The organism is Sphingobium sp. TomTYG72, from assembly GCF_055394715.1.
This window is the reverse complement of the sequence record NZ_AP027337.1, coordinates 408,643-521,536: the sequence shown is the minus strand read 5'-3', so window position 1 is coordinate 521,536 and position 112,894 is coordinate 408,643. Positions and strand designations below refer to the sequence as shown.

107 protein-coding genes and 1 riboswitch (1 of these 108 cut by a window edge) are annotated in these 112,894 nt (G+C 62.4%); of the genes, 53 read left to right on the top strand and 54 right to left on the bottom strand.

Features of this window, described 5'->3' with window-relative positions:
• Positions 1–462, bottom strand: partial view of a magnesium transporter gene (gene mgtE, locus ACZ5U1_RS15830; RefSeq protein ID WP_464780097.1) — the 5' end (the start) only. It extends 972 nt beyond the left edge of the window; only the first 462 of its 1,434 coding nucleotides appear in the window; its start codon is at positions 460–462; its stop codon lies off the left edge, out of view.
• A gap of 157 nt (positions 463–619) precedes the next feature.
• Here mgtE and ACZ5U1_RS15825 point away from each other — a divergent pair, with 157 nt between their 5' ends.
• Positions 620–1,072: a peptidylprolyl isomerase gene (locus ACZ5U1_RS15825; RefSeq protein ID WP_464780096.1), complete on the top strand. Its 453-nt coding sequence runs from the start codon at positions 620–622 to the stop codon at positions 1,070–1,072.
• Between the two features lie 43 nt (positions 1,073–1,115).
• On the opposite strand, the gene ACZ5U1_RS15820 is transcribed toward ACZ5U1_RS15825, so the two are convergent.
• From ACZ5U1_RS15820 to ppc, 3 genes are all read right to left on the bottom strand, one after another.
• Positions 1,116–1,772, bottom strand: a complete 657-nt coding sequence (locus tag ACZ5U1_RS15820; protein WP_464780095.1) for a hypothetical protein — start codon at positions 1,770–1,772, stop codon at positions 1,116–1,118.
• Complete coding sequence (locus ACZ5U1_RS15815; protein ID WP_464780094.1) at positions 1,772–2,350, bottom strand: hypothetical protein; 579 nt, start codon at positions 2,348–2,350, stop codon at positions 1,772–1,774. Before ACZ5U1_RS15815 ends, ACZ5U1_RS15820 begins: the two co-directional genes overlap by 1 nt.
• Before the next feature lie 252 nt (positions 2,351–2,602).
• Positions 2,603–5,299, bottom strand: coding sequence for a phosphoenolpyruvate carboxylase (gene ppc / locus ACZ5U1_RS15810; protein WP_464780093.1), 2,697 nt, complete (start codon positions 5,297–5,299; stop codon positions 2,603–2,605).
• A gap of 256 nt (positions 5,300–5,555) precedes the next feature.
• Here ppc and ACZ5U1_RS15805 point away from each other — a divergent pair, with 256 nt between their 5' ends.
• Together ACZ5U1_RS15805 and ACZ5U1_RS15800 are read left to right on the top strand one after the other, a co-directional pair.
• Positions 5,556–7,010: a helicase HerA domain-containing protein gene (locus tag ACZ5U1_RS15805; RefSeq protein WP_464780092.1), complete on the top strand. Its 1,455-nt coding sequence runs from the start codon at positions 5,556–5,558 to the stop codon at positions 7,008–7,010.
• Positions 7,007–7,468, top strand: a complete 462-nt coding sequence (locus ACZ5U1_RS15800; RefSeq protein ID WP_464780091.1) for a low molecular weight protein-tyrosine-phosphatase — start codon at positions 7,007–7,009, stop codon at positions 7,466–7,468. Before ACZ5U1_RS15805 ends, ACZ5U1_RS15800 begins: the two co-directional genes overlap by 4 nt.
• A gap of 167 nt (positions 7,469–7,635) precedes the next feature.
• On the opposite strand, the gene ACZ5U1_RS15795 is transcribed toward ACZ5U1_RS15800, so the two are convergent.
• Positions 7,636–9,738: a malate synthase G gene (locus ACZ5U1_RS15795; protein WP_464780090.1), complete on the bottom strand. Its 2,103-nt coding sequence runs from the start codon at positions 9,736–9,738 to the stop codon at positions 7,636–7,638.
• A 110-nt stretch (positions 9,739–9,848) separates the two neighbouring features.
• On the opposite strand from ACZ5U1_RS15795, the gene ACZ5U1_RS15790 reads away from it, so the two are divergent.
• The 4 genes from ACZ5U1_RS15790 (at position 9,849) to ACZ5U1_RS15775 (ending at position 14,227) form a co-directional block, all read left to right on the top strand.
• A complete protein-coding gene (locus tag ACZ5U1_RS15790) occupies positions 9,849–10,745 on the top strand; it encodes a LysR family transcriptional regulator (protein WP_464780089.1) in 897 nt (298 codons plus the stop codon).
• Between the two features lie 181 nt (positions 10,746–10,926).
• Positions 10,927–11,106 carry a hypothetical protein gene (locus ACZ5U1_RS15785; RefSeq protein ID WP_449469801.1) on the top strand — a complete coding sequence of 60 codons (180 nt, stop codon included), beginning with the start codon at positions 10,927–10,929 and terminating at the stop codon, positions 11,104–11,106.
• A 201-nt stretch (positions 11,107–11,307) separates the two neighbouring features.
• A riboswitch (cobalamin riboswitch) is annotated at positions 11,308–11,554 on the top strand.
• Positions 11,555–11,733: 179 nt separating this feature from the next.
• Positions 11,734–13,752 carry a TonB-dependent receptor gene (locus ACZ5U1_RS15780; protein WP_464780088.1) on the top strand — a complete coding sequence of 673 codons (2,019 nt, stop codon included), beginning with the start codon at positions 11,734–11,736 and terminating at the stop codon, positions 13,750–13,752.
• 232 nt (positions 13,753–13,984) lie between these two features.
• Positions 13,985–14,227 carry a hypothetical protein gene (locus ACZ5U1_RS15775; protein WP_449469799.1) on the top strand — a complete coding sequence of 81 codons (243 nt, stop codon included), beginning with the start codon at positions 13,985–13,987 and terminating at the stop codon, positions 14,225–14,227.
• Between the two features lie 38 nt (positions 14,228–14,265).
• Here the strand turns inward: ACZ5U1_RS15775 and ACZ5U1_RS15770 are convergent, their stop codons facing one another.
• Entirely contained in the window at positions 14,266–14,718 is a 453-nt protein-coding gene (locus tag ACZ5U1_RS15770; RefSeq protein WP_464780087.1) for a MaoC family dehydratase, read from the bottom strand.
• A gap of 318 nt (positions 14,719–15,036) precedes the next feature.
• On the opposite strand from ACZ5U1_RS15770, the gene ACZ5U1_RS15765 reads away from it, so the two are divergent.
• The 3 genes from ACZ5U1_RS15765 (at position 15,037) to ACZ5U1_RS15755 (ending at position 17,382) form a co-directional block, all read left to right on the top strand.
• Positions 15,037–15,786: a helix-turn-helix domain-containing protein gene (locus ACZ5U1_RS15765; protein WP_464780086.1), complete on the top strand. Its 750-nt coding sequence runs from the start codon at positions 15,037–15,039 to the stop codon at positions 15,784–15,786.
• Positions 15,787–16,079: 293 nt separating this feature from the next.
• The gene (locus tag ACZ5U1_RS15760) at positions 16,080–16,457 is read left to right on the top strand and encodes a hypothetical protein (protein ID WP_464780085.1); all 378 of its coding nucleotides are present in this window, start codon (positions 16,080–16,082) and stop codon (positions 16,455–16,457) included.
• A 34-nt stretch (positions 16,458–16,491) separates the two neighbouring features.
• Positions 16,492–17,382 (top strand): hypothetical protein, encoded by an 891-nt coding sequence (locus ACZ5U1_RS15755; RefSeq protein ID WP_464780084.1) that lies wholly within the window; start codon positions 16,492–16,494, stop codon positions 17,380–17,382.
• 43 nt (positions 17,383–17,425) lie between these two features.
• On the opposite strand, the gene ACZ5U1_RS15750 is transcribed toward ACZ5U1_RS15755, so the two are convergent.
• The 4 genes from ACZ5U1_RS15750 to bktB all read right to left on the bottom strand — a co-directional run bounded on the left by ACZ5U1_RS15750 (position 17,426) and on the right by bktB (position 21,728).
• Complete coding sequence (locus ACZ5U1_RS15750; RefSeq protein ID WP_464780820.1) at positions 17,426–17,956, bottom strand: VOC family protein; 531 nt, start codon at positions 17,954–17,956, stop codon at positions 17,426–17,428.
• 55 nt (positions 17,957–18,011) lie between these two features.
• Entirely contained in the window at positions 18,012–19,763 is a 1,752-nt protein-coding gene (locus tag ACZ5U1_RS15745) for an N-acyl-D-amino-acid deacylase family protein (protein ID WP_449469787.1), read from the bottom strand.
• Positions 19,764–20,035: 272 nt separating this feature from the next.
• Entirely contained in the window at positions 20,036–20,347 is a 312-nt protein-coding gene (locus ACZ5U1_RS15740) for a hypothetical protein (protein ID WP_460988437.1), read from the bottom strand.
• A 199-nt stretch (positions 20,348–20,546) separates the two neighbouring features.
• Positions 20,547–21,728 carry a beta-ketothiolase BktB gene (gene bktB / locus ACZ5U1_RS15735; RefSeq protein ID WP_464780083.1) on the bottom strand — a complete coding sequence of 394 codons (1,182 nt, stop codon included), beginning with the start codon at positions 21,726–21,728 and terminating at the stop codon, positions 20,547–20,549.
• Positions 21,729–21,927: 199 nt separating this feature from the next.
• Between bktB and ACZ5U1_RS15730 the strand changes: the two genes are divergently transcribed.
• Together ACZ5U1_RS15730 and ACZ5U1_RS15725 are read left to right on the top strand one after the other, a co-directional pair.
• Positions 21,928–22,608: a TetR/AcrR family transcriptional regulator gene (locus ACZ5U1_RS15730; protein ID WP_464780082.1), complete on the top strand. Its 681-nt coding sequence runs from the start codon at positions 21,928–21,930 to the stop codon at positions 22,606–22,608.
• A gap of 117 nt (positions 22,609–22,725) precedes the next feature.
• Positions 22,726–23,433: a TetR/AcrR family transcriptional regulator gene (locus tag ACZ5U1_RS15725; RefSeq protein ID WP_460988440.1), complete on the top strand. Its 708-nt coding sequence runs from the start codon at positions 22,726–22,728 to the stop codon at positions 23,431–23,433.
• A gap of 51 nt (positions 23,434–23,484) precedes the next feature.
• Here ACZ5U1_RS15725 and ACZ5U1_RS15720 read toward each other — a convergent pair whose 3' ends face one another.
• On the bottom strand, positions 23,485–24,735 hold the full coding sequence (locus ACZ5U1_RS15720; RefSeq protein WP_464780081.1) for a TetR/AcrR family transcriptional regulator: 1,251 nt from the start codon (positions 24,733–24,735) through the stop codon (positions 23,485–23,487).
• Between the two features lie 122 nt (positions 24,736–24,857).
• On the opposite strand from ACZ5U1_RS15720, the gene ACZ5U1_RS15715 reads away from it, so the two are divergent.
• From ACZ5U1_RS15715 to ACZ5U1_RS15700, 4 genes are read left to right on the top strand one after another with little or no spacing between them, the layout of a single operon-like run.
• Positions 24,858–25,718 carry a TauD/TfdA dioxygenase family protein gene (locus ACZ5U1_RS15715; RefSeq protein ID WP_464780080.1) on the top strand — a complete coding sequence of 287 codons (861 nt, stop codon included), beginning with the start codon at positions 24,858–24,860 and terminating at the stop codon, positions 25,716–25,718.
• A gap of 14 nt (positions 25,719–25,732) precedes the next feature.
• Complete coding sequence (locus tag ACZ5U1_RS15710; RefSeq protein ID WP_464780079.1) at positions 25,733–26,587, top strand: hypothetical protein; 855 nt, start codon at positions 25,733–25,735, stop codon at positions 26,585–26,587.
• Positions 26,584–28,338, top strand: a complete 1,755-nt coding sequence (locus ACZ5U1_RS15705) for an N-acyl-D-amino-acid deacylase family protein (protein WP_464780078.1) — start codon at positions 26,584–26,586, stop codon at positions 28,336–28,338. Before ACZ5U1_RS15710 ends, ACZ5U1_RS15705 begins: the two co-directional genes overlap by 4 nt.
• 31 nt (positions 28,339–28,369) lie before the next feature.
• Positions 28,370–29,755: an FAD-binding oxidoreductase gene (locus ACZ5U1_RS15700; protein WP_464780077.1), complete on the top strand. Its 1,386-nt coding sequence runs from the start codon at positions 28,370–28,372 to the stop codon at positions 29,753–29,755.
• Positions 29,756–29,784: 29 nt separating this feature from the next.
• Here ACZ5U1_RS15700 and ACZ5U1_RS15695 read toward each other — a convergent pair whose 3' ends face one another.
• Complete coding sequence (locus ACZ5U1_RS15695; RefSeq protein WP_464780076.1) at positions 29,785–31,107, bottom strand: MFS transporter; 1,323 nt, start codon at positions 31,105–31,107, stop codon at positions 29,785–29,787.
• A 214-nt stretch (positions 31,108–31,321) separates the two neighbouring features.
• Between ACZ5U1_RS15695 and ACZ5U1_RS15690 the strand changes: the two genes are divergently transcribed.
• Positions 31,322–31,603, top strand: a complete 282-nt coding sequence (locus tag ACZ5U1_RS15690) for a hypothetical protein (protein WP_460988447.1) — start codon at positions 31,322–31,324, stop codon at positions 31,601–31,603.
• An 80-nt stretch (positions 31,604–31,683) separates the two neighbouring features.
• Here the strand turns inward: ACZ5U1_RS15690 and ACZ5U1_RS15685 are convergent, their stop codons facing one another.
• Genes ACZ5U1_RS15685 through ACZ5U1_RS15650 form a run of 8 tightly spaced genes read right to left on the bottom strand, consistent with a single transcriptional unit; the run spans position 31,684 to position 39,100 of the window.
• A complete protein-coding gene (locus tag ACZ5U1_RS15685) occupies positions 31,684–32,478 on the bottom strand; it encodes an SDR family NAD(P)-dependent oxidoreductase (protein ID WP_464780075.1) in 795 nt (264 codons plus the stop codon).
• Positions 32,479–32,492: 14 nt separating this feature from the next.
• Positions 32,493–33,728 carry a serine hydrolase domain-containing protein gene (locus tag ACZ5U1_RS15680; protein WP_464780074.1) on the bottom strand — a complete coding sequence of 412 codons (1,236 nt, stop codon included), beginning with the start codon at positions 33,726–33,728 and terminating at the stop codon, positions 32,493–32,495.
• Positions 33,729–33,768: 40 nt separating this feature from the next.
• On the bottom strand, positions 33,769–34,530 hold the full coding sequence (locus ACZ5U1_RS15675) for a 3-hydroxyacyl-CoA dehydrogenase (RefSeq protein ID WP_464780073.1): 762 nt from the start codon (positions 34,528–34,530) through the stop codon (positions 33,769–33,771).
• 17 nt (positions 34,531–34,547) lie between these two features.
• The gene (locus ACZ5U1_RS15670) at positions 34,548–34,967 is read right to left on the bottom strand and encodes a nuclear transport factor 2 family protein (protein WP_449469766.1); all 420 of its coding nucleotides are present in this window, start codon (positions 34,965–34,967) and stop codon (positions 34,548–34,550) included.
• 19 nt (positions 34,968–34,986) lie between these two features.
• Positions 34,987–35,871 carry a crotonase/enoyl-CoA hydratase family protein gene (locus tag ACZ5U1_RS15665; protein ID WP_449469765.1) on the bottom strand — a complete coding sequence of 295 codons (885 nt, stop codon included), beginning with the start codon at positions 35,869–35,871 and terminating at the stop codon, positions 34,987–34,989.
• Between the two features lie 2 nt (positions 35,872–35,873).
• Positions 35,874–36,848 carry an NAD(P)H-dependent flavin oxidoreductase gene (locus ACZ5U1_RS15660; protein WP_464780072.1) on the bottom strand — a complete coding sequence of 325 codons (975 nt, stop codon included), beginning with the start codon at positions 36,846–36,848 and terminating at the stop codon, positions 35,874–35,876.
• A gap of 18 nt (positions 36,849–36,866) precedes the next feature.
• Positions 36,867–37,925 carry a phosphotransferase gene (locus ACZ5U1_RS15655; protein ID WP_464780071.1) on the bottom strand — a complete coding sequence of 353 codons (1,059 nt, stop codon included), beginning with the start codon at positions 37,923–37,925 and terminating at the stop codon, positions 36,867–36,869.
• Positions 37,922–39,100: an acyl-CoA dehydrogenase family protein gene (locus tag ACZ5U1_RS15650; RefSeq protein ID WP_464780070.1), complete on the bottom strand. Its 1,179-nt coding sequence runs from the start codon at positions 39,098–39,100 to the stop codon at positions 37,922–37,924. The genes ACZ5U1_RS15655 and ACZ5U1_RS15650 overlap by 4 nt, the downstream gene beginning before the upstream one ends.
• A gap of 136 nt (positions 39,101–39,236) precedes the next feature.
• Between ACZ5U1_RS15650 and ACZ5U1_RS15645 the strand changes: the two genes are divergently transcribed.
• From ACZ5U1_RS15645 to ACZ5U1_RS15620, 6 genes are all read left to right on the top strand, one after another.
• Complete coding sequence (locus tag ACZ5U1_RS15645) at positions 39,237–40,505, top strand: class I adenylate-forming enzyme family protein (protein WP_464780069.1); 1,269 nt, start codon at positions 39,237–39,239, stop codon at positions 40,503–40,505.
• The gene (locus tag ACZ5U1_RS15640) at positions 40,466–40,831 is read left to right on the top strand and encodes an AMP-binding enzyme (RefSeq protein ID WP_464780068.1); all 366 of its coding nucleotides are present in this window, start codon (positions 40,466–40,468) and stop codon (positions 40,829–40,831) included. The genes ACZ5U1_RS15645 and ACZ5U1_RS15640 overlap by 40 nt, the downstream gene beginning before the upstream one ends.
• Positions 40,832–40,966: 135 nt before the next feature.
• Positions 40,967–42,013 carry a hypothetical protein gene (locus ACZ5U1_RS15635; protein WP_464780067.1) on the top strand — a complete coding sequence of 349 codons (1,047 nt, stop codon included), beginning with the start codon at positions 40,967–40,969 and terminating at the stop codon, positions 42,011–42,013.
• Positions 42,013–42,756: a glucose 1-dehydrogenase gene (locus ACZ5U1_RS15630; protein WP_464780066.1), complete on the top strand. Its 744-nt coding sequence runs from the start codon at positions 42,013–42,015 to the stop codon at positions 42,754–42,756. Before ACZ5U1_RS15635 ends, ACZ5U1_RS15630 begins: the two co-directional genes overlap by 1 nt.
• 22 nt (positions 42,757–42,778) lie before the next feature.
• Positions 42,779–43,732 carry an NAD-dependent epimerase/dehydratase family protein gene (locus tag ACZ5U1_RS15625; protein ID WP_464780065.1) on the top strand — a complete coding sequence of 318 codons (954 nt, stop codon included), beginning with the start codon at positions 42,779–42,781 and terminating at the stop codon, positions 43,730–43,732.
• Between the two features lie 87 nt (positions 43,733–43,819).
• On the top strand, positions 43,820–44,614 hold the full coding sequence (locus ACZ5U1_RS15620) for a hypothetical protein (protein WP_464780064.1): 795 nt from the start codon (positions 43,820–43,822) through the stop codon (positions 44,612–44,614).
• 33 nt (positions 44,615–44,647) lie between these two features.
• Here ACZ5U1_RS15620 and ACZ5U1_RS15615 read toward each other — a convergent pair whose 3' ends face one another.
• A complete protein-coding gene (locus ACZ5U1_RS15615; protein WP_464780803.1) occupies positions 44,648–45,487 on the bottom strand; it encodes a helix-turn-helix domain-containing protein in 840 nt (279 codons plus the stop codon).
• Positions 45,488–45,719: 232 nt separating this feature from the next.
• Between ACZ5U1_RS15615 and ACZ5U1_RS15610 the strand changes: the two genes are divergently transcribed.
• The gene (locus ACZ5U1_RS15610) at positions 45,720–46,583 is read left to right on the top strand and encodes an alpha/beta fold hydrolase (RefSeq protein WP_464780802.1); all 864 of its coding nucleotides are present in this window, start codon (positions 45,720–45,722) and stop codon (positions 46,581–46,583) included.
• A 4-nt stretch (positions 46,584–46,587) separates the two neighbouring features.
• Here ACZ5U1_RS15610 and ACZ5U1_RS15605 read toward each other — a convergent pair whose 3' ends face one another.
• The 9 genes from ACZ5U1_RS15605 to ACZ5U1_RS15565 form a co-directional block, all read right to left on the bottom strand.
• A complete protein-coding gene (locus tag ACZ5U1_RS15605; RefSeq protein WP_464780801.1) occupies positions 46,588–47,394 on the bottom strand; it encodes an SDR family NAD(P)-dependent oxidoreductase in 807 nt (268 codons plus the stop codon).
• Between the two features lie 31 nt (positions 47,395–47,425).
• Entirely contained in the window at positions 47,426–48,907 is a 1,482-nt protein-coding gene (locus tag ACZ5U1_RS15600) for a class I adenylate-forming enzyme family protein (protein WP_464780800.1), read from the bottom strand.
• Positions 48,908–48,919: 12 nt separating this feature from the next.
• On the bottom strand, positions 48,920–50,110 hold the full coding sequence (locus ACZ5U1_RS15595) for an amidohydrolase family protein (RefSeq protein WP_464780799.1): 1,191 nt from the start codon (positions 50,108–50,110) through the stop codon (positions 48,920–48,922).
• 88 nt (positions 50,111–50,198) lie between these two features.
• Positions 50,199–51,074 (bottom strand): alpha/beta hydrolase, encoded by an 876-nt coding sequence (locus ACZ5U1_RS15590; RefSeq protein WP_464780798.1) that lies wholly within the window; start codon positions 51,072–51,074, stop codon positions 50,199–50,201.
• Positions 51,071–52,162 (bottom strand): Zn-dependent alcohol dehydrogenase, encoded by a 1,092-nt coding sequence (locus ACZ5U1_RS15585; RefSeq protein ID WP_464780797.1) that lies wholly within the window; start codon positions 52,160–52,162, stop codon positions 51,071–51,073. Before ACZ5U1_RS15585 ends, ACZ5U1_RS15590 begins: the two co-directional genes overlap by 4 nt.
• Before the next feature lie 4 nt (positions 52,163–52,166).
• Positions 52,167–53,063, bottom strand: a complete 897-nt coding sequence (locus ACZ5U1_RS15580) for an IclR family transcriptional regulator (RefSeq protein ID WP_464780796.1) — start codon at positions 53,061–53,063, stop codon at positions 52,167–52,169.
• A complete protein-coding gene (locus ACZ5U1_RS15575) occupies positions 53,063–54,949 on the bottom strand; it encodes a flavin-containing monooxygenase (protein WP_464780795.1) in 1,887 nt (628 codons plus the stop codon). Before ACZ5U1_RS15575 ends, ACZ5U1_RS15580 begins: the two co-directional genes overlap by 1 nt.
• Positions 54,950–55,083: 134 nt before the next feature.
• On the bottom strand, positions 55,084–55,875 hold the full coding sequence (locus tag ACZ5U1_RS15570) for an enoyl-CoA hydratase-related protein (protein WP_464780794.1): 792 nt from the start codon (positions 55,873–55,875) through the stop codon (positions 55,084–55,086).
• Positions 55,872–56,687, bottom strand: a complete 816-nt coding sequence (locus tag ACZ5U1_RS15565) for an enoyl-CoA hydratase (RefSeq protein WP_464780793.1) — start codon at positions 56,685–56,687, stop codon at positions 55,872–55,874. Before ACZ5U1_RS15565 ends, ACZ5U1_RS15570 begins: the two co-directional genes overlap by 4 nt.
• 154 nt (positions 56,688–56,841) lie before the next feature.
• On the opposite strand from ACZ5U1_RS15565, the gene ACZ5U1_RS15560 reads away from it, so the two are divergent.
• The 7 genes from ACZ5U1_RS15560 (at position 56,842) to ACZ5U1_RS15530 (ending at position 66,800) form a co-directional block, all read left to right on the top strand.
• Positions 56,842–58,929, top strand: a complete 2,088-nt coding sequence (locus ACZ5U1_RS15560; protein ID WP_464780792.1) for an acyl-CoA dehydrogenase — start codon at positions 56,842–56,844, stop codon at positions 58,927–58,929.
• Positions 58,930–59,066: 137 nt separating this feature from the next.
• The gene (locus ACZ5U1_RS15555; RefSeq protein WP_464780791.1) at positions 59,067–60,449 is read left to right on the top strand and encodes a spinster family MFS transporter; all 1,383 of its coding nucleotides are present in this window, start codon (positions 59,067–59,069) and stop codon (positions 60,447–60,449) included.
• A gap of 48 nt (positions 60,450–60,497) precedes the next feature.
• Entirely contained in the window at positions 60,498–61,427 is a 930-nt protein-coding gene (locus tag ACZ5U1_RS15550) for a phytanoyl-CoA dioxygenase family protein (RefSeq protein WP_464780790.1), read from the top strand.
• 288 nt (positions 61,428–61,715) lie between these two features.
• Positions 61,716–63,077, top strand: coding sequence for a spinster family MFS transporter (locus tag ACZ5U1_RS15545; RefSeq protein WP_464780789.1), 1,362 nt, complete (start codon positions 61,716–61,718; stop codon positions 63,075–63,077).
• A gap of 23 nt (positions 63,078–63,100) precedes the next feature.
• Positions 63,101–63,775, top strand: a complete 675-nt coding sequence (locus ACZ5U1_RS15540; protein WP_464780788.1) for an SDR family NAD(P)-dependent oxidoreductase — start codon at positions 63,101–63,103, stop codon at positions 63,773–63,775.
• A gap of 146 nt (positions 63,776–63,921) precedes the next feature.
• Positions 63,922–64,944 carry a zinc-binding dehydrogenase gene (locus tag ACZ5U1_RS15535; protein ID WP_464780787.1) on the top strand — a complete coding sequence of 341 codons (1,023 nt, stop codon included), beginning with the start codon at positions 63,922–63,924 and terminating at the stop codon, positions 64,942–64,944.
• A 167-nt stretch (positions 64,945–65,111) separates the two neighbouring features.
• Positions 65,112–66,800: an FAD-binding protein gene (locus ACZ5U1_RS15530; protein ID WP_464780786.1), complete on the top strand. Its 1,689-nt coding sequence runs from the start codon at positions 65,112–65,114 to the stop codon at positions 66,798–66,800.
• A 166-nt stretch (positions 66,801–66,966) separates the two neighbouring features.
• On the opposite strand, the gene ACZ5U1_RS15525 is transcribed toward ACZ5U1_RS15530, so the two are convergent.
• The 3 genes from ACZ5U1_RS15525 to ACZ5U1_RS15515 form a co-directional block, all read right to left on the bottom strand.
• Positions 66,967–67,470, bottom strand: a complete 504-nt coding sequence (locus tag ACZ5U1_RS15525; protein WP_464780785.1) for a lipocalin-like domain-containing protein — start codon at positions 67,468–67,470, stop codon at positions 66,967–66,969.
• A 101-nt stretch (positions 67,471–67,571) separates the two neighbouring features.
• Positions 67,572–68,963 (bottom strand): TonB-dependent receptor domain-containing protein, encoded by a 1,392-nt coding sequence (locus ACZ5U1_RS15520; protein WP_464780784.1) that lies wholly within the window; start codon positions 68,961–68,963, stop codon positions 67,572–67,574.
• 64 nt (positions 68,964–69,027) lie between these two features.
• Positions 69,028–70,122: a TonB-dependent receptor plug domain-containing protein gene (locus tag ACZ5U1_RS15515; RefSeq protein ID WP_464780783.1), complete on the bottom strand. Its 1,095-nt coding sequence runs from the start codon at positions 70,120–70,122 to the stop codon at positions 69,028–69,030.
• A 523-nt stretch (positions 70,123–70,645) separates the two neighbouring features.
• Here ACZ5U1_RS15515 and ACZ5U1_RS15510 point away from each other — a divergent pair.
• Positions 70,646–71,647, top strand: a complete 1,002-nt coding sequence (locus ACZ5U1_RS15510) for a cyclase family protein (protein WP_464780782.1) — start codon at positions 70,646–70,648, stop codon at positions 71,645–71,647.
• A gap of 18 nt (positions 71,648–71,665) precedes the next feature.
• On the opposite strand, the gene ACZ5U1_RS15505 is transcribed toward ACZ5U1_RS15510, so the two are convergent.
• Both ACZ5U1_RS15505 and ACZ5U1_RS15500 read right to left on the bottom strand, forming a co-directional pair.
• Positions 71,666–72,334: a TetR/AcrR family transcriptional regulator gene (locus tag ACZ5U1_RS15505; RefSeq protein WP_464780781.1), complete on the bottom strand. Its 669-nt coding sequence runs from the start codon at positions 72,332–72,334 to the stop codon at positions 71,666–71,668.
• Between the two features lie 183 nt (positions 72,335–72,517).
• A complete protein-coding gene (locus ACZ5U1_RS15500; protein WP_464780780.1) occupies positions 72,518–72,976 on the bottom strand; it encodes a nuclear transport factor 2 family protein in 459 nt (152 codons plus the stop codon).
• Between the two features lie 142 nt (positions 72,977–73,118).
• Between ACZ5U1_RS15500 and ACZ5U1_RS15495 the strand changes: the two genes are divergently transcribed.
• Genes ACZ5U1_RS15495 through ACZ5U1_RS15485 form a run of 3 tightly spaced genes read left to right on the top strand, consistent with a single transcriptional unit; the run spans position 73,119 to position 76,031 of the window.
• Positions 73,119–73,865, top strand: a complete 747-nt coding sequence (locus ACZ5U1_RS15495; RefSeq protein ID WP_464780779.1) for an SDR family NAD(P)-dependent oxidoreductase — start codon at positions 73,119–73,121, stop codon at positions 73,863–73,865.
• 40 nt (positions 73,866–73,905) lie between these two features.
• Positions 73,906–75,081, top strand: a complete 1,176-nt coding sequence (locus ACZ5U1_RS15490; protein ID WP_464780778.1) for a sulfotransferase family protein — start codon at positions 73,906–73,908, stop codon at positions 75,079–75,081.
• Positions 75,082–75,083: 2 nt separating this feature from the next.
• Positions 75,084–76,031, top strand: coding sequence for a haloalkane dehalogenase (locus tag ACZ5U1_RS15485; RefSeq protein WP_464780777.1), 948 nt, complete (start codon positions 75,084–75,086; stop codon positions 76,029–76,031).
• 137 nt (positions 76,032–76,168) lie between these two features.
• Here the strand turns inward: ACZ5U1_RS15485 and ACZ5U1_RS15480 are convergent, their stop codons facing one another.
• Complete coding sequence (locus ACZ5U1_RS15480) at positions 76,169–77,122, bottom strand: helix-turn-helix transcriptional regulator (RefSeq protein WP_464780776.1); 954 nt, start codon at positions 77,120–77,122, stop codon at positions 76,169–76,171.
• Positions 77,123–77,159: 37 nt separating this feature from the next.
• Between ACZ5U1_RS15480 and ACZ5U1_RS15475 the strand changes: the two genes are divergently transcribed.
• Genes ACZ5U1_RS15475 through ACZ5U1_RS15460 form a run of 4 tightly spaced genes read left to right on the top strand, consistent with a single transcriptional unit; the run spans position 77,160 to position 80,195 of the window.
• Positions 77,160–77,924: an SDR family oxidoreductase gene (locus ACZ5U1_RS15475; RefSeq protein ID WP_464780775.1), complete on the top strand. Its 765-nt coding sequence runs from the start codon at positions 77,160–77,162 to the stop codon at positions 77,922–77,924.
• 57 nt (positions 77,925–77,981) lie between these two features.
• A complete protein-coding gene (locus ACZ5U1_RS15470) occupies positions 77,982–78,743 on the top strand; it encodes an SDR family NAD(P)-dependent oxidoreductase (protein ID WP_464780774.1) in 762 nt (253 codons plus the stop codon).
• Positions 78,744–78,769: 26 nt separating this feature from the next.
• On the top strand, positions 78,770–79,489 hold the full coding sequence (gene hsh3, locus ACZ5U1_RS15465) for a 7-beta-hydroxysteroid dehydratase Hsh3 (RefSeq protein ID WP_464780773.1): 720 nt from the start codon (positions 78,770–78,772) through the stop codon (positions 79,487–79,489).
• A gap of 52 nt (positions 79,490–79,541) precedes the next feature.
• Positions 79,542–80,195, top strand: coding sequence for a glutathione S-transferase family protein (locus tag ACZ5U1_RS15460; RefSeq protein ID WP_464780772.1), 654 nt, complete (start codon positions 79,542–79,544; stop codon positions 80,193–80,195).
• On the opposite strand, the gene maiA is transcribed toward ACZ5U1_RS15460, so the two are convergent.
• Genes maiA through phhA form a run of 5 tightly spaced genes read right to left on the bottom strand, consistent with a single transcriptional unit; the run spans position 80,192 to position 85,340 of the window.
• Positions 80,192–80,836 (bottom strand): maleylacetoacetate isomerase, encoded by a 645-nt coding sequence (gene maiA, locus ACZ5U1_RS15455; RefSeq protein WP_464780771.1) that lies wholly within the window; start codon positions 80,834–80,836, stop codon positions 80,192–80,194. The genes ACZ5U1_RS15460 and maiA overlap by 4 nt on opposite strands.
• Entirely contained in the window at positions 80,833–82,131 is a 1,299-nt protein-coding gene (fahA, locus tag ACZ5U1_RS15450; RefSeq protein ID WP_464780770.1) for a fumarylacetoacetase, read from the bottom strand. The genes maiA and fahA overlap by 4 nt, the downstream gene beginning before the upstream one ends.
• A complete protein-coding gene (gene hmgA, locus ACZ5U1_RS15445; RefSeq protein ID WP_464780819.1) occupies positions 82,131–83,432 on the bottom strand; it encodes a homogentisate 1,2-dioxygenase in 1,302 nt (433 codons plus the stop codon). The genes fahA and hmgA overlap by 1 nt, the downstream gene beginning before the upstream one ends.
• 7 nt (positions 83,433–83,439) lie before the next feature.
• Positions 83,440–84,471, bottom strand: coding sequence for a 4-hydroxyphenylpyruvate dioxygenase (gene hppD / locus ACZ5U1_RS15440; RefSeq protein WP_464780769.1), 1,032 nt, complete (start codon positions 84,469–84,471; stop codon positions 83,440–83,442).
• A gap of 5 nt (positions 84,472–84,476) precedes the next feature.
• Positions 84,477–85,340 carry a phenylalanine 4-monooxygenase gene (phhA, locus tag ACZ5U1_RS15435; protein ID WP_464780768.1) on the bottom strand — a complete coding sequence of 288 codons (864 nt, stop codon included), beginning with the start codon at positions 85,338–85,340 and terminating at the stop codon, positions 84,477–84,479.
• 94 nt (positions 85,341–85,434) lie between these two features.
• On the opposite strand from phhA, the gene ACZ5U1_RS15430 reads away from it, so the two are divergent.
• Positions 85,435–85,905 carry an Lrp/AsnC family transcriptional regulator gene (locus ACZ5U1_RS15430; protein WP_464780767.1) on the top strand — a complete coding sequence of 157 codons (471 nt, stop codon included), beginning with the start codon at positions 85,435–85,437 and terminating at the stop codon, positions 85,903–85,905.
• Positions 85,906–86,170: 265 nt separating this feature from the next.
• A complete protein-coding gene (locus tag ACZ5U1_RS15425; protein ID WP_464780766.1) occupies positions 86,171–86,752 on the top strand; it encodes a TetR/AcrR family transcriptional regulator in 582 nt (193 codons plus the stop codon).
• 52 nt (positions 86,753–86,804) lie between these two features.
• Here the strand turns inward: ACZ5U1_RS15425 and ACZ5U1_RS15420 are convergent, their stop codons facing one another.
• Positions 86,805–87,614 carry an SDR family NAD(P)-dependent oxidoreductase gene (locus ACZ5U1_RS15420; RefSeq protein WP_464780765.1) on the bottom strand — a complete coding sequence of 270 codons (810 nt, stop codon included), beginning with the start codon at positions 87,612–87,614 and terminating at the stop codon, positions 86,805–86,807.
• A 163-nt stretch (positions 87,615–87,777) separates the two neighbouring features.
• On the opposite strand from ACZ5U1_RS15420, the gene ACZ5U1_RS15415 reads away from it, so the two are divergent.
• Together ACZ5U1_RS15415 and ACZ5U1_RS15410 are read left to right on the top strand one after the other, a co-directional pair.
• Entirely contained in the window at positions 87,778–88,926 is a 1,149-nt protein-coding gene (locus ACZ5U1_RS15415) for a JmjC domain-containing protein (protein ID WP_464780764.1), read from the top strand.
• A 3-nt stretch (positions 88,927–88,929) separates the two neighbouring features.
• A complete protein-coding gene (locus ACZ5U1_RS15410; protein WP_464780763.1) occupies positions 88,930–89,469 on the top strand; it encodes a pseudouridine synthase in 540 nt (179 codons plus the stop codon).
• A 15-nt stretch (positions 89,470–89,484) separates the two neighbouring features.
• Here ACZ5U1_RS15410 and ACZ5U1_RS15405 read toward each other — a convergent pair whose 3' ends face one another.
• Positions 89,485–89,880: a polyketide cyclase gene (locus ACZ5U1_RS15405; protein ID WP_464780762.1), complete on the bottom strand. Its 396-nt coding sequence runs from the start codon at positions 89,878–89,880 to the stop codon at positions 89,485–89,487.
• 207 nt (positions 89,881–90,087) lie between these two features.
• Here ACZ5U1_RS15405 and ACZ5U1_RS15400 point away from each other — a divergent pair, with 207 nt between their 5' ends.
• The 4 genes from ACZ5U1_RS15400 to ACZ5U1_RS15385 all read left to right on the top strand — a co-directional run bounded on the left by ACZ5U1_RS15400 (position 90,088) and on the right by ACZ5U1_RS15385 (position 93,304).
• A complete protein-coding gene (locus ACZ5U1_RS15400; protein ID WP_464780761.1) occupies positions 90,088–91,668 on the top strand; it encodes a hypothetical protein in 1,581 nt (526 codons plus the stop codon).
• Between the two features lie 78 nt (positions 91,669–91,746).
• Positions 91,747–92,160: a GlcG/HbpS family heme-binding protein gene (locus ACZ5U1_RS15395; RefSeq protein WP_464780760.1), complete on the top strand. Its 414-nt coding sequence runs from the start codon at positions 91,747–91,749 to the stop codon at positions 92,158–92,160.
• 152 nt (positions 92,161–92,312) lie between these two features.
• Positions 92,313–92,870, top strand: a complete 558-nt coding sequence (locus ACZ5U1_RS15390) for a PRC-barrel domain-containing protein (RefSeq protein ID WP_464780759.1) — start codon at positions 92,313–92,315, stop codon at positions 92,868–92,870.
• A 110-nt stretch (positions 92,871–92,980) separates the two neighbouring features.
• The gene (locus ACZ5U1_RS15385) at positions 92,981–93,304 is read left to right on the top strand and encodes a hypothetical protein (RefSeq protein WP_464780758.1); all 324 of its coding nucleotides are present in this window, start codon (positions 92,981–92,983) and stop codon (positions 93,302–93,304) included.
• 58 nt (positions 93,305–93,362) lie between these two features.
• Here ACZ5U1_RS15385 and ACZ5U1_RS15380 read toward each other — a convergent pair whose 3' ends face one another.
• Together ACZ5U1_RS15380 and ACZ5U1_RS15375 are read right to left on the bottom strand one after the other, a co-directional pair.
• The gene (locus ACZ5U1_RS15380) at positions 93,363–94,049 is read right to left on the bottom strand and encodes a pentapeptide repeat-containing protein (protein WP_464780818.1); all 687 of its coding nucleotides are present in this window, start codon (positions 94,047–94,049) and stop codon (positions 93,363–93,365) included.
• A 42-nt stretch (positions 94,050–94,091) separates the two neighbouring features.
• Positions 94,092–94,838, bottom strand: a complete 747-nt coding sequence (locus ACZ5U1_RS15375; RefSeq protein ID WP_464780757.1) for an SDR family NAD(P)-dependent oxidoreductase — start codon at positions 94,836–94,838, stop codon at positions 94,092–94,094.
• A gap of 213 nt (positions 94,839–95,051) precedes the next feature.
• Between ACZ5U1_RS15375 and ACZ5U1_RS15370 the strand changes: the two genes are divergently transcribed.
• The 5 genes from ACZ5U1_RS15370 to ACZ5U1_RS15350 all read left to right on the top strand — a co-directional run bounded on the left by ACZ5U1_RS15370 (position 95,052) and on the right by ACZ5U1_RS15350 (position 99,939).
• Entirely contained in the window at positions 95,052–95,792 is a 741-nt protein-coding gene (locus ACZ5U1_RS15370; protein WP_464780756.1) for a TetR/AcrR family transcriptional regulator, read from the top strand.
• Entirely contained in the window at positions 95,789–96,202 is a 414-nt protein-coding gene (locus tag ACZ5U1_RS15365) for a VOC family protein (protein ID WP_464780755.1), read from the top strand. The genes ACZ5U1_RS15370 and ACZ5U1_RS15365 overlap by 4 nt, the downstream gene beginning before the upstream one ends.
• A gap of 59 nt (positions 96,203–96,261) precedes the next feature.
• Positions 96,262–98,208 (top strand): flavin-containing monooxygenase, encoded by a 1,947-nt coding sequence (locus tag ACZ5U1_RS15360; protein ID WP_464780754.1) that lies wholly within the window; start codon positions 96,262–96,264, stop codon positions 98,206–98,208.
• Between the two features lie 146 nt (positions 98,209–98,354).
• Entirely contained in the window at positions 98,355–99,539 is a 1,185-nt protein-coding gene (locus tag ACZ5U1_RS15355; RefSeq protein WP_464780753.1) for a cytochrome P450, read from the top strand.
• 16 nt (positions 99,540–99,555) lie between these two features.
• Entirely contained in the window at positions 99,556–99,939 is a 384-nt protein-coding gene (locus ACZ5U1_RS15350) for a group III truncated hemoglobin (protein ID WP_464780752.1), read from the top strand.
• Positions 99,940–99,990: 51 nt separating this feature from the next.
• On the opposite strand, the gene ACZ5U1_RS15345 is transcribed toward ACZ5U1_RS15350, so the two are convergent.
• The 6 genes from ACZ5U1_RS15345 to ACZ5U1_RS15320 all read right to left on the bottom strand — a co-directional run bounded on the left by ACZ5U1_RS15345 (position 99,991) and on the right by ACZ5U1_RS15320 (position 111,178).
• Positions 99,991–101,295, bottom strand: a complete 1,305-nt coding sequence (locus ACZ5U1_RS15345; protein ID WP_464780751.1) for an NtaA/DmoA family FMN-dependent monooxygenase — start codon at positions 101,293–101,295, stop codon at positions 99,991–99,993.
• Positions 101,296–101,467: 172 nt separating this feature from the next.
• Entirely contained in the window at positions 101,468–102,742 is a 1,275-nt protein-coding gene (locus tag ACZ5U1_RS15340; protein WP_464780750.1) for an MFS transporter, read from the bottom strand.
• 376 nt (positions 102,743–103,118) lie between these two features.
• Positions 103,119–106,856 (bottom strand): beta strand repeat-containing protein, encoded by a 3,738-nt coding sequence (locus ACZ5U1_RS15335; RefSeq protein ID WP_464780749.1) that lies wholly within the window; start codon positions 106,854–106,856, stop codon positions 103,119–103,121.
• 145 nt (positions 106,857–107,001) lie between these two features.
• Complete coding sequence (locus tag ACZ5U1_RS15330) at positions 107,002–108,363, bottom strand: HlyD family type I secretion periplasmic adaptor subunit (RefSeq protein ID WP_464780748.1); 1,362 nt, start codon at positions 108,361–108,363, stop codon at positions 107,002–107,004.
• Positions 108,364–108,368: 5 nt separating this feature from the next.
• On the bottom strand, positions 108,369–110,081 hold the full coding sequence (locus ACZ5U1_RS15325; RefSeq protein WP_464780747.1) for a type I secretion system permease/ATPase: 1,713 nt from the start codon (positions 110,079–110,081) through the stop codon (positions 108,369–108,371).
• A 293-nt stretch (positions 110,082–110,374) separates the two neighbouring features.
• Positions 110,375–111,178: an SDR family NAD(P)-dependent oxidoreductase gene (locus ACZ5U1_RS15320; protein ID WP_464780746.1), complete on the bottom strand. Its 804-nt coding sequence runs from the start codon at positions 111,176–111,178 to the stop codon at positions 110,375–110,377.
• Between the two features lie 159 nt (positions 111,179–111,337).
• Between ACZ5U1_RS15320 and ACZ5U1_RS15315 the strand changes: the two genes are divergently transcribed.
• Positions 111,338–112,177: an SDR family NAD(P)-dependent oxidoreductase gene (locus ACZ5U1_RS15315; protein ID WP_464780745.1), complete on the top strand. Its 840-nt coding sequence runs from the start codon at positions 111,338–111,340 to the stop codon at positions 112,175–112,177.
• On the opposite strand, the gene ACZ5U1_RS15310 is transcribed toward ACZ5U1_RS15315, so the two are convergent.
• The 3 genes from ACZ5U1_RS15310 to ACZ5U1_RS15300 all read right to left on the bottom strand — a co-directional run bounded on the left by ACZ5U1_RS15310 (position 112,161) and on the right by ACZ5U1_RS15300 (position 112,869).
• Positions 112,161–112,352 carry a hypothetical protein gene (locus ACZ5U1_RS15310; RefSeq protein ID WP_464780744.1) on the bottom strand — a complete coding sequence of 64 codons (192 nt, stop codon included), beginning with the start codon at positions 112,350–112,352 and terminating at the stop codon, positions 112,161–112,163. The two genes, ACZ5U1_RS15315 and ACZ5U1_RS15310, sit on opposite strands and share 17 nt — an antisense overlap.
• 66 nt (positions 112,353–112,418) lie before the next feature.
• Complete coding sequence (locus ACZ5U1_RS15305; RefSeq protein WP_464780743.1) at positions 112,419–112,631, bottom strand: hypothetical protein; 213 nt, start codon at positions 112,629–112,631, stop codon at positions 112,419–112,421.
• A 100-nt stretch (positions 112,632–112,731) separates the two neighbouring features.
• Positions 112,732–112,869 carry a hypothetical protein gene (locus ACZ5U1_RS15300; RefSeq protein WP_464780742.1) on the bottom strand — a complete coding sequence of 46 codons (138 nt, stop codon included), beginning with the start codon at positions 112,867–112,869 and terminating at the stop codon, positions 112,732–112,734.
• Positions 112,870–112,894 lie beyond the last annotated feature (25 nt).

Below are 112,894 nucleotides of genomic sequence, written 5' to 3'. Positions count from 1 at the left end.
GATCGCCGCGCGATCTTCCGGCTCCATCGCATCGAGGACGGCCTGCTGATCGGCCTCCTCCATATCCTCGATGATCGCGACGGCATCGTCGGTGTCGAGTTCAGCGGCAAAGTCCGCGACCTGCTGCGGCTCCAGCGCGTCGAGCAAGTCGTCGCGCACATAGTCGTTCAGCTCGGACAGCACTTCCGCGCCGACCAGATCGCCCAGCGCCGCCGCCACCTCGCCACGCCGGTCTGACGGGGTAAGCTCCAGAAGGTCGGCAATATCCGCCGGGTGCAGCGGCGACACCAGCTCGCGCGCCCGGTCGCGGTCGTCATCCTCCACCGCGTCCAGCACGGCGGAAACAAAGTCCGGCCTCAGCCGGTCGTCCTCATCATGACGGGATTCCGCCTGTTCGACGGCCTTTTCGTCAACAGGCAGTTCGTCCGGCCGGGGTTCGGCCATATCGGCTCGCTCGCTCATCGCGTCCCCTACTGTCCGGTTCCTGTAACATTTGGCTGCTTTTGCTCATGAACGGGATAAATGCAATGCCTCAAAGATTGATTGAGGCGCTTCCATCCCGGTCCTAACGCTCTATATGGACCAACATTTCCCCACTCCCCCGAAAGAGGAGATTTTCATGGCCGACGAAACGCTTACCCTCACCCTCGACAGCGGCGGCGACGTCGTCATCAAGCTGCGTCCCGATCTGGCGCCCGGCCATGTCGAACGCATCACCCAGTTGGCGAAGGAAGGCTTTTACGACGGCGTCGTGTTCCACCGCGTCATCGCGGGCTTCATGGCGCAGGGCGGCGATCCGACCGGCACCGGCATGGGCGGGTCGAAGCTGCCCGACATCAAGGCTGAATTCAGCCGCGAACCGCACGTCCGCGGGGTCTGCTCCATGGCCCGCTCGTCCAACCCGAACAGCGCGAACAGCCAGTTCTTCATCTGCTTCGACGACGCCACCTTCCTCGACGGCCAGTACACCGTCTGGGGCGAAGTCACTTCCGGCATGGAACATGTCGATGCCCTGCCGAAGGGCGAACCGCCCCGCACGCCGGGCAAGATCCTGAAGGCGACCGTTTCCTGATCAGGCGCGAGGGCGAGCGGAGTAATGTCCGCTCGCCCCGATATCATCGCGCCGCTGAGGCGTTGTTCCCGACCTCAGTCTCGCCCTCAACCGGCGCGACATAAGGCCCGATCGTCTCGATATGCCACCGCCGGTCGGCTTCGCTGGCCCCCGGCACGTCATTGACCCGGCGCAGCGTCACCTGACGCAGCATATACCAGGGCTTCCCATTGGCCGCGAGCCGCCCGTAAACCTGCACCGGCACCGTCACGTAAAGCGACCCCGCCGCGCCCTCCATTTCACTGGGCGCCCCGACATGCGCATGGATTTCGCTGAAATTCCGGAACCGCCGGGCAAAGGCCTCGTCATCCTCCGCACCAACCGCGCCTGTCTGGTTCCAAAGGTCCTGCGCATCGTCGAAGCGGCGTTCCTCCAGCAAGCCATAATAGCCCTGCACGACCTGCGCAGCGCCCTGCGGCCCCTTGGGGTCGATCGACCCTTCCTCGATCGGTGCGGCATCCGGCGGCAATCCACCCGGCGTGCCCGGTTCAGGCGGCCTCAACGGCTCCAGCACCTCCTGCGCCTCGGCGCGGAAGCTGTTTTCCACCTGCGTCGCATTGGCGCCGTTGGCGAGATTGTCGATCGCGCTTTCCTCCCGCCCGTCACAGGCGGCGAGCGAGAGGCATGCGATTAGCGTTACAGCGCCCCACCCAGCCCGCATCAGCGACGCAGCGTCCCGCGCCAGTGGTTCCCATCAGAACTGCCATTGCCGGAGCTTGAACCTGAGCTGGAACCCGATCCAGACCCGGATCGTCCACCACCCCAACTTCCACGCGGGCTACCCGCGCGCGGCTGGCTCTGAGTTGCCGGAGGAGCGGCCGTGGCATCATTCCTGTCCCGCCCGCGCCAGCGCCCATCTCTCACGGGGCGCCCGTCGCGATAGAGCCGACCATCTTGTGGCCGCGCCAAACTGCCGCGCCAATGATCGCCTCGTTCATTGCGACGGCCTTCCCAATAGCGGCGCTGATCATCGTTCCAGCGATGGCGTCGGCCACCACGATCAAACACATAATAGCCGCTGCCGGGATAATAATAATCCCCGTACCATCCATAGCCGGGGCCGTAATAGCCCGAACCATAATAGCCGGGGCCATAATAATCGTCGTAATAGCCACCGCCATAATAGCCTGATCCCACGCTCACGCCGCCATAATAGCCGTCATCATAGGCGCAGCCGCCCAGTGCCACCGCACTGGCAAGGCTAATCGCAGCCAGAAACTTCTGTCCGGACCACGTCATTGCCTTTCTCCTTTTCTCCAATACAGACAGGATAACGTCTGCAGGTTGAATTGGTTGTGAATGAAAGCCGAACTCTGTTCGTCGCGTGTCGGCATTCATGTTCATCCGACCTTCATCTTATTGGATAGATTAGGATTTCTGACAGCGGGCACGCGTCCAAGCGCCCGTTCTTATCGGCTCGCGCCTCCCTTTAGGGGGAGGTCAGGGGTTCGGGACGGCATTGGACTGCTAGCCGTCCCGGATTCCCTTACGTCACCCGCTGTTGCGCAGCGCCGTCGCGATTGCGTTGATCGACAGTTCGATCCCTTCCTTGATGCGCGGATCATCCTCCCCGCCGCGATGGCGCTTCATCAACTCCACCTGCAACAGGTTAAGCGGCTCGATATAGGGCAGCCGCAACCGGATCGATTCATCCAGCTTCGGATTCTTCTCCAGCAACCGCGATTGCCCGCTCGCCGCCAGCAGCCCGTCATGGGTCAGCTGCCACCCCTCCCGGATACGCTCGAAAATCGCCCCACCCGCCGCCTGATCCTCGACCAGCGGCAGATAATGCGCGGCGATGCCCAAATCCGACTTCGCCAGCACCATCTCCAGATTGGCGAGCGCCGATTGCAGGAAAGACCAGCTCTGCGCCATGTCGGCCAGCAACGCCTTGTCCTTGAAAGCCTGAAACGCCTGCCCCATCCCATACCAACCGGGCAGCATGACGCGCGCCTGCGCCCAGCTGAACACCCAGGGGATGGCGCGCAAATCCTCAATCCGTGTGCTCTTCGTTCGGCTCGCGGGCCGCGACCCGATCTTCAGGCCCGAAATCTCCTGGATCGGCGTCAGTTGCCGGAAAAACTCCTTGAACCCCTCCGTGCCATAGACAAGCTCGCGATAGGCCGCGAAAGCCGTCTTCGATAGCTCATCCATCGCCCCTGCAAAGCGCGCCGCATCACGGTCGGAAATCCCCTCCGGCTCCAGACTGGCGAGCAAAGTCGCGCTCGTCATGGCTTCCAGATTGGTCATCGCGACATCGCGCGTACCGAACTTCGCCGCGATCACCTCGCCCTGTTCGGTGATCCGGATGCGCCCCTGCACCGTACCGCGCGGCTGCGCCTGTATCGCCGCGAAGGATGAACCGCCGCCACGCCCGACAGCGCCGCCCCGGCCATGGAACAACTGCATCCCCGTCCCCGCATCCTCGAACACCGGGGCAAGCGCCTTGCTCGCCTGATACAGGCCCCACGTCGAGGTGATATAGCCGCCATCCTTGTTGGAGTCGGAATAGCCGATCATCACTTCCTGATGACCCCGCTCGCGCACCACGCCCGCAATCTCCGGCAGACCGAAATACGCCGCCATGATGTCCGGAGCCGCCTCAAGGTCGGCGATCGTCTCGAACAACGGCACCGCCATGATCGCCGCCTGCGCCGGGCCGCCATCCCTGCCCACGCGCCACAACCCCGCTTCCTTCAGCAGCAGGTTGACCTCCAACAGGTCCGAAACGCTCTCCGCCTTGGAAATGATGTAGTGGCTGATGCAGGCAGGCCCGTACGTCCTGTGCGCATCCGCCGCCGCCTGCACGATCGCCAATTCGGACGCCGTCTCCTCCGAATATTCCGAAAAGCGCGACCCCAGCGGCCGATTGCTCGCCAACTCCCCGCGCAGCAGCGCAACCCGCGCCTCCTCATCCAGCGCGGCATAATCCTCCGCCACGCCCGCGACCTTGAGCAACTCGGCAACGACGCGTTGATGCACATCGCTATTCTGCCGCATGTCCAGCGTCGCAAGGTGAAAACCAAACGTCTCCACCGCCCGGATCAACCGCCCCAGCGCGCCGCCGGTCGCCAGCGCACCATCGCCCTCACTCGCCAGCCCCTGCGCCACCGTAACCAGATCGCGCCGCAAATCACCGGGCAGCGCATAGGCCTCGCCCGTCAACCGCGAAGGACGCGGTGGCTCCTTCCCCACCAACGTCCGATAGGTCGCCGCCAGCCGCGCATAAATGCCCGACAGCGCCCGGCGATAAGGCTCATCCCCCCGGCTCGGCGAGCTGTCCCCGCTCGCTTCCGCCAGATCCAGCACCGCCTGCGGCACCTGCGCGAGTTCCGTCGAGAGCGACAACTCAGCCCCCAGTGCGTGCACGGCATCCAGATAATAGGCCAGCGCCGCCTCACACCCGCGCCCCAGCGCCGACCGCAACTGCGGCGCCTGCACGAACGGATTGCCGTCCCGGTCCCCGCCAATCCAGTTTCCTACCCGCAGGAAGCTGGGCGGCCGCCCCCCCAGCACCCGCTCCCACCGCGCATACAGCGCAGGCAGCACCGGCAGGAACACGTCCCGGAAATAGGTCAGGACATTGTCGATCTCGTCCTGCACGAACAGCTTCTGCCGCCGCAGTGGTCGCGTCTGCCACAGCAGAGCGATCTGCCGCGCGATCGCCTCGTCCAGATTCTCGCCATCCCCCGTCTCGCTGTGCCCCGCATCCTTCAGCAGCATCAGGTCGGCGATACGATTCTTGTGATCGATCATGCTCTTGCGCCGCACCTCGGTCGGGTGGGCGGTCAGCACCGGCACGATCAGCGCATGGTCGAGCAGCGCCATCACGGCATCGCGACCGATCCCATGCGATTCCAGCCGCTCGATGGCCGAAGAAACATCAGCATCGGGATCGGCCGCCACTCCCTGCCGGTCCTCGGCCAGATTGGCGAGCATCGAAAACAGCATGAACCCGCGCACGAAGGACAATGTGTCGTCCAGGCTCAGCGCCTCCAGCCCGGTATCCACCACATCGGCGCCATGAATACCCCGCGCCCGGTCCACAGAGGCCGACCGGATATATTCCGTCTGCCGATAGAGCCTCTCGCCGCCATAAGCCCGGATCACATCGCCAAGCAGTCGGCCGAGATAACGAATGTCCGGATTTTGCGTGACCGGAGGAACAGGGGATGAAAGAGTCGCCATGATATCGATGCTGCGCCGCAACAAGTCGGCGGTCAACCCTCTCCGCCGTTCGCCTTTAGCCTGTCGAAGGACGCGCGGGCTTCACTAACCTTACCTCTCCTTCCGCACATCCATCTCTCCCCGTTCGGGCTGAGCTTGTCGAAGCCCTCCACTTCTCAAGAAGTAAAGCCCTTCGACAGGCTCAGGGCGAACGGAGAAGTGAGACACACCCACACCACCCTTGCGCGAATCCCACCGCATGGGCCAAAGGACAGATGTGACCGCCACCATCAGCATAGGAACCGACGGCAACGGCAACCCCGTTCCGATCGACGTAGAGGAATTGCTCGCCACCCGCCTGCTCGTTCAGGGCAATTCGGGGTCCGGCAAGTCGCACCTCCTGCGCCGCCTGCTGGAAGAAAGCGCATCCCTCGTCCAGCAGGTCGTCATCGATCCCGAAGGCGACTTCGTCACCCTAGCCGACGAATATGGCCATGTCGTCATTGACGCGGGCGACTATAATGAGCGCGAGATCGTGAAGATGGCCGCGCGCATCCGCGAACATCGCGCCTCGGTGGTCCTCAGCCTCGAAAGCCTCGAACTCGAAGCGCAGATGAAATGCGCCGCAACCTTCCTCTCCACCCTGTTCGACGCCCCGCGCGACCATTGGTATCCCGCCCTTGTCGTCGTGGACGAAGCGCAGATGTTCGCCCCCGTCGCCGCCGGAGACGTATCCGACGAAGCCCGCCGCCTGTCGCTCGCCGCCATGACCAACCTCATGTGCCGGGGGCGCAAACGCGGCCTTGCGGGCGTCATCGCCACCCAGCGCCTCGCCAAGCTTGCCAAGAATGTCGCGGCCGAAGCGTCCAACTTCCTCATGGGCCGCACCTTCCTCGACATCGACATGGCCCGCGCCGCCGACCTGCTCGGCATGGAGCGCCGCCAGGCCGAACAGATACGCGACCTTGAGCGTGGCCGTTTCCTAGCGCTCGGCCCCGCCATCTGCCGCCGCCCCGTCGCGGTGAAGATCGGCACGGTAAAGACCAGCACACGAGGCGGCACCCACAAGCTGATGCCGCCCCCCACCGCCGCGACCGAAAATATGCAGGAACTCCTCTTCGCCAGCGCAGGCGAGGATGACATGCTGCCCCCTCCACCACCCCGCGCCGAACCGCCGCCGCTCCCTGCCGAGGAACTGATGCGCGCCCTCGCCGCCGCGCCCCTCGCCAAGCCCGCTGCGCCCGAACTCGACTTCGGCCAGAATGAGCCGGTGGTCATCGCCGTCCTCGAAGAGATCGTCGCCGACCTGGGAGATGCGCAACCCAGCGTCGCCAGCCTCTATCAGGATTTCGGCGTCCGCTGCCGGATGAAGGGCCTGCGCACGCCCCCGCTCGATCTCGCCGCCTTCCGCAAGCGTTTCGCCATGGCGCAGGCGGGCATGTTCGACGCCGCCGATCCGCGCTGGGATGACGCGATGAAGGCCGCCCAGCCTCTGCCTGAAGACATGCTAGCTCCCTTCCTCCTCATCGCCCGCGCCGCGATGCAGGGCCTGCCCTGCCCGGACGACACAGCCCTTGCCCGCGCCTATGGCACCAGCTCGCCGGGCCGCGTCCGCCGCCTCATCGACTATATGGAAAAGATCGGCGTCATCGTCGCCCGCACAGACTTCGGCGGCCGCCGCTCGATCGGCGTGCCGCAACTCGGCCTCTCAACAGCAGCGGCCGAAGGATGACCATCTCCGTCCTCTTCGTCTGCCTCGGCAATATCTGCCGCTCACCGCTGGCCGAAGCAGCCCTCCGTGCCGAAGCGGAAAAGGCTGGCCTGCCCATCAAGGTCGATTCAGCAGGAACCGGTGACTGGCACGTGGACTGTCCGCCCGACAGCCGCGCCCAGGCGGTAGCCCTACGCAACGGCATCGACATATCCACCTATCGCGGCCGTCAGGTCTCGGTCCAAGACTTCCACAGCTTCGACCACATCTTCGCCCTCGACGCGGAAAACCTCCAAAACCTCCGCCGCATCCGCCCGTCAAATGGCATCGCCACCCTCCGCCTCCTCATGGACCTGATCCCCGGTCGCGAAGGCACCAGCGTCACCGACCCCTATTTCGGCGAGGACGAAGGCTTTGACGAGACATGGGACGATGTAACTCGCGCGGCAAAGGCGCTGATAGAACTGTTCAAACGCTAAGTATCCCGTGCTCCTGCGAAGGCAGGAGCCTAGATCCCCGTTGGCGCTGGGCTCCGGAGCCCAATGAAGATTGTTCACGCAGAGGCGCAGAGACCCCAGAGCAACGCCAACGAAACCCTCTGCGAACTGTGCGCCTCTGCGCGAAAATCAAAGCCCGTAACAACCGTTCAAGCAACCACCTTCACCCGCGCCCGATAAGCATGCAGCAACGGCTCGGTATAGCCATTAGGCTGCGCCACCCCCTCAAACACCAGCGCCCGCGCCGCCTGAAACGCCAGACTGCTCTCCTCCCGCCCGCTCATCGGCTGGTAGAGCGGATCGCCCGCATTCTGCGCATCGACCTTGGCCGCCATCCGCCGCAGCGCCGCGTCCACCTCGTCAGCCGAACACACCCCATGCAGCAGCCAGTTGGCGATATGTTGCGAAGAAATTCGCAACGTCGCCCGGTCCTCCATCAGCCCTACATCATGAATGTCCGGCACCTTGGAGCAGCCCACGCCCTGATCCACCCAGCGCACGACATAGCCCAATATCCCCTGCGCATTATTGTCCAGCTCATCGCGAACATCCTGCGCCGACCAGTTTACCCCCGCCGCCAGCGGTAACGTCAACAACGCCTCCAGCCCAGCAACCGGCTCAGCCTTCCGCTCCGCCTGCCGCGCAAAGACATCGACCTCATGATAATGCGTCGCGTGCAAGGTCGCCGCAGTCGGCGAAGGCACCCAGGCCGTATTCGCCCCCGTCATCGGATGACCGATCTTCTGCTCCAGCATGTCCGCCATCCGGTCGGGAGCCGCCCACATGCCCTTGCCGATCTGCGCCTTGCCCGACAGGCCGCAAGCGAGCCCGATCTGCACATTGCGATCCTCATAAGCCTTGATCCACGCCGCGCCCTTCATCTCGCCCTTGCGGATCATCGGCCCCGCGCGCATCGACGTGTGGATCTCATCCCCCGTGCGATCCAAAAAGCCCGTGTTGATGAACACGATCCGGTCCCGCACCACATAGATGCAGGCAGCAAGGTTGGCGGAAGTCCGCCGCTCCTCGTCCATCACGCCAACCTTCAGCTGATGCCGCTCCAGCCCCAGCAAATCCTCGATCGCATCGAACAGTTCGTTGGTAAAGGCGACCTCTTCAGGCCCGTGCATCTTGGGCTTCACAATATAGATGCTGCCCGCCCGGCTATTGACGAAACGCCCGTTCCGCCGAATGTCGTGCAGGGCAATCAGGCTGGTAACGATCCCATCCAATATCCCTTCGGGCGCCTCGTTCCCATTGGACAGCCGCACCGCAGGCGTCGTCATCAAATGCCCGACATTGCGCACGAACAGCAAAGACCGTCCCGGCAAGGTCAACGCACCTCCATCAGGCGCGACATAGGCGCGGTCCCCATTCAACCGCCGCGTCATCATCGCGCCATTCTTCTCGAAGCTGTCCTCCAGATCGCCCTTCATCAGCCCCAGCCAGTTGGCATAGGCCGCGACCTTGTCCGCCGCATCCACTGCCGCAACGGAATCCTCCAGATCGCAAATGGTGGACAGCGCCGATTCCAGCACAACGTCCGCCAGATGCGCCGGGTCATCCCGCCCGATCGGATGACTTGCGTCGATCACCAGCTCAATATGCAGCCCATTGTTGCGAAGCAGGATGTTGTCGCCTGCCCGCCCGGCAAGTTGCGCAGGGTCGCGCAAGACCGGCGTGCCACCCGCCCAATCCGCCCAGCTTCCTTCCGCCAGAGGAACCGCCCGGTCCAGGAACGCCTTGGCCCACGCAATCACCTGTGCGCCGCGCGCCGGATCATAGCCCTTGCCCGCCGCCGCGCCCGGAATGGCATCGGTCCCGTACAACGCATCATAAAGGCTGCCCCAACGCGCATTGGCAGCGTTCAACAGGAACCGTGCATTGAGGATAGGCACCACCAACTGCGGCCCGGCCAGCGTTGCCAACTCTTCATCCACCCGGCCTGAAGCGATGGAAAAAGGCGCGGGCTCCGGCACCAGATAGCCGATCTGGGTCAGGAAAGCCCGATAAGCCTCCGCATCAAAGGGCCGCCCCGCTTGCTCGCCATGCCAGCTGTCGATCTGCGCCTGAATCGCGTCGCGTTTGTCCAGCAGAGCCGAATTGACCGGCGTGAACCGCGCGAAAATCGCAGCCGCGCCCTGCCAAAATGCGTCCGCGGCGATCCCCGTCCCCGGCAGGACTTCCCCATCGATAAAGCGCGCCAGCTCGGCGGCAACCATCAGGCCCGATTTCTCGATCATGCCGTCCATGGGCAACTCTCCATCCAAAATACTGCGACGAAAGCCTATAGACCCCTCTCCATCCTCGCACTAGACAACAAGAACTCAAAGCATCTGTTCCTCACAGGAAAAGATTATCGATGGATCCCGATTATCTTCTCTTCGCCCGCGCGGTGGAGGCAGGCAGCCTTTCGGCGGCGGGCCGCATATTGAACATCTCGCCCGCCATGATGTCGAAACGCATCTCCCGGCTGGAAGCGCGCCTCGGCGTCCGCCTCATCCATCGCACCACGCGCCGCCTTGCCCTGACGGAGGAAGGCGCCAGCCTGCACCGCGACCTTGTCGCCATCCTCGACGCCATTCAGCAGGCCGAAGACCGCGTCGCCAACCGCCATCGCACCGCATCCGGTCCGCTGCGCATTTCGGCTCCCACCTCCTTCGGCCGCCTGCATGTGGCGCCTCATGTCGGCCGCTTCCTGGATCTGCATCCGCACGTCGACCTCGAACTCAACCTGTCCGACGCTTATGAAGACCTGCTTGCCGAGCGCATCGACGTGGCAGTCCGCATCACCAGCGACATTCCTCTCCATCTGGAGGGACATCATCTCGCCACCAACCGCCGCATCCTCTGCGCCAGCCCCGCCTATCTTGCCGCGCATGGCATTCCGGACAAGATCGCCGACCTCCCCCGCCACCGCCTGCTCGCGGCCGATGGACAATTGCCATGGCGGCTGGTGAATGGCCGCGCGCGCAAGCTGATCGACGGGCACAGTCATGTCCGCACCAACAGCAGCGAAATCGTCCGCGAACTCGCCCTGACCGGCGTCGGCATCGCGTTACGCTCGCTCTGGGACGTGGGCGACCTGATCGCGGGAGGCAGCCTCGTCCGCGTCCTCGATAGCTGGGAAGGACCCGAGGACCTCGCCGTCCACGCCGTCCATCCCCGCGCCGCAGGCCGTCCCGCCGCCGTAGACGCCTTCATCGCCTTTCTGCGCGAAACCTTCCGCGATGCATCGTGGAACAGGGGCAGCTCGTAGAAAGAAGCCCCCATGGAACGCGCACGCAACTCCCTGAAAAGCGCAGAAATTCGCTTCTGAAGTCATTTCCCATGCTGCTGTCAAAAAACAGAAGCTTTTCGAAGTTAACCTGCGTAATGGCAGCGGGAAACAGGCCGATGTTATCGTTCGTGCCATAAGAACTTAAGAGAGGATAAGGGCCATGCGCCCCAATGACGCGTCACATTTTTCCGCCTGCGCCGCCCAGGAAGCGCGGCAAGCCCGGGAAGCCCGCCTGCGCGGCGCCGACCAGGCCACCATCGCCCTCCACAACGAACGCGCCGTCCGCTACCAGGCCATGGCGCTGCGCCTCCAGCGCGAGCGTGGCGCGACGCTGAACTGATTGCCAGACCCCATCCCCTCTCCCCTTCAGGGGAGAGGGTGCCGAGCGTAGCGAAGGCGGGAGAGGGGAACGCAAGCACGACCGCCGATCCCCTCTCCCCAACCCTCTCCCCTGAAGGGGAGAGGGAGCAAGTTACCTAACCCAACCACCCTTGCCCAACCCCCACAGCTCCGCTATCGCGCCCGTCACCCGGGCAACCCCTGGGGAAATGATCGCGCCGGTGCCTCGAAAGAGGCTTAAAAGGGAACATGGTATAGGAGGCACCCGCCTCCCAAAGCCAGGGCTGTCCCTGCAACTGTAAGCGGCGAGCGCGATGCACATCGCCCCTCCTCATAGGTAGGATGGGGCAAGTCACTGGGCCGGACGCTAAATCCTGCGAGGCCCGGGAAGGCCGTGCATCAAGCGATGACCCGCGAGCCAGGAGACCTGCCGGCGTCTGGTCGCTCTTGCCTTGGTCCAGGGGATGGCCGCGGCACGGTAACTCCGTCTGAGCGACGAACGAGCGGCAAGAGGCCGCTTCGGTGACGTTGGCGGCCGCCTTGGGGGCGTCCGGCTGCCCGCGCGCGCCGGTCGCCGTCTGGCGGCAGGTCTCTTGCCGGATGTCGCCAGACGCCCGGAGTGCATGAAGTGAAATTACCCAACCAACTCCACCGCGCCGCCTGCGCGCTGACTGCCACGTTCCTCCCCCTCCCCGCCTTCGCCGCCGACGCGAACGACGCGGCCGACGACGCCAGCACCATCATCGTGTTCGGCCGGGGCGAGGACAAGATCGGCACCGCCCATGCAGCCAGCGAGGGCAGCGTCAGCGGCGCGGACCTGCTCGTCCGCCCGCTGCTGCGCGTCGCTGAATTGCTCGAAGCGGTGCCCGGCATGGTCGCCGCCCAACATTCGGGCAGCGGCAAGGCCAATCAATATTTCCTGCGCGGCTTCAATCTCGACCATGGATCGGACTTCACCACCTATATTGACGGGGTTCAGATGAACTTCCGCACCCACGGCCATGGCCAGGGCTATCTCGACTTGAACGGCCTCATCCCCGAAATCATCGCGCGGGAGGATTTTCGCAAAGGCCCCTACCGTGCCGATGGCGGCGACTTCGCGCTGGCAGGCGCGGCCTATATGAGCACGATCGACGGCTATGACCGGCCATGGGTCGCGGCGGAGGGCGGCTCCTTCGGCTGGCGCAGGCTGGCTTCAGGCGGCACCGTCAAGGCGGGCGCAGGCAATCTCACCCTCGTCGCCCAAGCCAAGGCCTATGACGGCCCGTGGCAGGAGGCCGAACATCTGCGCCATTATGCGGGCTTCGCCAAATATACGCTTCCCGCCGGGGCCGGTAAGATCGACGCCACGCTCCACGCCTATCGCGCGACATGGCGCCCGACCGAGCAGATTCCCGAACGGATCATCGGCACGCCGATCTGCCCCGACGTCTTCTGTTCGCCTGATCCTTCCGCGCGCGGTGAAACGACGCGCATCATCGGCAATCTCGCCACCGTCCAGCCGACATGGCGCGCCAATCTTTACGCGCAGTTTTACGACTGGACGATGTTCTCCAACCCCACCTACACCGATCCCGACGGCACCAGCGCACAAATCGAGCAGTTCGATCGCCGCTGGATAGTGGGCTTCACCGGTGAAAAGCGCTGGGACATCGCCCCGGCACTGCATCTGAAGCTCGGCACGGAAAACCGTTACGACGCCATCGGCAATGTCGGGGTCAATCGCACCGCGAACCGCGCCTTCCTCTCCTCGCTCGGCCGCTATCGCGTAAAGCAGGGTTCAGCAGCCCTTTATGGCGAAGCGACCGTCACACCGCTGCCTGGCTTGCGCATCACTGGCGGCCTTCGCGGCGACTATTATCATTATGACGTCCGCGCCCGCGACGCCGTCGCCGCCGCGCTGGGCGAAGGCAGCGGATCGGACACGCTCGTCTCTCCCAAGGCATCGGCCGCCTGGGCGATCACGCCGCGCGTCGAACTTTATGCCAATTGGGGCCGGGGCTTCCATTCCAACGATGCGCGCGGCGCGGTCAATGTTGATACGCCTGTTCCCATGCTCGTGCGCGGCACGGGCAAGGAATTGGGCGGCCGCCTGCAACTGCCCAGCTTCACCTTCACTGCAACCTATTGGTGGCTGAATGTCGGCAGCGAGTTGCGCTTCGTCGGCGACTCAAACGCGGTCGAACCCAGCGGAGCGAGCCGCCGCCACGGTTATGAGTTTGTCGCTTTCTGGCGCCCGCTCCCCTGGCTCGCCTTTGACGGCAACTACACCGCCAGCCACAGCCGCTATACCAATGGCGACCATATCCCCAACGCTTTCAAAAATGCCGCGTCCGCTGGCGCAGCCATCGTGCTTGACCCATGGGAAGCCAGCATCCGCGTCCGTCACCTTGGCCCCTCGCCGCTGATCGAGGACAATAGTGCGCGCGATTCCGGCAGCACGGTCATCAACGCGCGCGCCGCCTGGAAGGGAAAGCGGGTGCAAATCTATGCCGAACTGCTCAACATCCTAGGCAGCCGGGACAAGGACATCGCTTATTATTACGAGTCCTACCTTCCCGCCGCCGATGCGGAGCCTGTCGAAGGGAGGCTAAGCCGCGTTGTTGAACCGCGAACGGTGAGGGGCGGCGTCAAGTTCAGCTTCTGATGCTAGGGAAGGCCGCCTCTTAAAAAGAAGCTGCGGCCTTCCCAATCAGTCACTTATGTAATGAACGGTAGCGTTCATAAGTAAAAATGAACAGAACATCAGTCAAAACGATAGTAAATATATGTTAAATACCCTTGGAAATTTTGAGACATGGTTGACGTCTTTTCGCCTCTATGCAATTTTCCCCCCTCGGCAATCTGAACAAAGAATCAGTAGCCTGGAGAGGATGCCAATGAAGCACGCACCATTAAGGGGCGCCGTTTTTCACGCGATATTGCGTGACTGCCTGGAAGCACAGCGCGCCCCCAAGGAAACAGAGATACAACTGATCGCCTGCAAGATATGGCAGGACAGTTTCGCGGCGATCACGCACAAGAACTGGCACGACCTCGTACCTGGCGGCGAGGAGTATGAATACACCATCAACGCGGCGCGCATGGCCTTCGGCCTCCACGCGACCAACACCGCAGCCTAAATGGATAGCCTAATCCGCTTACTCCGCCGATTGCCGGATCAAAGCTGGAATTGGGTTATCCATTCGCAGATGAGGGCGGGCTTGCTCTCGCCTTCTATCTCTACCGTCGCTTCGGTGGTCAGCTGAATCTGGCCCGGCCGCTTTTCGACGATCTCCAGCGGCTTGAACCTTCCGCGCACACGTTTGCCGGATCGGACAGGCGCCAGGAAACGCAGCTTGTTGCTGCCATAATTGATCTCCGTAGCGCCGTTGGGAACGATGTCGCCTCGCGCATCGGCGCACAGATACGGCAAGAGTGAAAGCGTCAGGAACCCATGGGCGATCGTCCCGCCAAAGGGCGTCTGCTTCGCGCGCTCCGGATCGACATGGATGTATTGATGATCCTTGGTCGCTTCGGCGAACTGGTCAATCATCTCCTGACTGACTAGGAACCAGCCCGACACGTCTTCCTCATCCGCCCGCGCCTGAAGATAATCGAGAAACTGGCTCATTCCATTCACCCCCCATGCTGCTCCAAGAGCGAAACTATGCACAAGCATGCGCGAATGCGATAGGAAAATACTCCAATGGCGAGGATGGTCAGTTGGACCTTGTCAGCGGCATTGACTTACTTACCCTTGCCCAAAAGAATAAGCTGGAGAGGCCATGACTGGAGAAGACAAGAAGCTTCGGCTGCACGAAAGCCGTGCAGCCGAAGAGTCGAGGGATGGATATCGATCGCGGAACCATCCACGATCAAACATCGCGGGATATGATCTAGCGCCGTGGCCGACCCATATCATCCTCGTTGCATGGGAAGGGATCATCTGATGAGCCCCTCTCATCCGTCCAACGACCCTTTCGGAATGGAACATGAACTGCTGCTGACGGCGCTCCGGCGGCGGCTGCGAGCAGCGGGCCTGACCCAGGCTGACGTATCGCAAAAGCTTGGCGTGGGCACCGCTACCGTCAAACGATGGCTGCATGGCCGCGGGCTGGGCCTGCGCACCTTGTCGCAGCTATGTGCGCTCGCCGACACCACGCTCACCGAAATCGCCGAAGAGGCCGCCGTGCGCGATCGGTCATCCGACAAGCTGACGCTTGCGCAGGAAAAGGCACTGACAACAAGCCCGGAATTATCCACCATTTTCTTCATCATCGTCACGGGTTGGCCGGTGTCGGAAGCCGAGGAAGGCTTTGGCATACCGCCCGAGCATATCGCCCAACATGTTGAGCGGCTGGAAAGGCTGGCGCTGATCGATCGCCTGCCGGGAGGACGTCTGCGCGCGCGGCTGGACCCGGCCCATGTGTGGCAACGCGAACCCATGCGCAGGCATTTCGAACAGCATATGAAGCATCTGTTCTTCAATCTGAACTATGGAGACCCCGATACAATCTTCGGCGTGGAGACGGTCAAGCTGTCGCCCGTGGGCGTCGCGCGTGTCGCGGAAAGGATCGAGCGTTTCAGGGCCGAACTGCGGGAAATCGCGCAGGCGGATCGTCGCACCTCGGCCCTGCCCGGGGAATGGCACGCTGTTCTTGCAGTGGCATGTCCGGTGGCGCCGCTGAAACCTCGCTGATTGTTGATGACCCTTGACGAAGGGATCATTTCAAGACACGCTGCACGCAAACAAGATGGCTCGGCCGAAGAACTAATCGGTGGCCGAAGCTGTCAGGAGAGGATGCAGAAAGGGCTCGCGGCCATGTGCTGCGGATCAGGCTGCATCATGAACAACATAATGGCGGAACACCGCCAAACGTCCGCTTTCGGATGCGCGCGCGCGTGTTCGGCCCCGGATGGTGGACCGAGCTTCTAAACGGAGCACGGCCCGTATCGAGGGATGGCATCGCCCGACGAGAGGAAGGGATTGCCATGCGTTCATCTATTGCCGTTGCGTTAGCGGGCATATCATCGCTCGGCACGACAGCGGCTCTGGCGCAGACTGCCAACCCGGCCTCACAGGCTGTGGTCCAAGGGCAGTTGGCCGATATCATGGTGACTGCACAACGGCGCGATGAAAGCCTGCAAAAGGCGTCCCTTGCCGTGACCGCCATCGGGCGGAGCAACGCGGGCAGCTGCACGTCACCATGTGCAATCGTGATCTGGCGGCCAACCAACCGGATGACCGCTTATGGCAAGGTATCCACCGGCAATGTCACGAGAGGGATATTGAGCGGCATTCCCTACAAAGCAGAAACATTGACCGCAGCTACGAACGCGGGCGGACCTATGGTGTCGAACTTGGGGTGAGTTTCTAAAAGACAGAATGAAGAGGAGAGACATGATGGAAAACGAGATTGCAGCGCGCGTAAGCAGCGCGGATTTTGAATATTATAATGGCTCGGGGCCGGGATTCACGACCGAAAGCTCCGTCTTGATCAGTTCTTCGCCCTATCTCAACCACCCGCAACTGCGCGCGCTGATCGCTCAGGAGATGCTACGGCGGAACGGCGCTGAACTGCCTAACACCGCCTATATTCCCGATGTCGTTAAGATATTGATGGAACTGGAAAACTGGCCCCGCATCTTCCAGCTGTTCGAGGAAGAAAAGGCGCGCCTTCCTGAATTCAAGACCTGGTTGGACGGCAAAAAAGTCTCGCTGTTCAAGAATGAGGAACTGGCAGGCGCGGAGCCCGGAACGTTACGCGCCGTGATCTACGATTTCGTGGTCAACAGCGGCTATAATATGGACCATTTCTTCCAGGGGATGGAGATAGAGACCGATTTCGACTTCTATATGAAGGAGCGGACCCATACCCATGACATCGAACATATGATCACGGGTTTTGAAACCAATCATGCCGGTGAAATAGCGCTGTTGGCAGCGAACATGCGAGCGATTTATAAATATTTCACACCCGAACTCGCATCCTTCTTCAACCGCGTCGGCTCCTATCTGCGCGCCAAGACAATGATGAAGAGCGGGCTATTCTATCCTGAGTCGGTGAAGATAGAGCTGGATGCCGAAGACATTGGCGCAGTACAAGGGCGTAATTGGAAGCATCCCCTCTTCCTCATACCCTATCGCGACTATCTCGACTGGCAGGTGACTGATATTCGCGAGGAATTCGGCATCACCAATCCGCCAAAGCCCGGTGAATGGGCATGGACCACCGCGATCAGCGAAGACCCAAGGCCAAGCCATCAGGGCATGCCCTCCATGGCGGCGGAGTAAGATCAGGATTGGCGCTGTCCCTCTGATGAGGGGCAGCCGCCTACTACATTGCCGCGAAGTCGATCACCGTTACAGGATCGCTGCCGTCCCAGTCGCGGGCCGCCGCGATCCCTGCTTCACACATGCCACGCATGTCGGGACCGCAGATAAATTCGAATAATGGCCCAGGCTCGCCGAGGACGCGCAAATAGGCGACGCGCGTGGCAGGGTTATGCGCCGTGAAAAGCACTTCCATGCCCCCCGCCACCGCCGTTTCGACGGCCGCGTCCAGATCATCGACTATACGGGCGATGTGATGAAGGCCCAGCAAGCGCGACCCATCATCAGCTCGATAGGGTGACGGGGCGTCGTTCGTGGCCTCTATCAGTTCAATTTGCACGCCATCCTGATAGGATAATCCGACATGCATCGTGACCCGCGTCGGCTCGCCACGATATTGGCCATCCAGCGCGACATTGCGGAATAGGGTCCATGGACCCACGCCCGAATGACTGATCCAGCGATTTATGCTGGCATCGAGATCGTCCACCAATATCCCGATCTGGTCGATCGCGCCGAATTTAGCCAAATCGATATTCCCATTTGCAAGGTCAGGGTGCGAGCGGCCTGCGCCGCCCGCACCCCTTCTTTTATTCAGCGGCTTCCAACGAAGCCAGCGCGTCATTCGCCGCAGCGGTGGGCACCAGATATTCGCCCGGACGGGCGCCGGTATAGCTGTTGCCGTCAAAGGTCTTGACCCCATTCACCAGCGTAAGCCGCATGGGCGCAGCCGGACGAGTGAAGCGCCATGTCGTACCGCCATCGCCATCGGGCACGTCGAACCGCTTCTCCATATTGCGATATTCGACCTCGCTCAGGTTGAAGACGGCAATGTCGGCGCGCCGCCCGACCTTGATCTCGCCCGTATCATGCAGGCCGAAGAAATTGGCGAGCTTGCCCGTCTTTACATGGATCGCCTGCTCCAGAGTGAGCAGCCCTTCCCGCACATATTTGGTGAAGAGCAGGATATTCTCGCCGCCACCGCATAGCATCTGAAGATGCGCGCCCGCGTCGGAGATATTCCCCACCGTCTGCGGGTCCAGCATAAGCTGGATGGTCAGGTCCTCATCCTTCGGGAAGGGCGCCATATGCACGGTGGATTTGGTGCCATTCTCAAGAATCCACTGCGCCATCGCGTCCGAACGGTGCAGACCACGCGACTCCGCAAATTCCTTCAAAGTGCCGCCCACGGGGCCGGTGCCATTTTCGCTATCCAGCAGATACAGGTCCTGCGGATTATTCATCGGCGAATGCGGCCACGCCTTGGTGTCCCAACTCTCCCGCGCCCGCGCCCGCCAGTCGGGATCGGCCAGCAGGCGCGCCTTTTCCTCATGCGTTTCGGCGAGGACTACTTCATGCCAGACATAGTCATTGGACTGGGCGAAGATCAGCGACTTGACGAGGCTCAGCGTGCTGGTCGGCGAGACATGTGCATAGCCGGGCCAGACATCTATCCCTTCTTCCTTCAGCTTCGCAAGGGTGTCCTGCAACCGGGGCAGAATATCCTTCTGGAATTCCAGCGTCGGAATGCCACCCGCCACCTGCATACGGATAGCCCGGCCTTTCGCCAGCCGCCCAAGCCGCTCCAGACTTTCCGGTCCGGTCTTGCGCATGAAGGTGTCGATGATGACCTGATAGGTCGTGCCGGGGTAACGCTCCATCACCGTAAAAAGCGCTTCGAACTCCGCGTCATCGGCGAGCAATGTCGGGATGGCGCGGTCGTCGCCATCATGGTCGTGCAGATTGTCCGACAATCCAAGAGCCCCAGCGGCCAGCGCATCCTCCAGCAGTTCGGCCATGCGCGCAATCTCTTCAGCCGTTGCCGCGCGATCCCATGCTTCAACGCCCATCGCAGCGAGACGCAGGGCAATATGACCAACGAACGCAGAGTAATTGGCAGGCAGGCTGATGTTGCGCGCCATCGAAGCCTTATATTCCGACCACTTCTCCCAGTCCCATGGGACGTTCTGGAGGAAGGGCTTCAACGGAATATCCTCGAAGAAGGAGAAAATCTTGATCATCTCCAACTGCGCGGCCTTTTCCTTCGAAAGCGGCGCTGCGCTAAAGCCGCAATTGCCCAGAATTACCGTGGTCGCCCCGTTGCCGGGCAGCGGATCAAGGTCCGGTTGCCACCACATCGTCGCGTCATAATGGGTGTGGCTTTCGATGAAGCCCGGCGTCACATAGCACCCACTGGCATCCACCACTTCCTCACCGGCGGCGGCGGTCAGACCCGCGCCGATCTCGGTGATCCTGCCGCCTGCCACGCGCACGTCAGCAGCATAGCCGGGCGCGCCTGTGCCATCGACCACCGTGCCGCCACGGATCAACATGTCCGTCATCTCTCTCTCCTCTTGAGGCTTGTTTTCCCTCGAGCCGAAGCCATTGCATCTGTGTCGCCCGTTCACCGGCGATCGTGCTGGATGCAGGCTATCGCGACCCGGCCGACCACCGCAAGTTCACTGCCGGACAAGTGGGTGGTAGGATCATCGGGTGATCCCGATCGGGATTGATGGGTGATCCCATCGGTCGGGACCAGGATGCATCGGTCAACTGGAGGCCATCAAGGCCCGGCGGCGCAAAGCGCCCTGACCAGGCCGATAACGCTTCCCTATCAAGCCGCCGATTGAAGCCCTCCCTCGACTCCCTGATCCGCAATGCCCGTAGCGGTAGAGAGCCGTTCAGGCTCCATCATAAGTGCGACAAAATGCCACCACGCAGGAATAGCGGGACGTAACGCCAACAACTGCCCCTGGCGACGCACCGCGACCCAACGGCCATCTTCGCGTTCAAATTTCCACTGGGGATCGCAATTGAGCGGAACCTGTTCGAATTCAGGCGCACCGTTCTGCCGAGGACCGATCGCCCGGAGCTGACTGGGAACTTCGCGGCATGCGCCTCCGGGAAACTCGACGAGAACGGACATGATCTACTCCATGCCAGCGGGTGGTCAAACCGCCGCCTCGTCCAAACGCACGACAAGGGATTGAGTTCTCGAAATAAGGAGAGGACATGACGCATCATGTTCGGGATAGGGCCGTCGGGAGCAGCAGAGCCGCTCTCCTACAGGCATCGACAGTGACGCCGAACCCCGAATGTCCGGGGTTCGGCGCGACATTCAATCGTCAGTCGACATTCTCGATCACCAGCGCGATGCCCTGACCGCCGCCGATGCACATGGTGATAAGGGCATAGCGGCCGCCGATTCGCTTCAGTTCATAAGCCGCCTTGATCGTCAGGATCGCGCCGGTCGCGCCGACAGGATGACCAAGGGCGATGCCCGACCCGTTCGGGTTCAGCTTTTCCCCATCGAACTGCAACGCGTTGGCTACCGAAAGAGCCTGCGCCGCAAAGGCTTCATTCGCTTCGATCACGTCCATCTGATCCAGCGTCAGCCCGGCCCGTTTCAGGGCAACCGGCACCGCCTTGATCGGGCCTTCACCCATATATTCCGGTTCCACCCCCGCATGGCCCCAGGCAAGTATCTTCGCTAGCGGCTTCAGCCCGCGCCGTTCCACTTCGCTTGCCGTCGCCAGGACAACGGCGGCCGCGCCATCATTGATGCCGGACGCGTTGCCTGCGGTAACCGTCCCATCCTTCTTGAACGCAGGACGCATGGCGGCCAGCGTCTCGGCGCTGGTGTCGGCGCGGGGATGTTCGTCCGTGTCGAAAATGGTCACGCCCTTGCGCGTCTTGACCTCGACCGGCACGATCTGCTCCTTGAACCGGCCTTCCGCGATAGCCCGCACCGCGCGCTGATGCCCTTCGGCCGCCAGCGCATCCTGCTGTTCGCGCGTGATGCCATGCCGTTCGGCGCAGTTTTCCGCCGTCACGCCCATATGGTATCCGCCGATCGCATCCTGAAGCCCGCAGACCAGCGCGTCCTCTACCGGATTGTCGCCCATCTTCCGGCCCCAGCGCGTGCCATGATCATGATAAGGCACATTGGACATCGATTCAGCGCCACCCGCGACGGTGATCGACGCTTCACCCAGCTTCATCATCTGCGCGGCCGATACGATCGCCTGTACGCCCGATCCGCAAAGCCTGTTCAGTGTCAGCGCCGGAACCTCAAACGGAACCCCTGCCTGCAAGGCGATGGCGCGCGACAGCATGCCATCGCGGGCACTGGTGGGCATCACCTGACCGATCACGACATGCTCAACGTCGGAAGCCGACACACCGGCACGGGACAGCGCTTCCTTCACGACGATGCTGCCGAGCTGCGAAGGCATGAAGGGCTTCAGCGAGCCGCCGAAATCGCCAATCGCCGTCCTGACGCCGCTGACAATATAAATATCTTCCATCTCTGATCCTCTGAGCAATGGGATGCGCCGTTCCGCACTTGCAGGCGCTCATGCGCCCCCACACGCAACTGTCAAGGACAATGCGCACCGTGCCACATGGGTGGCGGCGGCGCCTGACCATATAGGAATGGCTATGCTTGCCGACCAGATCAGCCGCGACATATGGCCAAATCCCGGTCGGCCCGTTACGAACAAACCCATGACCAGCACCGCCCAGCGCGCCATCAGCGAACATGTCGTCCAACGCACCAGCAAGGGACAGCGCACCGTCGACCGGCTACTCGACACGGCGGAACTGCTGTTCGCGCAGAAGGGCTATGAAGCGACAGCGTTACGGGACATCGCCGCGGCGGCGAACATTCAGCAGCCCGGCCTGTACAAGCATTTCGAAAGCAAGGACGCCCTGTACCGACAAGTTCTACAACGGGCGCTCCAACCCCTGGCGGACGAGATGGAAGCGACCATCAGCCGGTCGCCGCGAGAAGCCTCCTTTCGCACGCTGTCCGACAAGCTGATCGATGTGCTGGCACAGCATCCCAATGTGTCCATGCTGCTTATCCGGTCGATCCTGTCGCCTCCATCGGATCGGGACGACATCGGGATGGCGTGGGTAGAACGGCTGATGGATTATGGACGGCGGATCACACGCGCGGCCGAGGTCGAGCCTCCGGCCGAGGATCTGATCCTCCAGATCGTTGCCATCTTCAACATGATGTTCGGCTATTTCTGGGCCGCCCCTCTTTCTCGAGGATTGGCAGGCATTGACCCGCTCTCTCCAGCGATGATCGAGCGGCAAAAGGCGCTGCTGAGCCGATTTATCGCGACGATCGAACAGGACCAGCCTGACGGGAAAGCCACGGCAGGCGCCTCACCGGAATAGCGGTCAACGTGCATCTGCCTTGTTTCCGATCCGTAACGCCTTAAACTGCCCTTCCCACATTTTCGCGAGGCGGGGACGCCGATCGCCCAGCTTGGTCCCGGAGTAATAGTACAAACGATGTCCGCCACCCGTCTTTCCAGCGTCGGTCGCCGCGCTTCCATCATCGCGGCGGCCAGGGCGGTTTTCGCGCGCCACGGGTTAGAGGGCGCGCGGACGCAGCAGATCGCCCGCGCCGCAGGTGTGTCGGAAGCCCTGCTGTTCCGCCATTTTCCTACCAAGACGCACATCTATCGGGCCGTATTGCGCGAGGTGATCGCAGACCAAAATAGGGTCTTCCGATCATTCGGTGACGCCGAAGCCAGCACAGAGGGCTTGCTCGAAATTTTGCGGCGTACCTTCAGATATGCGACCGCCGGGATGTACGCCCTCAATGCAGAAGGCTTGCGCATGGTCTTAGGCAGCCTTGCCGGCGACGGAGGCTACGCTCGCCTCGTCTATCGCCGGGCCTTGCGCTTGACACTGCCCAATCTGGAAAAGGCGTTGCAGGCGGCACGGGCCGACGGGGGAATACCCGGAGAGGCGCTTTCGACAACGAATGTCGGCGCTTTCATAGAACATATCAGCACGATGATGCTGGTGGCGCGCTGCCATGAAAAGACTGCGATACCCTATGAGGAAGATCGCGTGTTGCGCGACGCGATCCTCTTCTGCGCACGCGGGCTTGGCGTAGCGGAACCACGCATCCAGCGATTCCTGGAGCAGATGAAATCATGCGAGCCCGAAACCGCGGCATTCATCCGATCGGGAACGCCTGTCACGCCGTAGGATGTGAATTGGGAACCTTCTTCACCAGCTTCGGTGGATTCGAGATAAGGCTCAAAGCACTGCCACGAACCCCCGCAGGAACATCAACGCCGCACGTTCCGCATAATGCCGCCGTTCAAGCTTTGAGATGGAATGCCCGCCCGCCAGCAGACGGTTGCCACGCATCGCAAGCACCAACAGTTGGCGCGCGTGCCAGTCCGCACTCTCCTTGATGCCCAGGCTTTCCAGCCAGGGGATCAGACCCGTCACCCACGGCCTTCGCAGGATAAGGTAGACGTCCCGCGCCAATGCAGCGTCCCGGCGAGACTGACTGATGACGACGCGGTGCAACCGGATTGAACGACTGGAAGCCAGGTTATCCAAGGCCGCTTCCACATAGCGGCTTAATGCCGCCGGATCGGCTTCACCTAATGGCAACGCTGGCGGCCTTGCCTCGCGCGCGCAGTCTTCGGCCATTATGCGCATGGCAGCTGCAAACAGCCCGGCCTTGCTGACGAAATGCCGGTAGAGCGTCCCCCGCCCCACGCGCGCCTCCTCCCCGATGAGGTTCAGGTTGGCGCCTTCATATCCCTCATCCAGAAAATGGCGTCCTGCTACATCCAGCAAGGTCCGGATATGGGGAAGCGGCTCCTCGCGCATCGAACGCTCAGCGTCGAATAATGGCTCTGGCGCAGGCAAGCCAATCGGCTTTCGCGCCCCGATACCCTGAACAAAGAGCGTGACCCCATGCTGCGCTATACGCTCGCGTTGCTCCGGTGAAGCGGGAGGAAAACCCATGAGGACAACGGGGCCTTCCACCGCAAGCGATCCGAAATCCAGCGCAAGTTCCAGCGGCACCGGACGGTCAACGCCCTTCTCCCTCGCATAATCCTCCAGCGCCAGCCGCACAGGCTCCAACCGCATGCCCTGCCCATTCTGCAACGACGACGCCAGGTCAGGCATCTTGTGCGCGACGCCAGCCGCAACCCAAAGCGCGCCGAACATTCCCTGATCCAGCGCCGAATCCAGAATCGCCCGCGCAAGTCCCGCCAACTCCGATCCGCCAGTGACGGCGCCTTCATGCACCGCAGCCGCGCGAGCTTCGAACTCCGCGCCCTGCGCGTCCAGCGCCGCCCGGAACAGCGCTTCCTTGTCGGGGAAGTAGCGGTAGATCGTCTCCTTGCTGACACCAGCGGTGCGGGCGATCGAATCGATGCTCACCGCGTCAAAACCGCGCTCGACAAACTGCGCGCGCGCTGACGACAGCAAATGCCGGACGCGCGGCGACGCCAGTTGGCTCCCGGCCTCCGCTACCACTTTCATTCAGCATCCCCGCACATTGGAACCTGCTATAACAGGCTCAGGCACCGATGCACCCATGCTTCTTGACGAAAACCGAACGGTTCGATACCGTTCGGTCATATAGAAAGATGGAGAGCGATAAAATGGCATTGCCATGGACGGAGCGGCCGCTGGAACCGTTCGGCGTCGAAATCGGCGTTCGGCTGCAATGGCCGCTACCCGAGGGCTTCGAACAGCGCCTGACCGAGCTATTCGATCGCCACAAACTCATCCTGTTCCGCAATCAGAAGCTCAGCGAGACCGATCAGGTCCGGCTGCTCGAAAATTTCGGCCGCGTCCTGGGATCGCACGGTGAATATCGCGAAATATCCAGCGACGGCGCCCTAGGATCGGGGCCGCTCACCTGGCACAGCGATCTGGCCTTCACCGAAGAGCCCTTCAAAATCATCTCGCTGCACGCAGTTGAAGTGAATGACGGGCAAAGCTGGACCGACTTCGCCAATGGCGCGGCCGCCGCCGACGCCCTCCCGCCACAATTGAAGGCGGCTGTCGCAGGGCGGGAAGCGGTCACGATGATCGCGCCGATCCAGACGCACCGAACGGTCGGCTACGACAGTTCGACCGCCATGCCGCATCAGATACGCCCGGTCATCGTCGCCCACCCCCGAACCGGCGAGTCCATCCTCTATATCAGCGACATGCAAACCGCCCGCATCACCGGCATGGACCAGCTGGAAAGCAACGCCACGCTGAACGCCCTGTTCGCCGAACTCTACCGCGAAGATCGCGTGTACCGGCACCATTGGAACAATGGCGATCTCGTCATCTGGGACAATATCGCGCTCCAGCATGCGCGCGGCGACCTCACCGGCATGACGCCCCGCCGCCTGCAGCGCGTTGTCGTCGCGGACAAGAGCTTCTTCGACCTGCTGCCGCAATTCAAGGTTGGCGACGAACGGATCAGCGCCTGGGGCTCAGGCGACAAGCAATTGATACTTGATTGAAGGAACGACGGAACATGGTCGATATTCCCTATCTGGCGCGCGGCCTGATGCCCGTCGAAACGGACAGCAGCGTGCTCATCTCCTCGTCCAAATATCTGAACAATCCGCGCCTGCGCGAATGGCTGGCGATGATCCTGTTACGGCGCAACGGCCCGGACGTACCGCCCCCGGCGGAAATGTATGAATTCCTGCCGATCCTCGACTCCCTACGCGACTTCGACGCCATCGAGGACATGTTTACCCAGGAGCGGAAGGTGAACCCGGAGCTAGACACCTGGTTCAGCGAAGGCTTCATCTCCACCTACAAGATCGAAGATTTCCAACAATATGAGCCCGGTTCCCTCGGCGGCATCTTCTACCAGCAGATGACCGCCGGAGATTATGAAATCCAGATCACGCCCTGGAAAGAACCGGAAACACAGCTCCAATATTATAATCTGCGCTCCGGACAGACCCACGATTTCGAACATATCCTGTGCGGCGGCGGCTTCAACTTCATGGGCGAGCTGGTGCCCTATTGGTATCGCCTGACCAACGTGCCCAAACATATGCGCAACCCGCATTTGGCGGCGGAGGTCAACATGATCCAGATTTTCGGATCGCTCCGCTACACCGTGCGCACCATGCTGCATTATCCCGAAGTGTGGCCCACCGCCGTCAACGCGATCCAGCGCGGCATGAATGTGGGGCAGCAGAGCGACGCCCTCTTCATGAAGAAGCTCGAAACCGTATTCCATCTGCCGCTGGCCGAGGCGCGCGAAGCGCTGGGCGTGCGCGGCGTCGAAGAGGTCGATACGTCACAAGAAGGCGCCTTTTGGGCGTCGGACGGCAAGACCAGCCTCGAACCCATCGCGAGGGCAGCCGAATGAAAGCATGCGACCTGCTGATCCGTGGCGGCACCATCATCGACGGCAGCGGCGGCGATCCCTTCGTCGGCGATGTCGCCATCCATGATGGCAAAATCGTCAGCGTCGGCGCCTTTACCGGAGAAGCCCGCGAAGTCATCGACGCAACGGGTCTCACCGTCACGCCCGGCTTTGTCGATATCCATACCCATTATGATGGTCAGGCCATCTGGTCGGAGGAACTCTCCCCCTCCTCCTCCCATGGCGTGACCACGGTCGTGATCGGCAATTGCGGCGTGGGCTTTGCGCCTTGCCGCGCTGCTGATCACGACCGTTTGATCCGCCTGATGGAGGGCGTCGAGGACATCCCTGGCGTCGTCATGGCCGAAGGGCTCAGCTGGGATTGGGAAAGCTTCCCCGACTATCTGAACGCCCTCGAAAGCCGCCCCCGCGACATCGACATTGCCGCCGTCCTCCCCCATAGCCCGCTGCGCGTTTTTGTGATGGGCGAACGCGGCGCGCAGCGCGAAACCGCGACGCCTGCCGACCTGCAAAAGATGCAGGCCCTCACCCGCGAAGCACTGGATGCGGGCGCGATCGGCTTCGCAACCTCACGCCTGCTCATCCACCGCACCAAGGCTGGAGAAAATATCCCGAGCTATCAGGCTGACGTCGAGGAACTCAAAGCCATTGCGGGCGCTATGCGGGACGCGGATACCGGCGTCCTGCAAATGGTGCTGGACGCTCCCTTTTCCAGCTGGACCGACGAGCTTTCCCATCTGCTCACCGTCGCAAAGGCGGCGAACCGACCGGCCACCTTCACACTCGGCACCTCCAACACGGGCGAGCCTGTCTGGCAGGAGGCCCTGCGCATCTGCGAGGAAGCCAATGCACAGGGCCTGAAGATCAGCCCGCAAATACTTCCACGTCCGGTTGGCATGGTCTGCGGCTTTGAACTGTCCAGCCATCCCTTCTCGCTCTGCCCAAGTTATGAAGCGATCGCCGCGCTCCCGCTGGACGAGCAACTTCCGCATCTGCGTGACGCCGCCTTCCGTGCCAGGCTCATCGCGGAACAACCGCATGAGGGCCATCCCCTGGCGATGATGACTCGGAACTGGGACTGGATCTTCCCGCTCTCCGACCCGCCCAACTACGAACCCCCAGCGGAAAGCAGCGTCGGAGCGCAAGCGCGCAACCTGAACCGCACCCCGGAAGAGGTCGCCTACGACCTCATGATGAACGGCGGCGATGGCAGGGGGATGCTCTACAACACGCTCGGCAACTTCTATAATGGCAGCCTCGACACGGTGCATGACCTGATCACGCATCCGGACACGGTCATGGGATTGGGCGATGGCGGCGCCCATTATGCGGCGATCTGCGACGCAAGCTATCCCACCTTCCTGCTGACCTATTGGACCCGCGATCGTGAAGGGCCAAAACTCAGCATCCCCCAGGCCGTCCGCGCCCTCACCTCACGCCCTGCCGAGACCATGGGCCTGCGCGACCGGGGCAGGATCGCCCCCGGCTACAAGGCGGACATCAACATCATCGACCTTGAGGCCCTGCGTCTCCACGCGCCTCATATTCGCTACGACCTGCCCGGAGGCGGCCGACGGCTGGACCAGAAAGCCACCGGCTTCGTCGCCACCATCGTCTCGGGCCAAGTCATCCGCCGCACCGACAACGCGACCGGCGCGCGGCCCGGGCGACTGGTCAGGGGCGCTCAAACCGCACCAGCCAACATAGTGGAGGAATATGCCGGAGCGTTGTAACGTGGGTCACTGACCCACGGGAGAGATACAAATGGCAACGGCGGTACATGTCCCGGAAGCTGACTGGTCCGCCCTGCGCGCCATGTTCGGCGATCGGTTCAGCGATAGCGCCGCCATCCGCGATCATCATGGCCGGGCAGAGACCTTCTACCCTGCCATGCCCCCGGACGCGGTTGTCTTCCCCCTCACCACGGAGGAAGTCGCCGCAGCGGTCATTTTCTGCAAGGAACGGGGCATCGCCGTCACGCCTTACGGCACCGGCACATCGCTGGAAGGCAATTTTCTGGCCGCAAGAGGCGGTCTTTGCATCGACCTCTCCCGCATGGATCAGGTGCTCCGCGTCAGTCCAGAAGACCTGGACTGCACCGTGCAGGCGGGCGTCACCCGAAAGCAGCTGAACACCGAGTTGCGCGACACGGGCCTGTTCTTCCCCGTCGATCCGGGCGCGGACGCGTCCCTCGGCGGCATGGCTTCGACACGCGCCTCCGGCACCAACGCGGTTCGCTACGGCACGATGCGCCAGAATGTGCTGGGACTGACGGTGGTGCTTGCCGACGGCCGGATCATCCACACCGGCGGGCGGGCGCGTAAATCCGCGGCCGGGTATGACCTCACCGGGCTGTTGGTCGGGTCCGAAGGCACGCTCGGCATCATTACCGAAGTCACCTTGCGCCTCTATGGCCAGCCAGAAGCCGTCTCCGCCGCCGTCTGCGAATTTGAAACATTGCGCGGCGCGGTGAACGCAGTAATCCAGACAATCCAGATCGGCCTTCCCGTCGCCCGTATCGAATTGCTCGATCCGCTACAGATCCGCGCGATAAATGCCTACAGTCGGACCAACTATCGCGAATGTCCGACGCTGTTCCTCGAATTTCAAGGCACGCCTGCGGGCGTTGCGGAACAGGCGGAAAACTTCGGACAGATCGCCACCGACAATGGCGGCGGACAATTCACCTGGGCGACGAAGACGGAGGACCGAACCGCCCTTTGGGAAGCACGCCACAAGGTCCATTACGCCAATCTTGCGCTGCGGCCAGGGTGCAAGGCGATCGCAACGGATGTCTGCGTCCCGATTTCGCGGCTTTGCGACTGTGTAGACGAAACGCGCAGCGCCATTGAGGCAAGTGGCCTTACCGCACCGATCGTGGGTCATGTCGGCGACGGAAACTTCCATGTCATCCTCGTCTTCGATCCGAACTCGGCCGAGGAAACGCAAAAGGCGAAGGCATTGTCGGAACGGATCGTCGAAATCGCTCTCGCCATGGAGGGCAGCTGCACTGGCGAGCACGGCATAGGCATTGGCAAGAAAGCCCATCTCGTTACGGAGCATGGCGCCGCTGTCGAGGTGATGCGCCAGATCAAGCGGGCACTCGACCCGGATGGCATCATGAACCCTGAAAAGGTTATCGACCTTTGACGCAACCCTCGTTCATCGGAATCTGAGGATCAAGCGGAAGGCAGGCGGCTTTCAGCGTCCAGCCTTCCGCCGCTGCTACCGCGCTTCCAGCTGATCACCATTATCGACAGCAAATGTCCAACGGCGGGACCGATCGCAAAGAACAGATGTACGCCCGCCACCCCTTCCGATCCTGAAGACCTTGGATCAAATCCGAGCAAGCCCACGACGGACAAGGCGATGCCCACGGCCACCGCATAGGCTGCGTTGGTCGTCACATTGAACACGGACGAAAACAGCCCGGCCCGCTCCACGCCGCTACCCTCTCGATGACGATCCGCGACATCATAGATCATCGACCGCAACATCAGGTTACCCGATCCCTGCGTCATTCCCTGTCCCACGATCAGCAGGATGAACAGCCACATGCGATCCGGCGTCAGGAACAGGACCATCAGGTTGATCGCAACCTGCACGCCCTCTGCCATGATCAGCGTTCTCAGCCTCCCGAACCGGTAACTGATCCGCGCCCATAGCGGCGCTGCGAACATGCCGAACGCATATTGCAGCATCAGCAGCATGGCAGGTGAAGCCATGCCCATGTAACGCGTTACGAAAAACAGGAAAACGGCAGTGCGAAAGCCCTGCCCCAGCGCGACGAAGAAATCCGACGCCACGATCCGCCAGAGCGCTGCATCGGTCAGCACCGCTTTCAACCCCTGCCGCCAGTTCGCGCCTGCGGGTGCGCGTTCTGGCAACGACGGCTCGCGAAAGAGAAAGGCGATCAGCACCATGCCAACAGCGAGGACAGCGGCGACGAGCGCCCCCATCGATCCGACCCGAACCTCAGGATTGCCCCGGCCCAGCGCGTCCAGCACGGCAGGCAATACCAGCACCAGAAAGATGCCGATGGACGACCCTGTCTGGATATAGGCTTGGATACGCGCTCGCTCGACCGGCGATGAGGCCATCTCCCCGCCCCAGGCGTAAAGCGGCGTGGAGGTCGCAGTCCACCCCAGGCACAGCAGCAAAAGCCACCCACCAAGATAGAGCGGCGTGGCTCCGGCAGGCGGAGAAAAGACCGCGAGCAGGGACAGAAGGAACAGCACGCCGCCGCCCAAAATCCAGGGTTTCCGCCTTCCAATGCGTGTGCGTGTGTGGTCCGAAGCCCATCCGATAACGGGGTCGGCCGCCGCGCTCCACAGGCGGCTGATCATGAAGACCAGCCCGACGGTCGCCAGGTCCATGCCGATCACCGTCGCGTAAAAGGCAGGCAAATAGGTCTGGAGCGGAATATTGAACCCGCCGGTCGCGATGCTCGTCACGGAAAATGCCGCGAGGCGCGGCCCCGACTCACGCGTCGGCCCGGTCATGCGAACCGACATTCGTGAAGGTGGAAAAGCACACCAATCATCCCGGCTGAAACCTCCCCATTCCATTCATCAGGCGCTGTCAGCCGCCGATCCCATCCCATATCCGCCAAATTCCGAACCCGAAACGCAAATTGCATTTTTTGCAACACAGGGTGTCTTATTATTCGTTTTACAGCGTGCTATCGGCCCCTTGTCTATCCACAAGGGGATTATCATGAAGCTTTCTTTTGCCTTCGCGGCGGCTCTGTCGCTATCGCTTTCCGCTGCGGCGATCGCCGCTGACGCGCCCGCGATCAAGACCAATGCACTTGTGAAGACGGTCGACGGCCGCAAGGTCGGCTTTATCGACCGCATCCTGAAGAACAACGCTGGCGAAACGACCGGCGTCCAGATCATCTACAGCGGCCGTTTCGTGGTTATTCCCGTGACCACGCTCAGCACGGCGGAAAAGGGTCTGGTCACCAGCCTGACCGCCAAGGAAGTGAACCGCCTCTAAGGCGTGCCGGGGCGCTGCATGGGGTCGGCTGGCTGACCTGACCGCAGCGCCCTCTTCCCTAGCGCGGTGCGATGGCAATCCTATTGCCGTTGCGAGTTGATGTTGCCGCCGTCCACGACGATCTCCGCGCCCGTCATGTAACTCGCTTCATCCGACATCAGGAAACGGATGACGCGTCCCAGTTCTTCCGGCGCGCCATAGCGGCCCAGCATGATCCGCCGCTCGAAATGCCCCGGCAAATGCGCCTTGGTCTCCGCAATGATCGGCGTATCGATCATGCCGGGACTCACCGCGTTGATGCGCACCCCATCAGCCGCCAGTTCATCCGCCATCGAATGGACCAGCGATATCACCGCACCCTTCGCGGCGCTGTAGATCGGGATCATCCCGTTGCCCAGCGTCGCGTTGATGGATGACAATGCGACAATGGCGCTCCCCGGCGATGTGCGCAGATCTTCGCGAAAAGCCTGAGTCATCAGGACGATCGACCGGACATGCAGCGCCAGTCCCGCATCCCAGTTTTCCGGCGTCACTCCGTCGATGCCCGTGGCTTCGGCCGTGCCCGCGCAGTGCACGATGCCACCGATCGCGCCGATCGCCGCCCGTGTCGCGATGGCGGCGGGGGTTACGGCCTGCGGGTTGCGCAGATCGACGCTGAAACCCGCCGCGCGCACGCCATAGCGGCTCTCGATGATGCTCGCCGATCCGGCCGCACCTTCCGCATTGATGTCCCACAGGGCGACCGGCCGACCGACGGCAGCCAGCGCATGCGCCGCCGCCAGTCCGATACCGGAAGCTCCGCCCGTGATCACGACGCCAGTGCCGGGCGATCCCAGCCGGGGCGTGAAGTCGGCGTCATTGTCCAATATCGGCATGGCAGCGTTCCTCCTTATTGCTTCTCCAGATCGCGATAGGCCGCCGCGACAATCTCAGGCCGCATGCTGCCGTTCAACCAGGTCGGCCAATATTGCGTGAGATACAGGAGGAAGAACTTGCGCTCCGGGTCCATCCAGCATGCCGTCCCCGCAGCACCCGGCCAACCGAACACACCCGCTGGCACCGAACCCGGCCAGTCAAAGAAGCTGTTGGTCTGCTCACTCGCCTTCAGCGATACGGACATGCCTGCGCCCATGCCGACGTTCGACAGCGTATAACCGATCGGCACGTCCACATGCGTCACCGCGTCGGGCAGCAGGTTCGATCGTGCGATCCGCACCGTCTCCGGCTTCAGAATGCGTACGCCGTCCAGCTCCCCCTCGTTGAGCAGCATGGCGGCAAAACGCGAATAATCATGCGCCGTCGACACCATGCCGCCGCCGCCCGACGGATAATAAGGCCGCGCATAGAGACTGTCCGCCGCATCATCGGCCAATGCCCATGCGCCATCCTCCTGCTGCTGCGGAAGATCGGCAAAGCGGGCGGCCTGATCCGCCGTGATGGCAAAGCCCGTATCCACCATGCCCAGTGGATCGAACAGGCGCGTCTTCAGGAAGGTTTCGAACGGCATGCCCGACGCGACTTCGATCACCAGCCCAAGCACGTCCAGCGCGACGCTGTAATCGAACCGTGTGCCGGGATCGGTCGCCAAGGGCAGCGCGGCAATACGCTCGCCCAATTCGGCAAGCGTTGCCGGCACCGGGAGATCGCCCGGACCCGGCACCCACTCCCGCGAACCCGGCGCCACGCCATGCTTCGTATAAAGCTCGCCGAGCGTCATGCCGTCCATGCCAAAGCCCGCCGTATGGGTCAGCAGGTGGCGGATAGTGATCGGGCGAGCCGCAGGCCGCGTCACTTCCGGGTCATCACCCTCGATGACGCGCATCTCGGCGAAAGCGGGCAATATCTCCCCGATCGGCTGGTCCAGACCAATGACGCCATCCTCGATCAGCATCATCGCGCCGATGCCGGTGATCGGCTTCGACTGGGAAAAAATGCGGAAGATGGACCGCTCGTCCACGCCATTCTGGCGCGCATAGCCCAGCACGCCTTCGCCATGGTAGCGAACCGGACCATCCGCGGTTCCCCACGCAAGGATGCCGCCCGATATGACGCCCTGCTCGACAAATTCGCGCAGCTTAGCCTCGGTTTCCGGCAAATTGGTCACATCCCGGCTGGTCTCGGTCATGGCAGCAATCCTTCTTACGCACCCAATTGATGGCGAACGGTCAGCGCGGTCCCATGCGGATCGCGCCGTCCAGACGGATCACCTCTCCGTTCAGCATCGGATTTTCAATGATATTCTGAACCAGCTTCGCAAATTCTGCTGGTTTACCCAGCCGCGACGGGTGCGGCACCTGCTTGCCCAGCGAATCCTGCGTCGCCTGCGGCAGGCCTTGCAGCATCGGCGTCAGGAAAATGCCCGGCGCGATCGTCATCACCCGAATGCGATGTTGCGCCAGATCGCGCGCGATCGGCAACGTCATGCCCACGACACCGCCCTTGGACGCTGCGTAAGCAGCCTGGCCGATCTGCCCATCAAAGGCGGCGACCGACGCCGTATTGACGATCACGCCCGCTTCTTCGCCATCCACTCCTGCGCCGGAGAGCAGGGCGGCAAAGCGCGAAATGACGTTGAAGCTGCCGATCAGGTTGATCTCGACAGCCTTGCGGAACGCGTCCAGCGGATGGGGCGAACCATCCTTGCCTACGACACGAAAGCCCGGCGCAATGCCCGCGCAGTTCACCAGCACACGCGGCGTTCCCAGCTTCGCTTCGGCCGCTGCCAGCCCCGCGTCCACGGACTCGGCGCTGGTCACATCGACCTTATGGAAGCTGCCGCCCAACCGTTCGGCGAGCGACGCGCCAGCTTCCTCGTTCAAGTCGAAGATCGCCACGCGAGCGCCAAGCTCGGACAGCCTTTCGGCAGTCGCACTGCCCAGTCCCGAAGCGCCGCCGGTGACGACAGCGCACAAATTCTTAATGTCCACGACCGTTCCTCCGTGGCTTAGAAATCAAGGCTGAACGACTGGTCGAACTGAACGAAGCGGCGCGCGATCTTCCACCCGTCGCTTGTCTTCACCACCGTATCCCGCTGACGGCCAGTTACGACGATCTTGGCGCTCATCGGCGCATGCCCTGCGTTGGCGTTCATGAAGGCATATTCCGCATATACTGCGTCGTCCTTCTCGAACACGATCATGTTGAAGTTATAGTGGCGGTTCTTGCCTTCGGTCTGGTTGGCCGACTCCTTGGCATGTTCAACCTGAGCCTCGACGCCTTCATAGCGGATGGGCAGGCCCTCCATCTCCGTCACAACCTCGGGCGTGAAGAGGGAGGCAACGCCTTCCCAATCGCCAAAGTCGGAACAGCGGGTGAAACGGGCGATCAATTCCTGAATCGCGATCTTGTCTTCCAGCGTGATCATCTCAATCCTCTCCGTTGAATTATTTTTCGCCATACCAGGGGAAGAAGGGCGGCATCTGCGACGCCTTCCCCGTGAAGTCCGCTGGCCGTTTTTCATTGAAGGCGCGAACCCCTTCGCGGCCGTCCGCCTGACTGGTGTAGAATACCGCTAGCGATTCCGTCAGATGCGCCTGCCACGGATCGGGCTGCGCGCTGTTGCGGTTCAGCATCTGGCGGATCAGCGCGATCGAAACGGGCGAACGGTCCTTGACCAGTGATCGGGCAAAGGCCTTCGCCTCCTCGACCAGCGTCTCGGCCGGGAACACGCCGCGCACCAGTCCCTTGTCATGCGCTTCGGCGGCATCGAAGATATCGGCTTTGTACGCCCATTCCATCGCCTGCTCCAAACCGACAATGCGCGGCAGGAAGAAGGACGAACACGCCTCCATCGTGATGCCCAGCCGTCCAAAGACAAAGCCGAAGCGCGCCTTGTCCGATGCGAAGCGGAAATCCATCGGCAGCAGCATGGTCGAGCCGATACCCACCGCCGCGCCATTCACCGCGCCAACGATCGGCTTCAGGCAATCATACATCGCCATCGCGACGCGCCCGCCCGTATCCCGCACGCCTTTCAGAATAGCTGGATCATCACCACGCTCGCGCAGATCTTCCATCGTCGGCGTCATGCTTTCATCCAGACCAAAGACATTGCCGCCGACCGACAAATCCATGCCCGCACAGAAGGCACGGCCCTCGCCCGTCACCACGATCACGCGCACCGCATCATCCTGGCTCGCCCGGCCATAGGCGTCGACCAGCTCTTCGCACATCTCGACCGTAAAAGCGTTCAGCTTGTCCGGGCGATTGAGCGTCAGCAGCAGGACGCCATCATCCTCGACCTCATAGCGGATTGTATTGTAGCTCATGCTCATGCCTCCCCGGTCAGCGCCACGGCGCGGGCCAGCGCCTCGCGGCATTCGCCCACGATGCGCTCGATCAATTCGGCGCATGTCGGAATGTCGTCCATCAAACCGATGCCAAGCCCGGCCCAGACCAGCCCGCCATCCACTTCGCCACTCTCCAGCGCAGCGCGTCCCCGCGCACCGGCGACCAGCGGCCGGATATCCTCGAACGTCGCGCCGGGCTCCCGTTCCTTGACGTTCACCTCCTCGGCGACGGCATTGCGGAACACGCGCGCGGTGTTGCGCAGCTGGCGGAAGATCAGCGTCGTGTCGCGCTCAGTCCCCTGCACCACCGCCTGCTTGATCGCCTCATGGATCGGCGCTTCCTTCGTCAGCATGAACCGGGTGCCCATCGTCACGCCTTCCGCGCCCAGGGCCAGAGCCGCCGCCATGCTGCGCCCGGTCGCCATGCCACCCGCCGCCAGGATCGGAATCTCCAGCGCCCGCGCCGCAGCGGGGATCAGAACCATGCCCGGAATATCATCCTCTCCCGGATGCCCCGCCGCTTCGAACCCGTCGATCGACACCGCATCGACGCCCGCCCGTTGCGCGGACAGCGCATGGCGGACGGCAGTGCATTTGTGGACGATCTTAACGCCCGCCTGCTTGAAGCGCGCAATGAATTCGGCGGGACTGCGCCCGGCGGTCTCGACCACACCAACGCCGGAGCCGGCAATGACTTCGGCATAGGCTTCGTAAGGAACCGGCTGCGCGGTCGGCAATATGGTCAGGTTCACGCCGAACGGCTTGTCCGTCATCGTGCGGCACCGCTCGATCTCGGCTGCCAGAGCCTCGGGCGTCGGCTGGGTGAGCGCCGTCAGGATGCCGAGGCCACCAGCATTGGACACCGCCGAAGCCAGCTCCGCGCGGCCCACCCACTGCATGCCACCCTGGATAATGGGATAGCGCGTGCCGGTAAGCTCGGTAATCCGGGTCTTCATTCCACCATTCCCCTTTGATCAGGCCGCTTCCGCCTCGCTCCATCCCAATTGGGCGAGCAGGGGATATTGCGCCGCCAGTTCTTCTGCATGCGCCGACGCGGCCGTTCCGCGTAGTGCCCTTGCCTTAATGCCATGATAGATGGCCGCAAGCCGGAAAAGAGCGAAAGCGCGGTAAAAGCCCATTTGGTCGATCCCGTACCGCCCGGTCCTGCGGCAATAGGCGGCGATATACTCCTCCTCGGGCATCAGCTTGAGCGCGGCGAAATCCGCGCCCCGCAGGCCAGACAAAATGGCAGGCGGCAGCCGGTACATCATCAGGTGATTGACGAAGTCCGCCAACGGATGACCAAGCGTTGAAAGCTCCCAATCCAGCACCGCCGCAACGCGTGGCTCGGTCGGATGGAACACCATATTATCAGCGCGATAATCGCCATGGACGATCCGGCTTTCATCCCCAGCGGGAATATTCGCTGGCAGCCATTCTATCAGCCGGTCCATATTGGCGTCGCGACCAGCCGCCTCGTCATTCAGATATTGGCGCGACCATCGTGCGATCTGCCGCTCGAAATAATTGCCCTTCTTCCCGAAATCATCGAGGCCCAGAGCCACGGGATCGAAATTGTGAAGCTGCGCCAAAGTCGCGTTTATCGCATCGAAATAGGCAACCCGTTCCTCCGCCGCGACATTCTCAAAACGCGAGTTCCAGAAAACACGGCCTTCGACGCACTCCATGACATAGAACCAGCTGCCGATTACCGCATCGTCCGTGCAAAGCCCGTAAATGCGGGGCACCGGAAAACCTTCCTTGCCCAGCGCCGCGATCACCCGCGCCTCGCGATCCACGGCATGGGCGCCGGGCACCGTCACGCCCGGCGGCTTGCGGCGCATGACGAAGGAACGTCCCGGAACGTCCAGCCGGAACGTCGGATTGGACTGCCCGCCCTTGAACTGCCGCACGGTCAGCGGCCCTTCCGCCTCGGGCACATGCTCCTTCAGCCATGCCCGCAAAGCGCCTCCATCGAAACGATGCGCCTCGCGCACCTCGGAAAGCCCGGCGTTCAGCTCCTCGGCATTCATGACTTCGCCAGCGCCTCGCGCTTGATCTTCTTGGCGAGCGACCATTTATGCACCTGCGTCGGCCCGTCATAAATGCGAAAGGCGCGGATTTCGCGGAACACCTGCTCCACGATCGTGTCATGGCTCACCCCGGTTCCGCCCATCACCTGCACGCACCGGTCCGCCACCCGGAACAGCGTTTCCGATACAGCCACCTTCGCCATGGAGCTTTCCGTGATCGCCTTGTCCCCGGCGTCCAGCACGTCCGCACACCAATCGATCATCAACTCGCATTGTTTCAGGTCGATCAAATTGTCCGCCAGCATGAAGCCAACGCCCTCATGGTCGATCAGCGGCTTGCCGAACGCCTGCCGCTTCACCGCATAGTCGGTCGCAATCTCATTCGCCCGCGTGGCCGCACCCAACCAGCGCATGCAATGGGTGAGCCGCGCCGGGGCCAGCCGGACCTGCGCATAGGCGAACCCCTCATGCGGCGCGCCCAGCACAGCCTCGGGCGGCAGGCGCAGATCGTCCACCTTCACCACCGCATGACCGCCCGGCATCGAGCTGTCGATCGTGCCGATCAGCCGTTCCTGCACCAGCGCGGGGTGCGGCAGCGGCACCAGGAACATCGTCGCCGCCGCCGCGCCGTCATCCCGCTCCGTCTTCGCCATCAGGATAGCAAAGCTGGCCCCGGCAAATCCGGTCGCGAACGCCTTGCGTCCATTGATCACCCACTCGCCGCCCTCCAGACGCGCACGCGTCTGCATCATCGACGGGTCCGACCCAGTCCCGCCTTCCGTCGCAAGTTCGGTCATCAGGAAACAGGAACGCCCATTCCCCGCAACCATCGGATCGAGGTAGCGGCTCTTTTGCTCCGGCGTAGCGACCTTCCCCAGCAGGAACATATTGCCTTCGTCGGGCGCATTGGTGTTGCAGGCGAGCGGCCCCAGCGGCGACAATCCCGAAGCGCGCAGCACTCGCGCCGTCGCCCGGTGGCTAAGATGCGTCCCATCCGCGCGGATATGCGGCGTCAGGACGCCCGCCTCCCGCGCTTTTGCCCGCATTTCCTGCACCAGCGCATCCAGCGGACCATGATCGTCCCGACGGCCATCCCTTTCATAAGGAACGACCACGTCGCGGACGAAATTCTCGACCCTTCGAGCAATCGCCGCATCATCCTCATGATCTGCCATGGCTTGTCTCCGCTCCTCTCGTTTCTTGGCGCTTGCCAAGGGAAGAACCGCAATGCAAGGTGCAATTAGAAAGCCATATAAGAGCTTTCGTGCCCGTCCTAGCATGGCAGGTCGCACGGAGAGGACCGATAAAGAGATGAAGCATCTGCAACTCCGCAAGGAAGTGCATCACGGCAGGCTGGTCAATTGTCATCAGGATCGCCCCGCAGACATTTACGCCATGTTCCTGGACGCCGTCAGCCGCTCGCCGGACGCCATCGCCCTTGTCGAAGGCGAAGACCGGTGGAGCTACACGTTCCTCGCTACCCGCGTCGCCGCCTGCGCCGCGCGCCTTACATCCTTGGGCCTGACTGCTGGCGACCGACTGGCGATCCTACTCGCCAACCGCGCCGATTATTCCACGCTGCTGCTGGCGGCAGCAAGACTCGGCCTGATCGCCGTGCCCATGAATATCCGCCAGCGCGCGCCGGAAACCGCTTACGTGCTGGACGACAGCGGCGCCGCAGCCATCATCTATGATGACGCGCTGGAAGACCAACTGCCCAGCCGCTCCGACCACCCCCAACTGCGCCACTGGTTCCGCTATTCCGACGAATCCGCCCATTGGTCCAACGCCACACCCGAAGCGCTGACCGACGCCCCACACCGATCGGCCGTCAGCGAAGATGACCCCTTCTGCATCCTCTACACCTCGGGCACCACCGGCCGCCCCAAGGGCGCGGTTCTCACACATCTCGGCATCGTCACCATCTGCATCGGCAGCCAGCAGCACCTGCAATTGAAGGATGGCGAGTCGATGATCCTCGCCGTCCCTGCCTCGCACGTCACCGGGATCGGCCTCATCCTGATGCTCAGCATCCGGGTCGCGGGGAAGGTTGTGATACAGCAGGCGTTCAAGGCCCGCCCCTTCCTGGAACTCGCGCAGGCCGAACGCATGAGCTACGTCATCATGGTCCCGGCCATGTACAAGCTATGCCTGATGGAACCCGATGTCGCGGACTTCGACCTGTCGAGCTGGCGCATTGGCGCGTTCGGCGGGGCGCCCATGGCCGAATCCAGCATCGAAACACTTGCCGCCCAGCTCCCGCAACTGACGCTGGTGAACATCTACGGATCGACCGAAACCTCATCCCCCGCCGTCATGATGCCGCTCGGCGACTGTCCCGCTCATCCGGACAAGGTCGGCAAGGCCCTGCCTTATGCCGACATCGTCATCATGGATGAGGAAGGCCGCGAACTCCCACGCGGGGAGCAGGGCGAAATCTGGATCGCGGGCGCGATGACGATACCCCGCTACTGGAACAACCCCGAAGCAACCGAGCGGGCTTTACCGGCGGCTATTGGAAATCGGGTGACATCGGCACGATGGACACGAACGGCTATATCCGCGTGCTCGACCGGATGAAGGACATGATCAATCGCGGCGGCTTCAAAATCTATTCAGTGGAGGTCGAAAACATGCTCATGTCGCATGAGGCCGTCATAGAGGCCGTTGTGATCGGCAGGCCCTGCCCTGTCCTGGGCGAACGGGTCGAAGCGTTCGTTGTCGCACCCGACCAGGCAGACGGCGCGAGCCTGCGCGACTTCTGCGCACGGCATCTGTCCGACTACAAGGTTCCCGACCATGTCTACATCGTGGAGGGACCGCTTCCCCGCAATGCCAACGGCAAGCTGCTAAAAACTGCGGTTCGCGAATGGCTGCCCCAAACGGCAGGGGGCGAACCTGCCTGAATTACAGTGCATGTTGTCATATCTTGCAGGCCGACGCGGAATAAGTTAGGACTCGCTTGGTTACCGAGCCGCCTCAGCTTTCCCTGTCTACAAATGAAGGGGTGGTCGGCGATGTAGGTACTCAGGAGAGTTCACATGACCACCCAGTTCCGCCCAGTGGCCCCGCCCCAGATCATCGAGAACGCCTATACGCAGGACCAGCATCGCCGCATGCTGAACGTCGTGCGGGAAAACGGCCCGTGGTCGTTGATCCTGGCACAACATTTCAAGTCACCCGAAGAAGTCGTCGCGACGACCTCGGGCGGGCTTCCGGCTGGCTTTACCCCCACATGGGACATGTTCCTTTCGCCGGTATTCCGTGGCTATCTCGCGCAAGGATCGACAGTCCAGCATCCCGACATCGAAGACTGCTTCTTCAACAAAAAATTCCTCGATCTGGTTCGGGGATATTGGAAGGCTGAATATGCCCGGCCCGAAAATATGCTGTTCAACATTCAGGGGCCGTGTCCCGGCGCTGGCGCACCCCATGTCGACGGCACCCGCTTTCGTGGCATCTCCATGCAGACATCGCCGGTATGGCTGATGAACATCATGGTGAAGTCCGGCCTGTTCGAACATTGGCGCGCGAAAAAGGCGCAGGTGATCACCTGGTATTATAAGGGCAAGGTCGGCGGCGGCTTCAACTACTGGCCCGATGGTCCGCAAGGACAGCCTGCCCAGATCAAGGCGCCGATGTGGAGCCGCGCGGTCGTCGTTGAAAATGAAATGATGTACCACACGGCGCAAGCCAGCGGCCCCGCCGCCCTGCGCCGACCCGAAGGACTCGCGATCAATTCGCTCATGAGCGCCGATCCCGAAGATCCCCATGGCTGGCAGATCACCACGGACGGCAAAGTCATCCAGAAGATACCGGAAGACGAATTCCGCTTCCTCATCCACTGGGGCGCGGACATCTTCATGGATTATAGCGAACTCAAACAGTCGCTCGACCACACCGACGACATAAGCCATGATCAGGTGTTCGACATGCTGATCGCCGATCTTCGCGCACGCGGCGCCACTTTCGAAGTGCCCAGCGATCCGCTCACCGATCAACAGTTCATCCGCGTGCTGGTCCAGACCTATGACCCCGGCAAGCCGTCCATCTTCCCGCCGGAACCGGAAGAAGCACTGGCGGCCTGATGCCTCTCTCCTTCGGCCTGGCGGGCAGGACCGCACTCATCACCGGGGCAAGCAGCGGGCTCGGCGCGCACTTCGCGCGCACGCTCGCTGCCGAGGGTGTTCAGCTGGTCCTCGCCGCCCGGCGGGGCGACCAGTTGGAAAGCCTTGCCGCGTCGCTCCCCCACGCGCGCGCCATCTCGCTCGACGTACAGGACGCCGCCTCCGTCGATCGCTTGTGGGAAGAAGTCGGCGCCATCGACATCCTGATCAACAATGCGGGCGTCGTAAGCGCTGGTCCAATGCTTGATCAGGATGCGTCGCAATGGGATCGCGTCATGGATACCAATGCGCGCGGCGCTTATCTGGTCGCGCGCGGGGCGGCGCACGCCATGATTGCGGCAGGTCGGCCGGGCAGCATCATCAACATCGCGTCCATCCTTGGCCTTCGGCAGGGCGCACAGCTTGGCCCCTATGCCATTTCAAAGGCCGCTATGGTGCAGATGACCAAGGTCATGGCGCTGGAATGGGCGCGCTACGATATCCGCGTGAACGCCCTGTGCCCCGGCTACATCGTAACGCCCTTGAATGAGCATTTTTGGGGAACGGACGCAGGCAAGGCGATGATCAAGCGGATACCGCAGCGCCGAATAGGAAGCCCGGAAAATCTGGACGGTGCCCTGCTCCTGCTCGCGTCGGACCTTGGCTCCTACATAACAGGCGCGGAACTGGTCGTAGACGGCGGTCACCTCGTCAGCTCGCTCTAACCCCTCCGCCTCTCCGGAACCCATGGCTGGACTCTTGACGCCGGGTGGATCGCTGTTGCTTCCTAACCCGATGCGCATTCTCGTCCTCGGCGCGACCGGCTATCTCGGATCGCACATCGCCCGCCATTGCAGAGCGTCCGGCCATCCGGTGAGCGGTCTCAGCCGCACAAGCGAAGGCGATCGCGCCCTCATTGATCATGGCATAACCCCTCTACGGGGTGACCTGTCGCATCTGGACGCCGTCATCGACATGATGCGCCAGCACGACGCCACCATCTATGCCGCCCAACTGCTCCTTCAGCAGGAACATGACACGGTCAGAAGCTTGCTCAATGCAGCTGACGGGCGCGGTCATCAGTTCATCTTCACCAGCGGCACCGGCCTCCTCTCACAACGCACGGACGGCCTTTGGAGCGAGGACAGCTTTGCCGAGGACGACCCGTTCGAACCCTCCAAATATATCGGCCTCCGGTTCGACACGGAAAATATCGTCCGCCGCGCAGGATCGTCGGGCGGAGTGCGCGCCATGGTGATCAGGCCCCCGATGATCTGGGGGCATGGCGGCTGCGGCCATCTGCGCATGTTCTACAGCGACGCCCGACGCACGGGCGAAGTCGGCTATCTTGGGCAGGGCCTCAACCTCTATTCCAACGTCCATGTCGATGATCTGGCAGAGGTCTATCGCCTCGCGCTCGAACGGGGTTCACCCGGCGCCCTTTATCACGCCGTCGCAGGCGAACTGAACAACCGCACTCTGGCGGAGGCGGTCGCCCGCGACCTCGGCATTCAGGCGCGCAGCATCGACTTCACCGAAGGCGTTCGCCGCTGGGGAAAATTCGAAACGCTGATCGCCATGGCGACATGCAGCCGATCCCGCAGCCCCCGCACCCGTCGGGAACTGGGCTGGACCCCTCGCCACCTCGATGTTCTGAGCGACATCGGCCATCCCGCCTATCGAGCGCTTGCCGGTCGATAACTTCCGCCAACCCGGAAGAGGCGCGGCACCGCTTTAACCCCGCCGCCTGCCCCGCTTCAGTGAAGCCATCATTTTCAGGAGAGCGCCATGCAAAGCTGCGAAACCTTGTACGAACGGGCCGACATAGCCCGCGCCGACCGTCCCATACGCCTCGGCTCCCTACTCTTCACCATGGTCGAGCCGCGCCCGGGCCATGAGGTCGCCTATAATCGTTGGTATGAGCGCGATCATTTCTACAGCGGCTGCATGATCGGCGCCTATACCGTCTCGGGCGCACGTTATGTCGCCACCCGCGCGGAAAAGGCGAAGCGCTTCGGCTCAGGCACCATGGACCTGTCAAAGGGTTCCTATCTCGCACTCTATTGGATTTTGGACGGGCATCATAAGGATTGGGACGCCTGGGCCGTCCGTCAGGTCAACGACCTCCATGCCACCGGCCGCATGTTCAAGGAACGCGACCATATCCACACCAGCTTCTACAATTTCGATGCGGAATATAATGCGCCGGGCAGCGCCATGCCGATCGAACTGGCGCTTGATCGCCCCTATGGCGTCGTCGTCGCCTTCATCGTCGATCTCAACCCGGGCAAGACCAGCGCGGACCTCTCCGCCCTGCTCCGCGCCCGCGACCTGCCGGGCGATGTCGCGCTGACCGGCTCCCCTCTGCCCCTCGATCCCACCAGCCCCAAGGATGTCCCGGTAGAGGCAAACGACCGCGCCATCTTCCTCAGCTTCTCGATCGAGGACCCCAAAGCCGTCTGGGACACCGCCTATGTGCCGCTCGCCCAAGCAATCGAGGAAAGCGGCATCGGCCACATCGCCATAGCCTCGCCCTTCATCCCGACGATCCCGGGCACCGACAGCTACACCGACCAGCTTTAAAAGCTGAAGGGCGGCACAGGAAAGGCCGTCCCCTTATTGCATGCTCACCGCCCCGTTCCGGCGAATGCGATCATTATAGCGGTAGATGACCGACTGCATGCCCGACAGCATCTGCCGCACATCATTGTCGTTCACGAACAGCGGATCGCCCACCACGCCGATCGCATAGGAAGCAACGCCATGCGGCACCCGCAGCGGCATAGCGATCGAGTCCACCGGAATGGTCGCGCTCCGTCGGCAAAGCGCAAACCCACGCGCCCGCGTCGTGGAAATCCGGTCCACCAGATGTTTCATCAGCGTCGGCCCCTTCGGACCCAGACCCAGCCTCTGCGTCCGTGTCGCCAGCTGGATGATGTCGACATTGGATTGCTGCGCCAGCATCGCCGCAGCAAAATTGGTGCCCGGCCGCCAGCTATTGTGCTGGAAACAGATCATCTCGGAGGAATAATAGGGCTCCGCATCCGGCTTCGCCGCCCAGCCGCCGGACATTTCAGCGACACTCTCCGACCAGCAGTCATTCTGCTGCGTGACGAAGACCGATCCGCCGGTTTCGCGCCGCATATCTTCCATCACCTCGTTGATCCGGCCGCTTCCAAAAAAGCTCTGCTCGATCGACGAAGCATTTGCGACCAGCTTGTAGGACGGCGCATAGAGCTTCGTCGCCTGATTATAGGTAAGATAGCCAGTGCTCGCGAGCGTGCGCAAGATTTCGTCAGCGCTTGAATTGGGGATGCCCAATGCTTCACTGATCTCGATCGTGCGCGCAGGCTCGCCCGACTTCATGAAATATTCCAGCACCTCCAGCGTCCGCAGGCACGACTTCACGCTACCTCTGCCGCCAGACCTGCCTTCCGCCTGTGAGTTAGCGCTCATGCCGCCTCCTACGCACTTCTTGCCAGCGTCGGCGCTGCCGATCACCCGGATTTTGCTATTCCCCACCATATTCCTGGCGCACCATGGATTCAAGCGTGGGAAATCCGCACCGCCGCGATCCCTTACGCGAATATGGAAAGCCGCCATTGCCGGTCGCCAGCACAGCTTCGCTTCTCTCTACACTGCAAATATGCATGACAGACAAAGTCGCCCCCACATCAGGACGAAGCCTGTGAAGCGCCGCTTTCACAATGGCCGCATGCCGCTCAGCTATACCGAATGGACGCATGAAGGCGCGCCGGTCGCCATCCTCCTTCATGGCAGCCGGGACCATAGCCGCAGCTGGGACGCGCTGGCGAATGCCCTGCTCCCCCACTATCACATCATCGCCCCCGACCTTCGCGGCCATGGGAACAGCGGCTGGTCGCAGGATGGGCGCTACGACTTCGCGGCCTATCTGTCCGATCTCGACGCGCTTGCCGCACAATTGGCGCTGGGTCCGCAGCGTCAGGCCATCCTGATCGGCCACTCCCTCGGCGCGCACATCGCCTTGCGCTTTGCCGCAATCTATCCCGAAACGATAAGACGCATCGTCGCGATCGAAACCGTTGGCGCGCCTCCCGATATCGAAGCCTATCGCTTCAGCCAAAGCATCGCACAAACGACCCGCAACTGGCTTGAGGAGCGCCGCGCCGCTTCCCTTGCCGCCCCGCGCATCTTCGCGTCCGTCGATGAAGCGGTCGAGCGTATGCGGGAACGCCATGCCTTCCTCACCCCTACGCAGGCACGGCACCTGACGCGCCATGGTCTGCGGCGGGCTGGCAAGGATGGATGGCAGTGGAAACATGATCCCTATCTCGCCGTCTGGGCTTTTCCCGACATCTCCCTGCACGATGTCAGGGCCTTGTGGCGCAATATCGCCTGCCCGACGCTCCTCGTTAATGGCGAACGCAGCTGGCCTTCCAATTTGCCTTCTGATTTGCTGGCCCATATCCCTGACGCGCGGGAAGTCCGCCTGCCAGAGAGCGGCCATTGGCCCCAGCATGACGCCTTTGACGCATGCCTGTCGGCGATCAAGCCTTTCCTGACCGATTGAGCCGCTATTCGTTGCTCTTCTTGGTCGCCATCACCCGCGGGTCGAAATGGTTCGCCGCCATCCACCCGCCATCCACGAACAGACTGTGGCCCGTCACATATTCCGACAGTCCCGACGCCAGGAACAGCACAGCCCCAGCCACGTCCCGCGTCGTGCCCGGCCGCCCGATCGGCAGCACGCTCGCTTCCATCAGCGCCCGCGATTGCGCCGTTTCGGGCAATCGGGGCGTGGTGATGCTGCCCGGAGCCACGGCGTTGGCGCGAATCCCATGCCGCCCCCATTCGGTCGCCATCGACTTCACCAGATGCATGAGCCCCGCCTTGGCCGCGCCATAGGGCGCATGCATCGGCGACCCAACCGCTCCATCGACCGACCCGATGCAGATCAGCGAACCGCCTACTCCACGCGCAATCATAGACTGAGCAACGGCGCGCGCCGTCACGAAGAAATAGCGCAGGTTGCGGGATTGATCATTATCCCATTCCTCCAGCGTCACGTCGAGCAGCGGCTTGAACAGCGCCTGCCCCACGATCGTCACCAATATGTCGAGTCCGCCCAGCGCCCCTTCCGCATCCGCCACGGCTTTCTTGACCGACGCCTCATCCAATATGTCCGCCTCGATCGCTATGCCCGCGCGCCCGATCGCGCGCACTTCGCTTGCGACCTGCTCGGCCCGCTCCATGACGCTGTCCAGCACGGCCACATCGCACCCCGCCTCGGCGAGCAGCAGCGCGCTCGCCTCGCCCATGCCACGACCACCGCCGACGATCAGCGCTTTCTTCCCCTCAAGCCCCAGCAATGACACGCTCATCCTCTCCATCCTCTTCGTTGCGCGTGCCCGCTCATGCGGCGTCGGGCAGGAACATCTTCTTGATTTCGGTCAGGCTGACCTTCAGCGACGGCGTGCGCGGCAGCGCGTCCACGATCCGAATCTCCACCGGCACATGCGTCGGCGGCAATTCGGCCCGCACATGCGCCAGCAGCGCCTGTTCATCCACCGCCCCCGCATTCTGGCTGAGTTCCACCGCCGCCACCGGCACCGCCCCCAACCGGGCATCGGGAATCCCCACCACCGAAGCATCGACAACGGCGGGATGCTGGCGCAGCACGTCAACCACGCGCTCCGGCAATATCTTGAACCCACCCCGCACGATCGCGCCATCATGCCGTCCGCGATGAAAGACATATCCGTCCTCATCAATCATCACCAGATCAGTGGTCCGCACCCAGTCAGGCCGCACGGACGGGCAATGCACTTCCAGCAATCCTTCCGCCCCGCGCGAAACTTCCGCGCCGCTTTCCGGATCAACGGCGCGTATCTCCACGCCCGGCATGGGAAGGCCGGTGCTACCGCGCTTGCTGTCCCCGCGCTCCGCCCGCATCTGCGGCGTCCAGCGGACGATCGTGCCGCAAAATTCCGTCGCGCCCATGCCCCACAGGATCGGCAGGCTGTAGCGCGCCTCAAACCGCTCCTGCAAATCGGGATCCAGATAAGCTGATCCCCCCGACACGCTCTTCACGCTCGCCATATCCTCGACCGACACATTAGCGTCCATGATCATCGCGATCGCCGTCGGATTGAGGCCCAGCGTATCGGGCCTGTGGCGGCGCAGCGCATCCACCAGCCCATCGACCGTAAAGCGCTCCATCAGCACCAACGGCGTATTATTGACCGCAGCGCCGGTCAGCAAGCACACGCCCCCAACCCCGCCCAGCGGCCAGATGTTGATCTGCACCGGCGGCGCGCTGCCGGACTCCGCACCGGGCGCACTCATCACCGCCCGTTCCAGCAGCTTCAGCGGCATAGGAATGCGCTTGGGCGTCCCCGTCGTCCCGCTCGACAGCACCTCGATCCCGCCATCGGGCAAGGCATCATCGAACGAGGATCGCCTGCACTTCTTCAGCCCATCGACCAGCATGGGCGCGTCATCGATCCCGCCAAAAGCGATCCCCGCGCAACCAGCCTGTCCCGCAGCCTCCCAAAAGTTCGGCCAGTCCTGCTCATCCGCCAATATCGCGGCGGCTCCCAAATTCTCGATATTGTCCGAAATCGCGGTCGCGGGCAGGAAGGGATAGACGAAACTTACCGACCGCCTGTGCGCCAGCAGCCCCACCACCGCCGCCGCATGGGCCAGCCGGTTGCGGATGATGATGCCCACCTTCGCCGATGGCGGGCACCCGGCGGCGTCAAGCAGCGCAACGACGGCGTCGCCATAGCGCGCCACCTCACCCCAACTCACCCACCGGCCCTCAAATTCGATACCCCGCGCGTCGCTATGGTCGCGCAGGTTGGCGCGAAGCTGCTCGATAACGTCCTGACTCATTGGCGGTCGTCCTTAATTGCGCACGCCTTCCAACAGGCCCTTCAGGTTCGACGACATCACCATTTCCTTCTCGGCCATCGAATAGCTCGTCAATTCATGAAGGAAATCGAGTGGGTGTTCAGTCCCCTCCGGATGCGGATAATCACTCCCGAACAATATCCGGTTCACCTGCATATGTTCTCGCAGTTGCCCGAAATCATCCTCGACAAAGGGCGTCACGAAAATGTTCCGATGAAATTGGTCAACGGGATCATTCATGAATTTCTGCGGCATCTGCCCATAAACATGCTTCAACTGGTCAATCAGCGGAATGACCCACTTCGCACCATTCTCGACACTCACCACCCGAACACCGGGGAAGCGGTCAAAAACGCCGCCGCATATAATCGCCGCGATCGTATCGGAAATCGCCCGCTCGATAATCCGCAGGCAATTGACGAAAGGATCGGATTCAAACGGCAACCATTCCGCCCCGCCGGTCCACATTTCGATCAAATGGTCGTAATCGGAATTGGAAGCATGGATCGACACGAATATCTTCGCCTCCTCGATCCGCGCCCAGAAGGGATCGAAGTCCTTCAGCCCCATCGACCGCCCACCACGATAACCCGGCACCGGGGAAGGCCGAATACAGATCGTCCGCGCACCCTGCTTGATCAGCCAGTCCGTCTCGGCCAGCGCCCGATCCATGTCGGCAAGCGACACCACAGGAACCCCAAATAACCGGTTCTCGCGCGCAAAGCCCCATTCCTCGCTCGTCCACTGGTTCAGCGCATGCAAGGCATCATGCAGAAACTCATGGTCATAGCTCATCCACTTTTCGATCACCGAAAAGAGCGTCGGAAACATAAGCGCCGCATGGACATTATGACCGTCCAGCACCGCCAGCCGTTCCCCGCCCGTCCGCCAGGATTCCGGCGGCGCGATCGGCTTCCCCGTCATCTGCCGCATGGTCAGACCTTCGGGATTGTCGGCCTTATAATATTTGACGTGCGTCCCCGGCGCAGCCACCCGCTCGAAGGTGGGATTGGGGATATAGTCCGAAATCTGCCCCTTGATCGCCAACCGCTTGCGGCCATCCACTTCGACGAAGCGGAAATCCTTGTGCCACTTCTTGGGCAAATGCCGGAACAGCGCATCCTCGGGCTCGTAAAAATGATTGTCCGCGTCATAAACGGGGAACGGAAGGCTGGGCGTCGTCATCGCAATGTCTTTCGGTCAGCTATGATAAGTTGGTACTTGTTGTCCTGTACCCGCCCGCGTCTGGCAATTAAGCGGGACGGCTTTCCGGCTACACGGAATCCTTGGAGCCAGTAGATTTCAGCGCTTTTACAAAGGCGGCAATCGTCGCGATCGCATCCCCCGCTTCGCCCGTTTCAGGCGCCAGTAAAGGCCAGACATGGCCCATGTCCGGCGCGACATGCAGCGTGACCCGCCGATCCGCCAGCGCCAGCCGCTTGGCAAAGGCAACCGCCTCATCCAGCAACACCTCCGCTCCACCCGTCAACACCAGCACCGGCGGAAAGACCGCCGGGTCAGCCTCCAGCGCCGAAACCAGCGGATCGCGCGGATCATGCCCCTGCAAATACAGCTGCGCGCTATCCAACACGGCAGCCTTGGAAAACATAGGATCACGCGCCGCATTACGATCAAGGCTCTCACCTCGCGCCGTCAAATCCAGCATCGGCGACACCAGAACAGCACCCGCAGGCCGCTCGCCAGCCCGCGCTGCCATAATGCACAACGCCGCCGCCAGCCCGCCCCCGGCAGAGTCCCCAGCAATCACTGCCGACTGCCTGTCGTCCAGCGCCCGGTAAACCGCCACAACAGCATGCAAAGCCGCCGGAAAAGGACGCTCGGGCGCCAGCGGATAAAATGGAAGGATGATCCGCCGCCCCGCTGCATCAGCGATCCGTTGCGCATAATCCACATAGGCAAGCGGCGACCCCAGCCGATACCCCCCGCCATGCAGGTAGATCATCTCTCCCCGCGCATCACGCCCGCGCGGCTCAATGACCAAACAACGCACGCCGCCAATAAGCGTCTCGCCCGCGCGTTCCGCAGCATCGGCAGAACCAGCCGCCCGCGCCCGCCGCTCGACCAGCGCCTCATCGGCGGCATAGCCCGCCCGCAATGGCGGCAGATCCCAGGCGCCAGCCCCTGTCACAGCACGAACACCCCGCGCGCCAGCTTGCCTTCCTCCAGATCGTGGAAGGCCCGTTCGAAATCGGCAAGATCGTAGCGCTGCGTCACCAGCTCATCCAGCAGCAGCTTACCCTGCCGATATTGCGCAATATAGGACGGGATATCCTGATGTGGCCGCGACGCCCCATAGCGCGCGCCCATCACCCCGCGATCGACAAAGGAGAGCGGCGTCAGCGATACCTCTGCCATCGTCCCCATCGCCGTCGTGCCGACGATCACGCAGTTGCCCCCCCAACCAAGGCTCGCCATCGCATCGTTCAGCACCCGCGTACTACCGACGCACTCAAACGCCCAATCGACGCCGCTGCCGTGATCGGGATTGCCGCCCGACACGATGTCCTTGATCCGCTGCGGCACATCGCCCTTGGAAGCGTCGATGAAATTGGTCGCGCCGAACTCCCGCGCCTTCTCCTCGCGCGTTGCCAACAAGTCGATCGCGATGATCCGGCTCGCTCCCGAAAGCCGCAAGCCCTGCAACACATTAAGCCCGATACCACCGATGCCGAACACCGCCGCCGTCTCGCCCGGCTTTACCCGCGCCCGGTTGACGACCGACCCCACCCCGGTCAGCACGCCGCAACCCACGACGCAGGCAATGTCGAGCGGCACCGTCGGGTCGATCCTGACCGCCTGATTGGCCTTCACCACCGTCTTCTCGACAAAGGTCGACGTCGCCGCGAAGCTAGACACCGGCTCTTCATTGCGGCTGAACGGCTGGGCGCGATTGCCATAGGATTGGCGGCAATGGGTCGGCCTGCCACTCTCACACGGCCCGCAGCGCCCGCAATTGGCCAGCGTATGCAACGCCACATGATCGCCCACCGCCAGTTCGGTAACTCCCGGCCCCAGCTTCTCGATGATCCCCGCCCCTTCATGGCCCAGCACCGCAGGCGCAGGCCAGTCGATCGTGCCGTTGATGACCGAAATGTCGGAATGGCAAATGCCGCTCGCCACGATGCGCACCAGCACTTCGCCAGGCCCTGGCTCCCGCACTTCCACATCCTCGACAAACCGGATCTTGCCCGAACCTTCGTAGACTAGCGCCCGCATTTTCTCAGCCTCTCCCAACCTCGTTCATCTGCAAATCCGGCTCGTCCGCCACCGCGCTCGCCGCTCGGCAATGCCGCACCACCGCTTCGCCCAAGGCAGCAATGCGGTTCATCGGCAACGGACGGTCAAAGCCGTATAGCGAAAGGGTACACAGCACCGCACCATCCGCACCAAATACGGGGGCGGAAATCATCATCACCGGATGCAGCCGATCGGGCTGCGCCTCGATCATCAGATAATCCTCGCCCATCTGCCCGATCCGTTCGGCGACGCGCTGCTGCCAATCCCCGGCCAGCGGTTCCTCCGCCATGCCCAGCACGGCAAGCCCGGCCGCCGCCTGCTCCGGGCTGCGTTGCGTGACGGCATAACCGCGCTGCCGCACCATCGCGAGCGACTGCCGCAGCCGGTCAGCATCGATCGCCCCCGCCGCTTTGCCCAGCCAGCTATCCACTTCCCGCTCGTTCGCCCAGGCAAGAAAGGGCGTGCCAAGCGGCGGAATGAGCGGCACCCGCTGACCCACCGCTAGGCCCGGCATGCGCCCCGGCCCCTCCGACGCAAGCGCGATCAGCCGCTCATCCAACCGCGCGGTGAGCAGGCTGTCCATGTCCAGCTCAGCTGACAAAAGCGCGATCTGGTTGCGCGCAGCCGCCACCACCGGATGGCATTGCAGCGCGGCATGACCAATCGCGATCAACGCCGGGCCAAGCCGATAGACCCGCCCCCGCTGCGCCCGGACCAGATACCCGTCCCGCGTCATCGCGCCCAGCAACGCGTGGCAGGATGCGGGATTGAGGTCCAGCTGCCGCACCAGCTCCGTCAGCGAATAGCCGCGCAAGGGAGCCGCCGCCATGAAGTTCAAAATGTCGATGGCGCGTGACGCGGCCAGGGCCGGGCGAGGCATCAGCTCAATTCCAGATCGTCCCAATTCACCACCGTACACATGCGGTGATAATCGGGGCTGAGCCACGGCGCGTTGACTTGCAGCCTGCGATGCTCGCGGTTCACATAATAATTCTTCTCGATGCCGCCCTCTGGCGTCATCTGCAGCCAGCCCTGCGCCTCCGCATCCAGCTCTCGATTATAGCGCTCGAAAGCTTCGGCCTTAACATCGACGCGGCGCTTGTCTTCCTTCAGCATGCGCATGACGCATTGCGCGGCATAGCTCGCCCAGATCAGCCACCATTGCGGCAGACCCGTGCCGCCGGTCAGCGGCTGGGAATTGGGACCGTACAGCATGAACAGGTTGGGAAATTGCGGCACCATCATCGACAGATAAGCGCGCGGCCCATCCCCTGCGTCCCATGTGTCGTGCAGGTCCCTGCCCCTCAGCCCCTTATACCGCGCGGGCCAGAGATATTTCAGCACATCGAAACCGGTCGCGGCGATGACGACATCGAAGTCCCGCGCCGTCCCATCCGCCATCACAAAACCGGTCTTCGTGAACCGCGCGACCGAACCGGTGAGCAACTCCACATTGTCGCGGGTCAGCGCGCGATACCATCCATTGTCGACCACCGGACGCCGCGACATCGGCGCATAGTCGGGGATGAGCTTCTCGATCAGATCCTCCCGCCCGCCGGTTTCCTGCCGGATATAATTGGTCAGGAAGGCGCGCAGATCGTCATTGGCCTTGCTGACCTTGCCCCCCTGCGCCTGCCATTCGCGATCGACGCGCTGCAACCTGTCGATGTCGAACAGCGGCATGGTGGCGGTGTAGCGCGACCAGTTCCAGTATCCGGGCATATTCTCATTGAGCCACGCCAGTTCCGGCTCGATCGGCGCACCATATTTCTCGCGCGGGCTGATCCATTGCGGGGTCCGCTGCACGACACTGACACGCCCCGCCTTTTGCGCGACAGCGCTCAGCAATTGCACGCCGGTCGATCCATTGCCAATGATGGCGACCCGCTTGCCGGTCAGGTCCAATCCTTCCGGCCATGCAGACGGATGGATGATCTGCCCGTCGAACTCCTGCACGCCGTCAATGTCGGGCAACTGCGCATTGGCAAAGGTGCCGCACGCGGTGATCACGACATTAGCGACGATTTCCTCACGCCCGCCCGGCGTTTCAACGTCCAGCCGCCAGACGTTGCGGCCTTCATCGAATAGCGCGCCCTTCACATCATGGCCAAACCGGCTGTTCGCCATAACCCCATATTTGCGCGAGACATGTTGGAGGTAAGTGCGGACATCCTCACCCCGGTTGAAATGCTCGCCCCAGGGGTAGAGCTTCTCGAAACTATATTCATAGGTGATCGACGGCGTATCGACCCGCACGTCGGGATAGCGGTTGATCGTCCACGTACCTCCCGCCTCCGGCTGACGATCAAGCAGCAAATAGGGCAGGCCGAGCAACTCACACTGCACCCCCGCCGCGATCCCCGCCGGGCCGCTGCCGATGATGACGATGCGGAAATCCTCGGGGATCTTCGGCTCCTCGCCCTCCCACTCGACGGCGCAAGGAACGGCACGGAAGGCCGGAAGGTCACGCCGCGCCTCGAACTCAACATCGGTCATCTCACCCGACAGCATCGTCATTAGGCGGCGCAATTCCGCTTCTGGCGGTTCGGGCAGTTCCGCCGCACCGGCATTGTCGGCCAGCCATTCGACCGCGCGCGCCTTCAGCAGCGCCTTCTGCCCCTCGCTCATCTGCGCGGCGCCGGGCAGGGCGGCGATCTCCTCGTCCCCGCTATTCTGAAACAGCGCGACCCGCAGCGCGTTCAGGTCCGCCAGCTCAACCGCGCGCCGGATGCTGTCAGTGTCGATCGCCTTTGCCGCCGTGGCCATTCATCCCATCCCATCTGCTGTCGAGCGCATGCGAGTGCGCCAATCTTGTTTTTTGCAATATCGAATTTTTGGCACGAGGTAAGCCGATCCCGCCCCAATTCCGCCATGCCGGAACAGGTGCCAATTGCGGCTCGTCAGTAACCGAGAAAATTGGGCGCGCGTCGCTCCATGAACGCCCGCGCCGCCTCTCTCGCATCATGCGAAAACAAGCTGATCTGCGCATTGGCCGCCGCCTCCTGCGCCATGCTTTCCTCCAGCGCGATGGTCCCCGCCGCATTGAGATTACGCTTCATCGCCGCAAAGGCCGCCGTCGGCCCGCTCGCCAGCTTCGCCGCCAAAGCTGCGCACTCACTCTCCAGCACCGCATCCTCAACCAGCCGATTGATAAGCCGACTGGCCAGCGCTTCGTCCCCCAGCATCGGCTCGTCCAGCAGGAACATCTCCCGCGCCCGCGCCGCGCCCAGCAGCCGGGTGAGCAAATAGCTCCCCCCCGGATCGCCGCACCGCCCCGCGCTGGCGAAAGCGAGCTTGAACTTCACCGTCCGCGACGCGATCCGCAGGTCGCACGCCGCCGCCATGACCAGCCCGCTCCCCGCCACCGGCCCGCGCAGACAAGCGATAGTCGGCTTGGGCATCCGATGCAGCAGCAGCGGAATTTCCGCATGAACGCTCATCCGCGCAGCCGCTTCATGGGCGCGCATCGGCTCGGCCCGCTCTTCCTTACCGTCACCCGACAAATCATAGCCCGCACAGAAACCGCGCCCCGCCCCCGCCAAAACGACACAGCGCACCGCCGGATCGACCGACCACCCGCGCAATGTCAGCGCGATCTCATCCAGCATAGCCTCCGTAACCGCGTTCAACCGATCGGGCCGGTTCAGCGTCAACGTGGCGACCCCGCCCTCGACCTGCGTCACTATGCTCATGAGTGCGACTTCACCTTGTCCATGCCCGCCACGATGAACTCGCCCGTCTGACCATAAGCCGACGCATGGCCCAGCTGGTGGATATCGAAACAGCTTTGCAGCGCCGCGCTCTGCCCCATGATGTCGAGCGTCTGGTTCACCGCCCGCTTCGCCATGGCGAGCGCATGCGGGTGCATCTGCGCAATCTCGCGGGCCAGCGCCAGCGCCTCGGCATCCAGCTCCGCGCGCGGCACGACCCGGTTCACCATGCCTCGCCGTTCCGCCTCATGCGCGTCGATCGGCTTGGCGGTGAACAGCATCTCCTTCGCCTTGCGCGGCCCCAATTCCCATGTGTGGCCATGATATTCGACGCCGCCAATGCCCATCAGCACCACCGGATCGGAAAAGCGCGCATCATCAGCCGCGATGATCAGGTCGCACGGCCATGCCAGCAACAGGCCACCCGCGATGCAGGCCCCCTGAACCGCCGCGATCGACGGCTTGGGAATATCGCGCCAGCGCTTGGAATAGCCAAGATAATGTTTGGCCTCCCATTCATGGATGCCCAGCAGCCCGCGTTCCGGGATCGTCTCGCGAATGCGGTTGAACGATCCGTCGCGAATGGCCTCCGCGCTCACATCGTGCCCGGCGGAGAAATGCTTGCCCTCCGCACGCAGCAGGATGACGCGCACGGACTCGTCCGCCGCCGCCTTTTCCCACGCCTCGTTCAATTGCCGCAAAAAGGGTTCATTTTGCGCGTTCGCCCGGTCGGCGCGATCCAATGTGATCGTCGCGACCCGTTCCTCGACCGCGTAACGGATATATTCTACCATCTGCCTTACTCCTGGACTGCTCGTTGCGCGCGATCGGCGCTGCGGGCATCCGCTACCAGCGCCCTTCCGCATTGCCGGAAGCGCGCCACCGCCAAATTGACATCCTACGCCTCAGGATGGCCAAGCAGGAGGGCGCGAACAAGATGGAAATGGCATGAACCTCGAACTCAACGAACAGCAGGCGATGATGCAGGAAGCAGCCCTGCGCTTCTTCGATCGGGAAGAGGTGGTGCAGGCCGCCCGCGCAGCCAAAGGAGCTGTCGATGCCAGCCTCTGGAGCCAGGCCGCCGAGATGGGCTTCATCACCATGCGCGCCCCCGAAGATCGCGGCGGCCTGGGCATGGGCCTCATGGAAGCCGCGCTGATCTGCGAAGCGGCAGGCCGGGGCGCGGCCCCTATCCCGATCGCGGACGGCATCGCCGCCTGCGCGCTTCTGGGCCAGCTTCAAGGCGAAGCCACCGCCGCGCTGCTCGAACAAGTAACGTCCTCCCCCATCAGCTTCGACCCGCAGGACGGCTGCACCCAGCTGACGTGGGAATCCGACGCCATCCACGCCCTCCTGCCCACCGGCGAAAGGCGCGCCGTCACCAGCGGCAACGCAGCGAGGCAGTCCTTCGAAGCCGCCCTCACCGAACGAACCCTGATGCGCTCCGCATGGCTCGTCGGCGCAGGCACCCGCGCGATCGAGATGGCCGCCGCCTACGCCACCGATCGCAAGCAGTTCGACCAGCCGATCGGCGCCTTTCAGGGCGTCGCCTTCCCCCTCGCCGACTCCATCACCGACATGGAGGGTGGCCGTCTCCTGCTATGGCGCACCATTTGGGGCGTCGCCCAGCAGCAGTCCGAAGCAGGCGCGCTTACCGCCCTGACGAGATGGTGGACCGCCACCACAGCCCGCAACGCCGTGCGCCGCGCGCTGCGTACCTTCGGCGGGTACGGCCTTTCCGATGAATATGACATCCATCTCTATTTCCTCGCGATCGACCGCATCGCGCTGGCAGAGGGCGACCCCGAAGACCGGCTGATCGAAGCAGGCGACCGGCTCTGGGCAGGCACGACAACCGCCCTGCCCGAAGCAGGCGACCCCGGCGTCGAAATGGGCTTCACGCCGGATGAAGACGCTTTCGCGGCACAAGTACGCGCTTTCCTCGAAACGGCGGTCACCACCGACCTGCGTGCGCAAGCCGCCACCTCCACCGACGGCCACCTTCCCGATCTCCACCGTCAGCTTGCCGCTGCGGGCCTCGCTTATCCTGATTGGCCTCGCGAATGGGGCGGGCAAGACCGCAGCCCCATGGAAGTAACCGCCCTCGGCCGCGTGTTCGAGGAATATGGCATCTCCCGCATCCCCATCGGCTGCACCAACATGGGCGCGCGCATGACGATGAAATTCGGCTCGCCCGAACTCAAGGCGGAAGTCCTGCCCCGCCTCGCCAATGGCTCCGCCCTCGCCTGCCTCGGCTTTACCGAGCCAGCATCAGGATCGGACATGTACGCCGCCCGCACCCGCGCCGTGCGCGATGGGGACGACTGGATCATCACCGGGCAAAAGATGTTCACCACCGGCGCGCATATCTCCGACTATATCCTTCTGCTCGCCCGCACCGATCCCGATGCGCCCAAGCATAAGGGCATCACCATCTTTTTCTTCCCCATGAACCTGCCGGGCGTCACGATCCAGCCGGTCAATACGCTTCCGGATGAACGCACCAACATCACCTTCTACGACGATGTGCGCGTGCCCGACCGCTATCGCCTCGGCGACATCAATGGCGGGCTCAAGGTCATGGCCGCCGCCATGGAAATCGAACATGGCGGCGAAGGCTATCATATCTATCACCACAGCCTGATGCGCGCCGCGCTCGACTGGGCAGGCAGCGCCGATGCGGCTGGAAAACGCCCGATCGACAAACCCGCCGTCCGCGCCCGCCTCGCCCGCGTACGTACACATCTGGAAATCGCCGATCTCCTATGCCGCCGCGTCACCTGGGCGATCGAAGCGGGCCGCATGACCCGCGCCATCGGCCCGATGGCCAAGATGTTCACCACCGAAATCTACATGGCTGACGCCGCCGATCTCGCCGCCCTCGCCGCACCCGGCACGCTCACCCACCAAACGCCCGCCTTGGCGAAGATCGAGGAATCCTACCGCCAATCCATCGGCCAGACCATCTATGGCGGCACCAGCGAAGTGCATCGCACCATCATCGCCCAGCATCATCTCGGCCTGCCTCGGTCCTGATATTCCAGGCCTGACCTGCGGGCTTCCATATGCGCGGAAAGTTGCGCGCCCGCGTTGATCCTGACAGCGTTCCGATCATCCTGCGCCCAATGACCTAAGCCGTTGCGCAAGACGGCGGCTCCTTGGGAGACAAGCTGATGACGAACCCGGCACCGCTGACCATGTCGGACACGCTCCCAGCGGCTGGCCCCGACGCGCTCGCAGCATCAGCACCGCTCAAGGCGCAACGCCGCACAGCGATGCTGCTGATGCTCGCCTTCATCTACAGCCTCAACTATCTCGACCGCCAGATCGTCGTCATCCTTCAGGAACCGATAAAGGCCGACTTCCAGCTCGCCGACTGGGAACTCGGCCTGCTGACCGGCGGAGCCTTCGGCATTTTCTACACCTTGATGGGCATTCCCATCGCCCAGCTGATCGATCGGGGCGTAAATCGCGTGCGGCTGATCGCGCTGTTCACCGCCAGCTGGAGCGTCATGACGGCCCTATGCGGCCTCACCCGCAGCTTCGGCGGCTTCTTCGCCGCGCGCATGGGCGTCGGACTTGCCGAAGCAGGCTTTGCCCCCGCCGCCCACTCCCTCATCTCCGACCTCTACCCCCCGCGCGAGCGACCCGCTGCGGCAGGCATCTTCGCCATCGGCGTGCCCGTCGGCATCATGGCGGGCCTGTCCATAGGCGGCATCGTCGCGCAGGCGACCGACTGGCGCACGGCCCTGCTGCTGGCGGGCGCCCCCGGCATCCTGATCGCGATCCTCTTCCCCCTCATCGCCCGCGAGCCAATCTGCGGCGGAACCGAAGACCCCTCCGATCAACCGGCTGAAAAGCAGGAGCCGCTCAGCTTCCTTCAAAGCCTGCGTGTCCTCTCACAACGGCGCGCCTTCCTGCACATCGTCGCCGGGACGGCGATCATGGCCTTCGCCCAAACCGGCATAGCGACCTGGCTACCCTCCTTCCTCATCCGCAACCATGGCATGAGCCTGGCGCATGTCGGCGTCGGCCTTGGCCTGCTAACCGGCATATGCGGGGCGATCGGCACCTGGGCAGGCGGCTGGCAAGGAACGCGGCTTGCCAAGTCGGGCCTCCACATGGCGCTCTGGCTGCCGATCGCGGGCATGCTCCTCTGCATCCCGCTGGACATCATCGCGCTCAGCATGGCGGACGGGCAGGCCGTTCTCCTCGTCCTCATCCCCAGCTACATCGTCGGTTCCTTCTGGACCGCGCCCTCGATCGCCCTCACCCAAAGCCTCGCGCCCGTATCGATGCGCGCGCGGGCAAGCGCCATGAACATCGTCGCTGCTAACCTGATCGGCGTATCGATGGGGCCTCTTGTGGCAGGCGTGCTGAGCGACGCCTTCGCCTATCTGCGCGGCGGCGACGCGGCGCTCGGCCTGCGGGACGCGATGATCTGCCTCACCGCCTTCTTCCTGTGGGCCGCCTGGCATTGGGCCTTGGCAATGCGCGCACTCAAGCAAGAAAGTACAACGACTGTACGAATTGATTGCGCAACGCAGCGGTTATAAAATACAGGTGGACCGAACACCGGACGAATATCGGAGAGAGGATAAGCCATGGCTACCGGAAACGCGAAGAGGCAGGTCACGCACAATATGGGCGCAATGGACAAGCGCCCCATAAAGCCGCTCGAATTTGACGGCCCGCTGCCGCAACCGACCAAGGACATGGACCAGATCCGCGCCGATCTCGACCGCGCGGGCTACGCCATCGCGGCCGAGGTCGTGACCAAGGACAAGGCGCGCGAGATGCGCGACTTCCTCGCCGCCGAAATCGCCCGCGAAGAAGCCATCGATGAAGAGCGCGTCCGCCGCTTCTACACCGATAATGACGACCTTAATCGCCGCATGTCGGGCTGCCATCTGATGAACCGGGAACGCTTCTTCCGCGACATACTGGAACATGAACTGCCGCTTCAGCTCACCCGCGAACTGCTGGGGCCGCAGACGCTGGACGAATCCTATCTGGTGCACAGCTATGGCGCCAACGTCACCCGCCCCGGCAGCGCGCAACAGGGCATCCACCGCGACCGCAGCGGCGCGATGCCTCTGTCGGCAGGCGCCGCGCAGACCCGCTTCATCTGGTGCCTCGATGATTTTGTCGAAGCCAATGGTGCAACCCGCATGGTCCCCGGCAGCCACCGCGACACCGAACCGCAATCCTGGGCTGTCCAATATGAATCCGTGCCTGCCGAAGCGCCCGCCGGATCGGTGCTCATCTATACCGACCTGCTGCTGCACGGCACGGGCGCGAACACGTCAACGGACCTTGAACGCGCTGGCGTGATCATCGGCTATTGCCCGCCCTGGTGGAAGCCCATGATCAACTTCCCGATGGCGATCGACCCCGAAGTGATGAAGGGATCGTCCAAAATTCTGCGCCAAATCCTCGGCTACAGCTCGGTCTCGGTCGGCTTCGATGAACCCTGGACCTATGCTCCCGACGCGGTGAAGGACCTGATCGTCACGCCCGAGATGGAATGGTGAGGTAAGAATGCGGGCCTGCCGCGACCGATCCGGCCAGGCCCCCCTCCACCCATCATCGATGTAGGAGCGAGCAACAGCTAAGGATATGCGCCCGTAATGCCGCACGCTCGTAACTGCCCCAACACACTGACGGCCGTCCCGCGTTCAGGGGCAGTCGCTCCATATTGCGGATCGAATAACCTCGGCGCTTGCGAATCCGATGCATCTGCGCCATCCCTCCTTGAATAATTGCATCCGGCCATGAAGTTTTTGCAACGCGGACCGGTTGCCTGCCAATGTGAGGAGAGAATGATGGCGCCGACGGAGGAACGCCCGGCCCGCGCGGCTTATGCGCTCTATATCTTGCTGCTGCTGCTCGCGATCAATTCGTTGAGCTACGCGGATCGCCACGTCTTCTCCGTCCTTATTCCCGCGATCAAATCGGAATTCGGCGCGTCCGATTCGCTCCTCGGTCTGGTCGGCGGACCCGGCTTCGTCGCCAGTTACGTGTTGTTCAGCATGCCGCTCGCACGCCTCGCAGACCGTTGGTCGCGACGCGGGGTCCTCACCCTGTCCGCTACATTGTGGAGCGCGGCGACGGCAGCCTGTGGCGCGGCTGGCAATATATTACAGATGAGCATCGCTCGCCTGATGGTCGGCATCGGTGAAGCGGGCGGCCTGCCGCCTGCCCAATCGCTCCTCGCCAGCCTCTATGACGAACGCCGCCGGTCGAGCGCCATGGGCGTCCTTTCCGCCTCCACCTATATCGGCGTCGTCCTCGGCCTGACCGGCGGCGCAGCCGTGGCCGCGATGTGGGGCTGGCGCTGGGCCTTTTTCGCGCTCGCCATCCCCGGCTTTCCCCTGGCGCTGCTGCTTTGGCTTACCGGCCCCCGCCGCAACAAGGCCGCTCACATCCCGAGCGATGAACCGTCCGAAAGCCTGTGGCGCGCCATCCGCCGCTGCTGGTCGATCCCGTCCTTGCGCCTGCTTGGCCTTGGCGTCGGGACGTTCAATATATTCGGCTATGCCGCCGCCATCTGGACGCCCGCTTTCTTCATGCGCTCCCATGGCATGACCCTTGTCGAGGCAGGCACTTGGCTCGGCATCGGCGCGGCGATCGGCGGCATCACGGGCAGCTTGCTGAGCGGCGTCATCGTGGACCGCCTGCGCGTCCGTGGCGAAGCCTGGCAGCTGCGCGTGCCCGCCATCGCATTCCTCCTCGCCTTCCCGATCTTCATCGTCATGTTCACCCTGCCGGGTGGCGCAGCCGTGCAGATCGGCGGCCTGCGCGTCCCTGGCGTCGCGTTGCTTTCCATCCTCACCGGCATGATGGCGGCCATGTGGGCAGGCCCTTCCTTCGGAGCCGCCGCCCGCCTCGTCCTGCCGCATCAACGGGCGCAGGCAACGGCGATGCTGGTCGTCATCATCAACGTGATCGGCAGCGCATTTGGCCCGGTGATAGGCGGGGTCGTCAGCGACTTGCTGGCTGACCGGTTCGGCGCCGAATCCCTCCGCGTCAGCCTCTTCTCGCTTTCGGTACTGACAATTTTCGGCGGGCTGCTTTTCTGGCGGGCTTCGGTTCATTATCCCCACGATCTGACCCGCGTCGGCCGCACGGATGAGAGGCACTCAATACTCGGCCAGGAACAATTGAAAGAATCGACGCTCTGATCGCAGGGACAGGAGAAGACATCATGAAGACGCACGCGATCGTAACCGGCGCTGCTGGCATATTGGGCCAGGCCGTAACCCAGGCGCTGATACAGGCAGGCTATAAGGTAACGGGCATCGATCGCGCCGACAGCGCAGGCCCCGCGACGCAGGGCACCTATCTGGGCGGCATCGACCTCGCCGATCCCGACGCAACAGCAACTGCGGTCAATCAGGCGATCAACGCCAACGGCCCGGTCGCAGCGCTAGTCAATGTCGCAGGCACCTTCCGCTGGGAAACCGTCGCGGATGGCGATGTCGCGACCTGGGCGACACTGTTCGACATCAACCTGCGCACCGCCGTCAACGCCGTCCGCGCCGCCCTCCCGTCTCTGCGCGACGGCGGCGGCGCCATCGTCAGCATCGGCGCGGCCTCCGCGATCAAGGCTGGGGCAGGCATGGGCGCCTATGCCGCCAGCAAGGCGGGCATCGCAAAGCTCACCGAAGCGCTGGCCGAGGAAGAAAAGGACAATGGCGTTCGCGTGAACGCCGTCCAGCCCTCCATCATCGACACGCCCGCCAACCGCGCCGACATGAGCGACGCGGACTTCAGCCGATGGGTGTCCCCCGCGCAGGTCGCCAGCGTCATCGCCTTCCTGCTGTCGGACGGCGCATCCGCCGTGACGGGCGCCTGCATCCCCGTGACGGGCCGCTGCTGACAGGGCGTTATCTTCATCCTCTGTTGCAATTGCTCTGCCACTCTGAAAAAGGACAGCGAGAACGGACAAGGCGCCGCAAGACGCCAGCCGATACAGGAGAGTGACGTGCAGATGATGATCAACCACCGCCAAGGAACGCATCGCTGATGCGCGCCGCCGTCTTTCGCGGCGCGGGCCAGCCGCTCGCCATCGAAACCGTGGCGGACCCCGTTCCAGCCGCCGATCAGGTCATCCTTGAAGTCGCCAATGCGGGGATTTGCGGGTCGGACCTCCACATGGCGGAAAGCGCCCATACGCCCTCGGGCCTCATATTGGGGCATGAATTCGCCGGGACCATCGCCGCCCTTGGCCGCGACGTGAAAGGCCCGTGGAAAGTCGGCGACCGCGTCACCGCCCTTCCCTTGAACGCCTGCCATCACTGCCCAGCCTGCGATGCGGACTTGCCCGCGCTCTGCCCGACCAACCTGTTCACCGGCACCAACCTCCTCGCGCAGGGCGCCTATGCCCAGCTCGTGACGGCCCGAGCCGACATGGTCCAGCGCCTGCCCGAAGGCGTCACCCTAGAAGAAGGCGCGCTGGTCGAGCCGCTAGCCGTCGGCCACCATATCGTGTCCCTGGCCCACATGCCAAAGGACGCAGCCGTTCTGGTGCTGGGCGCTGGCCCCATCGGCATCGCCGTCGCCCTGTTCGCCCGCCACGCCGGTGCCCGCCATGTGGTGGTGAGCGAGCGCTCTCCCGAACGCCGCGCCCTCGCGCAGCAGGTCGGCGCCACCGCCGTCATCGATCCGCAGGCACAGGATGTCGCCGCCGCCTTCGCTCAGGCAACCGGCGAAAATGCGCCCCGGATCATCTTCGAATGCATCGGCGTTCCCGGCATCTTCAACCAGGCGATGCAACTGGCCGCCGTCCGCGCGCAGATCATCGTCGCGGGCGTCGTGATGCATGACGAAACGATCACCCCCGTCATCGCCCTCGGCAAGGAACTGACCATCCGCTACAGCCAGGCCTACAACGAACGGGATTTCGAGGCAGTGATCCACGCCATCGCCACCGGCGCGATCAAGCCAAAGCCCATCCACACCTCCACCGTCAGCCTGGATGAACTGCCCGCCGCCTTTGAGGCGCTGCGCAGCCAGCCGCGCGAATGCAAGGTGCTGATCCGCCCCTGAACTGGCGGCGATGCACGCTAAAATCGCCCGCCCGCTACGCAAGAAGTTGACATTATGGCCGGGCAGGGCACAGTTCGCGTGAATATATCGGGAGGGGATTAGCGCAGCGGCCTGATGGCGGCAGCGCTCCTCGTCCGCTTTGGAACCCGGATCGGAATGGGGCTATAATGAGTAACTGGGACAAGGAAGTCGACATTCTGGTGGTGGGGTCGGGCGCGGGCGGCCTGCTCGCGGGCCTCGTCGGCGCGCACAACCGCGCCGACGTGCTGATCGTTGAAAAGGCCGACCTTTGGGGCGGCACATCGGCCACATCAGGCGGCGGCATCTGGATTCCGGGGAGCGACGTCGCCAGGGCGGCGGGCTTTGAAGATAATCTCGACAACGCCTTCACCTATCTGCGCGGACTGTCCGCCGACAATGTGCCCGACGAAAATATCCGCGCCTATGTCGATAATGCAGCGCCCATGCTGCGCTGGGTCATGGCGAACACGCCGGTCCAGTACATGGCCTTCCCCTATCCCGACTATCACGCGGAAAATCCCGGTGGGTCGGCGCAGGGCTATCGCACCCACCTGCCCATGCCCATCGATGGCAAGCCGCTAGGCAAGGAAATCCGCACCCTGCGCTTCGCCTCGCCTGCGGCCAGCCTGTTCGGCTATCTCAACTGGCATTTCAGCGAAACGAGCGAACTGCTCTACCGCACCAAGGGCTGGATGAAGAACCTCGTCGTCAACATGTCGCGCTATTGGCTCGACCTCCCCTTCCGCCTGACTTCGCGCAAGGATCGCCGCCTGACGCTCGGCAATGCACTGACCGGCGGCCTGCGCATGGCGCTCGACAAGGCGGGTGTGCCCGTCTGGCTCAACACCCCGCTCAGCGAACTGATCCGCGAAGGTGGCCGCGTCACCGGCGCCGTGGTCGAAAAGGATGGCAAGCCTTACCGCATCGGCGTACGCAAGGGCGTGGTCCTCGCCGCTGGCGGCTTCGACAAAAACCAGACCATGCGCGACGCCAATTCACCCCTCTATCCGACCTCGCGCTATTCGGGTGGCGTCACCAGCAACACCGGCGACGCGATCCGCGCGGGCGAAGCCGTCGGCGCAAACATGCTGAACCTGCAATCGGCATGGGCCGCGCCCGTCTTCTACGTCCCCGGCGAGGATCGGGGACGGCTCTGCACCATCGAGCGCGCGCTCCCCGGCTGCCTCATGGTCAACCAAAGCGGCAAGCGCTACCTCAACGAAGCCGCCTCCTACCATATCGTCGGCCAGCAAATGGCCCGGCGGGAAGCAGAGCATAACGACGCCAGCCCCAGCTGGATGATCTTCGACCACACATATCGCCACAAATTCCCGATGGGTCCGCTCTACCCACTCATGCCCACCTTCATCCATAACAAGGGCGTGCGCAGCATCCTCAAGCAGGGCCGCTCGATCGAGGAACTGGCTGGCAAGATCGGCATCGATCCTGCGGCCCTTTCGGCCACCATCGCCCAGTTCAACACCCATGCGGCCAAGGGCGAAGACCCCGAATTCCATCGTGGCGAAGCGGCCTATGACAAAATGTATGGCGACTTCCGCCACGGCCCTAACCCCTGCCTTCGCCCACTCGACAAAGGCCCCTTCTACGCCATGCCCATCTATCCGGGCGACATCGGCACCAATGGCGGCCTGCTCACCAATGCAAAGGCGCAGGTTCTGGACGACGCAGGCGCGCCGATCACCGGCCTCTATGCGGTCGGCAACAACGCCGCCTCATCCATGGGCGAAAGCTATCCCGGCGCAGGCGTCACCATCGGCCCCGCCATGACCTTCGCCTATGTCGCCGCCCGCGACATGACGGGCGGCAACGCCTGATCCTGACAAGCTGGAGAAATGGCGCGCACGGCTGACCGGAAACGGCAGCTTGTGCGCCATTTTCTCATCCTTTACCCAACATCCGTTCGGGCTGAGCCTGTCGAAGCCCTTTCCTTCCCTTTAAAGCCACCATTCCCATTGAGGCACTATCAGCGCCCCTGCTCCCTCAAGCCCCGCCCATCGCCAGAGCCACGTCCGTAACCACCCGCCGCCACTCAATCCGCACCAGATCGTCCCCCATCGTAGCCTCCAGAAACAACCGGTCGCCCTCAAACGCATAATGGCGCGGCTGCTCTGATCCGATCCAGTCCGGATACCATGCGCCATCCACATGGTGGGTGACGATCCCCGCTTCCGCGTCGATCGAAAAGCGCCCGAAATAGCCGCTATAGCCGCGCATCGACGCCCCCAGCGCCGCGTCGCTCACCTGATAGACGCTGGGCTCACCGAACCTCTGCCGGTTCGCCTGCATCAGGTGACAACTCATATGTCCGTCGGCGCTGTACATGATCTGGCCGACGGCATCGGTGCCGAACGGATGGTCGCGCGTGCCATCGGCATGAAAAGTCGTCCACAGGACCAGCTGCCACCCGCCAACAAAGGCAGCAAAGGCTTCTTGCGCGCTCATGTCCGGGCGGGTGAGCCGCTCGGGCAATCCGTTCACAACCATTTCTCGCCCTCTCCCGGTTCATTCTGCCGATACCGAATGATGCCTCCCGCGCCCGGCATGTCCACAAAGAAAAAGGGCCGGGTTTCCCCGGCCCTCCTTAATCATTCTCCGCCGAAGCGATATTTCAGGCGCAGCCCGTACATGCGGGGTTCGCCATACAGGCTCGTTTGGTACAACAACCCGCCCTGCTGATACACATTGCTGTTGCTGATCCGGTAGAGCTTGTTGGTCGCATTGGTGACGAACAGCCCCACATCGAACCCGCTGCCCGCAACGCCGTTCCAGTCGAGCGACATGTTGAGCAGGCCAAAGGGTTCCAGATAGGCGCCCGGCTGTAGCGCGGGCACGTTGCCGGGATCGGTATACTGACGCGAGCTGTGCGAATAGTTCGCGAAGAAGTTCAGCTCACCCATGTCGTCGCCCATCGGCACCGTAGCATTGGCATGAATGCTCCAGATATAGGGCGACACATATTGGAAGGGCAGGCAGCTCAAGTCTACCGTACCATTAGCCCCTACAAAGCCGTTGCAGCCAAAGCCACCCGTTGACGTAGTGAACTCATACTTCTTGTACTTCGCGTCGGTGTGGCTGAAATTGCCGCCGATCTCCAGACCCTTGAACGGCTGCATCGACGCTTCTACCTCGACACCCTTGATCCGCGCGTCGGCATTCCGGACAACCGCGCCGCCAGCAGCCGACCCCGGATTATAGTCCGCCCCTGCCCGCTGGATGTCCTTATAGTCCAGCAAATAGGCGCTGCTGTTCAGACGGAACGGAACATCGGCAATCCGGAAGTCGGCTTTAAAGCCAGCTTCGTAGGATGTGACCGTTTCCGGCTGGAAGGTGCGGGTGTTGGTGAACACCGCCTGCTGGTTGAAGCCGCCTGCCTTGTACCCACGGCTCACCTTGCCGAACAACAGCACGTCGCGCATCACCTTGTAATCAAGGCCGATCAGCCAGGTCGAAGCCTTGCTGTTCAGTTCCGCGGTGTAGGTGCAATCCGCAAGGGCAGTCCCGATCGGCACGACCGCGCCGGTCGAACCGCACTTTGCGGTCGCGCCCCCAATCTGCGGCAGGAAAGCGGTCGCGAAACCGCGACTCTTGTCCCAGGTGTGGCGATAGCCGCCAGTCAGGCGCAGGCTCTCCAGAGCAGGCGAGACCGCTCCAAAGTCGAATGTCGCCTGCGCATAGAGCGCCTTGGACGTCTGCGTCGTGCCATAGGTGCTGTAGTTCGCCGGGCAAACAGCGATGCCCGGAGTATCCACGTTTGTCCCCGTGAACGCCGCCGGGCAATAGACGATCGCGCTGCCAACCTGCTTACCGCTCGGCCGCTGGTCATAATAGAAGCCGCCGACCGTGTAGGTCAGGTGCCTGTCCAGCGCGGTGCCCTGCAACTGCAATTCTTCCGTGAACTGCTTCAGGTCGTCGCGGGGGAAGCCCGGATCGGACGCGTTGAAATAGGTGAGCGGCGTATTGTCGCCAGGCAGAACCACCTGGCCGGGAGCGGGCAGGCGATTGGGATCGACGTCATGCTGCTGCAGGATCGTACCGTCGCTGTCATAGGCATAGTCCCTGGAAGCTGACGATGTTACGCAGCGTCAATTCGTCGCTCAACTCGATGTCGGTCGTGTTGGAGACGCCCCAGGTCTTGGTGCGCGAGAAGATATCGATGCCGAGCGCCGTCTGGCGCGGACCCAGCGCGTTCGCCTGTGCTGTCGCGGCACGATAGACGTCGCAGGATGCGATAGCGCCAGGAATGGTCGCGCCTTCATAGCACAGGTTAAGCGCAGACAGACCGGCAATGTTAAAGCCCTTGTGGACAAAGCCCGCGCCGTTGTTTTTGGAGTTCGCGCCATAGATCATCGTGTAGTTTTCGATGGTCTCGGTCGGCTTGAAGGTGATGCCGATGCGACCCGAATACCAATGTTCGTTGTCGCGATCCTTGTTCCACACGACATCGCGCGTAAAGCCGTCGCGATCATGGAATGCGCCAACGACGCGGACCAGCAGCTTGTCCTCGATCAGCGGAACATTGACCGCGCCTTCGACATAACGGCGATCGTAGTTGCCAATCTCGCCCTTGATCCAGCCGCCAAACTCGCTCGTCGGCTTCTTGGGCACCAGCAGCACCGCGCCGCCGGTCGTGTTACGGCCGAACAGCGTGCCCTGCGGGCCGGACAGGACCTGCAAATTCTCCAGATCGACGAAGTTGCCGGGTCCGCCCTGCTGGCTGAGCGTGATGCCAGCGGGCAGCGGCACTTCGTTCATGTAAACGACGACGCCCGGCGATGCCTGGAAAGTCGCGCCCTGGCCGCGAATGGTGAAGGATTGCGAATCACGCGAACCATTGCCGTTGGGACCGACGACCAGCGACGGCACGCTCGCCTGAAGGTCCTGCTCCTTGGCGATGCCCTGCTGCTCCAGCCGGTCCGGCGAGAATGCGGTGATGGCGATCGGAACGTCCTGGTTGCGTTCCTGACGACGGTTGGCCGTGACGATGATGTCGGCAATGCCGCCATCCTGCTCGGCCGCCTGCGGCTGTGCTTCGGTCTGGGCCAGGGCCGCCGGAGCGAACATTGTAACGGCAACACCAGCCATCATGCTGGTGGCAAGCAGCGGCAACCGCCGCCGCGCGCGGATAACAGACGACATTCACACTCTCCTATGCATATGATGCAGGGCTGGCGGCGTTCTCACCGCAACCCCGATCCTCTCCATTGTGTTTTTTGGTTAAGCTGATCGGCGCCACAGGGCCGAAACAGCCCCGCCTCCGCCGACATGGCGATGGTTCAGGCTGGCGCGTCGATGTTCGAAATGGATGGTGCCGCAGCTTCTTCCTATGCGTTCATCTCACGATGTCATGCAGGCCGCACTCTAACTCCCCCTTTTTTAAGGTCCGTGCCCCACCCCCGTTCGCCGGGTGTTGTGTAAGCACTCACTTTCGAAAGCCTATTAACACGACATGTTGTGAAATCAATATCCCCACCGCTGTCAATTCTGCATTTCATTCATTATTTTGAAAACAACATCCCAATCTTCCGTCCACTGAAAAGCAGATCAAACTGCCTCTCATGTGGTAATTCCTCCACGCCACGACAGACCGTTAACGCGCGAAGGCTTGCGTCGGGTAATCGGACAGCTTTACCCTGACCGGATAGCATGAAGGAGAGTGAACATGCCGCGCTGGGTGCACCGGCCCGAAGGATCGAATTGGGGCGATTTCGGTGAGGATGATCAGATCGGCCGGATGAACCTTATCACGCCCGAACGCCGCCGCGCGGCCATGGCGGAAGTCGTCGAAGGCATCGCCTTCACGCTCAGCCTGCCGCTCAACATACCCACCATTCCCCTCGCGCCTTTTCGTCGCCCTCCGCTGCTCAGCGCAGCCTGCGATGAGGAGGGCGAAATGTACAACCGCCTCGACCCCAATGGCGACGAATCCACCTGCGATGACCGGGTCCTGCTCTACACCCAGCATTCCACGCAGTGGGACGCGCTGTCACATCGCGGACGCGCCTTCGATGCGGACGGCGACGGCGTGGCGGAACTGGTCTATTATAATGGCTTCCGCGCTGGCGATCATATCAACGGCCCCGACGGCCCGGCTGGCGAGACCTGTGCCCGCGCGCTCGGCATAGAGACATTGGCGATGGCGGGCGTGCAGGGTCGCGGCGTCATGGTCAACCTAAAAGCCGCCTATGGCACGGAGTACCGGCCCATCGCCCGCGATGATCTGCTGCGCGCGATGGATGCACAGCGCGTGGAGGTGCGTACAGGCGACTTCCTGCTCCTCTACACCGGCGTCGATCGGATGGTTCTCGACCGGGAAGCAAGCGGCAAGGATACTCCGCTGGCCATGGCAGGGTGCGCCCTGGACGGCCGTGACGAAAGCCTGCTCCAATGGATAATCGGCAGCGGCATCACCGCCATCTGCTCCGACAATATTGCGATCGAGGCGCTCGACCTCATCCTTTCCCCTGAACCACCCCCCATCCGCCTGCCCATCCACGACCTCTGCCTGTTCCGACAGGGCATTTTCCTGGGCGAGCTTTGGTATCTGGAACAACTGGCCGCATGGCTGCATGAACGAAAGCGCCACGCTTTCCTGCTCACCGCGCCGCCGCTCCGCCTGCCGGGCAGCGTTGGTTCACCCGTGACGCCGATCGCGACTGTCTGAGGGCCAACCGGAGCCGCGTCAGTCCTTCTTTGTGGGGCTATCCTCGCTCAACATCGCGCATGCGCCGTTCAGGAACAGGCTTGTCACGGTTTCGGCATTGGCCTTGATCTGTGCCGGGGTCATGGCCTTTGTATTATAGATCACGCGATACTGCCACCGCCGCAGCAGCAGGGCGACATACAAATCGGCCAGCGTTTCAGCACGCGGCTTGCTGAAACCATGCTCCCTTAAAATCTGCTGCAACGGATCAAGCTGGAACCGTTCGAACTGACGGCGCGACACGTCCTCCAGTTGAGGAAAGCTGATGCTTTCGCGATAGATGATGCGGGCCAGCCTGACCTGCCGGTCCTGGTTTATCCGGGTGCTTACATGCAGCGCGTAGCGCATCAGCTGCTCACGCAGCGTGCCCTTGCAATCCCCCGGGAAGTGATGACGGATGGCCGACATTTCCAGACAGGCTTCGAACAACGCCACCTTGTCGGTATAGCGATTGTACACCGTCCGGGTGGATACGCCCGCGCGTTCGGCGATCGAGCGCACCGAGGCACCATGGAAACCATGGTTCGAAAATTCCTCCAACGCCGCTTCCAGCATTGCCTCTTGTTTCAACTCAGCCTCGCGCGCATTGGGCCTGCCTACCCGCCGCGTTGCCCCCTCAACCCTTTTTTCCGCCTCGCTGCTGATCATCGACTGGCCTCGTCCCCCCTTGGCCTGGCACCATGAACCTGCACGCACCCCGTGCGGCTCCAGGGGCAGCTATAGGATATATTGACCGATCCAGATAGTGGCGGAACGCGCGATGGGGAACCCGACGACGAAGCGCCTTTTCGACTCGATCAATGGGACAAGATTTCGGCCTTCAGCGCGTCTTCACTCCTCGAGCGCTGGCGCCGGCGGCATGTCCGGCAAATTATGGGCGTAACTCATTTCCTCATATCGTTCCGCGATCCTCCACCCCTTGTCGGTGCGGACCAGCTTGTCGCGATACCAGAGGCCGATGAAAAACACCTGTTCCGCGCCATCATCCCCCTTGTAAACCATCGGATTGAACAGAACAGTCCGGCTGCGCGCCGTGTCCTCCGCCAGTTCCAGCTTGGTCGTCGCTACCATATGCTGGAATGACGGGAATCGCTCCAAGGCCACGGGCAACCACGCCTTGATCTGCGCCAAACTGCCCTTCGCCCCGCCAGCTTCGCTGTAATCGATCACCGCGTCGGGTGTGAAGACGTCGTCCAGCCCGTCCCAGTTCCGCTCATCAATGGCATAGCTATATCGGGACAGAAGATCCTGAATCTCCAGCCGATCCGATATTTCCTGAAGCGACAGCATCAGACATCCTCCTCCTGATTTTATAAACCGAAACAGGCCAGCCAGGTTCGCGCTTGTCAAGTTTTTCCGTTTACGACCCTTGAATTGCGTAGCAAACTGACGCAAGCATCAACCAACAAAATAACAGGTTAAGAGAGGTAGCATGCGGCTGGAAGGCAAGACGGCGATCGTGACCGGCGCGGCTTCGGGAATCGGCCTGGCGGTCGCAAAGCGGCTGGCGGCCGACGGCGCCAAGGTGATGATCGGCGATCGCAATGCGCAGGGCGTTGAAGAAGCGGCACAGACCATCGGTTCGGCAGCTACCGCCCTCGCGCTCGACGTCGCGGATGAAGCATCCTGCAAGGCTATAGTCGATCGCGCAGTCGCGCTTCATGGCGGGCTCGACATCCTCTGCAACATCGCTGGCGTGCTGGACTTCGGCCGTTTCGAAGATGTCGATCGTACCCGTTGGGACCGTGTCATCTCCGTGAATCTGACAGGCGTCTATCAGATGTGCCGCGCCGCCATGCCTCACCTGGTTGAGCGCCGCGGCAATATCGTCAACATGGCGTCCGCTGCTGGCCTTGTCGGCGTGCCTTATAATTCGGCCTACACCGCGTCCAAGCACGGCGTAGTCGGGCTGACCCGCGCGCTGGCGCTGGAATTTTCGAAGGAAGGCGTGCGCGTGAACGCCGTCTGCCCGGGCGGCGTGGACACGCCGATGCTGCATCAGACCCCGCCGGATAATATCGACTGGCAGATGGTCATGCGTTCGGCATCCTGGCTCGACAGCGGTGCAATGGCGACCACCGACGACATCGCCGATACCGTGGCTTTTCTGGCATCACCACAGGCCCGACGCATCACTGGCGTGGCCTTCCCCGTCGACGGCGGCCAGACCGCAGGCTGATCCTATCCAACCCCAAGCTTTTTGAAGAAGAGTGACGACCATGGCGACCCAGCCCGACGAGATTCAGACCCAGCCCCTCGAACGGGAGGCCCTGCTGCAACAGGCGCGTGAAAGGGCAGGGCTCGCCGACTTCGGGGACGAATGGTTCTTCGAACCGATGGATCACTTCATCGAAGCATCGAACCGCGAAGGACGCCTGACCTCGGCCGGGCGCGCTTCGACAACGGAAGTGATCGTCAAGGGCCTGGTCAGCCGCCTGCGCATGGTGGAGGATATCAAGCGCCACCCTGAAATCCTTGACGAACAGGTAGACGTCGCGGGCATCATCCTGGGCCTGCCGCGCACCGGCAGCACCATCTTCCAGCGCCTGCTCGCCAGCGCGCCGGGCATGACGGGCCTGCGCTGGTACGAAGCGCAGAATTTCGCCCCCTTCCCCGGCGAAGAACGCGGCAATCCGGTGGACCGCCGGGCCTATGCGCAGGCGATGATCGACGGCTGGCTCCAGCTTTCACCCGAACTTGCGTCCATCCATCCGCTCGAACCCGACGCGCCGGACGAAGAAATCCTGGTCCTCGGCCAGATGTTCGTCAGCACGATGATCGAGGGCATGAACTATGTGCCCAGCTTCACCCGCTGGCTGAACACTTACGACCAGTCCAAGGGACATGAGGACCTCAAGACCGTCCTCAAATATCTCCAGTGGCAGGACCCCTCGCGCAAGGGCCGCAAGTGGATATTGAAGAGCCCCTCCAACCTCCCCTATGCCGAGGTCGCGGCCAAGGCTTTCCCGAACGCGCTGCTCATCATGACGCATCGCGACCCGTTGCAAACCGTCCCCTCATACGTCTCCATGCAGGCCGCGCTTTACAAGCTCAGCGCCACGCTGACCGACGCGGAAGTCGGCGCCTTCTGGTTCCCGCGCCTTGTCGAATGGATGCGCATGTTCGAAGCGGCGCGTGAACGGATCGGCGAGGACCGCTTCATCGACATCGACTATCGCGAAGTCGGCAAGGAACCGATGGCGCAGGCCGAACGCGTCCTTTCCCGCATGGGCATCCCCGTCGATGCCCAGCTTGGGGAAGTGCTTGCCGAATTCCTCGCGGGCAACAAGCGCGAGCAGCGCCCGATGCACGACTATTCGCTCGAACGCTTCGGCCTCGATGAAGAAGCCATCAAGCGCGAATTCGCCACCTATCGCGAACGCTACATTTCCTGACGATGGAAGTCCGGCCCGGCATCTTGCGCACGCCCGAAGCCTGCTTCGACGCGCTGCCGGGCTATGACTTCGCCCCCCATTATGTGGAGGTGGAGGACGCGCGCCTCGGCCCGCTGCGCATGCATTATGTGGACGAAGGGGAGCGCGATGCCCCCATTGTCCTCATGCTGCACGGCAATCCGACCTGGAGCTATCTCTACCGCCACATGATCGGCCCGGTAACGGCGGCGGGTTATCGCGTCATCGCACCGGACATGATCGGCTTCGGCAAGTCGGACAAGCCCGCCGCTCGCGCCGACTATGGCTTCGACCGTTTCTTCCAATGGATGCGCGCCTTCGTGGAGGCGCTCGACCTTCGCAGCATCACCCTCGTCTGCCAGGATTGGGGCGGCCCCATCGGCCTGCGCGTCCTGTCCGAATGTCCCGAGCGCTTCAGCGCTGTCCTCGCCACCAACACGCTCCTCCAAAATTGCGACCCGCCCCCACTAGGCGTACCCAATTGGCCCGGCGAGCAGATCGCCGCCTGGGTCGAAACCTGCCGCACCAGCGAAGACCTGCCGCTAGACCTGCTCGTCGGCCGCGCCTGCGTCACCGATGTTCCGACAGAGGTGCTCGCCGCCTATGCCGCCCCCTTCCCCGACGCCTCCTACAAAAAAGGCATGCTCCAAATCACCTGCGGTATCCCGATCGCCGAAGGCGCGGAAGGACTGGAAGCAAACCGCACCGCCTGGCGCTTCCTCGAAAGCTGGGACAAGCCTTTCCTAACCGCCTTCAGCGATCAGGACCCCGCCACCATCGCTTGGGAAGAGGTGTTCCAACGCCGCATCCCCGGCGCAAAGGGCCAGCCTCACACGCGCATCGCCAATGGCGGCCATTTCGTTCAGGAAGATCAAGGCGCGGCGCTGGCGCAAGTGCTGATCGAATTTCTAAAGGCTCATCGGACAATATAGGGCCACCCTGTATTCACAAGGACCGTTCGCCCTGAGCTTGTCGAAGGGCTCTTCTTCTGAAGAAAGAAAGAAAGGGCTTCGACATGCTCAGCCCGAACGGCATGAAGCAGCACCGCTCCACTCGGCATACCCCAGAACTAATGAAACCCCCGCCGAAACGCGCGCGGCGTCAGCCCGGTCGCCCGCCGGAACGCCGCACTGAAAGCACTCGCCGTCGCAAAGCCCAATGCTTCCGCGATCCGGTTCATCGGCAGCAATCCCCCCCGGATCATGTCCTGCGCCCGCTCCATCCGGATCGCGGCGGCATGGTCGGACAGCGCCATGCCCGCCGTCGCCGCGAAGGATCGCGACAGGTGCGACCGGCTTATCCCGCACAGGCTGGCAAGCGCCTGCGTCGTCGGCCATTCCCCATCGCTTGACCGCAGTGCTTCCTCGATCCGGGCGAGTTGCCATGGCGCAAGGCCACCCTGCGTCGCGTCCGCTTGCCGCGTCCGCCGGAACAGCCGCGCCAGTTCCACCATCGCCAACTGCACCAGCGCCTCGACCGCCATCTCCGCGCCAAAGCCGGGCGTCACCGTCTCCTGTTTCAGCCGCTCCGCCAGCGCCATCAGCACAGGTGAGTTGATCGCCGCGCACCGGCTCAACCGCCGCGAGTCCCAGTCCGACAATCCCGTTACAGCGGCAAAGCGCACCGGATCGAACCGGCAGGTCAATATGTCCAGCGTGCCCCCATCGCCTCGCGAATGCATCGCGATACCGCCGGGCCGCAGCATCAGGCGGCCAACCTTGTGTCGCCGCCGGTCGCCCAGATCGAACATGATTTCGCCCTGCGTCCCTTCGGCGCGCGGCATGACAATCGACAGGATCGGCGCTTCGTCCAGTTCCCACATCTCATTGGGCCGGGGCAGCTCATAACGACGAAGCTCAACGCGCGCGGCGCTGCTGACGGCGACGGCCAGCACCGTCCATGGTCCGCCATGGCCGCTCGGCGTAGCCTTGGCATCGGTCAAAAGCTGCTGCGTCATAACCACAACGATAATCTCATGCGCGCGCAAGAACAAGCACTGGCTATGCGCAGAAAAAACTGCCATCTACAACGCAACAAAGCAAAATATGGAGAGTGTTTTCATGAGCAGAACCATAGTCGTAACCGGCGCTGCATCGGGAATCGGCGCCGCCACGCGCGACAGGCTCGAACATGGCGGCCATCGCGTCATTGGCGTCGATCTGCGCAATTCCGATATCGATGCCGATCTGGGCACCGTCGAAGGCCGGGCCAGCATGATCGACCAAGTGACGCGCCTTGCGCCCGATGGCGTCGATGCCGTGCTCGCGGGCGCGGGCATCTCACGCCAAGGGATGGACCGCGAAACCATCGCCATCAACTATTTCGGTGCGGTCGCCACGCTGGAAGGACTACGACCCCTGCTGGCGAAATCCGCCCGGCCCCGCGCCGTCGCCATCTGCTCCACCGCCGCCATGTTGCCGTCGAACAGCAAGGTGGTCGAACTCTGCCTCGCGGATAAGGAACAGGCCGCGCTTGACGCCATCGCCGCCGACGGGGGCAATGCCTATGCCACGTCGAAAAACGCCTTGTCCCACTGGATGCGCCGTGCGGCGGTAAGACCTGAATGGGGCGGCGCAGGCATCCTGCTGAACGGCATCGGGCCGGGCGTCGTAAAGACGCCGATGACGACGCCGCTGTTCGATCAACCCGACATGGTCAAGCTGATCAACCAGAGTAATCCGATCGCGATCAAGGATTATGCCGGACCCGAAGACATCGCCGAACTGCTCGATTTCCTGCTCAACATGGAAAATAACTATCTTCTCGGCCAATTGATCTTCATCGACGGCGGCAGCGACGCGATATTGCGGCCCGAGCAAGTCTGACGCCAAAGGGGCGGCGGCCCACGATAAACAGAAACTAGGCCAAGGAAAGGAAGAGCGATGTCGGCTCTGCAAGGCAAGGTTGCCCTCATAACCGGGGCAGGACAGGGTATTGGTCAGGGCATCGCTCTCGCCCTTGCCAGTGAAGGCGTTGACCTGCTGCTGGCCGGACGGACGCTCGAAAAGGTGCAGGAAACCGCGCAGCTTGCGCAGGAACGCGGCGTCCGCGCCATTGCAGTTGCCTGCAACGTGAAGGACGCGGACGACCTCGTCGCTGCCGTCGACCGGGCAGTCACCGATCTGGGCGGCGTCGACATCCTGATCAACAATGCGCAGGAAGTTCCGCTCGGCCTGCTGGATGAAGTGACGGACGAGGCTTTCCTCGCCGGATTTGAATCCGGCCCGCTTGCCTCCTTCCGCCTGATGAAGCTGGTGCGCCCCCACATGGCCGCACGCGGCGGCGGCACCATCTTCAATTTCGCCTCTTCCGCTGGCATCCGCTGGGACATGACCGGCTATGGCTGTTACGGCGCGGTGAAGCAGGCGACCCGCGTCCTGACGCGCGCGGGCGCGGCGGAATGGGGGCGCCAGAATATACGCGTCCTCACCATCGCGCCGCATGCTGAATCGCCGGGCCTCAAATGGTGGATCGAAAATAATCCCGAAGAGGCAAAGGCCTTCTTCCGCACCATCCCGCTCGATCGCATCGGTCGGCTAGAGGAAGATATCGGCCGCGCCATCGTCGCCCTGTGCGGATCGGACCTGTCATACCTGACCGGCGCCACCATCCCGCTCGACGGCGGGCAGGCCAATTTCGACTGACCTGAAAGATTGATGGAGAGATCTGAATGGAAAAGCTGATCTATGCTCTTTGGGCGCCGGAGGGCGTAAGCCGCGCCGACTACGCGGAACGACTGAAGGCCGCGCTTCCCACCGCGCTCAAGCAAGCGGGCGCCAGTGGCATCCGCCTCAATGTCCGGGACGAAGCCGTGGACCCCGCCGCGCCCCTGCTCCAAACTTGGCAGCAGCCGCAGCAGGATGCGGTTGTGCAATTCTGGCTGCCCACCGCCAATGCCCACTTCCGCAGGCCAATCGACGACATATTGGCCACATATAGCAGCCGGTTCGCGGCATGGCTGGTTGCGGAATCCACCATCATCCCCAACCGGGATCATGTGCCGCAGACCGGGGCGCGCACCTGGGGCTGGTCGCAGGCCAGCTTCATCTCCTTCCGCCCTGACATGAGCTGGGACGACGCGGTAGCGCACTGGCACAGCCACCACACCCGCGTGGCGATCGATACCCAGGCGAATTTCGAATATGTGCAGAACATCATCGTCCGCGCGCTAACGCCGAACGCGCCCGACTATGACGCCTTTGTCGAGGAATGCTTCTCACCCGAAGCGATGACGGTTTCCGCCGCCTTTTTCGACGCGGTAGGCGATGATGAAAAATTCGCTCGCAATACAAAGGATATGGCGGAAAGTTGCGCGAGCTTTATCGACTTCTCGCGCATCGACATCATCCCGACAAGCCAGTTCGACTTCGCACATCTGGACGGTAAGTGAGGTCTTAGAAGAAGGCATTGGAAGGACGATTTGTCATCAGCCGGAGTGAAGGATGACCATCACCATCACGGCCTTCGAACGGTCACCGGATCGCGGCATGGGGTTGGCACGCGACATGCGGGTCAGATGGGCTCTCGAAGAGGCAGGTGTGCCCTATCAGGTCAGACTCCTCTCCTTTGAGGAAATGAAGGAGCCCGGCTACCTCGCGTCGCAGCCCTTCGGACAGATACCGGCCTATGAAGAAGATGGCCTCACCCTCTTCGAAACCGGGGCGATCATCCTGCACATCGGTGATCGGCACGGCGGCCTCTGGCCCAGCGACCCCAACGGTCGTGCCCGCGCCATTGCCTGGATGTTCGCCGCCCTAAACACGGTCGAATCCCCGATCCTCGAACGGGAAATGCCCAAATATCTGGAACGCGAGCAAAGCTGGTATGAAGCACGCATGCCCCTGTTGGACAGCCGCGCGAAACAGCGTCTGTCGCAGCTTTCCAACTGGCTTGGCGACCGTGAGTGGCTGGAAGGCGGTTTCGCCGCCGGAGACCTGCTGATGGTCACCGTCCTGCGCAGGCTCACCGGATCAGGGTTGCTGGAACTCTACCCCAACCTCCCGCCCTATATCGCACGCGGCGAAGAACGCCCCGCCTACAAGCGCGCCTTTGCCGATCAACGCGCGGTCTTCAACAAGTTCGAACAGACGGGCTAACCCGCATCCGGTTGCCGATCCGGATGCGCCGCCTGAACAGCAGGCAGCGCCAGGGCAGCCTCACCCGCCGCCACCAATCGGGGATAGGGCGACAAATCGACCCCGAAACGCCCGGCATTATAAAGCTGCGGCACAAGATAGCAGTCGGCCAATGTTGGCCCGCTCCCATAAGCGAAACCCGTCCCATACCGTGCGACCAACTGCTCAAGCGGCGAAAAACCCTCGGCGATCCAATGCCTTACCCACTCCTTCACCTGATCCTTGGAGGCCTGGAACTGGCTCTGCAATCGGTTGAGAACACGCAGATTGTTGAGCGGGTGGATGTCGCAACCGATCAACGCCGCCATCGACCGTACAACCGCGACCTCATCCGCATCGTGGGGCAAAAAAGGCGGCTCGGGCCACTTGCCGTCGATCCATTCCACTATGGCGGGGCTTTCAATGAGGGTCCTGCCCTCCACCTCCAATGCGGGAACCAGACCATGAGGTGCAATCGCGAGATAGTCGGCATCCCGCTGCTCTCCCGCGCGCAGGTCATGACTGACCTGAACATAGTCGACGCCCTTAAGGTTCAGCGCGATGCGCACACGATAGGCGGCGGACGAACGCCAATAGCCGTGCAGGGTTACAGGCGCGTTCATGCGGGCATCACCACGGCCCGGCATTCGCCAAAGCCGATCGAAACAAAGCCCGGCGCGTTAGCCGTTGCCCGCAGGAAAATCTCGTCGCCATCCTCAACAAAGGAACGCCTCTCTCCGTCAGGCAGTATCAGGGGCTCTCGCCCACCTTCGGACAGCTCCAGCATGCTGCCATAACCCTCTCGTACCGGCGCGGAGATCGTACCCGTCCCCAACAGGTCCCCCGCATTAAGGTTGCACCCATTGGACGCATGATGCGTCACGATCTGGTTGACCGTCCAATACATATTGCTGGCTGGCCCGGTGCTGAGACGAAACGGCGGCTGTCCTTTCTCCCGCATGCGCTGCGTCTGGATGAATGCTTCCAGCGTGACGGCCAACGCTCCATGGCGCTGGTCCGCGTCCGAAGAAAGATAGGGCAACGGCAGCGGATCACCCTGCGGCCGAGCAAGTTGAGCCATGCGAAAGGGCGCCATGGCTTCGGCCGTCACGACCCAGGGTGATATGGTGGACTGGAAATTCTTCGCCAGAAACGGCCCAAGCGGCTGATATTCCCACGCCTGAAAATCCCGCGCAGACCAGTCGTTCAAAAGGCAGAACCCGGCAACATGATCCCCCGCCTCATCGATCGGGATCGGGCTGCCCAGATCATTTCCCGTGCCGATCCAGACGCCCAGTTCCAGCTCATAATCAAGCCGCGCGGACATGCCGAAAACGGGCTCCTGCGCATCTGGCGGCTTGCGCTGTCCATGCGGGCGACGCACCGGCACACCAGACGGGCGTATGGACGAGGCTCGGCCATGATAGCCGATGGGCACATATTTATAGTTGGGCAGCAGCGGATTATCGGGCCGGAACTGTCGTCCGACATTGTTCGCGTGATGAATGCCCACATAGAAATCGGTGTAATCGCCAATGCGCGCGGGCAGCTGCATGGTGACTTCGCCCGATGGATAGAGCATCGGCTCCACTGCCGCACGGTTCGCCGGATCGGATAGCAATGCGCTGATCCGCCGCCGCAGAGCTCGCCTCTGCTCCGGCGCAAGCGCGAGCATCCGGTTCAGCACCGGCTCCGCGCAAACCTCCTCCCAATCCCCGCCAAGCAACCCAGCGCCCGCGCAAGCTCGCAGGTCCAGGATCATGTCGCCAATCGCCACCCCGATCCGCGCCTGCTCCCCACGCGGCGCAAAGATGCCCCAAGGCAGATTTTGGATCGGAAAGTCCCGATGTCCCTGCGCGCTTTCAACCCAACTGGTCAGCGCGGGATCATGGGTCTCATCGCATTCCCACCAGTTCATCAGCGCGGCTCCTCCGGCGGCAAAGGAAGCTGCGCCTTGGCAAAGCCCTTCCAGCATCTGTCATAATCGCGCTGAAGCCGCGGCGTCTCCATCGCCCATCTGGTCGGCGCATAGGGCAGGCGGCTTTCGAACATGAACGCCATCATCGCGTCTGTCTTCACCGGGGCGAGCTTAGCCGAAGCCGCCCTGTCATGGCTTTCGACATCCGGCCCATGCGCGGACATACAATTGTGGAGCGACGCGCCGCCGGGCATGAAACCGGACGCCTTGGCATCATATTCCCCTTCGATCAGGCCCATAAATTCGCTCATGACATTGCGATGAAACCAGGGCGGCCGAAATGTATCCTCCGCCACCATCCATCGCGGCGGAAAAATCACGAAGTCGACATTCGCCGTGCCGGGCGTATCGCTGGGCGACGTCAGAACCGTGAAGATCGATGGATCGGGATGGTCATAGCTCACCGTTCCCATCGTGTTGAAACGGCGGAGATCATAGCGGAACGGCGCCAGATTGCCATGCCATGCGACCACGTCGAACGGGCTATGGTCCACCCTGCTCGTCCAGAGTGACCCCATATATTTCTGCACAATCTCGAAAGGCCGTTCGACATCTTCATAAGCCGCCACCGGAGCTTCAAAGTCCCGCGCATTGGCAAGCCCGTTCGATCCGATCGGCCCAAGTTCCGGCAATCGAAACGCCGCCCCGTGATTTTCACAAACATATCCCCGCGCTGTCCCGTCGAGCAGTTCGACACGAAAGCGCACGCCCCTCGGTATCAGGATCATGTCCAATGGCGCAGCCGTCAGGACACCCATTTCGGTAACGATCCGCAACGCCCCTTGCTGCGGCAGGATCAACATTTCGCCATCAGCAGAAAAGAAGGCCCGGTCGATCATGGACCGATTGGCGGCGAACATATGGATGGCGCAGCCCAATCCCTGCACCACGTCGCCATTCACCGCATAGGTAACCAGCCCGTCGATGAAATCGGTCGGCGCATCCGGCATCCCCAACGGGTCCCACCGCAATCGGTTAGGCGAAAGGAGGCCGTCAGGAAGCGGCCCGGACCGCAAAAGCCGCGCACCGTCATATGGCTGATACGGACCATGCTCCGCCGATGGCCGCATTCGGTAAAGCCAGCTCCGCTGGTTCTGGTGCCGGGGCGCGGTGAAAGCCGTGCCCGAAAGCTGTTCGGCATAGAGGCCATAAGGCACATGCTGAGGCGAATTGCGCCCAATCGGCAACGCCCCGGCCACCGCTTCCGTGGAATGCACATTGCCGAAACCGCAAAGCGTCATGTCAGCCTCACTCGTCAACAGTGATTACGCCGCGCCGTATCTGGTCCAACTCAATACTTTCGAACAATGCCTGAAAATTGCCGTTGCCGAAACCTTCATTGCCTTTGCGCTGGATGATTTCGAAGAAGATCGGCCCGAACATATTCTCCGTGAATATCTGGAGCAATATGCCCTCCTTCTCCACGTCACCGTCAATGAGTATCCGGTTCTTCCGCAACCGCTCCAGATCCTCGCCATGTCCGGGCACGCGTTTGTCGACCAGCTCATAATAGGTGTCGACAGTATCCTGCAATCGAACGCCCCGCGCCCGCAGCTTTTCCACTGTTCCGTAAATGTCATCGGTGGTTAGCGCCAAATGCTGGATGCCCTCGCCATGATATTGGCGGATGAATTCTTCGATCTGACTCTTGTCGTCCTGACTTTCGTTAAGTGGAATACGGATCGCCCGATCCGGGGCAATCATGGCTTGGCTGAAGAGCCCGGTCGCCTGTCCTTTTATGTCGAAATATTTCTGCTCCTCGAAATTGAAGAGCGTGCGGTAGAACTGGCTCCACACACGCATATGCCCGCGCCGGACATTGTGCGTCAGGTGGTCGAGCATATCGAGCCCCACATTGTTCGCGGCCTCCGCCCACCGCCATCCGGGGAACTCCGCCCAATTCTCATAAAGATCTTCGCCGTCTTTGACGAAGTAGAGGTACGATCCGCCAATCCCCTGAATGACGGTATCATCCTCCTCGGTCGGCTGCGCGCCATGCTCAAGCGCCCACGCCATCGCTGCTTCCGGGTCCGCCACGCGAAAGGCCATGGCACTTGCCGACGGACCATGCTCGCCCCGAAACGCCGCCACCCGCCCGGCGTCGTCCCGGTTCAGCATCAGGTTGATGCGACCTTGTTTATACCGCGTGATGTTCTTGGAAGGATGACGATGCGTCGGGACAAAACCCAATTGCTCGAACTGCGTCGCCATTGCATCGGGGTCCGGCGACGTAAATTCGACAAATTCAAATCCGTTGAGGCCCAATGGATTGTCCGCCATGTCCGTCACCCTCTTTCCCTTGATTTTGCATAATCCTGCGTTCCCTGGCTGAAGACATGGTCCTGAGGGATGATTTCGTCCGCCTCTATCGCCTCCTCTTGTTTCAGCTCTTCGTAAAGCGGGGCGAAGTCCATCTCGACTGTTTGGCGCAGCAGGTCATCGAAGCTGTCGATGACGAAATAGGACTGTTGATAGTCATCGATCCGATATTTGGTGCGCATGAGCCGCTTCAGGTCGAAACCGATCCGGTTGGGCGATGGATCATCCAGTGCAAACAGGGACTCGCCATGGGAAGAGACGATCCCCGCACCATAGATCTTCAGTTCCGCCCCCTCGCGCATCAGGCCGAACTCGACCGTATACCAATAAAGGCGCGCCAGCTTCTCGATCGCACCCAGGCCATCCGCGCGCAGCCCGCCCTCGCCATAGGCTTGCATGTAATCGGCGAAAACCGGATGGGCGAGCAGCGGCACATGGCCGAACACGTCATGGAAAACGTCCGGCTCCTGCAAATAATCCAGCTGGTCGGGCCTGCGAATGAAGCGTCCCGCCACAAAGCGCCGGTTTGCCAGATGTTCGAAGAACAGCCTGTCCGGCACCAATCCCGGCACCGCGACCACCTGCCAGCCTGTCCTCTTCATCAACTTTTCGGACAGTTCCTCAAAGTTCGGAATGCCCGGCTTCGCGATCCGCAGAATATCCAGACCGTCCGTAAATTCCTTCACCGCCCGGCCAGGCAGCAACGCAGCTTGCCGAGCGAACAGCTCATCCCAAACGGCATGCTCCTGGGGCGTGTAGCTTTCCCAATCCTGCGGGACCGTCCAATCCTCCGCAGCGCCTGCGGGGCGTTCGATGGTTGAAGCGGCCATCTGAAGGTTATGACACGACCCCCATGTAAGGGGGTTCCAATTTCACGCAAAATGGGCGAGTTTTGGAAACATTGTCATCGCATCAGGACGCAATATGAAATATTTTCGTCAAATTGATGAGACCGACCGCAGGATCATCTCGATTCTTCAAAAGGATGCTACGGTCAGCCATGCCGAACTGGCCGAACAGGTTGGCGCTTCCACCGCTTCATGCTGGCGCCGGATCAAGGCGTTGGAAACCGCCGGTATCCTCACCGGCGCCGTCCGCCTCGTGAACCCGGAAAAGGTCGATCGCGGCGTAAATGTGCTCTGCAACATCCGCATGCGCAGCCATGCTCGCGACGCACGGCAGGCATTTGAGGATTTCGTCGATGTCCACCCGGAAATCGTGGAGTGCTTCTCCATGTCGGGCGAGTGGGACTATCTGCTCCGCATCGTGGTTGCCGACGTTGCGGACTATAATCTGTTCCTGATGCACACCTTGCTTGGCCATCCCTCCGTGGCCAGCGCCGCATCCCATTTTGCCCTGTCGATGACCAAATATACGACAGCGCTACCCGTGTGAGCAGGGGACATTGCGTGGAACTATCAACGTCTTAGCCTGTTTCCTCTTCCGGACGCGGCCCGCGCACGGTTTCCCGGGGGCGGCCTGCGACCGTCAGGAGCGTCCCGTCCCGCCTTCTGGGGCAAGGCGGGGCGCTTTTTTTCATGGCCGGACGGGCCTTGCGCCTCGGCGTCGATCAAGCCAAGCACTGAATATGCACCAGGAAAAAAGGCAAGGCGGCGCAGGTCGGCCGCGCTCTACAGAGCTTCAAGAACGCGCGGAGGCCTTGCTCGAAATAGCCGAACAGGCATTGATAGAGCTGGGTTATGAGCGTGCCACCCTGACCTTGATCGCCCGGCGCGCGAGCGTTTCCAAAAAGACCATCTATGCCAAATATGGCGGCAAGCCTGGACTGTTGCGAGCCGTGCTGGACCGGATGGCCGACCGGAACATGGCCCCCGATCTCCGCCTGCTCGATCGCGATAATCCCGTCGAGGGTCTTTATGAATGGGCACGCATGATCATCCGCATCACCCGGACCAGGGCCGCGCATGCCGTCACCGCAATCAGCATGCGCGAAGGCCTGCGTTTCCCGGAATTCCGCGATGCGATGAGGGAGGCGCGGACCCTGCGCCAACAAACTCCCCTTCGCTCCTATCTGGAGCGCCTGCAGGCGCGGGGCCTTATCCGTCCAGTCGACTGCGAAGAGGTGGCGTCCATGTTCCTGTGGATATTATCGCAGGACATGGTCGACGCAGTGTCGGCAGGCACAATAGAATCGCTGACCGACGAAGAAGCCGATGCAAAGGCACTACGCGTGGCAGAATTGATCGCGCAGGGAGTGATGCCCAAAGCGCCCGACACCTGACCCGTTTAAAGCGCGATAAGGAGCGGCCTTGGCCGCCCCTCATCACTGCCGATCAATATTGGCGACCAAGTCCGCCATCATGATAGATGGACGCCCCAGTCACAAAGCGGGCCTCATCCGACGCCAGATAGACAAAGGCATGTGCCGTATCTTCCGGGAAGCTTTCGATACCGAGCGGGCACATGTTCACCAGCTCCTGAATACCTGCCTCGGCCGACTCGTAGATGCCAAGCTGCGCATATCCCTCATAGCCTTCCCTCAGCAGCGGCGTCGTCGTCTGTCCCGGATGCACCGAATTGACCCGGATGCGCTTGGGGCCAAATTCGATCGCGCCGCACATGGTCAACATGCGCTGCGCCGCCTTCGACACATGATAGCTCAGATTATGGGCGTTGGGCATGTGGGACGCCATGGACACGGTATTGATCACCGAACCACCGCCCCGAAAGCGGTTCACGGCATCGGCCAGAGCAGGCGCGCAATGCTTCATGCCCAAAAAGCCGCTGTCATGGTTGACGGCCATGACCTTGCGCAGGTCCTCCAGCGACGTGGCTTCGATACCGCCATGGATGGAAATACCGGCATTGTTCACCAGCACGTCGATCGCGCCGAATTCAGACACGACCATCGATACCAGCTTGGCCCAGTCCGCTTCCAGCGTCACATCCTGCGCGACGAGCTTGAACCGGCCAGCGCCATGCTTGGCTTCAATCTCGTTGCTGACCGCGTCCTCTGTGCGAAGATCGGTGGCGATCACCGCGCGCGCACCTTCCCGCAGGAACGCGTCGCATACGGCCGCGCCGATATTACCCTGACGGCCTGCTCCCGTTACGATCGCGACCTTGCCTTCCAAACGCGCCATTGTTCCTCATCCTTTCCACATTCCAAAAAATGGGTATCGGCGAGTTCCATAACGAGTCAAGCCGCGAGTGTGGATTTCGACCCATGATAGGATGCGCCAGACCGTTGCCGTCAGCCCGAGCCGAGCTTTTGACAGCCGCGTCCCGGGGGCGCATGGGCATCACATGCAACTCGCCCATTTCGACATCGACATTTTCCTCCGCGACTATTGGCAAAAGCGCCCGCTGTTGATCCGCAATCCGTGGAAGGACTGGGACAATCCGCTCGATCCGGACGAACTGGCCGGACTTGCCTGCGAAGAGGGCGTGGAATCCCGCCTTATCACGCGACAAGCTATTCAACTGACGATGGAAAGCGGCCCCCTGCCCGAGGCGCGCTTTGGCGAACTCGGAACCGGGCCATGGACACTGCTCGTGCAGGCGGTGGATCATCATGTCCCCAGCGTCGCGGCCCTGCTGGAACCTTTTCGCTTCATACCGGACTGGCGCATCGACGATGTAATGGTCAGCTGCGCCACGGACGGGGGCGGCGTAGGGCCGCATTTCGATCAATATGACGTCTTTCTGGTGCAGGGCCTCGGCAAACGGCGCTGGCGCGTCGGGCCAAAATGCAGTTCGGCGACACCTTTGCTGCCGCATGACGATCTACGCCTGATCGCCGATTTTGAAGCGGAGGGTGACTGGATCTTGGAGCCCGGCGACATTCTGTACGTGCCACCCTGCTTTGCGCATGATGGCGTGGCGGTCGGCGATGATTGCATGACCTACTCGATCGGGTTTCGCGCGCCTTCCCGCGCCGACCTTGTCGAAGGCTGGTCCGCGCATCAGGCGGACGGCATGGCGGAGGAGGACCGTTATACCGACCCCGGTCTCGCCCGACAGTCCAATCCGGGAGAAATCACCGCCCCTGCGCTCGACCGGCTGCACGCGATGGTGATGGAGGCGTTGGCCAATCGCGATGCCTTCGCCCGCTGGTTCGGGCAGCATAGCAGCGCGCCCAAATATTCCGATGCCGATTGGCGGCCCGATGAACCCATTGCGGCCGGTGAGGTACAGGCATGGCTTGCCCAAGGGGCATCGCTCCAGCGCAACCCGGCCAGCCGCTATTCCTTCATCCGGCAGGGAAGCTCGGTTCTGCTGTTCGCGGACGGCCATTGTTTCGATTGCGGGGCCGACACTGCCTCCCTTGCCGAACAGCTATGCTCAAACCCCATGGTCGCGGCCAATCCGGACCTTGCGCAAAACCCCGGCGCGGTCGGCCTCATCAAGACACTGATCGATCACGGCAGCCTCGCCTTCGATGAGGAGGATTGAACAATGGCCCTCATCCTCTTCAACAAACCCTATGGCGTGCTGTGCCAGTTTACCGATGAGAGCACCGGTCCCCCACGGCCGACACTCGCGGGCTTCATCGACAGGCCGGGCGTCTATCCTGCCGGGCGGCTCGACCTCGACAGTGAAGGGCTGCTCCTGCTGACCGATGACGGGCGGTTGCAAGCGCGCATCGCCGACCCCCGGTTCAAGACGCCCAAGACCTATCTGGTTCAGGTTGAGGGCGATCCCGGCGAAGCGGAGCTGGAGGCGCTGCGACGCGGGGTCAAGCTGAAGGACGGGCTTACCCTGCCCGCGCTGGTGGAACGCATCGACCCGCCCGCCCTCTGGCCGCGCGATCCGCCGGTGCGATTCCGCAAGAGCGTGCCCGATTGCTGGCTCCGCCTCACGATCCGCGAAGGGCGTAACCGGCAGGTGCGCCGGATGACGGCGGCCGTCGGCCACCCCACCTTGCGCCTTGTTCGGTGGAGGATCGGGGATTGGTCGCTGGATGGCATTGATCAGGGACAATGGCGGGAGGCATGATCTCTCGCAGGCAGTTCAGCCTTCGATCAGCCGTTTCAACGCCTTGAGATCGCGGTTGACCCATCGAATGTCGGCCGCGAACCGTTCATCATCCATGCCCGGCTGGCGGAAAAGCGTCAGCATGACTTCCGCACCTTCTCCATTTTGCACGACACGCAAGGGGACATGGACCTGATCGCCACCCCCCAGATCCACCTGATGATCCATCACGCCCAGATCATTATGGGGCGTGAAGCGGGTACGGATCGGCCCCTCCGGTCCATCGGCCAGCCAGCCGTCCCCATCTTCGCGCAAACCCGATTCCGCCAGGCCAGAGGCCCATTGGGGGAAAAATTCGGGACGCCATATCCTCTCGTAAAGAGCCCGCCATTCCTGATTGATCGACACGCTGAAAGTCCGGGCGGGTAACACTGCTGCCTCCTGTCATGATGTAACGGGAAAACTCCTTTAGCCTGTTTCATGAATGCCCGGAAAGGCCGCAAAGCTTGCCGACCCAGGAACTTAACGCGGCGCCGATGCCTTCCTTCGCCGCACATCCTGCCTTCCCAGCGGATCGGCAAAGCGAAAAAGGGCCGCCGCCTCTCTTGACGGCTCGATTTACCCGCGCAGGGAGAATGCATGACCTATCGCCGGATCAGTTCGACACACCTTTGCATCCTCGCCCTCGCCTGCATGGCGCCCGTCAGCGCGTCTGCGGCAGACCCGGCGCCCTTTGACCTCCCCGGCCCCGAACTGCTGGTGACCGTCAGCCGCGCTGGGCGAACCTTGCCGATCGGGCAAGTGCCCGCACTGGCGTCGGGCGACGTCGTCAGGATCGAAGCCAATCTGCCCGAAGACCAGTCAATCCGCTACCGCCTGGTGTCGGCATTCCTGCGCGGCATCACCAACCCGCCGCCCAAGAGCTGGATCTCCAGCGCGGAAACATGGCAGCGCAAGGACCGAAAACGGATATTGAAACTGACCGTGCCGGATCATGCGCGCCAGCTGGTATTGTTCATGGTGCCCGATACCGGCGGCGACATCAGCACCATTTCCGACGCGATCCGGGGCCGTCCCGGCGAATTCGTCCGCGTAACGCAGGACATCAACAAGGCTTCGCTCGACCGGAGCAGGCTCAACGCCTTCATCTTCGGCATCCGATCGCAGGAAAACAGCCACCCTGAATATCTAAGGACCGTCGCCCCGATCCTGTCCTCAAGCCTCGCGGTCAAACTCAACCCCGACTGCCTGGCGAAAATCGTCGAGTTTCAGGCCGCCTGCCTCGTCGAAAATCGCGACAGTCTGGTGCTGGGCGACATCCACAGCAATTCGCTCACCGAAACCATCATCGGCGCTCCTACCGACCTCGCCCTGCAATTCAGCGCGACACGGGAGGGCGGCTATGGCTTTTACAGCCCCTATATCGGCGTAGTCCGCGATCTTGCCCGCATATTCGGCGCGTTCAACAATCCGGAATTCAACTATCTGCCCGCGCTCGGCATTCAAAATGGCAAGTCCGTTTCCCTGCTGCTGAACAGCGCGCCATCCTTCCGCAAGCCCAAGTCCGTGCTGGTGGCGGCATTGCCCGCTATCGAGAAGAATGTTCCCCCTCCCCTGCGCCGGAGCAGCGACGCTCCCATCTGCGGCTCCCGGCCTGGAGTCGTCCTGGGCGTCGATGGCGCGCCGCTCGTCTTTGCCACCGACTATGCCCACAACATGGCCCTGCGGTTGACGGACAAGGACGGCCACACGGTCGAAGCACCGCTCATCGCGCGGGCCGACAGGGGCGGCTACATATTCGCGCCTTCCTTCAAACCTGATGACTTGAGCGGCCCGATGAAGGGCCGCTTGCACGGCCATTGGGGTTTCGAAGCCTTTGACGGGCCGGAATTCGCACTCCAATTCCCTCAAGCGGGCAGCTTGCAGCCATCCGCCGACCAGCGCCTGATAGAGGGAAAGAATGACAGGCTGCTGCTGACCGGCCCCACGACCGCCTGCGTGAGGAATGTTTCCGTCCAACTGCCTGAAGGGCGCAGCGTCGCGGTAAAGTGGCAGGTCTCCGGCGATGACGCCATTGCCATCGACATGCCCCTGTCAGACGTCGCGGCGGCAGGCAACGTGACCGTCGCGGTCCAGTCGTTCGGCAAGGAAAAGCCCGAACTGCTGACCATCCCCGTTGAGGCGGATCAGAGCCTCTCCGAACCACCTTCCCCTCTATAGCGCTGGCAAGACGCGCCACGCGTGATAAGGCGCGCTTTCCTTCAAGCGCCCCTGCGCATCAACAACGGATCGAACGGCATGAAGACCAAGCACTGCCTGGAAGCAAATGATGTAAAGGCGATCCTCGCCGCAGCCGAAGCAGAGGCTTTGGCGAACGATTGGGCCGTGACGATCGCCGTCGTCGATGACGGCGCGCATCTGCTTGGCCTCATCCGCCTGGATGGCGCCGCCGCCAGCACCGTGAAGATGGCAGAGGCGAAGGCATCGACATCCATCCTCGGCCGCCGCGAAACGAAGGTCTATGAAGATCTGGTGCTGAACGGTCGCGTTACGATGCTGTCCGCACCCGGCATGCCCGCCATGCTCGAAGGCGCCGTGCCGATCGTCATCGACGGTGACTATGTCGGCGCCGTGGGTGTTTCCGGGGTCAAGTCGGATCAGGACGCCCAGATCGCGCGCGCCGGAATCGCCGCGATCCTGCCGCAGGGCTAAGAAAGGCCGCGACCCTCGCCATCCATTTTTGCAAGGCTCCCGCTCCGCGCCGCCACCAACATGGCTGGCGCGCGTTGAAGCGTCGTTCGATGCTTCGAATGTAGGAGCCTGCTCTGGAAAATATTGCTGGTTGGGTCGCGCCCATTGCGACCATGATCGCCGCGATGATGACCGCCGCCAATCTGGGCGCGCGCGTCACCGGCTGGGGTTTCGTCGTCTTCACCCTTGGGTCGATCGCATGGTCCGTCGTCGGCCTGTCGTCCGGGCAGACGAACCTCGTCGCGACCAACGGCTTTCTCACCTTCGTGAACCTTGTCGGCGTGTGGCGATGGCTCGGTCGCCAGCGCGCCTATGAGGATGGCGGCAAGTCGGCCGCCCAATCCAGCCGCCGATCGCCCTACCCGACACTCTTCACGGCCACCGGAATCGCGGGCCTGCCGGTCACGGCATCCGACGGACAGACTGTCGGCAAGGTCGTCGAAGCCCTCGTCACCTGTGAAAACGGCAAGGTCAGCTATGTCGTCATCAGCGCCAGCGGCATCGGCGGCATCAATGAAACCCTGCGCGCGGTAGCGCGTGAAGACATCCGCTTTTCCTGCGATCGCTTCACGCTCAATCGGGACAGCGGCTGGTTCGAAGCATTGCCCCCGCTACAGGATGGAGACTGGCCAGCCGCGCCCGCCGAACTGCCCCAGGGCGATGCGGCATGAGCAAAGCGTAAGTTGGAAGCTGCGATCTGCCGTTCGTCGCAAATCCGTTGCCTTCGGCGGAACGGATCGCGAATAGCAGGGGAAAGGGAATAAAAGAGGGGCAAGGGTCCATGAAGATCAGCATATTCGCATGCGTGGCCGCGATCGGCGCCGCGCTGCTTCCAGCGGTTGCGCTCGCGGACGATCCGCATGACCCCACCATGCGCAGCTCTGCGGCGCGGGCGCGTGACCGGGCGATCATCCGGCAGATGAACCAGCAGCAGCTCGCCTATGTTCGCGACCGCGATGCGCGGATCATGCGCGACTATCGCCGCGCTCAGGGCGGTGGCGAAGGCTATGCCGACGCTCGCGCAGATTATAATCGCAAGATGGCGTCATGGCGCCGCGCGGTGGCAGCCTGCAATGCCGGGCGGTGGGAATATTGCGACAATTAAGGGTGCGTGATCCCGACGCTCGTCCGAATTGAACGGCGCGAGCGAGGGCCTCAAACCCTCATCGCACGTTCAACCCCAATTCGCTGAGCAATTGCCCTGCCTGCTCCCGCGATATGGTCGCACCGCGAAAGCGGGATGCGTCCTCCAGCCTTACGCCGCCAAGGTCGGCACCGCGCAGGTCTGCGCCTTCAAACCGGGCGCCGGTCAGCAGCGCCTCCCGCAGGCTGCAATCCTCGAAGGATGCCATGCGAAAATCGCATTTGCGCAAGTCCGCCTGAGAAAAATCGACCCGTGCGAGCCTCGCCTTCATAAAGGAACGCCCGGTCATCTTCGCGCCGATCAACAGCGTTTCTTCAAAATGGACGTCTAACGCCCGAACATCCGACAGGTCAGCGCCCGTAAGCTTGCAGCCGAAAAAATGCGCGGCTTCCAACATACTACGCTTCAGCGAAGCGCCATTGAGGTCGCTGTTGGCAAGGCGCGCTTCGCCAAGATCACAAGCTGTGAAATTGGCCGAAGCGGCGCGGCACGACTGCCAGGTGCTGCGATCAAGTTTTGCGCCGGTGAAATCGGTGCGTCGCATGTCGCATTGTTGAAACGACCATTGGGATAGGTCCAGATGCGACAGGTCCGCACCCTCGATCACGCACTCGGCCAACGAACGCGGCGCGCCCATCAGCGCTTCGACATCCTGGCGCGCCAAAGTCTGCCTGCGGATCACTTGGCCGTCACTAACATGCTGCATCTGGATACTGTTAGACACGATCTCCCGGGCAGACTAGCTATGCTAAAGCTGCGCTTCCCCGCCATCGACAAAATAATCCGACCCCGTCACATAGCTTGCCTCGTCAGACAGCAGGAACAGGGCGACGGCCGCCGCTTCCTGCGCTGTTCCAAGGCGGCCCAGGGGATTGTTCCCGGCCATCTGCTGTTCGACCGCTGCAAGATGCTCTTCGGGTAGGCCGAGGCGGTTGAAAAAGTCGGTCGCGATCGGTCCGGGGCTCAATGTGTTCACGCGGATGCGGCGCGGGGCCAGCTCATAGGCAAAGCCTCGGGCCAGCGATCGAACGGCCCCCTTGGTGGCGCCATAAAGGGCGCTTGCGGGCAGCCCCTTGTCCTTCGCGACGGATGCCGTGATCAGGATTGATCCGCCGTCGCGGATCAACGGCGCCATCGCCTGCGTCCCGAAGATCGGCCCGCCGACATTCAGGTCCATGAGGTTCCGGTAAAGGTCGGGGCTGATATGGCCCAGCGGCGCGCCTGCCCCGACGCCTGCGTTCAGGAACAGGCCATCGATCTTGCCGAACAGGCGCGCAGCTTCCTGCGCGAGAGCTTCGGCGGCTTCCGGACGAGACGCGTCATTTTGCAGGACGTGCACGCCGGGAAGCTGCGCCGCGACGCTGTCCAGTCTTTCCCGGTTCGATCCGGTGATCAACACCGATCCGCCCTCCTCCATGATCCGCTGAGCTGCGGCGAGGCCGATACCGCTGGAACCGCCGGTGATGACGACGGACTTGTCCCTGAACCTCAGCATGGCCTTTGTCTCCGTTTAATAATCTGTTCCGATCCGTGGCTTTTCCATCTGGCGGAAAAGCTGATCGCGAAGTTGGACGCAGCCGCGCCGCCGATCAACAAGGATGTTCCCTTTGCGGGTCAACAGCGTGCGTGATATCGTACACCTTACGTAAATTGACAGGCGCGCCTAAACCCTTATTTCTTGCATGGTATAAGAACGGGAGAGGTCAGGGTGACAGGCGGTTCGAAAATCGGCGACAGGATGACGCTCGACGCCGATCCTAAGCCGGGCCTTCCCGTGCGAGGAAGAGGGCGGCCTCCTAGGCTCTCGCGCGGCACGATCATCCAAGCGGCGCTCGTCCTGCTCGACGAGATGTCGATCGACAGATTCTCCATGGGATTATTGGCAAAAGGCCTCAATGCCGGGGTAATGACCCTATATAATTATTTCCCCAGTCGCGACGATCTGCTGATCGCCGTCGCCGACGAAATATATAGCCGGTTCGATTATCCGGCGAAGGGCAGCTGCTGGCAGGACGAAGTGCGCCAGTGGTTGTGGGCAACGGTGGATTTGTTCCAGCGCTATCCCGTCGCGATGAAGCTCAGCCTGTGGGATGGTCATGCATCACCGGGCTGGTTGCGCACATGGATACCCGTGGTGGAATTGATCAGGGCGCAGGGGCTGACCGGCCCCGATCTCGCCTTTGCGGTGCGGTGGTTCACGACCTCGGCACTCGGCTTTATCACGTCCCAGCCGCCGCCTCCGGAACACAACAACAAGCGGACCACCGCCCATCTCCATGCCCTGACGACCTATGAGGCCGCGTTGTTGCAGGATCTTCAGCACGACCTGTTGCAGGTCGATCGGAAAGCCGCCCTTACCTACGGCTTCACCCACATCATAGCCGGTCTCGAACGCATCATCGCAGAAGCAGCAAGCGCGCAGTCCGGCATCCCGGGAGAAGGACTTTGAGCAGCACAGGCGACACGCGATTCGGCTTCACCAAGCTGATCGTGGAGGATGAGGAAGCCATGGCCGCCTACTACGGCGCGGTATACGGACTCAACGGCCTGCACCGCGTGGAATCGGGCGATCCCGCCGTCATGGGCCGCCTGCGGGAAGTGATTATGGGTCCGGGTGAAAGCATGGGCGCAGAATCGTTGACGATGATCAACTTTTTAGATAGGCCTGCTCCACGCGACCGGGAAGTGATCCTTGGATTCATCACCACGGACCTCGACGCGCTTGCCGAACGGGTGCTCGCGCACGGCGGCAAGCATGTCGGCCCGGTTCGCGAAATGCCCGAACATGGCGTGCGCGTCCTGTTCACCAGCGACCCTGAAGGACGGTTGAGCGAGAATGTGGAGATGATGGCGAGATAATAGCAGGGCGACATCGCCCCCGCATCCCCCACAGACCCCCAGCTCTCATGGAGAGACATATGGATATGAGAACGAAGACTTTGCCAAACATGCTTGATAGTGGCAGCCGCCCCCTTCCGCTGGCTGATGGCCCCGAACTGCGCGCAGCGCTAAAGGCAGCCAATCTCCAGACCTTGCTGATGGTCTATGTGCATCTGACGCATGATGAATCGATGCTTCAGAACTTCCAGGTCCACATTCATCCCCCTTACACCAACCCCGACTATGTGATCCCGCAGGACTGCATCGACGACCTGCATGAAAAGCTGGTCCATGTGCTGACGACGCCAGGCGCGGCGAGGTCGGAAGATCCGCCGATCGAACTGATGCAAAAGATGATGAGCATCGGCGTCGGCGAGCCGGTCACTGACGAGTTCGTTCCCATGGTCATGGAACAGGGCGGATTCCACCGTAGCCCCATGCGCAAGGACGATCCCCAGCGCACGCCACCCCCGCCGGGCTTCAAGGTGCTGGTCATCGGCGCGGGCCTGACCGGCATCCTGGCGGGCATCGAACTGGAACGTGCCGGCTACGATCATGTGATCATCGAGAAGAATGAGGAAGTCGGCGGCACCTGGTGGAAGAACCGCTATCCGGGCGTCGGCGTGGATACGCCCAGCCACTTCTATTCCTATTCCTTCGAAATCAGCCCGGAATGGAACCACTACCACCCGCATGGCGCGGACATGCGCGAATATTTCCGCGCCGTGGCGGACAAATATGACGTCCGCCGCAACATCCGTTTCAAGACCATGGTGCACAGCCTGGTCTTCGATCAGGATGAGGCCGTGTGGAACGTCACTGTCGAAGACCTGAACACCGGCAAGCGCGAAGTCATCAAGGCCAATGCCGTGTTCAACGCGTTCGGCACCACCGACCGCTGGAAGCTGCCCGACATCAAGGGCATCGAGAGCTTCAAGGGCATCATCACCCATTCGGCCGATTATGACGAAAATATCGACCTGAAGGGCAAGAAGGTCGCCGTCATCGGCACCGGCGCCAGTTCCGCGCAGATCGTGTCCACGATCGTCAAGGAAGTGGACGAGCTGGTCGTCTTCATGCGCACCAAGCACTGGATGATCAACAACCCCGAAGTGAAGGCGGAAGTCCCCGATCCGGTAAAATGGGCGCTGCGGCACATCCCTTATTACAAGGAATGGTTCCGCTTCCGCGTATTCTGGTTCGCGGCCGACGGCCTCTATCCCAATGTGGTGAAGGACCCGTCCTACCCCGAAGACGGCATCGCCGTGTCGGCGCTCAACGAAGGCATGCGCCAATATGCCTTGTCGCACATGCATCACAAGCTGGCGGGACGCCCTGACCTGATCGAAAAGCTGACGCCCGACTTCCCGATCTTCTCCAAGCGCGTCGTGATGGACGCGGGCTGGTACGATGCCCTCGTCCAGCCGCACACGACGCTGGAGACGGCGGGCATCGCCGAAATCCTGCCGAACGGCATCCGCACGAACGACGGCAAGTTCTACGAACTCGACGTCATCATCTGCGCGACCGGCTTCAACGCATCGTCGCTGGTGCAGGATCTGGAGATCAAGGGCCGCGACGGTCATGATCTGGCGGTGGACTGGGCGGACGAGGAAGAGCGCGCCTATATGGGCACGACCATCCCCGGCTATCCCAACTACTTCCTGTCGACCGGTCCCAATATCGGCCCGAACCACGCAGGCGGCCTCAACATCGTCAGCGAATCGCAGGTCCATTATCTGATCGAATGCCTCGATCACATGATCGCGACCGGCGCCCGCACGATTGAAGTGACGGAGGAAGCCTTCTTGCGTCACAACAAGCGGATCGACGATCAGATGAAGTACATGATCTGGACCCATCCCAAGTCGAAGAGCTATTATCAGAACAGCAAGGGCCGCCCCGTGGGTCCCTGGCCTTTCCGCCTCGTCGACATGTGGAACGAGCTGCAAGAGCCCGTGCTGGAAGACTATAAGTTCGACTGACCGTAAGGGCGGGGAGAGGCGCCGGGCTGCTGCGCGGCCAGGCGCCTCCCCTCCCCACATGATGATCAGGACAGGTGGGGCCTTGACCGGCACCGGGGGGCACCTAAGTTAGGCGCTCGTCGTGCATCATATGAGGGTCGACGCTGATGGACGCTCGCCTTTCCGCCGCCTGTCCTTTTCATCGCGAGGGCGATGACCGCAAGTCAGCCGCAGCCGCCGACGCCGGTGGGACCGTCGATCCCGATATGCGCACCCGCGATTTCGCCGAAGCGCGCGCCATCCTCCGCAATCAGAATGTACGGCAGGCCGGTTTCCTGGCCGAACAGGTCGGCAGGATCGGCAGTGCGACGCGCCAGCCAATCCTGTTCCTCGAAGGCGAAACGCATCGCGTTCAGCGCAGCGCTACCGCCCGTTTCTTCACGCCCCGCATCGTCACCACCCATTATCGCGAGTTGATGGTAGAACTCAGCGACATGCTGGTTTCCCGGTTCGCGAAGGACAAGACCGCTTTCCTCGACCAGCTCAGCCTTGAGCTGGCCGTCGCCGTCGCCAGCCATATCGTCGGCCTGACAAACAGCGATCCCAAGGGGCTGGCACGGCGGCTGGATGTGTTCTTTACCGGCGATTTCCGCCCGCATCCGGGCAAGTTGGCCTCATTGGTCAAATTCGTGCAAGCCCAATATCGGGTGCTGTCCTTCTATTATCATGACGTCGCCCCAGCGATCCGCGCGCGGCGGAAGCAGCGGCAGGACGATGTCATCTCCCACCTTATCGACGAAGGCTATAATGGCCGGGAGATATTGACCGAATGCCTGGTCTATGGCGCCGCTGGAATGGCGACGACGCGCGAGTTCATCGTCATGGCCGCCTGGCATATGCTGGAGCGTGAGGATTTGAAGACCGCCTTCCTCGCCGCAGATGAAAAGGGAAAGATCGCCCTTCTGGAGGAATTACTGCGGCTTGAGCCGGTCGTCGGCTATCTCTACCGGCGCATGCCAGCCGACGAGGCCGAGGCAGCGGGCGCCCCTCCCGGTGCTGCTGTCGCCATCGACGTCCGCGCCGCGAACACGGACACAACTGCCTTTGGCGAGCGGCCCTGCGAGTTTGTGCCGGGCCGGGAAGTCAGCGCCAAATATGGCAATGCGGGCCTCTCCTTCGGCGATGGCGAACATCGCTGCCCCGGCGCGCAGGTCGCGCTTCAGGAAAGCTGCCTCTTCCTCGAACGCCTGTTGCGGGTGCCGGGCCTCAAGCTCGACCGCGCGCCGACACTGGCGTGGAATCCGCTGGTGACAGGCTATGAACTGCGCAATGCCCTCATTTCCTGCGATTGAGAGGGCCGCATAACTGATGAGCGAGATAAGCGAAGAGGATATCGACCGGCTGGTCCCCGCCTTTTACGATCGGGTGCGCACTGACCCGATCCTTGGCCCGATATTCAATCAGGCGATCGACGACTGGCCGCTTCATCTGGAAAAGCTCAAAGCGTTCTGGTCATCGGTGATGCTGGGGACCGGCCGGTACAAGGGCCAGCCGATGGTCACGCATGTCCGGCACGAACCCCACATGACCGCAGATAACTTCAACCGCTGGCTTGCCCTGTGGCGACAGACCAGCGGTGACATCCTCGCGCCAGACGTCGCAGCGGCCTTTCAGGAAAAGGCCGACCGGATCGCGGAAAGCCTGCAACTGGGCATTCAATTCTACCGCGACAGAAACGCTCGAACCGGGTGAGCACGGACGGTCGCAACGCAACCGTCCGCCACGTATGCGGACAACCAGACCTCAAAATTCGCGCAAGATTTCGCGCAGCGTCGTGCCCTCATACTCAGTGCGCACCGCGCCCGCCTTCTGAAGCGCAGGGATGACCCCATTGACCAGATCGGGCAGCTGGCGATCATAGCCGGACCCTTCGATCAATATGCCGTCGCCACCCACTTCGTCCATGACCGCCATCAACTGATCCGCGACCTCTTGCGCCGTGCCCCTGAATCGGGAGCCGCTGCCCCCTTTGCCTGAGGAGAACAGGTCGCGAAGGGATTTGCCCTCTTCCCGCCCGGCCTTCTTCATATGCTCAAGCGCGCTGGTGTGGCCGCCAGCGACAATGTCCTGCGGCACAGGCGCATCCACATCGTAGAGCGAAAAGTCGATGTCGAGCGAGGATGATGCCATGACGATATTATGCTCGAACGCCGCCTGCTTCTCGGCCTCGGTCATTTCGGGCGGCTCTCCGCCATCGGGCAGGATGTTGACCGGCGTCAGGAAGAACACCTTGATGCTATCAGGGTCGCGGCCCTGCTTTTCGACGCGGTTGCGGATGTCCTCGCGATAGGCCTTCATGCCCTTCACCCCGCCGGTCATCATGCCCAGCACGACTTCGGCATTCTTGGATGAGAAATCACGGCCCCGATCCGATGCGCCCGCCTGCGCCAGAACGGGATAGCCCTGCGGCGATCGCAGCGTGTTCAGCGGCCCGCGCGAACGGAAATGTTTGCCCTCGAAATTGATGGTGTGGACCTTCCTATGATCAACATAGACACCCGTCTCGGTGTTCGCGACCAATGCCCCTTCTTCCCAGCTATCCCACAGCTTCTTGCACAGTTCGACGAACTCATCGGCAATGTCATAGCGCTCGCTGGGCGGCAGCAGCTTTTCCATGCCAAAGTTCAACGCCGCGTTCTTCTCGCTCGACGTCACCATGTTCCATCCCGCGCGGCCCTTCGTCAGGGAATCGATGGTGGAGAGCAGCCGGGCAAGCAGATAGGGTGGGTAGAAGGTGGTCGAAGCCGTCGCGATCAGCCCGATATGAGACGTTTCCTGCGCCATCACCGGCAACAGCGGCAAGGGATCGAGCTTGGGCGACAGTGTCGCATTCTTGAGGTCCAGCTCCATCGAACCACCGTAGCGATCGCCCACGATCACCGTGTCTTCGAAGAAGATGAAGTCGAACTTCGCCGCCTCCAGCATCTTCGCCAGCTCCTTATGGTAGGAACCGTCAGCCCATTGCGAGCCGAGTTCCTTGCCATCGCCCGGCCAGGACGTCGCGCCGAACTTCGTGAAATAGCCAAGGTGGAACTTCGTGTGGGCCATCGACGGAAACCTTTTTCACCAGCATTTCCACGCCTGTTTCCCCTATATGGTGAACGCAGGCATGCCGCCGGAACCGATTCAACGTCCCCGACGCTCGCTGAACATTATCAATAGTTGACGATGTTCAACCAAATGGCGAGTGAATTTATCCGCCCTTGCGGAACGCCTTTTTTCAGGCTGCTTTCGCAGGCGGCAGCCCGGCGTCGGGAATGCCCAGATGCACCTCCCTATTACGCGCATGATATCTGCTCATCCCAAAGAATATAGCAGCGGCAAAGGCGCAGAGTGTAAACACGCCGACAAATACCGGTTCATAACTGCCCGCAAAGTCACGCAGCCATCCTGCGGCAGGCGACATGAAGAATGAGAATGGCAGCGTCATGACGCCCAGCAGACCCAGAACCTTTGGCAAGGCGTCAAGCCCGTATACCTGAACAACCAGCGCGCTGATCGGAGGGAAGACGGAGGCGCCGCAAAAACCGATCAGGAACGCCGCGACATTCAATGCGAGCATCCCTCCCGACATGCCCATGATTGCCCAGGCAGCAGCGAAGCCCAGACCGACGAGGCCGAGAGTCCTGGCCGAACCGACCCGATCGCACGCAAAGCCCGCCACCAGCGATCCGACGATGCTGGCCGCGCCTGAAACGGCGAGCAGCACTGCTCCCGTCTGCAAAGACTGATGATATCCTTCGACGATGGGCAGAAGATGCGCGCCACCCGTGATGGCCGCGCCATTGAGGATGCCGTCACCGACCGCAATCAGCCAGAACAGGGCGCCGCTCAAAATGGCGATCTGCGTCGGACCCGATGTCGCCCTCTCGGCCCAACCGGATTCGTCCGGCGCTTCGACCGGAGGATCGATCACGGTCAAGGTCAGCGGCAGCAACAGCAGATGCAGGCTGGCGAGCAACAGGAAGAAGCTCTGCAAGCCATAATTTTGGATGATGCTCACCCCAATGACGGGCAGGACGGTCACGAATAGGGGCAGATAGGCAATGCCCATCACCTTACCCCGCGCTTCGGGATACCAGCCACTCGCCAGGACCGCAGGCGGCAGGGCGGAAAACAGGGCAGCGCCGGGACCGATCAGAAGGCCGCATACAGCCAGCGCGATCGGCATGGTCGGCGCATAGGCCAGCGCCGTATATCCGACCATGGATATAAAGACGCCTGTCGACATGACCCGGCGAAGGCCCCAGCGACCAATCGCAACCGCTATCAGCGGACCAAAGGCGGTGAGCGACAGGACGGCAAGGGATAGAGCCATCGTGGCCATGGCCAATGACGCATCGTACCGATCCTGCAATGCAAGGACGCTAACGCCCAGACCACCGAACGCACAACCCGTCCCGACATTTTGCGCGAACATGGCCCGCAAAAGCATCCCGCGCCTGCGTCGCTGCAGCGCGATGCCCTGATCACCCATGCCCACAACTTCAGTCATGCATTTACCGCCTTTGCGCCCGGACGAACGATCGTCCCTAAAAACTGTCCGACCACCGCCAGGAGATGGTAGGCCCATCACTTCTCCAGCGAACGCTTCTTCCAAAGTTCAGGCAAAGTGTTGGCGGCGACCCGGCGCGAATCGACGGGATGCTGGCCCACCCGTTGACGTTCGTCAACTGTTTCATCAGGCGCCATTCCTTGATGGGCATGGGCGTTAGCGAATGTGCGTGAACACCGCGCCAAAGACCCGTTCTTCGACCTCAACATGGATCGGTCATTATGGCTCCCAGGCGGTCCTGCGGCCAGCCAACGGAATCTTCCTGGTCGAGGAACTCCGCCGCGCCGACGTCGGCCTAAACGCGCGTCTTGCGTCCCTAGATAAAGCTACTCACATCCACGCCCGCCAGCGTGTTGACCCCGACCAGTATCACGCTCTGTTCAAATGTGCCGTCGCCATTGCCGTCGTAGAATATCCAGCCGTCGGTCGTTCCGGCGATGAAGGTCACATGATTGACGCCCGCCGTCGCCTTGGCAGCGTTCAGCGCGTCGGCGAAATTGTTGGTCGCGATCGCCGCCTCGGCATAATCGGCGGCGGGCAGGCTTCCGTTCAGGAAATCGAAGTCGATGCGATCCCCCTCACCGATACGGAAGTCGGTGATGCGGTCATAGCTGGAACTGTTCAGCGATGACGCAAGCCCTGCGAAGACGAAGCTATCCGCTTCCGTTCCGCCCGTCAGCGTATCCTTGCCTGCGCCGCCGATCAGGATGTCGGCGCCCGCTCCGCCCTTCAACGTGTCCGTCGACGCCCCGCCATCCAGAAAGTCGTCGCCCGCTCCACCATCCAGAAGGTCGCCGCCGTCTTCGCCAAACAATCTGTCGTTGCCGCCATTACCCATCAGCGCGTCATTGCCCAACCCGCCCCACAGGCTGTTGGCGCCGCTGTTGCCGGTCATGGTGTTGGCCAGATCGTTGCCAATGCCGTCGATATTGCCAGCGCCGGTCAGCACCAGCTTTTCGACTTCCGCCGCCATCCGATAGCTGACAGAGGCGTTGACCTGATCGGTGCCGCCGCCCACGGCTTCTATGACAATGTCATCATTGGCGGCATTGCCGTCATCGGACCAGCTGTCCACCACATAGACGTCATCGCCCAGGCCGCCGGTCATGTTGTCCGCGCCTGCTCCGCCATCCAGGCTGTCATTCCCCAGCCCGCCGATCAGCGTGTCGTTCCCGTCGCCGCCGAACAGCAGGTCGTTGTCATCACCGCCATCCAGCAGGTCGTTGCCGCCATTGCCGGACAGATTGTCCTGCCCCAGCCCGCCGAAAATCTGGTTGGCGGCCTCATTCCCGACAATGATATTGGCAAGGTCGTTGCCGATGCCGTTGATCGGGGCAAGGCCGGTCAGGGTCAGCTTTTCGACCTCCGCCGCCATCCGGTAACTGACCGATGCATAGACAAGGTCGGTGCCGCCCGACGCCAGTTCGATCACCTGATCGTCATTCCCGGCAAAGCCGTCGTCGGAATAGGTATCGACGTAAAAGGTGTCGTTGCCCGTGCCGCCATCCATATAGTCCGCGCCTGCGCCGCCATCGATGATGTCGTTGCCCGCCATGCCATAGATGGTGTCGTTGAGTGCCGTCGTCTGGTAACCCAGCACGGTCGTCGTCGGATTGATGCTGTTGCTGCCCGATGATCCGATGATGGTCTTGCCGACTTCCGATATGTCGGTGATGCTAATGGACAGCAATTGGTCATCGACATTGCTGCCATCGGTCGCCCGCACGATCAGCTGGTAGACGCCGTCGCTATCCGCATCCAGGCGGTTTTCATAATCCACCGGGGTCAGGAAGGACACCGCGCCCGTCACCGCGTCGATCGTGAACAGCGCCGCGTCGGCCCCGCCCGCGATCGCAAAGCTCGGGGCCGTCCCGTCGGCATCGGCGGCCGTCACGGTCGTTACGGCGGTCTGGTTTTCCGCCATGCTGATGGCCGCGCTGGCTCCGCCCCCGTTGGAGGTGATGACCGGCGCATTGTCATTGACGTTGGTGATGGTGATCGCCAGCGTTTGCGCCACATTATTGGTGCCATCACTGGCCGTGACGACGACATTGTAAGTGCGATCGCCATTGGCATCGCCGGGCGCTTCGTAATCCGGCGCCGCCTTGAAACTGAGCGCGCCGGTCACCGCATCGATCGTAAACAGCGCGGCGTCCGCTCCACCGCTGATGCTGTAGCCCAGCGCCGTACCATCGGCATCGCTCGCCTGCACCGTCGCCGCCAGCAGACTGTTTTCCGCCACCGACAGCGCCGCCGATGCCGCTCCGGCGTAGGATGTAAGGACCGGGGCATTGTCATTGAGGTTGGCGACCGTGACCGCCAGCGTCTGCCGATCGGCGTTCGCGCCATCGCTGGCCTGCACAATCACGTCATAGACATTGTTGTGATCGGCATCCGCCGCCGCTTCATAGTCCGGCCCCGTCTTGAAGCTCAAGGCGCCGGTCGCCGCATCGATGGTGAACAGCGCGGCGTCGGCTCCACCGGCGATCGAATAGCTGATCGAAGGACCGTCGGCGTCCGTTGCCATGACCGTGCTGACGGCGGTCGCATTCTCATTGATCGTGATCGCGGCGGCAGCGCCTCCTCCGTTGGAGGTAATGACCGGCGCGGCCCCGTCCGCCACGTCGCGCACGGTGACGGACAGGCTTTGGGTGTCCACGCCGCCATTGCCATCATTGGCGGCGACGATCAGCTGATAGACATTGTCGCCATCCGCATCCGCCGGGTTTTCAAAGTTGGGCGCGGCCAGAAAGCGTAGTTCTCCCGTCACGGCATCGATAGCGAACAGAGCCGCGTCGGCGCCGCCCGCAATCGAAAAGCCTATGGTCTGGCCGCTGTCCGTGTCTGTCGCCGCGACGATGGTCACCGCCGTGCTGTTTTCATCGATGGACAGCGCGGCACTTATGCCACCGCCATTGGATGTGATCATCGGCGGTGCGTTAAGGCCGGTCGACGGGATCGTCACATCGGCGAACTGGAAAAATTCGACGTTGCGGATCGTCTTCGTCCCCTCGGGCGATCCCGGCCGCAGGTCCCCGGCAATATAGCTGCCGTCGGGTTGAAGCGTGAAAATATAATCCGCGCGGTTCCCGGAAAAGACCAGCGTGTCGATGTCCACGCTGCCGTCGATCAGGTCGTTGCCCGCTCCCGCCAGGATGCGGTCGTTGCCCGCACCGCCGTGCATATAATCATCGCCAGCCCCGCCATCGAGCAGATCGTCGCCCGTGCCGCCAGACAGCTCGTCATTGCCCGCGCCGCCATAAAGCTGGTCATTGCCGGAATCGCCATTCAGCGTGTCGTTGCTGGATGTGTTCGCGTCATCCCCATATAATATGTCGTCGCCAGTGCCGCCCGACAGCGTGTCGCCGCCCGCCTGACCGTAGAGGATGTCATTGTCATCCCCACCGTTCAGCTTGTCGCTGCCCCGGCCACCCCAGATCACGTCATTGCCAGCACCGCCATCGATGATGTCGTCGCCCGAGATATTGTTGAACCCCAGATCATCGCCATAAAGCCGGTCGTTGCCCAGCCCGCCTGAGATATTGTCGCTTCCGCGCCAGCCGAAGATGATGTCGTCGCCTGCGTCGCCCTGAAGGTTATCCTTGCCCGCGCCGCCCACGATGATGTCATTGCCCGCGCCGCCCTGAACCAGCACGTCCTTCGCATAATCGATGCCGCCCACGCCATGGTTGGTCAGGTCGATGACATCATCGCCATCGCCCAGCCAGAACTGCTCGATATTGTCGAAGCCGCCAAAGCCGCCCGAAATGGTCCCGTTATTATAGAATATTGCGTCGGACAGGTTGGACCCATAGACGATATCGGTGCCGGTGCCGCCCAGCAGCAGATCCATGGAAATCTGGATATTGGACGCGGCGATCTGATATTGCGTTCCGGCCTCGGTCAGGATCGCGGTGTTCCATACGAGCTGCGCCAGCACAGCGTCGGGCCGCACGATATCCAGGTTCGACAGGCGGGTGAAGGCAAAGAACAGGTCCTTCTCGGCCGTGCCGGTGACCGTCGAACTGCCGACAACATTATAATAGCTGGCCATATCGTATCCCCATCTCGTGCCAGGATGGCTGGGGCCTGCCCTCGGCCCGGAGTGTATGGAAAGCTGATACCCTCGAAACGGCCCGCGCCGCGAAGATCATCGGGATTAAGGGGCCACCCTTAAGGGTAGGGCTCCTCCAATAGGCTTATTTTTCGCGGAACGACCGCCACATCAGGTCGGTCAACGGGTCGAACATATATTGCAATGCCGTGCGCCGCCGCAGGGGCACGACCACCTCCACCGGCATACCCGGCTTCAAAACGAAATCGCCGCGTGCATAGCGCCTGATGAGCGCGATCTGCTCCGGCGGTATCTGCACTTCCCCCACGAAATAGGACACGCCGGTCTTTTCCTCGACGAAACTGTCGGCCGATACCCGCGTCACCCGCCCGTCGATGATGGGCAGGCTGCGCGCCGGAAACCCTGCAAAGCGCACCTCCGCCCTTTGCCCCACCGCCAGGTCGTCAATGTCGGCGGGGGAAAAGCGCGTCTCTATCACCACCGCGCCGTTGCGCGGCACGATGTCCATCAGCACCTGCCCGGCAGCGATCACGCCCCCCACGGTATGCACCGACAATCCGACCACCGTTCCGCTGACCGGCGCGCGCACTTGCGTCCGCGCCACTTCATCGCGGGCCGCCGTCCATTTGGGCAGAACATCGCCCAGCTGCGTTTCGACATCCCGCAATTCGGCCGTCACCTTCTCCTGCAACCCCTGCTTCGCCTCCAGCGCTTTCAACCGCGCTTCCCCGGCCATGCTGACGGAACTGTCGCGCGCCGCTAGCAACCGCGCGCGTTGCCCGATCAGGTCGGCCTTGGCCCGTTCCAGCGCGCGGATGCGGGTCTTGCTGACAAATCCCTTGGCCGCGACATCTTGCAGACTATTCAATTCATCGCTGATCAGCCGTTCCTGCTCGACCACCGCCGCGACCTGATCGCGATAGCCCAGCACCTGCGATCCGGCCTGGCTACCTTCCTGCATGGCAACGCCCTGTTGCGTCGCCAGCAGCGCCGATCGCGCGCCCATTTGCGCCCGTTGCGCCTGCATGGCGGCGTCGGCATCGGCGATGTCGGTCCCGGTCAGCGCCCGGAACTCCACCGGCTCAGTGATCGCCGTCCCCGCCAGCTCCGCTCTCAACCGAGCGCGCTGCGCCATCAGCCAGATGGCCTGGGAAGCCAGCACCCGTTCCTGCGCCGTGACCGCCGGTGCGGCAAGACGGATCAGCACGTCGCCCTGCCGGACCTGCTGCCCTTCCTGCACCAATATCGCGGCGACGATCCCGCCGTCGCGATGCTGGACGCTCTGCCGCTGCCCCGCGACCGTTGCCCGGCCCGGCGCCAGCGCCGCCGCGTCCAGCCGGGCAAACGCGGCCCAGCCCAGGAACAGCAGGAAAAACGCTGCTGCGATCAACAAACCGGCCCGCACCTCCCGGCGGATATCCGGCCCCACGGCGGGCACCGTCCCACCCTCTCCATTGGTCAACAGGAGCACGCGCCGCGACCGCATCAACATCACGCCCCCTCCGCCGAAGCCAACGACCGTGTGGCCGTGAGCGCGTTCAGCACCTTGTCGCGCGGGCCGTTCATCCGCATGCGGCCACGGTCCAGCACCAATATACGATCCGCTGGCGCCAGCAGGCTGGTGCGATGCGCCGTCACCATGATCGCGGCGCCGCGCGCCTTCGCCTGCCGCAGCGCGTCGATCAACCGCGCCTCTCCATCGGAATCGAGATGCGCGTTGGGCTCGTCCAGGATCAGCACGGCCGGATCACGGAACAATGCGCGGGCGAGCGCGATCCGCTGCGCCTGTCCCATCGACAACCCCGCGCCGCCCCACTCCAGCATCGTCTCATAGCCTCGCGGCAATCCCAGGATCATCTCATGCACGCCGCACAGTCGGGCGGCAGCGATCACCTCGGCGTCGATCCTGTCCCTGTCGGCGGCAACGCCTCCCTCTTCAAAAGCGAAGCGGGCGATGTTGTCCCGGATCGTTCCGGCAAAGAGCGAAGGCTGCTGGGGCATATAGCCGATATGCGCCGACAGCGCTTCGTCATCCCATTGCGCATAATCCGCGCCATCGATGCGCATTGTGCCCCGGCTGATCCCTATTGCCCCGGCGGTCAGCCGCGCCAGGGTCGACTTGCCCGCCCCGCTCGGCCCGATCACCGCCAGCAGTTCGCCCGGCGCGATGGTGAAGGACACATTGTTGATGATCAGCCGATCCGACTGACGATCATGCACGGAAATATTCTGGGCATCCACCCGGCCGATCGGCGCGGGCAATGCGATACGCGGCGCCGGATCGAACTCCCCCTCCAGCCAGATCTTGATCTCCGCATAGGATTCGCGTGCCTGCACGAAACTGCGCCATTGGCCGACCAGCTGGTCGATGGGAGACAATGCCCGCCCCAGCAAAAAGGAAGAGGCAAATATCGCGCCGCCCGAAATCTGCCCATCGATCGCCAGCAAGGCGCCCAGGCCCAGCGCGCCCGATTGCAGCGCGTTGCGCAGGAAACGGCTGACCATCACCCACCGGCCCGCCGCGAAACTGGCGCTGGCTTGCCACTTCAGCATATCCGCCCGCTCGGCCAGATGGCGGCGCACCATCGGGCTGCGCATGCCCAGCGCGCGGATCGTTTCCATCCCGCGCATGCTCTGATCCAGGCTGGCATAGGATTGGCTCGCCGCCGCATTGGCCTGCGCCAGGGGGGAATAAATCACCCGCTCGCTCGCCCACGCTATGACAAGCAGCGTCACGCTGCCCACCAGCGCCAACAGGCCGATCCACGGGTGGATGATGGTGCACACGATGATGTAGATCGGCGCCCACGGCACATCGAACAGCGCGTTCATGACCGGGCCGGTCAACGCCTGCCGAAGCTGGTCGCATTCGCGGATGGGCTGTTGCTGCCTGTGCTGGCCCGTCGCGGCTGGCGGCTGGCGCAGGGCAGCGGCGATCAGCGTCCGCGCAAACCGTCGGTCCAGCGCGATACTCGCCCGCACCATGATGCGCGAACGAACATATTCCAGCAGCGACAGCGTGGCGAAAGCCAACAGCACCACGATGGTCAGGAACCCCAGCGTCGTTGCCCCCCGGGTCGGCACGACGCGATCATATATCTGCAACATGTACAGCGTCGGCGCCAGGAACAACAGATTGGCAAGCGCGCTGAACAAGGCGGCCCACATCACATGCACCCGCACCGCGTTCAGCACGGCTCTCATCTCACGGCCTCGCCAACGCGCAGGCAAACGCTGCCGACGACGACTGAAACTGGCAGCGCCATCCTGACTCCCCAAAGCGCGACGGTTCAGCCCAACTCATCCCGTCGAACGCGCTACCGATCAACAGCGCAAAGGGATGCAGGGTGGCAAATTGGGTTGGTCAGACAAACTCTTGCGATCGACCGTGCGACGCGCTGCCGTCAAGATCGGCGAGAGACCGGGTCTCACGTTTGACAGGATCGCCGCCGCGCAGGCGGGGTTTGACCGCCTGCGCGTCGCTCACCCTGCGATGTTCAGCTATCCGGGCCGAGGTCGGGCGCCCATGCAGCGCCGTTGATATGCGCACCTCCATCGACGAACAGCGTGTTGCCGGTCAGGTATCGCGCGTCCTCGCTGGCCAGGAACAGGGCAACGCCGCCGATGTCGGCCTCCGGATCGCCCATTCGGCCCATCGGATTAGCTGCCGTGGTGGCCGCGGCGATCTCCGGCTCCGTACGTTCAAACTCCCGGTAACCGGCGGAAACGGCGGCGGGGCAGATGATGTTTGCGCAGATGCCGTAGCCTGCCCATTCTCTTGCCGCGCTGCGCGTATAGGCGCGAAGGGCTTCCTTGCCGACATTATATTCGGCGGTCCCCATATGCGCGTTGACGCCGTTGAGCGACCCGATGTTGATGATGCGGCCCCAATGTCTGCTGCGCATGTGCGGGAACGCCGCCTCCATCGACCATTTCGCGGCGTAAAGACACATGTTCATGCAGGATTCGAACTGCGCGTCGGACAGGTTTTCGATGCGTTGCAATCCGCCGCCGCTAAAGGCGTTATTGACCAGGACGTCGATAGAACCGAACCGATCGACGCAGGCCTGAACGGCACCGACGACGTCATCACGCACCGCAACATCACATTTGCGGAAGTCGGCATCCACCCCAAGGCCGCGCAATTCCTCCACGACCTCCACGCCTTTGTCTGCATTGAAATCCGCGACCAGGATCGACCCGCCTTCCTGCGCAAACCGCAGCGCCATGCCCCGGCCAATTCCATCCGCCGCTCCGGTAATCAGCGCTGAACGCCCGGCCAGCCTTTTTCCCACGCTCACGCCTTCATCTCCTACATCTATTGCATCGTTCCTGACGACAGGGTTAATCAAACGATGACTCTTGTCAACAAACTAAGTCTATGGTTTATCGCTCGGCGATGGTGTTTAAAGGCGATAGTCGGCAAAGTCCGGGAGAGGTTTGGGGGGTATGGCCCGATCATGAAACAGAGTGAAGAAGTTCAACCACCCGTGGCGTTGGTCACCGGGGCGACGCGGGGCATCGGCCGTGCAATAGCGATCGCCCTTGGCCGCGCGGGCTTCGCCGTCGCAGTGACCGGGCGCACCATGGCGGAAGGCGCCGGCCGTATGGAGAGCATGGGGGGCACGCCTGTGCCGGGCAGCGTGGCATCGACAGTGGAAGCGATAAGGGCGGCTGGCGGTCAAGCGATGGGCGCGCGGATCGACCTGCTCGATCGCGCATCCATCGATGAAGGGGTCGCGGCGGTACTCGACCGCTGGGGGCGGATAGACGTGCTGGTGAACAATGGCATCTACCAGGGGCCGGTTATCCTCCAACCGATCATGGACGTCGCGCTGGAAGACGCGGAAAGAGCGATCACCGGCAATTTCCTGAACCAATTTCACCTGAGCCAGATCGTGCTGAAGACGATGGTGGCACAGGGTTCAGGACGAATGATCTTCATGACGACCTTGTCCTCCATCGAAGTCGCCGCCCGCTCTCCGGGTGTAGGCCTCTTCTATCTTGCGCCCAAGGCAGCGTTCAATCGTATCCCGGACCATATCAACCAGGAGCATGGCAAGGATGGCGTCAGCGCCTTCCTGATCGAACCACGCTTCACCATGACGGACACGCTGCGCGCGGCCATGGGGGATCAGGCTGAAACGCTCGGGTCGGGAGAAGCAGCGCGCGATCCGGAGGAAACCGCACAGACTGTCGTGTGGTTGGCGAGCCACGCGGACGCCCCGGCCCTGGCCGGACCAGAAATGATTAACGCGCCGGACTTCTTCACCGAACGAGGGATTACGCCGCCGGGATGATCCCGTCCGCGTCAATGCGCGCTTCACGATTGTCGGCGGGACGCGTGGCAAAGGCCTCCTCGCTCTCGCCCGCGAGAGGATATTCTGGCGCCATTGTTAGCCGGAAGCACGCCAAGCAGGTGTAACCTTGGCGTACTTCCTTGACGATCAGGTCAGACCCGGAAGGCAGTTCCATTTCATCAGCTCACGACGATCTGACCTCGCGGACTGGCAGCGGTCAATTGATATTCTCGAGATACGCTTAGAACTCACGCAGGATTTCCCGCAGCGTCGTACCTTCATATTCGGTGCGCACCGCGCCCGCCTTTTGAAGGGCAGGGATGACGCCGTTGACCAGTTCGTGAATCTGGCGATTGTAACCCGACCCTTCGATCAGGAACCCGTCGCCGCCCACTTCGTCCATGACAGCCATCATCTTTTCGGCAACCTGCTCGGGCGTGCCGCTAAAGTCCATGCCGCTCGCGCGCTGGTGTGGCCGCCTGCCACAATGTCATGCGGCACGGGTACGTCGAGGTCATATTGGGAGAAGTCGACATCCAGCGACGACGATGCCATCACGATATTATGCTCGTGGTCGAGAGCAGGCGGGCGAGCAAATAAAGCGGATAGAAGGTTTTGATGCCGTCGTGATGGCTCGTGCGCTGGTTCATGATCCCGCTATCGTCAACCGCTTCCGCGAAGATCCCTCGCACCACAGCGCCTGCGACTCCTGTAACC

What these genes read in the sequence shown, in the direction of transcription:
- ACZ5U1_RS15825 (WP_464780096.1), top strand. Translation starts at nt 620, where the DNA reads ATGGCCGACGAAACGCTTACCCTCACCCTCGACAGCGGCGGCGACGTC.
- ACZ5U1_RS15820 (WP_464780095.1), bottom strand. Translation starts at nt 1,772, where the DNA reads ATGCGGGCTGGGTGGGGCGCTGTAACGCTAATCGCATGCCTCTCGCTC.
- ACZ5U1_RS15815 (WP_464780094.1), bottom strand. Translation starts at nt 2,350, where the DNA reads ATGACGTGGTCCGGACAGAAGTTTCTGGCTGCGATTAGCCTTGCCAGT.
- ppc (WP_464780093.1), bottom strand. Translation starts at nt 5,299, where the DNA reads ATGGCGACTCTTTCATCCCCTGTTCCTCCGGTCACGCAAAATCCGGAC.
- ACZ5U1_RS15800 (WP_464780091.1), top strand. Translation starts at nt 7,007, where the DNA reads ATGACCATCTCCGTCCTCTTCGTCTGCCTCGGCAATATCTGCCGCTCA.
- ACZ5U1_RS15795 (WP_464780090.1), bottom strand. Translation starts at nt 9,738, where the DNA reads ATGGACGGCATGATCGAGAAATCGGGCCTGATGGTTGCCGCCGAGCTG.
- ACZ5U1_RS15790 (WP_464780089.1), top strand. Translation starts at nt 9,849, where the DNA reads ATGGATCCCGATTATCTTCTCTTCGCCCGCGCGGTGGAGGCAGGCAGC.
- ACZ5U1_RS15785 (WP_449469801.1), top strand. Translation starts at nt 10,927, where the DNA reads ATGCGCCCCAATGACGCGTCACATTTTTCCGCCTGCGCCGCCCAGGAA.
- ACZ5U1_RS15775 (WP_449469799.1), top strand. Translation starts at nt 13,985, where the DNA reads ATGAAGCACGCACCATTAAGGGGCGCCGTTTTTCACGCGATATTGCGT.
- ACZ5U1_RS15770 (WP_464780087.1), bottom strand. Translation starts at nt 14,718, where the DNA reads ATGAGCCAGTTTCTCGATTATCTTCAGGCGCGGGCGGATGAGGAAGAC.
- ACZ5U1_RS15765 (WP_464780086.1), top strand. Translation starts at nt 15,037, where the DNA reads ATGAGCCCCTCTCATCCGTCCAACGACCCTTTCGGAATGGAACATGAA.
- ACZ5U1_RS15760 (WP_464780085.1), top strand. Translation starts at nt 16,080, where the DNA reads ATGCGTTCATCTATTGCCGTTGCGTTAGCGGGCATATCATCGCTCGGC.
- ACZ5U1_RS15755 (WP_464780084.1), top strand. Translation starts at nt 16,492, where the DNA reads ATGGAAAACGAGATTGCAGCGCGCGTAAGCAGCGCGGATTTTGAATAT.
- ACZ5U1_RS15745 (WP_449469787.1), bottom strand. Translation starts at nt 19,763, where the DNA reads ATGACGGACATGTTGATCCGTGGCGGCACGGTGGTCGATGGCACAGGC.
- ACZ5U1_RS15740 (WP_460988437.1), bottom strand. Translation starts at nt 20,347, where the DNA reads ATGTCCGTTCTCGTCGAGTTTCCCGGAGGCGCATGCCGCGAAGTTCCC.
- bktB (WP_464780083.1), bottom strand. Translation starts at nt 21,728, where the DNA reads ATGGAAGATATTTATATTGTCAGCGGCGTCAGGACGGCGATTGGCGAT.
- ACZ5U1_RS15730 (WP_464780082.1), top strand. Translation starts at nt 21,928, where the DNA reads ATGACCAGCACCGCCCAGCGCGCCATCAGCGAACATGTCGTCCAACGC.
- ACZ5U1_RS15725 (WP_460988440.1), top strand. Translation starts at nt 22,726, where the DNA reads ATGTCCGCCACCCGTCTTTCCAGCGTCGGTCGCCGCGCTTCCATCATC.
- ACZ5U1_RS15720 (WP_464780081.1), bottom strand. Translation starts at nt 24,735, where the DNA reads ATGAAAGTGGTAGCGGAGGCCGGGAGCCAACTGGCGTCGCCGCGCGTC.
- ACZ5U1_RS15715 (WP_464780080.1), top strand. Translation starts at nt 24,858, where the DNA reads ATGGCATTGCCATGGACGGAGCGGCCGCTGGAACCGTTCGGCGTCGAA.
- ACZ5U1_RS15710 (WP_464780079.1), top strand. Translation starts at nt 25,733, where the DNA reads ATGGTCGATATTCCCTATCTGGCGCGCGGCCTGATGCCCGTCGAAACG.
- ACZ5U1_RS15705 (WP_464780078.1), top strand. Translation starts at nt 26,584, where the DNA reads ATGAAAGCATGCGACCTGCTGATCCGTGGCGGCACCATCATCGACGGC.
- ACZ5U1_RS15700 (WP_464780077.1), top strand. Translation starts at nt 28,370, where the DNA reads ATGGCAACGGCGGTACATGTCCCGGAAGCTGACTGGTCCGCCCTGCGC.
- ACZ5U1_RS15695 (WP_464780076.1), bottom strand. Translation starts at nt 31,107, where the DNA reads ATGACCGGGCCGACGCGTGAGTCGGGGCCGCGCCTCGCGGCATTTTCC.
- ACZ5U1_RS15690 (WP_460988447.1), top strand. Translation starts at nt 31,322, where the DNA reads ATGAAGCTTTCTTTTGCCTTCGCGGCGGCTCTGTCGCTATCGCTTTCC.
- ACZ5U1_RS15685 (WP_464780075.1), bottom strand. Translation starts at nt 32,478, where the DNA reads ATGCCGATATTGGACAATGACGCCGACTTCACGCCCCGGCTGGGATCG.
- ACZ5U1_RS15680 (WP_464780074.1), bottom strand. Translation starts at nt 33,728, where the DNA reads ATGACCGAGACCAGCCGGGATGTGACCAATTTGCCGGAAACCGAGGCT.
- ACZ5U1_RS15670 (WP_449469766.1), bottom strand. Translation starts at nt 34,967, where the DNA reads ATGATCACGCTGGAAGACAAGATCGCGATTCAGGAATTGATCGCCCGT.
- ACZ5U1_RS15665 (WP_449469765.1), bottom strand. Translation starts at nt 35,871, where the DNA reads ATGAGCTACAATACAATCCGCTATGAGGTCGAGGATGATGGCGTCCTG.
- ACZ5U1_RS15660 (WP_464780072.1), bottom strand. Translation starts at nt 36,848, where the DNA reads ATGAAGACCCGGATTACCGAGCTTACCGGCACGCGCTATCCCATTATC.
- ACZ5U1_RS15655 (WP_464780071.1), bottom strand. Translation starts at nt 37,925, where the DNA reads ATGAATGCCGAGGAGCTGAACGCCGGGCTTTCCGAGGTGCGCGAGGCG.
- ACZ5U1_RS15650 (WP_464780070.1), bottom strand. Translation starts at nt 39,100, where the DNA reads ATGGCAGATCATGAGGATGATGCGGCGATTGCTCGAAGGGTCGAGAAT.
- ACZ5U1_RS15645 (WP_464780069.1), top strand. Translation starts at nt 39,237, where the DNA reads ATGAAGCATCTGCAACTCCGCAAGGAAGTGCATCACGGCAGGCTGGTC.
- ACZ5U1_RS15640 (WP_464780068.1), top strand. Translation starts at nt 40,466, where the DNA reads ATGGACACGAACGGCTATATCCGCGTGCTCGACCGGATGAAGGACATG.
- ACZ5U1_RS15635 (WP_464780067.1), top strand. Translation starts at nt 40,967, where the DNA reads ATGACCACCCAGTTCCGCCCAGTGGCCCCGCCCCAGATCATCGAGAAC.
- ACZ5U1_RS15630 (WP_464780066.1), top strand. Translation starts at nt 42,013, where the DNA reads ATGCCTCTCTCCTTCGGCCTGGCGGGCAGGACCGCACTCATCACCGGG.
- ACZ5U1_RS15625 (WP_464780065.1), top strand. Translation starts at nt 42,779, where the DNA reads ATGGCTGGACTCTTGACGCCGGGTGGATCGCTGTTGCTTCCTAACCCG.
- ACZ5U1_RS15620 (WP_464780064.1), top strand. Translation starts at nt 43,820, where the DNA reads ATGCAAAGCTGCGAAACCTTGTACGAACGGGCCGACATAGCCCGCGCC.
- ACZ5U1_RS15615 (WP_464780803.1), bottom strand. Translation starts at nt 45,487, where the DNA reads ATGAGCGCTAACTCACAGGCGGAAGGCAGGTCTGGCGGCAGAGGTAGC.
- ACZ5U1_RS15605 (WP_464780801.1), bottom strand. Translation starts at nt 47,394, where the DNA reads ATGAGCGTGTCATTGCTGGGGCTTGAGGGGAAGAAAGCGCTGATCGTC.
- ACZ5U1_RS15600 (WP_464780800.1), bottom strand. Translation starts at nt 48,907, where the DNA reads ATGAGTCAGGACGTTATCGAGCAGCTTCGCGCCAACCTGCGCGACCAT.
- ACZ5U1_RS15595 (WP_464780799.1), bottom strand. Translation starts at nt 50,110, where the DNA reads ATGACGACGCCCAGCCTTCCGTTCCCCGTTTATGACGCGGACAATCAT.
- ACZ5U1_RS15585 (WP_464780797.1), bottom strand. Translation starts at nt 52,162, where the DNA reads ATGCGGGCGCTAGTCTACGAAGGTTCGGGCAAGATCCGGTTTGTCGAG.
- ACZ5U1_RS15580 (WP_464780796.1), bottom strand. Translation starts at nt 53,063, where the DNA reads ATGCCTCGCCCGGCCCTGGCCGCGTCACGCGCCATCGACATTTTGAAC.
- ACZ5U1_RS15575 (WP_464780795.1), bottom strand. Translation starts at nt 54,949, where the DNA reads ATGGCCACGGCGGCAAAGGCGATCGACACTGACAGCATCCGGCGCGCG.
- ACZ5U1_RS15570 (WP_464780794.1), bottom strand. Translation starts at nt 55,875, where the DNA reads ATGAGCATAGTGACGCAGGTCGAGGGCGGGGTCGCCACGTTGACGCTG.
- ACZ5U1_RS15565 (WP_464780793.1), bottom strand. Translation starts at nt 56,687, where the DNA reads ATGGTAGAATATATCCGTTACGCGGTCGAGGAACGGGTCGCGACGATC.
- ACZ5U1_RS15560 (WP_464780792.1), top strand. Translation starts at nt 56,842, where the DNA reads ATGAACCTCGAACTCAACGAACAGCAGGCGATGATGCAGGAAGCAGCC.
- ACZ5U1_RS15555 (WP_464780791.1), top strand. Translation starts at nt 59,067, where the DNA reads ATGACGAACCCGGCACCGCTGACCATGTCGGACACGCTCCCAGCGGCT.
- ACZ5U1_RS15550 (WP_464780790.1), top strand. Translation starts at nt 60,498, where the DNA reads ATGGCTACCGGAAACGCGAAGAGGCAGGTCACGCACAATATGGGCGCA.
- ACZ5U1_RS15545 (WP_464780789.1), top strand. Translation starts at nt 61,716, where the DNA reads ATGATGGCGCCGACGGAGGAACGCCCGGCCCGCGCGGCTTATGCGCTC.
- ACZ5U1_RS15540 (WP_464780788.1), top strand. Translation starts at nt 63,101, where the DNA reads ATGAAGACGCACGCGATCGTAACCGGCGCTGCTGGCATATTGGGCCAG.
- ACZ5U1_RS15535 (WP_464780787.1), top strand. Translation starts at nt 63,922, where the DNA reads ATGCGCGCCGCCGTCTTTCGCGGCGCGGGCCAGCCGCTCGCCATCGAA.
- ACZ5U1_RS15530 (WP_464780786.1), top strand. Translation starts at nt 65,112, where the DNA reads ATGAGTAACTGGGACAAGGAAGTCGACATTCTGGTGGTGGGGTCGGGC.
- ACZ5U1_RS15525 (WP_464780785.1), bottom strand. Translation starts at nt 67,470, where the DNA reads ATGGTTGTGAACGGATTGCCCGAGCGGCTCACCCGCCCGGACATGAGC.
- ACZ5U1_RS15515 (WP_464780783.1), bottom strand. Translation starts at nt 70,122, where the DNA reads ATGTCGTCTGTTATCCGCGCGCGGCGGCGGTTGCCGCTGCTTGCCACC.
- ACZ5U1_RS15510 (WP_464780782.1), top strand. Translation starts at nt 70,646, where the DNA reads ATGCCGCGCTGGGTGCACCGGCCCGAAGGATCGAATTGGGGCGATTTC.
- ACZ5U1_RS15505 (WP_464780781.1), bottom strand. Translation starts at nt 72,334, where the DNA reads ATGATCAGCAGCGAGGCGGAAAAAAGGGTTGAGGGGGCAACGCGGCGG.
- ACZ5U1_RS15500 (WP_464780780.1), bottom strand. Translation starts at nt 72,976, where the DNA reads ATGCTGTCGCTTCAGGAAATATCGGATCGGCTGGAGATTCAGGATCTT.
- ACZ5U1_RS15495 (WP_464780779.1), top strand. Translation starts at nt 73,119, where the DNA reads ATGCGGCTGGAAGGCAAGACGGCGATCGTGACCGGCGCGGCTTCGGGA.
- ACZ5U1_RS15490 (WP_464780778.1), top strand. Translation starts at nt 73,906, where the DNA reads ATGGCGACCCAGCCCGACGAGATTCAGACCCAGCCCCTCGAACGGGAG.
- ACZ5U1_RS15485 (WP_464780777.1), top strand. Translation starts at nt 75,084, where the DNA reads ATGGAAGTCCGGCCCGGCATCTTGCGCACGCCCGAAGCCTGCTTCGAC.
- ACZ5U1_RS15480 (WP_464780776.1), bottom strand. Translation starts at nt 77,122, where the DNA reads ATGGCAGTTTTTTCTGCGCATAGCCAGTGCTTGTTCTTGCGCGCGCAT.
- ACZ5U1_RS15475 (WP_464780775.1), top strand. Translation starts at nt 77,160, where the DNA reads ATGAGCAGAACCATAGTCGTAACCGGCGCTGCATCGGGAATCGGCGCC.
- ACZ5U1_RS15470 (WP_464780774.1), top strand. Translation starts at nt 77,982, where the DNA reads ATGTCGGCTCTGCAAGGCAAGGTTGCCCTCATAACCGGGGCAGGACAG.
- hsh3 (WP_464780773.1), top strand. Translation starts at nt 78,770, where the DNA reads ATGGAAAAGCTGATCTATGCTCTTTGGGCGCCGGAGGGCGTAAGCCGC.
- ACZ5U1_RS15460 (WP_464780772.1), top strand. Translation starts at nt 79,542, where the DNA reads ATGACCATCACCATCACGGCCTTCGAACGGTCACCGGATCGCGGCATG.
- maiA (WP_464780771.1), bottom strand. Translation starts at nt 80,836, where the DNA reads ATGAACGCGCCTGTAACCCTGCACGGCTATTGGCGTTCGTCCGCCGCC.
- fahA (WP_464780770.1), bottom strand. Translation starts at nt 82,131, where the DNA reads ATGAACTGGTGGGAATGCGATGAGACCCATGATCCCGCGCTGACCAGT.
- hmgA (WP_464780819.1), bottom strand. Translation starts at nt 83,432, where the DNA reads ATGACGCTTTGCGGTTTCGGCAATGTGCATTCCACGGAAGCGGTGGCC.
- hppD (WP_464780769.1), bottom strand. Translation starts at nt 84,471, where the DNA reads ATGGCGGACAATCCATTGGGCCTCAACGGATTTGAATTTGTCGAATTT.
- phhA (WP_464780768.1), bottom strand. Translation starts at nt 85,340, where the DNA reads ATGGCCGCTTCAACCATCGAACGCCCCGCAGGCGCTGCGGAGGATTGG.
- ACZ5U1_RS15430 (WP_464780767.1), top strand. Translation starts at nt 85,435, where the DNA reads ATGAAATATTTTCGTCAAATTGATGAGACCGACCGCAGGATCATCTCG.
- ACZ5U1_RS15420 (WP_464780765.1), bottom strand. Translation starts at nt 87,614, where the DNA reads ATGGCGCGTTTGGAAGGCAAGGTCGCGATCGTAACGGGAGCAGGCCGT.
- ACZ5U1_RS15415 (WP_464780764.1), top strand. Translation starts at nt 87,778, where the DNA reads ATGCAACTCGCCCATTTCGACATCGACATTTTCCTCCGCGACTATTGG.
- ACZ5U1_RS15410 (WP_464780763.1), top strand. Translation starts at nt 88,930, where the DNA reads ATGGCCCTCATCCTCTTCAACAAACCCTATGGCGTGCTGTGCCAGTTT.
- ACZ5U1_RS15400 (WP_464780761.1), top strand. Translation starts at nt 90,088, where the DNA reads ATGACCTATCGCCGGATCAGTTCGACACACCTTTGCATCCTCGCCCTC.
- ACZ5U1_RS15395 (WP_464780760.1), top strand. Translation starts at nt 91,747, where the DNA reads ATGAAGACCAAGCACTGCCTGGAAGCAAATGATGTAAAGGCGATCCTC.
- ACZ5U1_RS15390 (WP_464780759.1), top strand. Translation starts at nt 92,313, where the DNA reads ATGATCGCCGCGATGATGACCGCCGCCAATCTGGGCGCGCGCGTCACC.
- ACZ5U1_RS15385 (WP_464780758.1), top strand. Translation starts at nt 92,981, where the DNA reads ATGAAGATCAGCATATTCGCATGCGTGGCCGCGATCGGCGCCGCGCTG.
- ACZ5U1_RS15380 (WP_464780818.1), bottom strand. Translation starts at nt 94,049, where the DNA reads ATGCAGCATGTTAGTGACGGCCAAGTGATCCGCAGGCAGACTTTGGCG.
- ACZ5U1_RS15375 (WP_464780757.1), bottom strand. Translation starts at nt 94,838, where the DNA reads ATGCTGAGGTTCAGGGACAAGTCCGTCGTCATCACCGGCGGTTCCAGC.
- ACZ5U1_RS15360 (WP_464780754.1), top strand. Translation starts at nt 96,262, where the DNA reads ATGGATATGAGAACGAAGACTTTGCCAAACATGCTTGATAGTGGCAGC.
- ACZ5U1_RS15355 (WP_464780753.1), top strand. Translation starts at nt 98,355, where the DNA reads ATGGACGCTCGCCTTTCCGCCGCCTGTCCTTTTCATCGCGAGGGCGAT.
- ACZ5U1_RS15350 (WP_464780752.1), top strand. Translation starts at nt 99,556, where the DNA reads ATGAGCGAGATAAGCGAAGAGGATATCGACCGGCTGGTCCCCGCCTTT.
- ACZ5U1_RS15345 (WP_464780751.1), bottom strand. Translation starts at nt 101,295, where the DNA reads ATGGCCCACACGAAGTTCCACCTTGGCTATTTCACGAAGTTCGGCGCG.
- ACZ5U1_RS15340 (WP_464780750.1), bottom strand. Translation starts at nt 102,742, where the DNA reads ATGACTGAAGTTGTGGGCATGGGTGATCAGGGCATCGCGCTGCAGCGA.
- ACZ5U1_RS15335 (WP_464780749.1), bottom strand. Translation starts at nt 106,856, where the DNA reads ATGGCCAGCTATTATAATGTTGTCGGCAGTTCGACGGTCACCGGCACG.
- ACZ5U1_RS15330 (WP_464780748.1), bottom strand. Translation starts at nt 108,363, where the DNA reads ATGCGGTCGCGGCGCGTGCTCCTGTTGACCAATGGAGAGGGTGGGACG.
- ACZ5U1_RS15325 (WP_464780747.1), bottom strand. Translation starts at nt 110,081, where the DNA reads ATGAGAGCCGTGCTGAACGCGGTGCGGGTGCATGTGATGTGGGCCGCC.
- ACZ5U1_RS15315 (WP_464780745.1), top strand. Translation starts at nt 111,338, where the DNA reads ATGAAACAGAGTGAAGAAGTTCAACCACCCGTGGCGTTGGTCACCGGG.
- ACZ5U1_RS15310 (WP_464780744.1), bottom strand. Translation starts at nt 112,352, where the DNA reads ATGGAACTGCCTTCCGGGTCTGACCTGATCGTCAAGGAAGTACGCCAA.
- ACZ5U1_RS15305 (WP_464780743.1), bottom strand. Translation starts at nt 112,631, where the DNA reads ATGGACTTTAGCGGCACGCCCGAGCAGGTTGCCGAAAAGATGATGGCT.